The organism is Rhodococcus sp. JCM 9793, assembly GCF_055380405.1.
This window is the reverse complement of sequence record NZ_AP043721.1, coordinates 629,282-744,018: the sequence shown is the minus strand read 5'-3', so window position 1 is coordinate 744,018 and position 114,737 is coordinate 629,282. Positions and strand designations below refer to the sequence as shown.

The 114,737-nt window shown below is 65.6% G+C and carries 109 protein-coding genes and 1 pseudogene (2 of these 110 running past the window's edge); 56 read left to right on the top strand and 54 right to left on the bottom strand.

Translation table 11 applies throughout. From position 1 onward, the window contains the following. On the bottom strand, window positions 1–579 hold the start of the coding sequence (locus ACZ46K_RS05600) for a helix-turn-helix domain-containing protein (RefSeq protein WP_054810748.1). It extends 1,047 nt beyond the left edge of the window; the window shows 579 of its 1,626 coding nt (coding positions 1–579); the start codon lies at window positions 577–579; the stop codon falls past the left edge of the window. 345 nt (window positions 580–924) lie between these two features. On the opposite strand from ACZ46K_RS05600, the gene ACZ46K_RS05595 reads away from it, so the two are divergent. The 9 genes from ACZ46K_RS05595 to ACZ46K_RS05555 all read left to right on the top strand — a co-directional run bounded on the left by ACZ46K_RS05595 (window position 925) and on the right by ACZ46K_RS05555 (window position 10,091). After that, window positions 925–2,553, top strand: coding sequence for an aromatic/alkene/methane monooxygenase hydroxylase/oxygenase subunit alpha (locus tag ACZ46K_RS05595; protein ID WP_464747122.1), 1,629 nt, complete (start codon window positions 925–927; stop codon window positions 2,551–2,553). A 118-nt stretch (window positions 2,554–2,671) separates the two neighbouring features. After that, window positions 2,672–3,730 carry a 2Fe-2S iron-sulfur cluster-binding protein gene (locus ACZ46K_RS05590; RefSeq protein WP_054807222.1) on the top strand — a complete coding sequence of 353 codons (1,059 nt, stop codon included), beginning with the start codon at window positions 2,672–2,674 and terminating at the stop codon, window positions 3,728–3,730. 28 nt (window positions 3,731–3,758) lie between these two features. Further along, window positions 3,759–4,865: an aromatic/alkene monooxygenase hydroxylase subunit beta gene (locus ACZ46K_RS05585; RefSeq protein ID WP_464747119.1), complete on the top strand. Its 1,107-nt coding sequence runs from the start codon at window positions 3,759–3,761 to the stop codon at window positions 4,863–4,865. Next, window positions 4,862–5,203: a propane 2-monooxygenase effector subunit MimD gene (gene mimD, locus ACZ46K_RS05580; RefSeq protein WP_054807221.1), complete on the top strand. Its 342-nt coding sequence runs from the start codon at window positions 4,862–4,864 to the stop codon at window positions 5,201–5,203. Before ACZ46K_RS05585 ends, mimD begins: the two co-directional genes overlap by 4 nt. A 60-nt stretch (window positions 5,204–5,263) precedes the next feature. After that, complete coding sequence (locus tag ACZ46K_RS05575) at window positions 5,264–6,307, top strand: amidohydrolase family protein (RefSeq protein WP_054807220.1); 1,044 nt, start codon at window positions 5,264–5,266, stop codon at window positions 6,305–6,307. Beyond that, on the top strand, window positions 6,304–7,053 hold the full coding sequence (locus ACZ46K_RS05570; RefSeq protein ID WP_054810525.1) for a metal-sulfur cluster assembly factor: 750 nt from the start codon (window positions 6,304–6,306) through the stop codon (window positions 7,051–7,053). The genes ACZ46K_RS05575 and ACZ46K_RS05570 overlap by 4 nt, the downstream gene beginning before the upstream one ends. Next, entirely contained in the window at window positions 7,050–8,075 is a 1,026-nt protein-coding gene (locus tag ACZ46K_RS05565; protein WP_464747116.1) for an NAD(P)-dependent alcohol dehydrogenase, read from the top strand. Before ACZ46K_RS05570 ends, ACZ46K_RS05565 begins: the two co-directional genes overlap by 4 nt. A gap of 31 nt (window positions 8,076–8,106) precedes the next feature. Further along, the gene (groL, locus tag ACZ46K_RS05560; protein WP_464747113.1) at window positions 8,107–9,756 is read left to right on the top strand and encodes a chaperonin GroEL; all 1,650 of its coding nucleotides are present in this window, start codon (window positions 8,107–8,109) and stop codon (window positions 9,754–9,756) included. A gap of 11 nt (window positions 9,757–9,767) precedes the next feature. Then, the gene (locus ACZ46K_RS05555; RefSeq protein ID WP_054810586.1) at window positions 9,768–10,091 is read left to right on the top strand and encodes a putative quinol monooxygenase; all 324 of its coding nucleotides are present in this window, start codon (window positions 9,768–9,770) and stop codon (window positions 10,089–10,091) included. Window positions 10,092–10,141: 50 nt separating this feature from the next. On the opposite strand, the gene ACZ46K_RS05550 is transcribed toward ACZ46K_RS05555, so the two are convergent. Next, window positions 10,142–10,471, bottom strand: a complete 330-nt coding sequence (locus tag ACZ46K_RS05550; RefSeq protein ID WP_054806504.1) for a hypothetical protein — start codon at window positions 10,469–10,471, stop codon at window positions 10,142–10,144. A gap of 15 nt (window positions 10,472–10,486) precedes the next feature. Further along, window positions 10,487–11,626: an SRPBCC family protein gene (locus ACZ46K_RS05545; RefSeq protein WP_464747111.1), complete on the bottom strand. Its 1,140-nt coding sequence runs from the start codon at window positions 11,624–11,626 to the stop codon at window positions 10,487–10,489. A gap of 135 nt (window positions 11,627–11,761) precedes the next feature. Here ACZ46K_RS05545 and ACZ46K_RS05540 point away from each other — a divergent pair, with 135 nt between their 5' ends. The 4 genes from ACZ46K_RS05540 to ACZ46K_RS05525 all read left to right on the top strand — a co-directional run bounded on the left by ACZ46K_RS05540 (window position 11,762) and on the right by ACZ46K_RS05525 (window position 15,868). Continuing rightward, window positions 11,762–12,361 carry a TetR/AcrR family transcriptional regulator gene (locus ACZ46K_RS05540; RefSeq protein WP_054806507.1) on the top strand — a complete coding sequence of 200 codons (600 nt, stop codon included), beginning with the start codon at window positions 11,762–11,764 and terminating at the stop codon, window positions 12,359–12,361. Between the two features lie 117 nt (window positions 12,362–12,478). Next, window positions 12,479–14,035, top strand: a complete 1,557-nt coding sequence (locus ACZ46K_RS05535; protein ID WP_464747109.1) for a long-chain-fatty-acid--CoA ligase — start codon at window positions 12,479–12,481, stop codon at window positions 14,033–14,035. Continuing rightward, a complete protein-coding gene (locus ACZ46K_RS05530; RefSeq protein ID WP_054810588.1) occupies window positions 14,032–15,105 on the top strand; it encodes an MBL fold metallo-hydrolase in 1,074 nt (357 codons plus the stop codon). The genes ACZ46K_RS05535 and ACZ46K_RS05530 overlap by 4 nt, the downstream gene beginning before the upstream one ends. 1 nt (window position 15,106) lies before the next feature. Continuing rightward, window positions 15,107–15,868, top strand: coding sequence for a crotonase/enoyl-CoA hydratase family protein (locus tag ACZ46K_RS05525; protein ID WP_464747107.1), 762 nt, complete (start codon window positions 15,107–15,109; stop codon window positions 15,866–15,868). A gap of 84 nt (window positions 15,869–15,952) precedes the next feature. On the opposite strand, the gene ACZ46K_RS05520 is transcribed toward ACZ46K_RS05525, so the two are convergent. After that, on the bottom strand, window positions 15,953–19,489 hold the full coding sequence (locus ACZ46K_RS05520; protein WP_464747105.1) for an ABC transporter ATP-binding protein: 3,537 nt from the start codon (window positions 19,487–19,489) through the stop codon (window positions 15,953–15,955). 178 nt (window positions 19,490–19,667) lie between these two features. Here ACZ46K_RS05520 and ACZ46K_RS05515 point away from each other — a divergent pair, with 178 nt between their 5' ends. The 4 genes and pseudogenes from ACZ46K_RS05515 to ACZ46K_RS05500 all read left to right on the top strand — a co-directional run bounded on the left by ACZ46K_RS05515 (window position 19,668) and on the right by ACZ46K_RS05500 (window position 23,602). Beyond that, a complete protein-coding gene (locus tag ACZ46K_RS05515) occupies window positions 19,668–20,939 on the top strand; it encodes an MFS transporter (RefSeq protein ID WP_464747103.1) in 1,272 nt (423 codons plus the stop codon). Window positions 20,940–20,965: 26 nt separating this feature from the next. Next, window positions 20,966–21,594 (top strand): annotated as a pseudogene (locus ACZ46K_RS05510) (thioesterase II family protein). Window positions 21,595–21,843: 249 nt separating this feature from the next. Continuing rightward, window positions 21,844–22,713, top strand: coding sequence for a LysR family transcriptional regulator (locus ACZ46K_RS05505; protein ID WP_054810749.1), 870 nt, complete (start codon window positions 21,844–21,846; stop codon window positions 22,711–22,713). 4 nt (window positions 22,714–22,717) lie between these two features. Next, window positions 22,718–23,602, top strand: a complete 885-nt coding sequence (locus tag ACZ46K_RS05500) for a LysR family transcriptional regulator (RefSeq protein WP_054807864.1) — start codon at window positions 22,718–22,720, stop codon at window positions 23,600–23,602. Between the two features lie 4 nt (window positions 23,603–23,606). Here ACZ46K_RS05500 and ACZ46K_RS05495 read toward each other — a convergent pair whose 3' ends face one another. Continuing rightward, window positions 23,607–24,875, bottom strand: a complete 1,269-nt coding sequence (locus ACZ46K_RS05495; RefSeq protein WP_464747099.1) for an amidohydrolase — start codon at window positions 24,873–24,875, stop codon at window positions 23,607–23,609. Between the two features lie 117 nt (window positions 24,876–24,992). Between ACZ46K_RS05495 and ACZ46K_RS05490 the strand changes: the two genes are divergently transcribed. Both ACZ46K_RS05490 and ACZ46K_RS05485 read left to right on the top strand, forming a co-directional pair. Continuing rightward, window positions 24,993–26,099, top strand: coding sequence for a class I SAM-dependent methyltransferase (locus ACZ46K_RS05490; RefSeq protein ID WP_464747097.1), 1,107 nt, complete (start codon window positions 24,993–24,995; stop codon window positions 26,097–26,099). A gap of 30 nt (window positions 26,100–26,129) precedes the next feature. Continuing rightward, a complete protein-coding gene (locus ACZ46K_RS05485; protein ID WP_464747095.1) occupies window positions 26,130–26,765 on the top strand; it encodes a trimeric intracellular cation channel family protein in 636 nt (211 codons plus the stop codon). Window positions 26,766–26,802: 37 nt separating this feature from the next. On the opposite strand, the gene ACZ46K_RS05480 is transcribed toward ACZ46K_RS05485, so the two are convergent. Then, complete coding sequence (locus ACZ46K_RS05480; protein WP_054805951.1) at window positions 26,803–27,471, bottom strand: FadR/GntR family transcriptional regulator; 669 nt, start codon at window positions 27,469–27,471, stop codon at window positions 26,803–26,805. A gap of 195 nt (window positions 27,472–27,666) precedes the next feature. On the opposite strand from ACZ46K_RS05480, the gene ACZ46K_RS05475 reads away from it, so the two are divergent. Beyond that, window positions 27,667–29,439, top strand: coding sequence for a 2-isopropylmalate synthase (locus ACZ46K_RS05475; protein ID WP_054805948.1), 1,773 nt, complete (start codon window positions 27,667–27,669; stop codon window positions 29,437–29,439). Here the strand turns inward: ACZ46K_RS05475 and ACZ46K_RS05470 are convergent, their stop codons facing one another. The 3 genes from ACZ46K_RS05470 to fabG all read right to left on the bottom strand — a co-directional run bounded on the left by ACZ46K_RS05470 (window position 29,440) and on the right by fabG (window position 33,250). Next, window positions 29,440–31,065 carry an acyl-CoA synthetase gene (locus ACZ46K_RS05470; RefSeq protein ID WP_054805950.1) on the bottom strand — a complete coding sequence of 542 codons (1,626 nt, stop codon included), beginning with the start codon at window positions 31,063–31,065 and terminating at the stop codon, window positions 29,440–29,442. 198 nt (window positions 31,066–31,263) lie between these two features. Beyond that, window positions 31,264–32,475, bottom strand: coding sequence for an acetyl-CoA C-acetyltransferase (locus ACZ46K_RS05465; RefSeq protein WP_464747093.1), 1,212 nt, complete (start codon window positions 32,473–32,475; stop codon window positions 31,264–31,266). A 34-nt stretch (window positions 32,476–32,509) separates the two neighbouring features. Next, entirely contained in the window at window positions 32,510–33,250 is a 741-nt protein-coding gene (gene fabG / locus ACZ46K_RS05460) for a 3-oxoacyl-ACP reductase FabG (RefSeq protein WP_464747091.1), read from the bottom strand. A 167-nt stretch (window positions 33,251–33,417) separates the two neighbouring features. Between fabG and ACZ46K_RS05455 the strand changes: the two genes are divergently transcribed. Then, a complete protein-coding gene (locus tag ACZ46K_RS05455) occupies window positions 33,418–34,596 on the top strand; it encodes an acyl-CoA dehydrogenase family protein (RefSeq protein WP_464747089.1) in 1,179 nt (392 codons plus the stop codon). 145 nt (window positions 34,597–34,741) lie between these two features. On the opposite strand, the gene ACZ46K_RS05450 is transcribed toward ACZ46K_RS05455, so the two are convergent. From ACZ46K_RS05450 to ACZ46K_RS05435, 4 genes are all read right to left on the bottom strand, one after another. Further along, window positions 34,742–36,337 carry a class I adenylate-forming enzyme family protein gene (locus tag ACZ46K_RS05450; protein WP_464749240.1) on the bottom strand — a complete coding sequence of 532 codons (1,596 nt, stop codon included), beginning with the start codon at window positions 36,335–36,337 and terminating at the stop codon, window positions 34,742–34,744. A gap of 70 nt (window positions 36,338–36,407) precedes the next feature. Beyond that, window positions 36,408–37,172: an SDR family NAD(P)-dependent oxidoreductase gene (locus ACZ46K_RS05445; protein WP_464747087.1), complete on the bottom strand. Its 765-nt coding sequence runs from the start codon at window positions 37,170–37,172 to the stop codon at window positions 36,408–36,410. A 31-nt stretch (window positions 37,173–37,203) separates the two neighbouring features. Further along, window positions 37,204–38,337, bottom strand: coding sequence for a thiolase family protein (locus ACZ46K_RS05440; protein ID WP_464747085.1), 1,134 nt, complete (start codon window positions 38,335–38,337; stop codon window positions 37,204–37,206). A gap of 165 nt (window positions 38,338–38,502) precedes the next feature. Beyond that, complete coding sequence (locus tag ACZ46K_RS05435; protein WP_054810244.1) at window positions 38,503–39,864, bottom strand: MFS transporter; 1,362 nt, start codon at window positions 39,862–39,864, stop codon at window positions 38,503–38,505. A gap of 314 nt (window positions 39,865–40,178) precedes the next feature. Between ACZ46K_RS05435 and ACZ46K_RS05430 the strand changes: the two genes are divergently transcribed. From ACZ46K_RS05430 to ACZ46K_RS05420, 3 genes are read left to right on the top strand one after another with little or no spacing between them, the layout of a single operon-like run. After that, entirely contained in the window at window positions 40,179–41,423 is a 1,245-nt protein-coding gene (locus ACZ46K_RS05430; protein WP_054810245.1) for a CoA transferase, read from the top strand. Continuing rightward, complete coding sequence (locus ACZ46K_RS05425) at window positions 41,420–42,613, top strand: acyl-CoA dehydrogenase family protein (protein ID WP_464747083.1); 1,194 nt, start codon at window positions 41,420–41,422, stop codon at window positions 42,611–42,613. Before ACZ46K_RS05430 ends, ACZ46K_RS05425 begins: the two co-directional genes overlap by 4 nt. Before the next feature lie 40 nt (window positions 42,614–42,653). Beyond that, the gene (locus ACZ46K_RS05420) at window positions 42,654–43,811 is read left to right on the top strand and encodes an acyl-CoA dehydrogenase family protein (protein ID WP_054810243.1); all 1,158 of its coding nucleotides are present in this window, start codon (window positions 42,654–42,656) and stop codon (window positions 43,809–43,811) included. Window positions 43,812–43,943: 132 nt separating this feature from the next. Here the strand turns inward: ACZ46K_RS05420 and ACZ46K_RS05415 are convergent, their stop codons facing one another. Beyond that, the gene (locus ACZ46K_RS05415; RefSeq protein WP_464747081.1) at window positions 43,944–44,723 is read right to left on the bottom strand and encodes an SDR family oxidoreductase; all 780 of its coding nucleotides are present in this window, start codon (window positions 44,721–44,723) and stop codon (window positions 43,944–43,946) included. A 77-nt stretch (window positions 44,724–44,800) separates the two neighbouring features. On the opposite strand from ACZ46K_RS05415, the gene ACZ46K_RS05410 reads away from it, so the two are divergent. Then, entirely contained in the window at window positions 44,801–45,670 is an 870-nt protein-coding gene (locus ACZ46K_RS05410) for a sigma-70 family RNA polymerase sigma factor (protein ID WP_464747079.1), read from the top strand. Window positions 45,671–45,783: 113 nt separating this feature from the next. On the opposite strand, the gene ACZ46K_RS05405 is transcribed toward ACZ46K_RS05410, so the two are convergent. Beyond that, the gene (locus ACZ46K_RS05405; RefSeq protein WP_054807243.1) at window positions 45,784–46,401 is read right to left on the bottom strand and encodes a LysE family translocator; all 618 of its coding nucleotides are present in this window, start codon (window positions 46,399–46,401) and stop codon (window positions 45,784–45,786) included. Window positions 46,402–46,531: 130 nt separating this feature from the next. Here ACZ46K_RS05405 and ACZ46K_RS05400 point away from each other — a divergent pair, with 130 nt between their 5' ends. The 8 genes from ACZ46K_RS05400 (at window position 46,532) to ACZ46K_RS05365 (ending at window position 51,079) form a co-directional block, all read left to right on the top strand. Continuing rightward, complete coding sequence (locus ACZ46K_RS05400) at window positions 46,532–46,984, top strand: Lrp/AsnC family transcriptional regulator (protein WP_054807240.1); 453 nt, start codon at window positions 46,532–46,534, stop codon at window positions 46,982–46,984. A gap of 82 nt (window positions 46,985–47,066) precedes the next feature. Next, window positions 47,067–47,687: an AIM24 family protein gene (locus ACZ46K_RS05395; protein WP_054807239.1), complete on the top strand. Its 621-nt coding sequence runs from the start codon at window positions 47,067–47,069 to the stop codon at window positions 47,685–47,687. A gap of 10 nt (window positions 47,688–47,697) precedes the next feature. Further along, window positions 47,698–48,399 carry an AIM24 family protein gene (locus tag ACZ46K_RS05390; protein WP_054807238.1) on the top strand — a complete coding sequence of 234 codons (702 nt, stop codon included), beginning with the start codon at window positions 47,698–47,700 and terminating at the stop codon, window positions 48,397–48,399. After that, window positions 48,396–49,148: an AIM24 family protein gene (locus ACZ46K_RS05385; protein ID WP_464747077.1), complete on the top strand. Its 753-nt coding sequence runs from the start codon at window positions 48,396–48,398 to the stop codon at window positions 49,146–49,148. Before ACZ46K_RS05390 ends, ACZ46K_RS05385 begins: the two co-directional genes overlap by 4 nt. Window positions 49,149–49,285: 137 nt before the next feature. Continuing rightward, on the top strand, window positions 49,286–49,483 hold the full coding sequence (locus tag ACZ46K_RS05380; RefSeq protein WP_054807237.1) for a (2Fe-2S)-binding protein: 198 nt from the start codon (window positions 49,286–49,288) through the stop codon (window positions 49,481–49,483). 49 nt (window positions 49,484–49,532) lie between these two features. Then, window positions 49,533–50,009, top strand: a complete 477-nt coding sequence (bfr, locus tag ACZ46K_RS05375; RefSeq protein ID WP_054807236.1) for a bacterioferritin — start codon at window positions 49,533–49,535, stop codon at window positions 50,007–50,009. A 143-nt stretch (window positions 50,010–50,152) separates the two neighbouring features. Next, entirely contained in the window at window positions 50,153–50,539 is a 387-nt protein-coding gene (locus ACZ46K_RS05370) for a VOC family protein (RefSeq protein WP_054807242.1), read from the top strand. A 42-nt stretch (window positions 50,540–50,581) separates the two neighbouring features. Next, window positions 50,582–51,079, top strand: a complete 498-nt coding sequence (locus ACZ46K_RS05365) for a DnaJ family domain-containing protein (RefSeq protein WP_054807241.1) — start codon at window positions 50,582–50,584, stop codon at window positions 51,077–51,079. A gap of 49 nt (window positions 51,080–51,128) precedes the next feature. Here the strand turns inward: ACZ46K_RS05365 and ACZ46K_RS05360 are convergent, their stop codons facing one another. Together ACZ46K_RS05360 and ACZ46K_RS05355 are read right to left on the bottom strand one after the other, a co-directional pair. Beyond that, entirely contained in the window at window positions 51,129–51,785 is a 657-nt protein-coding gene (locus ACZ46K_RS05360; RefSeq protein WP_464747074.1) for a CoA transferase subunit B, read from the bottom strand. Window positions 51,786–51,787: 2 nt separating this feature from the next. Further along, the gene (locus ACZ46K_RS05355) at window positions 51,788–52,549 is read right to left on the bottom strand and encodes a CoA transferase subunit A (protein ID WP_464747072.1); all 762 of its coding nucleotides are present in this window, start codon (window positions 52,547–52,549) and stop codon (window positions 51,788–51,790) included. Between the two features lie 199 nt (window positions 52,550–52,748). Between ACZ46K_RS05355 and ACZ46K_RS05350 the strand changes: the two genes are divergently transcribed. After that, window positions 52,749–53,531 carry an IclR family transcriptional regulator gene (locus tag ACZ46K_RS05350; RefSeq protein WP_464747070.1) on the top strand — a complete coding sequence of 261 codons (783 nt, stop codon included), beginning with the start codon at window positions 52,749–52,751 and terminating at the stop codon, window positions 53,529–53,531. Window positions 53,532–53,557: 26 nt separating this feature from the next. Here ACZ46K_RS05350 and ACZ46K_RS05345 read toward each other — a convergent pair whose 3' ends face one another. From ACZ46K_RS05345 to ACZ46K_RS05325, 5 genes are read right to left on the bottom strand one after another with little or no spacing between them, the layout of a single operon-like run. Beyond that, window positions 53,558–54,376, bottom strand: a complete 819-nt coding sequence (locus ACZ46K_RS05345; protein ID WP_054807822.1) for an HpcH/HpaI aldolase/citrate lyase family protein — start codon at window positions 54,374–54,376, stop codon at window positions 53,558–53,560. Beyond that, window positions 54,373–54,855, bottom strand: coding sequence for a MaoC family dehydratase (locus tag ACZ46K_RS05340; protein WP_054807821.1), 483 nt, complete (start codon window positions 54,853–54,855; stop codon window positions 54,373–54,375). The genes ACZ46K_RS05345 and ACZ46K_RS05340 overlap by 4 nt, the downstream gene beginning before the upstream one ends. Then, entirely contained in the window at window positions 54,852–56,024 is a 1,173-nt protein-coding gene (locus ACZ46K_RS05335; protein ID WP_054807820.1) for an acyl-CoA dehydrogenase family protein, read from the bottom strand. The genes ACZ46K_RS05340 and ACZ46K_RS05335 overlap by 4 nt, the downstream gene beginning before the upstream one ends. Next, window positions 56,021–58,051 carry an acetyl/propionyl/methylcrotonyl-CoA carboxylase subunit alpha gene (locus ACZ46K_RS05330; protein WP_464747067.1) on the bottom strand — a complete coding sequence of 677 codons (2,031 nt, stop codon included), beginning with the start codon at window positions 58,049–58,051 and terminating at the stop codon, window positions 56,021–56,023. The genes ACZ46K_RS05335 and ACZ46K_RS05330 overlap by 4 nt, the downstream gene beginning before the upstream one ends. Window positions 58,052–58,056: 5 nt before the next feature. Further along, on the bottom strand, window positions 58,057–59,652 hold the full coding sequence (locus ACZ46K_RS05325) for a carboxyl transferase domain-containing protein (RefSeq protein ID WP_464747065.1): 1,596 nt from the start codon (window positions 59,650–59,652) through the stop codon (window positions 58,057–58,059). A gap of 108 nt (window positions 59,653–59,760) precedes the next feature. On the opposite strand from ACZ46K_RS05325, the gene ACZ46K_RS05320 reads away from it, so the two are divergent. From ACZ46K_RS05320 to ACZ46K_RS05295, 6 genes are all read left to right on the top strand, one after another. Then, a complete protein-coding gene (locus ACZ46K_RS05320) occupies window positions 59,761–60,396 on the top strand; it encodes an SACE_7040 family transcriptional regulator (protein ID WP_054807492.1) in 636 nt (211 codons plus the stop codon). A 14-nt stretch (window positions 60,397–60,410) separates the two neighbouring features. After that, entirely contained in the window at window positions 60,411–61,181 is a 771-nt protein-coding gene (locus tag ACZ46K_RS05315; protein WP_464747063.1) for a thioesterase family protein, read from the top strand. Between the two features lie 71 nt (window positions 61,182–61,252). After that, window positions 61,253–62,047, top strand: coding sequence for a CPBP family intramembrane glutamic endopeptidase (locus tag ACZ46K_RS05310; RefSeq protein WP_464747061.1), 795 nt, complete (start codon window positions 61,253–61,255; stop codon window positions 62,045–62,047). Between the two features lie 9 nt (window positions 62,048–62,056). Continuing rightward, entirely contained in the window at window positions 62,057–62,950 is an 894-nt protein-coding gene (locus tag ACZ46K_RS05305; RefSeq protein ID WP_464747059.1) for an AAA family ATPase, read from the top strand. A gap of 3 nt (window positions 62,951–62,953) precedes the next feature. Next, on the top strand, window positions 62,954–64,057 hold the full coding sequence (locus ACZ46K_RS05300; protein ID WP_464747057.1) for a vWA domain-containing protein: 1,104 nt from the start codon (window positions 62,954–62,956) through the stop codon (window positions 64,055–64,057). After that, window positions 64,050–65,192 carry an XdhC family protein gene (locus tag ACZ46K_RS05295; protein ID WP_464747055.1) on the top strand — a complete coding sequence of 381 codons (1,143 nt, stop codon included), beginning with the start codon at window positions 64,050–64,052 and terminating at the stop codon, window positions 65,190–65,192. Before ACZ46K_RS05300 ends, ACZ46K_RS05295 begins: the two co-directional genes overlap by 8 nt. 32 nt (window positions 65,193–65,224) lie before the next feature. On the opposite strand, the gene ACZ46K_RS05290 is transcribed toward ACZ46K_RS05295, so the two are convergent. Next, on the bottom strand, window positions 65,225–66,037 hold the full coding sequence (locus ACZ46K_RS05290; RefSeq protein ID WP_464747053.1) for a mycofactocin-coupled SDR family oxidoreductase: 813 nt from the start codon (window positions 66,035–66,037) through the stop codon (window positions 65,225–65,227). 158 nt (window positions 66,038–66,195) lie between these two features. On the opposite strand from ACZ46K_RS05290, the gene ACZ46K_RS05285 reads away from it, so the two are divergent. Genes ACZ46K_RS05285 through ACZ46K_RS05270 form a run of 4 tightly spaced genes read left to right on the top strand, consistent with a single transcriptional unit; the run spans window position 66,196 to window position 70,656 of the window. Then, window positions 66,196–66,681: a (2Fe-2S)-binding protein gene (locus ACZ46K_RS05285; RefSeq protein ID WP_054807420.1), complete on the top strand. Its 486-nt coding sequence runs from the start codon at window positions 66,196–66,198 to the stop codon at window positions 66,679–66,681. After that, on the top strand, window positions 66,678–69,071 hold the full coding sequence (locus ACZ46K_RS05280) for a xanthine dehydrogenase family protein molybdopterin-binding subunit (protein ID WP_464747050.1): 2,394 nt from the start codon (window positions 66,678–66,680) through the stop codon (window positions 69,069–69,071). The genes ACZ46K_RS05285 and ACZ46K_RS05280 overlap by 4 nt, the downstream gene beginning before the upstream one ends. Next, a complete protein-coding gene (locus tag ACZ46K_RS05275) occupies window positions 69,068–69,922 on the top strand; it encodes an FAD binding domain-containing protein (protein WP_054807419.1) in 855 nt (284 codons plus the stop codon). The genes ACZ46K_RS05280 and ACZ46K_RS05275 overlap by 4 nt, the downstream gene beginning before the upstream one ends. A gap of 32 nt (window positions 69,923–69,954) precedes the next feature. Next, complete coding sequence (locus ACZ46K_RS05270; RefSeq protein WP_464747048.1) at window positions 69,955–70,656, top strand: SRPBCC family protein; 702 nt, start codon at window positions 69,955–69,957, stop codon at window positions 70,654–70,656. Between the two features lie 51 nt (window positions 70,657–70,707). On the opposite strand, the gene ACZ46K_RS05265 is transcribed toward ACZ46K_RS05270, so the two are convergent. Continuing rightward, window positions 70,708–71,661: a LysR family transcriptional regulator gene (locus tag ACZ46K_RS05265; protein WP_464747046.1), complete on the bottom strand. Its 954-nt coding sequence runs from the start codon at window positions 71,659–71,661 to the stop codon at window positions 70,708–70,710. A 260-nt stretch (window positions 71,662–71,921) separates the two neighbouring features. Here ACZ46K_RS05265 and ACZ46K_RS05260 point away from each other — a divergent pair, with 260 nt between their 5' ends. Beyond that, window positions 71,922–74,261 (top strand): ATP-binding protein, encoded by a 2,340-nt coding sequence (locus tag ACZ46K_RS05260; RefSeq protein WP_464747043.1) that lies wholly within the window; start codon window positions 71,922–71,924, stop codon window positions 74,259–74,261. 394 nt (window positions 74,262–74,655) lie between these two features. Here the strand turns inward: ACZ46K_RS05260 and crcB are convergent, their stop codons facing one another. From crcB to ACZ46K_RS05240, 4 genes are all read right to left on the bottom strand, one after another. Continuing rightward, window positions 74,656–75,036 (bottom strand): fluoride efflux transporter CrcB, encoded by a 381-nt coding sequence (gene crcB / locus ACZ46K_RS05255; protein ID WP_464747041.1) that lies wholly within the window; start codon window positions 75,034–75,036, stop codon window positions 74,656–74,658. Continuing rightward, window positions 75,033–75,467, bottom strand: a complete 435-nt coding sequence (locus ACZ46K_RS05250) for a fluoride efflux transporter FluC (RefSeq protein ID WP_464747039.1) — start codon at window positions 75,465–75,467, stop codon at window positions 75,033–75,035. The genes crcB and ACZ46K_RS05250 overlap by 4 nt, the downstream gene beginning before the upstream one ends. 41 nt (window positions 75,468–75,508) lie before the next feature. Beyond that, window positions 75,509–75,691 carry a hypothetical protein gene (locus ACZ46K_RS05245; RefSeq protein WP_054805913.1) on the bottom strand — a complete coding sequence of 61 codons (183 nt, stop codon included), beginning with the start codon at window positions 75,689–75,691 and terminating at the stop codon, window positions 75,509–75,511. 263 nt (window positions 75,692–75,954) lie between these two features. Further along, a complete protein-coding gene (locus tag ACZ46K_RS05240; RefSeq protein WP_464747037.1) occupies window positions 75,955–76,812 on the bottom strand; it encodes an alpha/beta fold hydrolase in 858 nt (285 codons plus the stop codon). 288 nt (window positions 76,813–77,100) lie between these two features. On the opposite strand from ACZ46K_RS05240, the gene ACZ46K_RS05235 reads away from it, so the two are divergent. Then, on the top strand, window positions 77,101–77,931 hold the full coding sequence (locus ACZ46K_RS05235; RefSeq protein ID WP_054805918.1) for an SDR family oxidoreductase: 831 nt from the start codon (window positions 77,101–77,103) through the stop codon (window positions 77,929–77,931). A 21-nt stretch (window positions 77,932–77,952) separates the two neighbouring features. Here ACZ46K_RS05235 and ACZ46K_RS05230 read toward each other — a convergent pair whose 3' ends face one another. From ACZ46K_RS05230 to ACZ46K_RS05180, 11 genes are all read right to left on the bottom strand, one after another. Then, the gene (locus tag ACZ46K_RS05230; RefSeq protein ID WP_464747035.1) at window positions 77,953–79,251 is read right to left on the bottom strand and encodes a glutaminase; all 1,299 of its coding nucleotides are present in this window, start codon (window positions 79,249–79,251) and stop codon (window positions 77,953–77,955) included. A gap of 37 nt (window positions 79,252–79,288) precedes the next feature. Next, complete coding sequence (locus tag ACZ46K_RS05225; protein ID WP_464747034.1) at window positions 79,289–82,546, bottom strand: arabinosyltransferase domain-containing protein; 3,258 nt, start codon at window positions 82,544–82,546, stop codon at window positions 79,289–79,291. Window positions 82,547–82,598: 52 nt separating this feature from the next. Then, entirely contained in the window at window positions 82,599–83,354 is a 756-nt protein-coding gene (locus ACZ46K_RS05220) for a hypothetical protein (RefSeq protein WP_054805912.1), read from the bottom strand. 72 nt (window positions 83,355–83,426) lie between these two features. Beyond that, window positions 83,427–85,166: an asparagine synthetase B family protein gene (locus tag ACZ46K_RS05215; protein WP_464747032.1), complete on the bottom strand. Its 1,740-nt coding sequence runs from the start codon at window positions 85,164–85,166 to the stop codon at window positions 83,427–83,429. A gap of 31 nt (window positions 85,167–85,197) precedes the next feature. After that, the gene (locus ACZ46K_RS05210; RefSeq protein WP_054809970.1) at window positions 85,198–85,695 is read right to left on the bottom strand and encodes a hypothetical protein; all 498 of its coding nucleotides are present in this window, start codon (window positions 85,693–85,695) and stop codon (window positions 85,198–85,200) included. A gap of 10 nt (window positions 85,696–85,705) precedes the next feature. Continuing rightward, a complete protein-coding gene (locus ACZ46K_RS05205) occupies window positions 85,706–86,464 on the bottom strand; it encodes a hypothetical protein (RefSeq protein ID WP_464747030.1) in 759 nt (252 codons plus the stop codon). After that, window positions 86,449–87,477, bottom strand: a complete 1,029-nt coding sequence (locus ACZ46K_RS05200; RefSeq protein ID WP_054805911.1) for a hypothetical protein — start codon at window positions 87,475–87,477, stop codon at window positions 86,449–86,451. The genes ACZ46K_RS05205 and ACZ46K_RS05200 overlap by 16 nt, the downstream gene beginning before the upstream one ends. 204 nt (window positions 87,478–87,681) lie before the next feature. After that, window positions 87,682–88,647: a pirin family protein gene (locus ACZ46K_RS05195; protein WP_464747028.1), complete on the bottom strand. Its 966-nt coding sequence runs from the start codon at window positions 88,645–88,647 to the stop codon at window positions 87,682–87,684. A 115-nt stretch (window positions 88,648–88,762) separates the two neighbouring features. After that, window positions 88,763–89,299, bottom strand: coding sequence for a methylated-DNA--[protein]-cysteine S-methyltransferase (locus tag ACZ46K_RS05190; protein ID WP_464747026.1), 537 nt, complete (start codon window positions 89,297–89,299; stop codon window positions 88,763–88,765). A 47-nt stretch (window positions 89,300–89,346) separates the two neighbouring features. Beyond that, window positions 89,347–90,345: a 2-dehydropantoate 2-reductase gene (locus ACZ46K_RS05185; protein ID WP_464747024.1), complete on the bottom strand. Its 999-nt coding sequence runs from the start codon at window positions 90,343–90,345 to the stop codon at window positions 89,347–89,349. Window positions 90,346–90,361: 16 nt separating this feature from the next. Beyond that, the gene (locus ACZ46K_RS05180; protein WP_054807696.1) at window positions 90,362–91,669 is read right to left on the bottom strand and encodes an alpha-hydroxy-acid oxidizing protein; all 1,308 of its coding nucleotides are present in this window, start codon (window positions 91,667–91,669) and stop codon (window positions 90,362–90,364) included. Window positions 91,670–91,791: 122 nt separating this feature from the next. On the opposite strand from ACZ46K_RS05180, the gene ACZ46K_RS05175 reads away from it, so the two are divergent. After that, window positions 91,792–92,202: an SRPBCC family protein gene (locus ACZ46K_RS05175; RefSeq protein WP_464747023.1), complete on the top strand. Its 411-nt coding sequence runs from the start codon at window positions 91,792–91,794 to the stop codon at window positions 92,200–92,202. Window positions 92,203–92,215: 13 nt separating this feature from the next. Here the strand turns inward: ACZ46K_RS05175 and ACZ46K_RS05170 are convergent, their stop codons facing one another. Next, window positions 92,216–93,391, bottom strand: a complete 1,176-nt coding sequence (locus ACZ46K_RS05170; RefSeq protein ID WP_464747021.1) for a macrolide family glycosyltransferase — start codon at window positions 93,389–93,391, stop codon at window positions 92,216–92,218. Window positions 93,392–93,588: 197 nt separating this feature from the next. Between ACZ46K_RS05170 and ACZ46K_RS05165 the strand changes: the two genes are divergently transcribed. Next, the gene (locus ACZ46K_RS05165) at window positions 93,589–94,521 is read left to right on the top strand and encodes an alpha/beta hydrolase (protein WP_464747019.1); all 933 of its coding nucleotides are present in this window, start codon (window positions 93,589–93,591) and stop codon (window positions 94,519–94,521) included. A gap of 51 nt (window positions 94,522–94,572) precedes the next feature. Here the strand turns inward: ACZ46K_RS05165 and lipB are convergent, their stop codons facing one another. The 3 genes from lipB to ACZ46K_RS05150 form a co-directional block, all read right to left on the bottom strand. After that, window positions 94,573–95,241: a lipoyl(octanoyl) transferase LipB gene (gene lipB / locus ACZ46K_RS05160; RefSeq protein WP_464747017.1), complete on the bottom strand. Its 669-nt coding sequence runs from the start codon at window positions 95,239–95,241 to the stop codon at window positions 94,573–94,575. Window positions 95,242–95,326: 85 nt separating this feature from the next. Beyond that, window positions 95,327–95,935, bottom strand: a complete 609-nt coding sequence (locus ACZ46K_RS05155) for a hypothetical protein (RefSeq protein WP_054807828.1) — start codon at window positions 95,933–95,935, stop codon at window positions 95,327–95,329. Window positions 95,936–95,965: 30 nt separating this feature from the next. Continuing rightward, window positions 95,966–96,661: a TetR/AcrR family transcriptional regulator gene (locus tag ACZ46K_RS05150; protein ID WP_464747015.1), complete on the bottom strand. Its 696-nt coding sequence runs from the start codon at window positions 96,659–96,661 to the stop codon at window positions 95,966–95,968. A 251-nt stretch (window positions 96,662–96,912) separates the two neighbouring features. Here ACZ46K_RS05150 and ACZ46K_RS05145 point away from each other — a divergent pair, with 251 nt between their 5' ends. Next, window positions 96,913–98,181 carry a cytochrome P450 gene (locus ACZ46K_RS05145; protein ID WP_054806392.1) on the top strand — a complete coding sequence of 423 codons (1,269 nt, stop codon included), beginning with the start codon at window positions 96,913–96,915 and terminating at the stop codon, window positions 98,179–98,181. 79 nt (window positions 98,182–98,260) lie between these two features. Next, window positions 98,261–98,455, top strand: a complete 195-nt coding sequence (locus ACZ46K_RS05140; protein ID WP_054806391.1) for a ferredoxin — start codon at window positions 98,261–98,263, stop codon at window positions 98,453–98,455. 15 nt (window positions 98,456–98,470) lie between these two features. Here the strand turns inward: ACZ46K_RS05140 and ACZ46K_RS05135 are convergent, their stop codons facing one another. The 6 genes from ACZ46K_RS05135 to rpsF form a co-directional block, all read right to left on the bottom strand. Further along, window positions 98,471–98,920 carry an AAA family ATPase gene (locus ACZ46K_RS05135; protein WP_464747012.1) on the bottom strand — a complete coding sequence of 150 codons (450 nt, stop codon included), beginning with the start codon at window positions 98,918–98,920 and terminating at the stop codon, window positions 98,471–98,473. A gap of 33 nt (window positions 98,921–98,953) precedes the next feature. Next, window positions 98,954–102,136 carry a replicative DNA helicase gene (dnaB, locus tag ACZ46K_RS05130; RefSeq protein WP_464747010.1) on the bottom strand — a complete coding sequence of 1,061 codons (3,183 nt, stop codon included), beginning with the start codon at window positions 102,134–102,136 and terminating at the stop codon, window positions 98,954–98,956. 515 nt (window positions 102,137–102,651) lie between these two features. Further along, window positions 102,652–103,107, bottom strand: a complete 456-nt coding sequence (gene rplI, locus ACZ46K_RS05125; RefSeq protein ID WP_054806389.1) for a 50S ribosomal protein L9 — start codon at window positions 103,105–103,107, stop codon at window positions 102,652–102,654. A gap of 16 nt (window positions 103,108–103,123) precedes the next feature. After that, a complete protein-coding gene (rpsR, locus tag ACZ46K_RS05120; protein ID WP_054806388.1) occupies window positions 103,124–103,366 on the bottom strand; it encodes a 30S ribosomal protein S18 in 243 nt (80 codons plus the stop codon). Between the two features lie 40 nt (window positions 103,367–103,406). Continuing rightward, window positions 103,407–103,931, bottom strand: a complete 525-nt coding sequence (locus tag ACZ46K_RS05115; protein WP_054806387.1) for a single-stranded DNA-binding protein — start codon at window positions 103,929–103,931, stop codon at window positions 103,407–103,409. A gap of 64 nt (window positions 103,932–103,995) precedes the next feature. Then, a complete protein-coding gene (gene rpsF, locus ACZ46K_RS05110) occupies window positions 103,996–104,283 on the bottom strand; it encodes a 30S ribosomal protein S6 (protein WP_054806386.1) in 288 nt (95 codons plus the stop codon). 129 nt (window positions 104,284–104,412) lie between these two features. Between rpsF and ACZ46K_RS05105 the strand changes: the two genes are divergently transcribed. The 3 genes from ACZ46K_RS05105 to ACZ46K_RS05095 are packed head-to-tail and all read left to right on the top strand — an operon-like array spanning window position 104,413 to window position 106,539. After that, a complete protein-coding gene (locus tag ACZ46K_RS05105; protein ID WP_054810140.1) occupies window positions 104,413–105,777 on the top strand; it encodes a glycosyltransferase 87 family protein in 1,365 nt (454 codons plus the stop codon). After that, window positions 105,774–106,118 (top strand): CD225/dispanin family protein, encoded by a 345-nt coding sequence (locus ACZ46K_RS05100; protein WP_464747008.1) that lies wholly within the window; start codon window positions 105,774–105,776, stop codon window positions 106,116–106,118. Before ACZ46K_RS05105 ends, ACZ46K_RS05100 begins: the two co-directional genes overlap by 4 nt. Before the next feature lie 7 nt (window positions 106,119–106,125). Beyond that, window positions 106,126–106,539 (top strand): DUF2752 domain-containing protein, encoded by a 414-nt coding sequence (locus tag ACZ46K_RS05095; protein ID WP_054806385.1) that lies wholly within the window; start codon window positions 106,126–106,128, stop codon window positions 106,537–106,539. Between the two features lie 42 nt (window positions 106,540–106,581). Here ACZ46K_RS05095 and ACZ46K_RS05090 read toward each other — a convergent pair whose 3' ends face one another. The 4 genes from ACZ46K_RS05090 to ACZ46K_RS05075 all read right to left on the bottom strand — a co-directional run bounded on the left by ACZ46K_RS05090 (window position 106,582) and on the right by ACZ46K_RS05075 (window position 112,136). Next, window positions 106,582–107,046 (bottom strand): RNA polymerase subunit sigma-24, encoded by a 465-nt coding sequence (locus tag ACZ46K_RS05090; protein WP_464747006.1) that lies wholly within the window; start codon window positions 107,044–107,046, stop codon window positions 106,582–106,584. Between the two features lie 23 nt (window positions 107,047–107,069). Beyond that, entirely contained in the window at window positions 107,070–108,689 is a 1,620-nt protein-coding gene (locus ACZ46K_RS05085; RefSeq protein WP_464747004.1) for a glycosyltransferase family 87 protein, read from the bottom strand. 9 nt (window positions 108,690–108,698) lie between these two features. Continuing rightward, entirely contained in the window at window positions 108,699–110,906 is a 2,208-nt protein-coding gene (locus ACZ46K_RS05080) for a transglycosylase domain-containing protein (protein ID WP_464749239.1), read from the bottom strand. Window positions 110,907–111,713: 807 nt separating this feature from the next. Then, entirely contained in the window at window positions 111,714–112,136 is a 423-nt protein-coding gene (locus ACZ46K_RS05075) for a DUF5318 domain-containing protein (protein ID WP_464747002.1), read from the bottom strand. A gap of 96 nt (window positions 112,137–112,232) precedes the next feature. On the opposite strand from ACZ46K_RS05075, the gene ACZ46K_RS05070 reads away from it, so the two are divergent. The 3 genes from ACZ46K_RS05070 to ACZ46K_RS05060 all read left to right on the top strand — a co-directional run bounded on the left by ACZ46K_RS05070 (window position 112,233) and on the right by ACZ46K_RS05060 (window position 114,407). Next, entirely contained in the window at window positions 112,233–112,607 is a 375-nt protein-coding gene (locus ACZ46K_RS05070; protein ID WP_464747000.1) for a DUF1707 SHOCT-like domain-containing protein, read from the top strand. Between the two features lie 149 nt (window positions 112,608–112,756). Beyond that, on the top strand, window positions 112,757–113,317 hold the full coding sequence (locus tag ACZ46K_RS05065) for a PadR family transcriptional regulator (protein ID WP_054810023.1): 561 nt from the start codon (window positions 112,757–112,759) through the stop codon (window positions 113,315–113,317). Continuing rightward, a complete protein-coding gene (locus ACZ46K_RS05060; protein WP_054806008.1) occupies window positions 113,310–114,407 on the top strand; it encodes an inositol-3-phosphate synthase in 1,098 nt (365 codons plus the stop codon). The genes ACZ46K_RS05065 and ACZ46K_RS05060 overlap by 8 nt, the downstream gene beginning before the upstream one ends. An 80-nt stretch (window positions 114,408–114,487) precedes the next feature. On the opposite strand, the gene ACZ46K_RS05055 is transcribed toward ACZ46K_RS05060, so the two are convergent. Continuing rightward, window positions 114,488–114,737, bottom strand: partial view of an SDR family oxidoreductase gene (locus tag ACZ46K_RS05055; protein WP_464746998.1) — the end only. It continues 509 nt past the right edge of the window; only the last 250 of its 759 coding nucleotides appear in the window; its start codon lies off the right edge, out of view — the gene reads right to left on this strand; it ends in the stop codon at window positions 114,488–114,490.

Here is a 114,737-nt window from a genome sequence, read left to right as displayed (position 1 = left end):
GTTCATCATGAGGACTTCGTCGCCGACCGCGATGACCGGTCGGCTCGAACGCTGACACGCCGCGTGATAATCGCGTAACAGCGCGCGGTCCAGTTCGTCCGTTTCGGCGAGAATTCTGTCCTTTATCCGGGACGCTGCGAGCTTCGCGAACGACAACAGAAGCGCATTCGTATTGCGCTCCAGAGTGGTCAGGTCGACGAGGCCGAGGAGAGCCCCCGTGACCGGATGGGTCACCAAAGCCCCTGCACAGGAGAACTTCCGGAGGAGTCCGTTGTAGTGCTCGTCGCCGCGGATCAGCAACGGTGCGCCCACCTCGAGAGCGGTACCGATACCGTTGGTGCCCACTTCCGATTCGGCGTACCGGAAACCCGGTGCGAGATCGACGCGGTCGAGCGTGGACGCCAGCTCACGATCCCCCGTATAGCGCTGGAGCACCGTTCCGGTCGCATCGGTGAGGATCAGCGAGACCGGTTCACTCTCGATCTCGGCAGCCATCTCTGCCAGCACCGGGCGCGCGGCACGTGCGAGGACGGTATCCGCGGGCAGTTTCTCGACGTAGGCCGCATTCGGCCGATCCATATCGACGTTGGCCTCCCGCGAGCGCGACCAGGACACGCGCAACCAGTTGCGGACCTGACGGCCGTCCACCGGGTGGGTGGTCGGGTGGTCCCGAGCAGGAGCTTCACGGGCTCCGGGCGCGGACAGGTCGTCCGGGAAGGCGCGCAGATCGTATGCACTCACCGAGGGTCTCCGGGTCGTCGCAATGCCTCTGTTCGAATTCATCGACTCCGAACTCTAGTCACTCATCCTGTGATGCACGTCTCACATTGAGACAGATTGCCTGTTTGTCGGGGGGTTGTATCTCAATCCACACCCCGAAGTTCCGACGGCCGGACTCACCGGCTCCTACCAGGAGGCGTCACCTTGAGCAGGCAGAGCTTGACGAAAGCACATGCGAAGATCACCGAACTGTCGTGGGAACCGACATTCGCGACTCCCGCGACACGATTCGGCACGGACTACACGTTCGAGAAGGCCCCGAAGAAGGACCCACTCAAGCAGATCATGCGGTCGTACTTCCCGATGGAAGAGGAGAAGGACAACCGCGTCTACGGCGCGATGGACGGCGCGATCCGCGGCAACATGTTCCGTCAGGTCCAGGAACGCTGGCTGGAATGGCAGAAGCTGTTCCTGTCGATCATTCCGTTTCCCGAAATCTCGGCGGCGCGCGCGATGCCGATGGCTATCGACGCCGTACCGAACCCGGAGATCCACAATGGGCTCGCGGTGCAGATGATCGACGAGGTTCGTCACTCCACGATCCAGATGAACCTCAAGAAGCTGTACATGAACAATTACATCGACCCCGCCGGGTTCGACATCACCGAAAAGGCGTTCTCGAACAACTACGCGGGCACGATCGGCCGGCAATTCGGTGAAGGCTTCATCACCGGCGACGCGATCACCGCCGCCAACATCTACCTGACCGTCGTCGCGGAGACCGCGTTCACCAACACCCTGTTCGTGGCCATGCCCGATGAAGCTGCAGCCAACGGCGACTACCTGTTGCCGACGGTGTTCCACTCGGTGCAGTCCGACGAATCCCGCCACATCTCCAACGGCTACTCGATCCTGCTCATGGCGTTGGCCGACGAGCAGAACCGGCCGCTGCTCGAGCGCGACCTGCGGTACGCGTGGTGGAACAACCACTGCGTCGTCGATGCCGCGATCGGTACGTTCATCGAGTACGGCACGAAGGACCGCCGCAAGGATCGAGAGAGCTACGCCGAGATGTGGCGACGGTGGATCTACGACGACTACTACCGCAGCTACCTGTTGCCGCTCGAGAAGTACGGTCTGACGATCCCGCACGACCTGGTCGAGGAGGCGTGGAAGCGGATCACCGAGAAGAGCTACGTGCACGAGGTCGCACGGTTCTTCGCGACCGGCTGGCCCGTGAACTACTGGCGGATCGACGCGATGACCGACGCCGACTTCGAATGGTTCGAAGACAAGTACCCGGGCTGGTACTCGAAGTTCGGCAAGTGGTGGGAGAACTACAACCGCCTCGCCTACCCGGGCCGGAACAAGCCGATCGCGTTCGAGGAAGTCGGCTACCAGTACCCGCACCGCTGCTGGACGTGCATGGTGCCGGCCCTGGTCCGTGAGGACATGGTGGTCGAGAAGGTCGACGGACAGTGGCGCACCTACTGCTCGGAGCCGTGCTACTGGACCGACGCGGTCGCGTTCCGCGGTGAGTACGAGGGCCGGGAGACACCGAACATGGGTCGACTCACCGGGTTCCGCGAGTGGGAGACCCTCCACCACGACAAGGATCTCGCCGACATCGTCTCGGATCTCGGCTATGTGCGCGACGACGGCAAGACTCTCATCGGGCAACCGCACCTCGATTTGAACCCGAAGAAGATGTGGACCCTCGACGACGTGCGGGGGAACACCTTCCAGAGTCCGAACGTGTTGTTGAACCAGATGTCCGACGCACAGCGGGCAGCGCACATCGCGGAGTACCGCGCAGGCGCGACACCGCTGTAACCGAACGCGCGTGGGCGGCGCCGGCTGTAGCACCGCGCTCCCGGCGCCGCCCACCGCACCCATCGGCGGCGCGACACCGCCACCCCACGCACTCTTTCCGGAGAACAGGAGGTCCGTCGTGGCCGACACCCACCGCATCCACTTCGAACCCGTCGACATCGAGATGGAAGTCACCGAGGACGAGAAGATCCTCGATGCGGCTTTCCGCCAGGGCATCCATCTGATGCACGGCTGCCGCGAGGGACAGTGTTCGGCCTGCAAATCGTACGTTCTCGACGGCGACATCCAGATGGAGCGCTACTCGACGTTCGCATGCAACGATTCGGAGGTCGAGGAAGGGTATGTGCTGCTGTGCCGGGCGCATTCCTTCAGTGATTGCACCATCGAACTGCTCAATTACGACGAGGATGAACTTCTCGGCGGCATACCCATCCAGAACGTCCGCACCACGGTGCGCGCAATCGAACCCGTCACCCGCGACATCGTGTCGCTGCGACTCGAGGCGGTCGAGCCGAATACGTTCGAGTTCAAACCCGGTCAATACTCCGACCTGACAATTCCCGGCACCGAGGAGCACCGGTCGTTCTCGATGGCGACCACACAGTCGACCCCCGGACAGATCGAGTTCCTCATCAAGAAGTATCCGGGCGGCAAGTTCTCCGGAATGCTCGGCGGAGAAGACCCACAGCAGGGCATCGCGGTGGGTGACGACCTCGCGCTCACCGGCCCGTACGGGTCGTTCACGCTCAAGGACGGGCACGTGTTGCCCGTCGTGTGCATCGGTGGTGGCGCGGGAATGGCCCCGATCCTGTCGCTGCTCCGGCACATGACCGAAACCGGGAACACCCGGCCCGTCCGGTTCTACTACGGTGCCCGCACCGGTGCGGATCTGTTCTATATCGACGAGATTCTCGAGCTCGGTAAAGGACTGCGCGACTTCGTATTCGTGCCATGTCTGTCGGAATCATCCGATTCGTTGCCACCGACACTGTCCGAGATCGAGACCGGGATGGTCACCGACGTCGTCGACCGGCGCGAGGACGAACTGCACCGGTGCGAGGTGTATCTGTGCGGCCCGCCGCCGATGGTCGACGCCGCGCTCGAACTCCTCGACAGCCGCACTGTCCCGAAAGACCAGATCTTCTACGACAAGTTCACCAGTCCCGCCTTCGATTGATTCCCTTCAACGACAGGAGCACAGCGAGATGACTGCAACGGCAGAGCCGCAGCGGCGCAGCTTTCCACGGATCGAATTCACTGATGCCGAGGCCGGCGCCCTCGAGTTCCCGAGTTCGAAGAGCCGTACGTACAACTACTACAAGCCCGCCAAACTGCGCGCGACGACGTACGAGGACGTCACCGTCGATGTGCAACCCGACCCCGACCGGCATCTGTCGCAGGGCTGGATCTACGGCTTCGGCGACGGTCCCGGCGGATATCCGAAGGAATGGACCGCCGCGAAATCATCCGACTGGCACACATTCCGGGATCCGAACGAAGAATGGGACCAGACGATCTTCCGCAACAACGCGGCGATCGTGCGACAGGTGGATCTGTGCCTGAAGAACGCGAAACGTGCCCGGGCCTACGACGGCTGGAACGCGCCGTGGCTCAACTTCATCGAGCGGAATCTGGGCGCCTGGATGCACGCCGAGAACGGCCTTGCGCTGCACGTGTTCACGTCGATCCAGCGGTCCGGGCCGAGCAACATGATCAATACGGCGGTTGCCGTCAACGCTGCGCACAAGATGCGGTTCGCGCAGGACCTCGCACTGTTCAACCTCGATCTTTCCGAATCGGGGGCAGAGTTCGACGGTTCCGCACACAAGCAGGTGTGGCAGTCGGCGCCCGAGTGGCAACCCACGCGTGAGGTCGTCGAACGGCTCACCGCCGTTCCGGACTGGTGCGAGCTACTGTTCGCAACCAACATCGTGTTCGAGCAGCTCGTCGGATCGTTGTTCCGCAGCGAACTGATCATGCAGATCGCGGCCCGCAACGGCGACTACATCACCCCGACGATCGTGGGCACGGGCGAACACGACTACGACCGCGATCTGTCGTACTCGCGCAACCTGTTCCAGCTGCTGACCCGCGACGAGGAGCACGGCGAGGCAAACAAGGCACTGTTCGCCACCTGGCTCGAAACATGGGTACCCCGGTGCCTCGACGCAGCACGAGCGCTGCAGCCCATCTGGTCGCAACCCGCAGACCGGGCAGTCACGTTCACCACGAGCCTCGAGGCCGCTGAAGACAAATTCCGTTCCCTGCTCGACGACATCGGGCTCGACACACCGAAGGAGCTGGACCGATGAGCATGAATTTCGGATCCGCCACCGAGTTCTCCAACAAGTGCGGTGTCACGTTGATGAACACGCCGATCGGTCGTGTCGTCGCCGATGTCATGGGCACCAAGGACGGTGTGGAGCTGACGGAGTATCCGTCGATGATCCGCGTCGACGGCACGAAGTTGCTCGAATTCGACTACGACGAACTCACCGACGCTCTCGGCTCCGAGTTCGACGGATCGGTGTTCGAGGAGATCAGCTCGACCCACTACGGACGCATGGTACATCTCGACGACAAGACGATGCTCTTCGCCAGCCCCGAAGACGCCGCCGAGTACATCGGTTTCGACCTCACCGTGCACTGACGGTACCGACTGCATGACCAACAGCCCCCTGCAGTTCCCGACAATCGAGCGAGGCACAAGATGTACAAGAAGGACGGTCAAGAGTACTTCATCGTCGATGCCCACATTCACCTCTGGGACGCAAGCGAACCCAACCTGAAGAACATCCACGGCAAGCAGTTCATCGATTGTTTCTACGACTACCACCGAAACCTCAGCCCCGAAGAAGAGGTGTGGGATTACGATCTCTACACCAAATACAGTGCCGACAGGCTCATGAAGGACGTCTTCGAGGATGGCTACGCAGATCATGCGATCTTCCAGGCCACTCTGCTGAACGACTTCTACCACAACGGCTTCGGACGTACCGAAGAGTCGTTCGCGTTGGCGCAGAAGCATCCCGACAAGCTCACCTACAACCACGCGTACGATCCGCGGAACGAGAAGGCCGGACTCGAACAGCTTCGGCGTGACGCGGAGCGGATGAACCTGCAGGGCGTGAAGCTGTATACGGCCGAATGGTTCGGTGATTCACGCGGATACAAGCTCGACGACAAGTGGTCCCGGCGCTACCTCGAAGAGTGCATCGAGTTGGGCATCGAGAACGTCCATGTCCACAAGGGCCCCACGATCCGGCCACTGGACAAGGATTCGTTCGACGTCGGCGACGTCGACAAGGTCGCGACCGACTACACGGATCTGAAGTTCATCGTCGAGCACGTGGGCCTGCCGCGCCTGGAAGATTTCTGCTGGATCGCCACGCAGGAGTCGAACGTGTACGGCGGTCTGGCCGTGGCTATTCCGTTCATCCATACCCGGCCTCGCTACTTCGCGCAGATCATGGGTGAACTCCTATACTGGATCGGCGAGGACAAGATCCTGTTCTCGAGTGACTACGCGCTGTGGACACCGAGATGGCTGATCGAGAAGTTCGTGGACTTCCAGATCCCCGAGGACATGACCGAATACGCACCGATCACCCTCGAGCAGAAGAAGAAGATCCTCGGTCTCAATGCAGCGGCGCTGTACGACATCGACGTACCGAAACACCTCCGGCTCGACGAGCCGGCGGGGCAGAGCGGAGTCGAGGTCGCCGCGGGAGCGAAGGAAGCTGTGGCGTCATGATTCGGGTCGGCGTCACGGTGGACGAGGTCATGGAGGCACTCGCAACTGTCGTCGACCCCGAGCTCGACGAGCCGATCACCGACCTGGGCTTCGTCCGGTCGGTGATCCTCGACGATCGCGGAGTGACGATACATCTGCGCCTTCCCACCTCGTTCTGTTCACCGAACTTCGCATATCTCATGGCTTCCGACGCACAGGATGCCCTGCGTCTGATGCCCGAAGCAGGTGAGGTCCGGATCCTGCTCGACGACCATCACGACAGTGACAAGATCAATGCGGGTCTCGCCGCGGATGCCGGATACCGCGGTACGTTCGGTGTGGAGGCCGGCGACAGCCTCGACGACCTCCGTCGGATCTTCCGCCGCAAGGCGCACACCGCTGCGATGGAACGCTGCATCGAGAAACTGTTGAAGCAGACGGGTCTCGAGGTCGACGACATCTTCGCGCTGACGTTGAGCGACCTTCCCAAGGGGCCCGAGAAGTCGGCGCTGCTGCGCCGGCGCATCGGCATCGGGTTGAGCGTCTGCCCCGCCGGACGTGTCTTCGTCGACGACGACGGAAAACCCGTCCCCCGCGACGCTGTGCCCATGCGGTTGCGCTTCGCCAAGTCGGTCCGGATCTCGATGGAGGGCAATTCGCATTTCTGCCGCGGACTGCTCGCCACCCGGTACGGCGACAACGATGCGTCGGTCACTCGAATTATCGATGCCCGAACAACTTCCATCACCGCCAGGAGGGTTTCATGAAGGCCGTGCAGGTCGTGGGTTACCACACCGAACTGCAGTTGACCGACGTTCCGGAGCCCGAGATCGAGAGCCCACTCGATGTCATCGTCCGCGTCGGCGGCGCCGGGGTGTGCCGCACCGACATCCACATCCTCGAAGGTCAGTGGGAGGAGAAGAGCGGCGTCGAACTGCCGTACACGATCGGTCATGAGAATGCGGGCTGGGTGCATGCCGTGGGCAGTGCCGTCACCAATGTCGCTGTGGGGGACAAGGTGATCCTGCACCCGCTCATCACGTGCGGGCAGTGTCGAGCGTGCCGTTTCGGCGACGACGTGCATTGCGAGAACAATCAGTTCCCGGGCATCGACACCAATGGCGGCTACGCAGAGTATCTGCGCACCACGGCTCGGAGCGTCGTCCGCATCGACGACTCACTCGAGCCCGCCGACGTGGCTGCGCTCGCCGACGCGGGACTGACCGCGTACCACGCGGTGGCGAAGACCGCCAAGGCTCTTCGCCCCGGCGATGTGTGCGTGATGATCGGTGCCGGCGGTCTCGGCCACATCGGAATCCAGGTGTTCGCTGCGATGTCGGCGGCGACACTGATCGTGGTGGACCGCAATCCCGACGCAGTCGCACTCGCCGGTGACATCGGCGCCGATCATGCAATCGTCACCGACGGCACGCACGTGCAGCAGGTCCTCGACCTCACGGGCGGCAAGGGTGCGGAGGCCGTCGTCGACTTCGTCGGTGAAGGCGGATCGACGAAGGAGGGTGTCGCAATGCTGCGACGGGCCGGAAACTACTACGTGGTCGGGTACGGCGAGAACATCGACATCCCCACGATCGACGTCATCTCCACCGAGATCAACTTCATCGGCAACCTCGTCGGCTCGTACAACGACCTGCAGGAACTCATGGCACTGGCTGCGCAGGGCAAGGTCACGCTGCACACCACCAAGTACCCGCTCGACCAGTTCCAACAGGCCATCGACGACCTCGACGCCGGTCTCGTCCGGGGCCGCGCAATTCTCGTTCCCTGAACCGCTCGCTCACCCACGGAGGACACGAATCATGGCAAAAGACCTGCGGTTCAACCAGGAAGCCCGGTTGCTGCTCGAGTACGGTGTCAATGCCCTCGCCGACGCCGTCAAGGTGACGCTCGGCCCCAAAGGACGTAACGCCGTGCTCGAAAAGCTCACGGGACCACCGACGATCACCAACGACGGCGTGACCATCGCCCGCGAGATCCAGTTGCGCGACCCGTTCGCGAACATGGGTGCGCAGCTGGTCAAGGAAGTCGCCATGAAGACCAACGGCAGCGTCGGGGACGGCACCACCACCGCCACCGTCCTTGCGCAGGCGATGGTGCGCGAGGGCCTGCGCGCGGTGGATGCGGGTGCCAATCCGATGCGGGTGCGGCGCGGGATCGAACGCACGGTTCCGGTTGTCGTCGACACTCTGCGCTCGAATTCGGTCACCGTGTCGGAGCAGCGAGACCTTCAGCGCATCGCAACACTGGCCGCGAGCGACGACGACGCGATCGGCGAAGTGATCGCCGAGGCCGTCGCCCATGTCGGGCGCACCGGGATCGTGACCACCGAGGAATCCGACACGCTCGGCATGTCCGTGGAGGTCGTCGACGGAATCGAGTTCGACCACGGCTACATATCCGGATACATGGTCACCGACTTCGAGCGCATGGAGTCCGTGCACGAGAACCCGGTGGTTCTGCTCACCAACAAGAAGATCTCCCAGGTGCAGGACATCATGCCGACCATCGAAGCCGCCAAGCGTGCCGACCGGCCCCTCGTCGTGTTCGCTGAGGACGTCGACGGCCCCGCATTGCAGCTGCTCGTCGGGGGCAACATGCACAAGACGATGCAGTCCGTCGTCGTGCGTGCGCCGGGGTTCGGGCACCGCCGTGTCGCTGAGCTCCAGGACCTCGCGGTCGCGCTCGGTGGACATGTCATCGCCAAGGATACCGGCGTCGAACTCTCCGAGGTGGGGCTCGAACACCTGGGCTCGTGCGACCGCATCACCGTCACCGAGAACGACACCACGATCGTCGGCGGCCACGGCGACACCGTGCTGCTGGACTCGCGGATCGGACAGCTCGAGACCCAACTCGGACGGGCACGCCTCGATGCCGACCAGGACGCCCTGCAGCTGCGTCTGGCTCGGCTCACGGGCCGTGTCGCGGTGATCAAGGTGGGCGGTGCCACGAGCGTCGAACTCAAGGAACGCATGCTGCGCGTCGAGGATGCTCTCGCCGCCACCCGTGCCGCCCTCGAGGAGGGCATCGTCGCGGGCGGGGGCACGGCGCTGGGCCAGGCACACCGTGCTCTGGCGGACCTCGACCTGCCGGGCGACGAGTCCGTCGGCCGCGACGTGGTGCGACGTGCGCTCGCCGAACCGCTGCGATGGATCGCGATCAACGCCGGCTTCGAGGGCGATCAGGTGGTCGAGGTCGTCGAAGGCCTTCCGCTCGGACATGGTTTCAATGCGCTGACCGGCAAGTACGGCGACATGTTCGACGAGGGGGTGATCGATCCGTTCAAGGTCACGCGTGCGGCGCTCGAGAGCGCGGCGTCGATCGCGGCCTTGCTGATCACGACGGAAACCGCGATCGTCGAAGAGGTCATCGGCAATCCGGGTGCGATCCACGCGCCCGGATTCGGAGACCTTGCCGAGGGCATGGTCCGGCCGTCCAACATCTACTGAGCGAGGTATCGATGATCTTCATCGTGGTGAAATTCAAGGTCCGCTCCGAGCACCAGGACGAGTGGCTCGAGACGACGAAGGCGTTCACCGAGGCGACCCGAGCCGAGCCGGGAAACCTGTGGTTCGACTGGTCGCGCAGTGTGGACGATCCTTCCGAGTTCGTTCTGGTGGAGGCGTTCCGCGACGGTGATGCCGGGGCAGCGCACGTCGGGTCCGAGCACTTCGAGAAGGGACTCGACGCGATGCGTCCGGCGCTGGCCGAGACGCCGCGCATCCTCAATATGGAGATCCCGGGCGTCGAGTGGGCCCGGATGGGTGAGCTCGAGATCGGCTGACAGGAAACAGAAACGGTGCGTACCGCCGACCGGCGGTACGCACCGTGGTGTCACGGAACCGGTTCGAGGACCGCATCCATGCTTGCAGCACCCGTGTCGGGTACGCGAGGTTGATGCCATGCCTCGATGGGGAACGAGATGTTGATCAGCGAGTAGCAGACGTGCAGCAGCCGGGTGGCGTCCTCGGGCAGGCTGTCGAGGTCGAACGTGTCGAGATACGCTGCGGCATCGGCGAGCCGGTGAATCGCCGCGTCGTAGAAGGCCTGCAGTTCGGGCATGGTGCTCTCGAGACGCCGGCCGTAGCGCTGTGCCTCGGTGGGCAGCGCCCAGTCGGCCCACGGCTCGAGGTCGGAAAATTCTGCGGGAAGCAACTGTGTCATAACGTCTTTCACTTCCTATCCGGCCGAGCTGGTCGCGGGTTGGTGAGTCTCGACGTAGTCGTCGACGATGCGCTGTGCAGACGTGTGGAGATGGCGCAGGAGAATCTCCTGATCGCACAGCGGGAATTCTTTCACCACACGGGTTTCGAGCATCTTCTGGGTCGCTTCGAGCGTGTTGGAGTCCTGGAGTGCGAATTCCTTGAACGTGACGGCAGCGATCTCCTGGCGCAAGCGGTCGGTGGCGTTGCGCGGCGGCGCCATGTACATCGTGCCTTCGAAAGTGTGGCGGTTGTACGCGGTCGGCCAATAGTGGTAGGTCAGGAACCAACCCGGCTCCCACATGACGAGCATGAAGTTCGGGAAGAACACGTAGGAGTCGAGGCCCCACGAGGGATGTCGAGCAGGGTTGAGGCCGGTGGGGAGATCGGCGAGTCCGGGGATGTCGGGTTTGTCCCACGGCCCGAAGTTGCCGCTGCGCAGGATGCGTTCTGTGGGCTTGACCATCGATGGGTCCTTCGGGGGCGCCATCCCGCCCCACGAGGAGACCATTCCGTGCGGGCCGTCCACGTCGTAGTGCAGGGCTTCGAACCCGTAGCCCTGGAGTTTCTGCGCTTCCTCCGCCACGTACTGCTTCGAGTGGAGCACGGGAGCGTGGTAGAACTCGGCGAACGCGTCGATGTAGAGCTTCCAGTTGCTTCCCACATCCGACCGGTATGTGAACCGTTGGGTGAATTCGCCGAACGGGAACCCTTCGAGGCCGGCCGCGAACTTGCCCAGGCTCTCGCGTAGCGGGTTCGTGTTCGAGTTGTCGAGGTTGACGAAGATGAACCCTTCCCACACGTCGACCTGAATGGGGGTGAGGTCGGCGGTGGATGGGTCTTCATTGATCGGGAATCCCAGTGCCGCTATCGTCCCGTCGGTGTCTTCGATGATCAGCACGGTGACCTCTGCGATCACGATGTCCTGCGTGTAGCGGTGTTCGTCATTCCGAAGTTGGTTGATACGACCGACATTGATCCACGATCGCTTGAAAATCGCCTCGCGTTCGAGCTCGTAGTGTTCGGGGCTGATCGAGTCCTCGTACGACATCGGCGCAGTGTCGATGCCGTAGTGCTCGGTCCAGCTGCCTTCCTCGGGTTTCGGAAAGTGAGACATGTACAGATCCTTCCGACAGGTAGCGCTTGTGCAATGCAATCCCTCGGGCCACACCCGATAACATGACCGGTGGTCCAATTCGACTACAACCGAAGATATGGACCGCCGGTCAACTTGTCAACGGAGGGCTCTGCGATGCTGGACGAACAACCGAGAAAAGAGCGGAGCGACGCAGCACGGAACCGCCGCGCGATCCTCGACGCCGCCGACGCCCTCCTCGCTGCCCAGGGCTCCGAGCACGTGTCGATCGACCAGATCGCGGCAGCGGCGGGCGTCGGTAAGGGGACAATCTTCCACCGGTTCGGAAGTCGCGCGGGCCTCATGAGAGAACTCGTACGCGAGCGTGCGCTGACCCTTCGCGACGCGGTGACCGACGGCGAACCCCCGCTCGGTCCGGGGGCACCCGCCCCCGAGCGGCTCCTCGCGTATTTCGACGCGATGTTCCAGCTCATCGTCGACAACGTCGAGCTCATGATCGCGTACGACAACTCCACCAGGGAAGTGCAGGAGGACGAGATCAACGTGTTCTGGGCGCGACACATCGCGACGCTTCTGGCGGAGACACGACCGGACGTCGACGCCACCGTCCTCGGCCGCCTCCTCCTCGGCGCACTCAACCCCGATGTGATCCTGCAACACATCCGGACCGGTCAGACAGAACGACTCGCCCACGCCGTGCACAGCCTCGTCGCGTCGGTCGTCGGTGAATCCGGCGTCACTCCCGGACACACATAGGTTTGCCCTATCGCTGAATGCGGCCGCAGGACTTTGTCGTCGACGTCACACCCGTGATCGACTGGGATTCCCCCGGACCGGGAGTCCGCGCAGAGAGACGTCGATCAGGAGTGGCTTGTGAGCGAACTGCACCTTCCCAACCGCATCCGGCAGCTGGCGGCCTCCCAGCCGTCCGCACCTGCGGTCACGGCCGAAGGCACAACCCTCACGTACGCGGAGTTCGACTCGTACACCAACAAGGTGGCCACGGCACTGACCACGCTGGCGACATCACCCGGCCGGGTCGGTGCACTGCTCCGCATGGGTCTGCCCGGCGCGGCGGCATTCGTCGGTTGCGCGAAGGCCGGGCTCGTCTTCACCCCCATCAACTGGCGGCTCAACCCTGACGAGATCGCGTGGATCGCGGCTGACGCGCAGCTCGGCGTGCTCATCGTCGAGGCAGACTTCGCCGACGCCGCCCGCGCAGTCGCCGACGCGCTTCCGGATGTGCGTGTCATCGTTGTCGGTGAGGCAGCCCTCGATGGTGCCCGCAGCTGGGACGAGATGGTCGCATCCGGTGGCGATACCGATCCGGGCCTGGGCGATGATCCTGAGACCGCGGTCCTGCAGCTCTACACCTCCGGCACCACCGGAAGGCCGAAAGGTGTTGTGGCCGTCCACCGCAACCTCTACAACGTGCCCGAGAACTTCGAACTCTACGAGTTCGGGGACAACTCGGTATCGTTGAATGCCCTGCCTCTGTTCCATATTGCCGGGTCAGGTTGGACCAGCACGTGCCTGTCTGCGGGCCTGCATCTGGTGTTGCTGGCCGAGATGAAGCCGGCTCTCGTCGCGCAGGCGATCGCCCGGTTCGGCGTCACCCATGCTTTCCTGGTGCCGTCTGCGATCGGAATGCTGCTCGAGTTGCCCGATCTCGCCGACCACGACCTGTCGAGCCTGCAGGTGATCGCCTACGGAGCATCCCCCATCACCCCGACGATGCTCGCGCGCACGATGGACACTCTGAAATGTCGTCTCGTGCAGCGATACGGGATGACCGAGACGATGGGCGCGCTCACCGCACTCCGCGCCGACGATCACGACCCGCACGGAGCGCGCACCTATCTGCTGCGCTCTGCGGGGACACCGCTGCCCGGTACCGAAGTGCAGATCCGCGACATCATCACCAGCGAACCGCTGCCGCAGGGCGCCACCGGGGAGATCGTGTCGCGGTCGCGCAACAACGTCTCGGGTTACTGGCGACGCGACGCCGAGACCGCCGCCCTCTACACAGCCGACGGGTTCCTACGCACCGGCGACGCCGGGCACATCGACGAGGACGGCTACCTGTTCGTCACCGACCGCGTGAAGGACATGATCATCACCGGTGGGGAGAACGTCTACCCCGTCGAGGTCGAAGCGGTACTCGCCGAGCATCCCGCCGTCGCGGAGGTCGCGGTGGTGGGCCTGCCCGACGAACGCTGGGGCGAAGCTGTGACCGCCGTTGTCCGACTCGTCGACGGCGCGCAGCGCCCGACGGAAGCCGAACTCGTCGCATTCACGACAGAGCGGCTCGCGTCGTACAAGAAGCCGCAACGCATCCACATCGTCGGCGAGCTGCCGCGCAATGCGAGCGGCAAGATCCTCAAGCGTGCTTTGCGCGACACCCTGGGTAGCCCGAAGGGGGCATCATGATCGTCACCGAAGACGTCGGCGTCGCTCAGCGCGAAGCATGGGGAGCGAAACTGCTGCCCCCGGTCGAGGAGGTCCGACCCGGGCTGTGGTCGATCCCCGTCCCGATGCCACACAACCCGCTGCGTTACGTGCTGAGTTACGCGCTCGCCCTCGATACCGGGCTGGCCTTGATCGACCTGGGTATGGACACCGAGGAGTCCTGGCAGGCTCTCGTCGACGGTGTCGCGCAGACCGGCCACCACATCACCGACGTACGGTATGCCGCGATCACCCACCTTCACCCCGACCATTTCGGTCTCGCACCGCGACTGCGAGAGACCACGGGTGCTGCGATCGCGATGCACACCGCCGAAGCAACGGCACTTGGGCACTTCACGCCCGCCGATGTGGCAGCCGACATCGAGGCGTGGCGGGTGGATCTGACCGATCTCGGTGCTCCGGACGACGTCGTCGAAGCACCCCGATTCGATCTCGTCCGGTTCAAGGCGGGCGAGTCTGCCGATGTCGTGCTGTCGGGCGGCGACCGCCTCGACCTGCCAGGGTGGAACATCGAAGCGGTGTGGACACCGGGACACACGCCCGGACATCTCGCCTTCGTGGACCGCGACAACGATCTGTTGTTCAGCGGCGACCACATGCTCCCGCGCATCAGCCCCAACATCTCGTCGGGGCCCGGGGAGCTCGAGTCCCCTCTGCATCGGTACCTGTTGTCGCTGCACGCGACCACCGCGTTGCCGGACTGCGAGGTGCTGCCAGCCCACGAGTACCGGTTCCGCGGCGTCACCGACCGCGCTCGGCAGCTGATGGCACACCACGACGAGCGTCTCGACGAAATCCGTGCGGCCGTCGGCGCGGATCCGGAATCGACGGCGTGGGAGCTCACGACTCGTATCACGTGGTCGCGGCCGATTGACGCGATGAACCCGCGACTCCTGCGGCTCGCCGTTCGCGAAACCCAGGCACACCTGATCGTTCTCGCCGATCGGGATGTAATACGTTCGGATGGTGGAACTCCCGCTCGCTGGAGTCTCGCTACCGCCGCAGTCGACCGGAATACGAAGGAAAATTGATATGAGCGTTGTTCTCACCGAGTTCGCCGACGGTGTCGCCGTCTTCACCCTCAATCGCCCCGAAGCCAAGAACGCCGTCACGCTCGAGGTGTCCGAAGCACTCGCCGCCGCGATCGACGAATTCGAGGCACGCCCCGACCTCACCATCGGCATTCTTACCGGTGCCGGTGGAACTTTCTGCGCCGGCATGGATCTGAAGGCCTTCTCGCGCGGGGAACGCCCGTCGATCCCCGGCCGCGGTTTCGGTGGCATCACCGAAGCTCCGCCCACGAAGCCGCTGATCGCCGCGGTCGAAGGCTGGGCGCTCGCCGGCGGCTGCGAACTCGCGCTGTCCGCCGACCTCATCGTCGCGTCACGCGAAGCGAAGTTCGGCATCCCCGAGGTCAAGCGCGGCCTCGCTGCCGCAGCCGGTGGTCTGCTGCGCCTGCCGAAGATCCTGCCGTACCCGCTGGCCATGGAGATGGCCATCACCGGCGACCCGCTCACCGCCGAGGTCGCCTTCCAGCACGGCCTCGTCAACCGGGTCACCGAGCCCGGCGAGGCATTGACCGTCGCGAAGGAACTCGCCGCACGCGTCGCTGCGAACGGCCCGCTCGCAGTGCGCGCCACCAAGCAGGTCGTGGCGATGTCCGCGAAGTACACCGACCCCGACGCATTCGCCGCGCAGCGCAAGTTCATCGACCCGGTGTTCGCGTCGAACGACGCCCAGGAAGGCGCCAAGGCATTCGCCGAGAAGCGTGCTCCCGTCTGGACCGGCGCGTAACCGACTCCGAACACGACTGAGTCCGAACACGACCGTGTCCACCGTCCGAGGTGCTGAACCCTGGGACGGTGGACACGGTCATTTTCAGCCGGTGACCGCGTGGGCAACCTCGTGGGCATTCCACAGACGCCGGTACACCGCACTCGACTCGAGTAGTTCGTCGTGCGTGCCCACGCCGTCGACGCCACCGCTGTCGAGAACGACGATGCGGTCGGCACCGCGGATCGTGTCGAGTCGATGCGCGACGACGACTACTGTGCGCCCCGCGACGAGGTGCGACAACGCGACCTGGATACGACGTTCGGTGGCCGGGTCGATCGAGGCCACAGCTTCGTCGAGCAACAGGACATCGGGGTCGCGCAGGAGGGCGCGAGCAATCGAGAGACGCTGTCGCTGGCCACCGGACAGATCGTCGCCGGCTTCCGCCAGCACGGCGTCCAGCCCGTCGGGTAGTTCTCGGACGAAGTCGGCAGCCTGCGAGGACTCGAGAGCCGACCACACCTGCTCGTCCGTCGCGTCGGGCGATCCGATCGTGAGGTTGGACCGGATGGTGTCGGGGAACAGATAGACCTCTTGGTAGACGGTCGTGACGGTGCGACGCAGTTCGTCCTCGGTCACCTCACGCAGGTCGGCTCCACCGATACGGATCGAACCGGAGTCGACATCCCAGAACCGTGCGACGAGATCCGCGACCGTGGACTTGCCTGCGCCGGACGGCCCGACGAGGGCAGTCACCTTTCCTGATTCGGCCCGGAACGACACACCACGCAGTGCTTCGTCATCGTTGTAGGAGAACCGCACGTCGCGGAATTCGACGTCGGTGCCGGATATGAGTGTCGGTTCGGTGGGTTCGTGAAGTTCCTCGATGTCCCACACGCCACCGAGCTGCTCGGCGATCCGATCCTGCTGATGCCGATACGTACTAAGCTCCAGCAGCTCCTGCAACGGCCGGTACAGATTGAGCGCAATCACCAGGAAGAGCAACAGTGTCGTTGCGGCGACCTCACCGCCGAGGAACAAGGTGCTTCCGAGCCATAGGAGGGCCACGAAGCCGAGTTCGAGTACTACGGTCGCCACCGCGGTCAGCGGGCTCGTGCGCACGGCCATCCCCACGCTCGAACGACGCAGGCGCTCGACTGCACTGCGATAGCGGACGGCCTGGGGTGCATCAGGGAACGCGCGCAGGACCGCAGCTCCACGCACGAACTCGAGCAGAGCCGTGTTCGCTTCCCGGCGGGCATCGGTGACGTCGGTGCTGATCGCGCTCTGGGCCCGGTCTGCAACCACGAGCAGTCCGAGGAACACCGGGACGCCGATCAACGCCGCCACGGCGAGTCTCCAGTCGAGGACGGCGAGCACGATCGTTGCGAGCACCGGTTGCACGATGGCGACCACGAGTTTGCCCGGCAGGTTGACGAAATCGACGAGGGCGAGATCGGAGACGACCAGGGTCGAGGTGCGGCCCGCATCCATTCGGTCGAAGGCCCCGAGCGGCACGCGACGCAGCCGGTGCAGGACCGATCGTCGCAGGTCGGCGATTGCGCGTTGCGTCACCGGCCACCAGACCCGGGCGACATCCACACCGATCACGACACGCGCTATGAACAGAACGAGCAGCGCACCGCTGAGGGTGAGGACATCGGACGTCTCGACCGGTCCGTCGAGCGCCGTGAACAACGCGATGAACACCACGAGCATCGGGGCGCTCGTGAGCGCGCCTTCGAGGAGCACGCGCCAGAGACCGCGCCGGAAGAAAGTCGAGCGGTGATGGCCGAGCATTGCGAACCATTGCGCCACCGGGCCTTTCGCAGCAAGATCCGCGACCGCAGGGGCGCGATCCGTATCGCTGGCGTCCGGCTCCTCTGTATCAATAGGTGGCACGGTAGATCTGGACGTCTGCACAGTCGCGTCGTCGGCCGGCTCCAGGCGCCATCCGTCGACGGCGCGATAGTCCTCCCACAGCGACAGATAGCCAGCGCTCGATGCAAGCAGTTCGGTGTGCGTGCCGGCAGCCGCGATGCGTCCCGCATCGAGAAGGAGGATGCGGTCGTATCCGGTGATCGACCCGAGGCGGTGCGCGACGGTGACGACCGTACGACCCTCGGCGAGGTCCGCCAGAGCGCGGACGACGGCCTGCTCGTTCTCCGCATCGAGGAACGCGGTGGCTTCGTCGAGAAGGACCACCGGGGCGTCCTTCAAGAACGCACGGGCAATCGAAATGCGTTGACGCTGACCACCGGAGAGCCGGCCACCGCCGGCTCCGAGTCGCGTGTCCCAGCCGTCTTCGAGGTCGGGAAGAAACTCCGTGACGCGCGCGCGTCGGGCAGCCTCGCGCACGTCATCGTCGGTGGCACCCGGCCTGGCCAATCGGATGTTCTCGGTCACGGTGTCGTCGAAGACGTAGTCGTCCTGCTGGACGAAGGCCACGAGTCCGGCCAGTTCGATCGGGTCGATGTGTCGCAGGTCGACACCACCGAACCTCACTGCGCCGCCGGTCACGTCGGCGAAACGGGCGAGCAGCCGCAGCAGTGTCGTCTTACCGGCGCCGCTGCCGCCCACCAGGGCGACCGATGTTCCGGGTTCGATCGTGAGATCGATGCCGTCGAGAACCGTGTTGTCGCCGTATGCGAAGCGGACGTCGGCGAGTTCGATCCGGCTGCCGGCCGGCGAGCGCGGATGTTCCGCTCGCGGCAGGTCTTCCTCCGCGAGGATCGCTCCGATGTTCTTCAATCCCGCTTCCACCTGGTACTGCAGGACGGCCACGCTGAGTGTCAAGCTCATCAGCGGCTGCGCGAATCCCACACCGACCAGCAGGAAGAACACGAGTTCGGCGACATCGAGCGATCCGGTGTGGACGAGGTAGAGCCCGAGTGGGAGCAGGAACAGGACGCTGATCGACGCGAACGCGGTTGCGGAGACGGCCCCGACGCGGCCCCTGGACGTCTTGAGATTCTCGATCGCCTCGCTGTCGGCAACCGCGCGCTCGACGTCGACGAACGAACTCGTGGGCCGCACGAACCCTCGGATCACACGAATGCCTCGAACAAAGGAGACAACCGACACATTCAGGGCGGTGCCGATCGCGGATTCTCGAGGAGCAAGATCGGCACTGCGTCCCACCGCCCAGGCAATACACGCGACGACGCACACGACGATCGCGACCGCCGCAAGCCCCATTCGCCAGTCGATCCAGAACATCACACCCAGGGTGGCGAGTGGGACGGCAATGGAGGAGGCGATGTCCGGAATGGCATGCGACAAGCCGAGCTCGAGCTGCTCGACGTCGTCCTGCACCACCTTCTTGAGTTCGCCGGCACTGCGGGATCTGGCTCTCGCCAACGGCATCCGATCGATACGGTCGGCGAGTTCGAGACGTAGATCGGCCAGCGCCCGGTACGCGGTCACGTGCGACAGCCAGTTTGCGACAGCTCGCAGAACGACTTTCGCGGCCACCCCCGCTGCCGCCAGGACCACGAGGCTCGTGATGCGGTCGGTGCGCGGCGTTTCGGAAACGAAGAGATCCACTGCAACCAGATAGACCACCACGAAGGGAATTAGGCCCGCAAGTGCGCCGAGAATCGCGGCCACCGCACTGAAGACCAGCGAAACCCTTCGGCGCATGAGTATTTCAGACACGCGTAGGCCCGCGTCGTCCGGCCTCGAGCGGCAGCTCGACTGTCGTCGTACGACTGTTCATGATCAATAAGATAGCTTAGGCTCACCTCAAATGGGGACCGTGTTCGTTTCCCTCGCAATTACCGCCGACGTTTCTCGATAGCTTTCTGATGCCCGGAGACCTATGTCCACCTCACCTCTTCCCGTCGCCGATCCCGCCCCGGACCCGCCCTCGACCATGTCCAGGTCACAACGCTTGACGCTCGTGGCACTGCTGTACTGCACGCAGAACCTCTCGCTGGGCATGTTCACCTACGCGTTCCTCACCATCGCGCAGGCGAACGGTGTCTCCCTTGCCACCATCGGAGCTGCGACCGGGCTCGCGACTCTCCTCGTTCTCAAATTCCTCTGGGCGCCGCTCGTCGACCGATACGGCTCCTCACGGCTGGGCCACTACCGCGGCTGGCTGCTCGCGACACAATCACTGCTCGCCGTCGGCGCCGCATCGCTCGCTCTCCTCGACCCCGCGGAGAATTTCTCCCCCGCGCTGGTCGTCTTCGCCGCGTTGTTCATCGTGGCCGGCACCCAGGACGTTGCCGCCGACGCCGCCACGACGCGGCTGCTCACGCCCTCCGACCGCGGGATCGGCAACGGCTTCCAATCCGCGGGCAGCTGCGTCGCCCAGATCGTCGGCGGCGGGCTCGTTCTCCTCGTGTACGGCGCTGCGGGCTGGGCCGCAGCAGCCCTCGTTCTCGCTGTATGGAGCGCCCTTCCGTTGCCCTTCGTCCTGGCCTGGAACGAGAAGACCACCACCGCCACACAGCCACGACCACGCGTCACCCGCAAGACGATCACGCAGTTCTTCACGCGCCCGGGGGTCGCCCGGTGGGCCCTGCTCCTGTTACCCGTGTACACAGCCGGCGGGACGATCTCCTACAACCTGGTGCGCCCGATGCTCGTCGACGCCGGGTGGTCCGAATCCGAGATCGGCACCGTCGTGGTGATCGCCGGCAGCGCCTTCGGCATCGTGTCGGGTGTCGCCGCGGGAATGTTCATCCGACGACTCGGACGCCGACTGTCGCTGGTCGCGCTCGGCCTGACCCAGGTGGCGGCATGCCTGGGCACCGTCGCGCTCGCGCTCGGATCCGACGGCCGCACCGCTGTGATACTCGTCGTGGCATTGTCGAATATCGGCTTCGCCGCTTCGGGCGCGATCGTGTACACGATCTCGATGGACCTGGTGCGGCACGAATCCGCCGGCACCGACTTCACACTCTTCACGACCGTCTCGGGCATCGCGATGGCAGTTGCCGGTGGACTCGGCATCGCCGCTGCAGGTTCCGCCGGATTCGTTCCCGTCACGGTCGTCGCCGCACTCCTGGCAGCCGCCGGTGTGGTGGTGGTCGGCAGGGGAATCACACCCGTGCTCGCCGCCATGCCCTCCGAGGTCCCCTGACCGCTCACTTCCCAAGGATCAGTCCCATGTTGCACAACGTCGGAAACACCACGTCACCATCCCTCCGGACAGTCCGCAGCACGCCCTCGGCCAGGCACCGGCTGGTGATGCTGCCGCACGCGGGTGGCGGAGCGTCGTACTACCGGCGACTCGCGACCGGCATCACTCCGGATGTGGACGTGATCGTCGTCCAGTACCCGGGCAGGGAAGACCGACTCGACGATTCACCGTCGGATTCTCTTATTGCACTCGCTGATTCGATTGCCCGGGAATTATCGGCCACCGAGATCGACGCTCCGATCCTCTTCGGGCACAGCATGGGCGCGCTGGTTGCGTTCGAAGTCGCGCGGCGACTGGAGAGCGACGGGCGACCGGCATCCGCGCGATGCTCCTCGGACCGATCCGCGACGACTACCGATTGGTGGAAACCTATCGCCTCGAACCCGTCCCGTTGCTCGCCGCCGATATCACGACCTTCGCTGGCCTCGACGACCCCACGGTCGAGACCTCCGACGTCCGTGCGTGGCAGAAGATGACCCGGGGACGATACCGATCCGAAGTGCTCCCGGGCGGACACTTCTTCCCGGCCGAGAACACCGGCACCTTCCACGCGGCACTCGACCGCGTCATGAGCCCCTGGTCGACGCGGTTGTGAGACCGTTCGACGACGTGATCCGGACCCTCGGACGGCGCACACCGCGGATCCCGACGATCAGTACGTCCACTGCCACGATGCCGTGGAGAACATGAGCGAGGAAGAGGTCGCGCAGATGCTCTCTGCTATTGCAGATCCGGCCTGACCGTGAGAGGGAAACCATCTCGATGGCAGGTCACCGGCCCGGCAACGGAGCCGACGACCGGGTACTGCTGCGCCTCGGAATACATGACCGCCTAATATGAACGGGTGGACCTGCATCTCGTGACCTACTTCGTGGCTGTCATCGACCACGGTGGAATCACGAAAGCCGCACAGGCCCTCTATATTTCACAGCCATCGCTCTCGCAGGCCATCCGCACCCTCGAACGGCGGCTCGGCACAACCCTGTTCGACCGGACCGGTCGGCGCCTCACCCTGACCGACGACGGCCGGACTCTCGAGGTCGCGGCGCGCCGTATCCTCGCCGACGTCGACCGTGCGAAGAGCAAGGTCGCGTCGGTCCGAGAACTCGAGTCCGGTCGCGTCGAGATCGTCACGTTCTCGGCGTTCTCCATCCACCCCGTCGTCGAACTCGTCCGCCGGTTCCGAGCCCGTCATCCGGGCATCGTCGTGTCGATCTCCGACGTGGACGGCCCGGCCGGTGTGCACTCCGCGCTCCGCCGCGGCGAGGCCGAGATCGGGGTGACCGATCTGTCGGTCGAGCACGCCGGCATGATCACAGTCCCCATCCTCGAGCAGGAAATGGTGCTCGCCCTGCACCCCGACCTCGCCACCGGGCTTCCCGACCCGGTGCCGCGCGAACTCGTGCGCAAGGTTCCCCTTGTCATCGACCTCGGGTCGCCCGCCGACGCCGCGAAGACCGGTGAGCTGCTGGGTTCCGGCAACGTCGTCGTCGACTGCGCTCATCCCTCCGCGATCCGAGAGTTCGTGATGCGCGGAACCGGAGCGACGGTGGTGCCGCGCCGGGTCGCCGAACAGCAACTCCCCGGCGCCACGGTCCGGTCGCTCGATCCGCCGCTTGCCCGGCCCGTCGGACTCGTCCTTCGAGCCGGGGAACCGTCACCGGCCGCGGCCGCATTCATCTCGGCGGCAACCGGCACGAAACCGGGAGCGTAGACACATGGAATTCCGCCAGATCGAGTACTTCCTCGCAGTTGTCGAGAACGACGGCATCAACGGTGCGGCCGCCGCGCTCGGGGTTGCACAACCGACGGTGTCGCAGGCCCTCCGCAGCCTCGAACGCGAGCTGGGTGTGCAGTTGTTCCACCGGATCGGCCGGGGCATGGTCCTGACCGCAGCCGGTCACACTCTCATCGGACCGAGCCGCCAGATACTGCGTGATGTGGCCGGGGTCGAAGAGCTGCTGGCCTCGTCGTCGGCCGAGGTCACGGGCAGCCTCGATCTGATGGTGTTCCCTGCACTCGCGACCGGCCCGATCATCGATCTGGTCGCCCAGTTCCGACGCGCCCACCCGAAGGCGACGGTGCGCTTCGGCGATCTCCGCGCAGAGCGGGATTCGGCTGCGCTGATCCGCGACGGGCACTGCGAGTTCGTGGTCGCGCATCTGCCCGTCGAAAGTGAGCTCGGACTCGACGTCATCGAGCTGGGCGAGGACGAGTACTGGCTCGTCTACCCACCGGGGACCGAGCTCCCACCCGGTCCGATCACACTCTCGGCGTTGCCACCGATTCCCATGGTGTTCGTGCCGCGCGGCGGTGGGGCCCTGGGCGACGAATTCGACCTTGCGATGCGTCAGGAAGGTAACAGGCCGCGTATCGCCGTGCTGGCAAGTCACCGGGAGGCGCGCCTGCCGATGGTGCTGGCGGGTCTCGGCGGGTCGCTTCTGGAGCGTTCGCTCGCAGAGTCCGTTCGTGACGTCGCGGTCGTCCGGCCCTGTGAGCCGAGCTTCACCCGCGCATTCGGCCTGGTGTTCGATCCCGCAACTCTGTCGAAGGCCGGGCGAGCATTCGTCGACCTGGTGAAATCGGCAACGGAACGCGTCTGAGCGGTCACGCTTTCGCGAGCCACGCGAGCGCGGCGACGACGAGCGCTTCCACCCCGGTGTCGAGCGTGGGTTGCACGACCGGCGCGAACGTCGGTGAGTGATTGACCGGGATGTCCTGCGCGACCCGGCCCTGTTCGACTGCGGTTCCGTAGATCGACGGGTCGATGCCACCGATGCCCCAGTAGGTGTAGGGCACACCGAGCGCGTTCGGGATGTCGCTGAAGTCCTCGCTGGCCGTCTGCTGGGGCATTTCGCGGTACCGGTCGCCGAAGTGCTCCTGGAACGCGAGAGCCACCCTGTCGGTGACCTCACCGTCGTTGTCTGTCAGCGGAAAGCGTTCGTAAAGTTCGAATTCGGGCTCTCTCGGCGAATCCGACGCCTGGCATTCAGCAATGACGATCCTGCGGATCGCGCGCAGCATCGCCTCGCGGGTGCCCTCGTCGTAGGTGCGCATGTTGAGTTGCAGCACCGCGCTGTCCGGGATCACGTTGGCCTTGCTGCCTGCGTTGATACTGCCCACGGTGAGCACTGCGGATTCACCGGGTGCGGTCTCACGCGACACGATGGTCTGGAGGCGCACGACGATCATCGCCGCGAGCACCACGGGATCGACCGCGGCCTGCGGCATCGAACCGTGCGCTCCGCGCCCGTACATGGTGACCCGCATGCTGTCGGCGGCGGACAGGACCGCCCCGGACCGGGTGCCGACGCGCCCGGCCGGTGCCGGAAGGACGTGCTGAGCGAGTGCGACGTCGACGCCGGTCAGCAGTTCGGCGAGGCCGCCGTCGACCATCGCGCGGGCACCGTCGCCGGTTTCCTCGGCCTGCTGGAAGAGCGCCACCAGGGTCCCCTGCCAGTGCTGGGGTCCCTGCCGGAACAGGTCCGCTGCCCCGAGCAGCGCCGTGACATGCACGTCGTGTCCGCACGCGTGCATCACGGGGACATCGTTGCCGTCACTGTCGACAGCGCGAACTGTACTGGCGTAAGGAAGACCGGTCGCCTCGGCCACGGGCAACGCGTCCATGTCTGCGCGGAGCAGGACGGTCGGGCCCTGCCCGTTGCGCAATATCCCGACCACACCGGTGCCACCGATGCCTTTGTGCACCTCGTATCCGCTATCACGAAGGCGGTCGGTGACTTTCCTGGCGGTCCGGTGTTCCTGATGCGACAGTTCCGGGTGCGCGTGTAAGTCGCGGTAGAAGTCCTCGAGCCCACTGCGCACACTCGGCAATGCCTCGAGTACCGCGGCGACAGCATTCGACGGGGAGTTCATGTCTGACCACGCTAGCCCTCCCCAACATGCTTCGAACGGCGAACGAACAGTGACATCGGCCCGTTCGAGTACGACGATTGTGAGGACCATTCGTCCTCCTGCACGGAGATGACCGCTATGTCCACATCCACACCCGAACACCCTTCTGTTTCCGTCGCCGGAACCGATTCGGTCGACGTCTACGCACAACGCATTCTCGATGCCACACTCGGTGCGATCGACGTGTTCTCCATCTACCTCGGCGACCGGCTCGGCTGGTACCGCAGCCTGGCTGCCGACGGCCCGGCCACCGCCGACGAACTCGCCGCCCGCACCGGAACCCACCCGCGGTATGCCCGCGAGTGGCTCGAGCAGCAGGCGGTCACCGGGTTGCTCTCCGTCGACGACGACGAACCCCCGCACTTCACACTGTCGCCCGCCGGAGCGGAAGTACTCACCGACGAGCGCAGCCTGGCGTACATGGCTCCGCTGCCGCGCATGCTCACCAGCGGCGCCATGCAGATGCCGGCCCTGCTCGAGGCCTATCACACAGGCGGCGGTGTCGGCTGGGCGCACTACGGCAGCGATGCGCGCGAGTCTCAGTCCGACGTCAACCGGCCGTGGTTCGAGCAGGCGCTGGCCGGAGCATTGCAGTCGGTTCCCGCGGTCGACGAGCTGCTCCGCGCCCCGGGAGCTGCGATCGCCGATATCGGTTGCGGTGGTGGATGGTCCACCATCGCCTTGGCCCGAGCCTATCCGAACGCCACACTGCACGGATTCGACATCGACACCGCCAGCGTCGAACTCGCTCGCTCGAATGTGTCGTCGGAACAGGAAGTGGCACAGCGGATCACGATCACCGAAGCGGATGTCTCCGGACTGCCCGAGTCGGCTTTCCGAGCGGTGTTCGCGTTCGAATGCATCCACGACATGCCGCAACCGGTGCAGGTGCTTGCGGCAGCACGCCGCGCGCTCGTGCCGGGCGGTGCGGTGATCGTGATGGACGAGGCCGTCGGGGAGGAATTCACCGCGCCCGGCGACGACATCGAGCGGCTCATGTACGGATACAGTCTGACGGTCTGTCTCCCCGACGGGATGAGTCATCAGCCGAGCGTGGGTACGGGCACCGTCATGCGCCCCGCCACTCTTCGGAAGTACGCGCAGGAGGCCGGCTTCGCCCAGATGGAGATCCTCCCGATCGAGGATTTCAGCTTCTTCCGGTTCTACCGGCTGTCGGATGGGTGATCCACTTCGGCGTCCGGTAGACAGTCCACTATGCCCACCGACTCGACGCTGCTGCTCGTTCTCGATCTGACCGGCACCTTCGTCTTCGCGCTCAATGGCGCGTTGACCGCCGTCCGTGCGGCACGGCTCGACATCGTCGGCGTGGTGACACTCGGCATGTTCACCGCGCTCGGGGGCGGCGTGATCCGCGACGTCCTCCTCGACGCCCTACCACCGGCCACCTTCCTGGACTGGCGATATCTCGCGGTGGCGGCAGCAGGTGGGTTGATAGCGTTCGCCCTGAGCCGGGTACTGGACCGCCTCGCATTCCCCATCACGGTCCTCGATGCCATCGGCCTGAGTGTCTTCGCAGTGCTCGGCGCCTCCAAGGCCCTGGCTCTGGATTTCGGCATTCTGCAGGCAATCCTCGTCGGCACGATCACCGCGGTGGGCGGCGGCACCATCCGTGATGTCATGGTGCGGCGAATTCCCACGGTGTTGACCAGCGAGCTCTATGCCATTCCCGCTTTGATCGGCGCCGCAGGATTCGCTGCCGCCTACTCATGGGGCTTTGCCGGGACGGCCGCCCTTCTCAGCGCGGCCGCAGTGTGTTTCGTGATCCGGATGATCGGTGTCGGCTTCGCCCTGAATGCACCGAAGCCGCCCGGGCAACAACTCGATTCCTAGGGAAGTGACCGACCGAGACCTTGTTCCCTCCGCGTCCTCAGAGAAGTAGTTCCTTGAGTGAATTCAGGTGGGTGCGGGTGAGAGAGGCTGCCGTCAGGGCATCACGCGAGTCGATCGCGTTGTAGATGCGTTCGTGCGTGGCGTGGTCGGCATCATCTCCATGAGTGCCTCGGAGACGGAGCATGTCGACCATCGCCTGACGGCTGCGCGGCGCGAAGTGAGTGAACAGTTCGAGCAGGATCGCGCTGTGCGCTGCCAGCAGGATGCCGCGATGAAAAGCAAAGTCGGTGTCGACGTGCTCTGCTATGTCCACTCGATGCTTCGCGCGGTCGACCAATGCCCGGCGCAGGTTCTCGAGTTCCGGGGGCGTGCGGCGTTCGGCTGCCAGAGCGGAAGCCTCGACCTCGATCGCGATGCGAGCTTCGATGACGGCGACGATGTCGGCGCGATGCAGGACTGCATCCCAGTTCTCCGGAATATCGACGGCGGTGACGAACACCCCTGCCCCTTGACGCGAAGCGAGCACCCCCTGACCGGCGAGTTGCCGGATCGCCTCACGCACGGTCGAGCGGCCGACTCCGAGTTGAGGGGCGAGCGTGGTCTCCCCGGGCAACTTGTCTCCGACGTTCCACTCGCCGTCTCCGATTCGCGACAACAGCAGCTCAGCAGCCTGTTCGGCGAGTGACTCACGACGGACGAGTGACATGTCGCCATTCTCCCATGCCGGGCTCGACGCCTTCAGCCCCTCAGCTTGTCTGAGGAGTTGTGGTAGTGTCGCCGCATGCTCATCCTCGGATTCCTTCTTCTTCGCCGCCACGGCGGGGTGTAGCCCGACCGGCTCCCGTCGTGGAGCCCGAACGCGCCGGTCGACACTTCGCGACCCGCAGAAGGAACCACGAACATGACCGCCTTCCCCAGCATCAACACTCCCGCCGGACGGGTACCTGCCGATGCTCCGTCCTGGAATCGGCAGACGCACTCACAGATGCCCTCACACCGGTACCGTGATGTGTACTCACGTGTGGAAGTTCCACTCACAGAGCGTGACTGGCCGTCCAAGCGCTTGACCACAGCCCCGCTGTGGGTTCCGGTCGATCTGCGCGACGGCAATCAGGCGCTGGCCGAGCCGATGGATCCCGCCCGCAAGCGCCGTTTGTTCGAGCTGATGGTCGCGATGGGTTACAAGGAGATCGAGGTCGGCTATCCGTCGGCCTCGCAGACCGACTACGACTTCGTCCGCCTCATCGCCGAGACCGACATCGCACCCGACGACGTCACGATCGTCGTGTTCACGCCGGCCCGCCGCGACCTCATCGAGCGCACTGTCGAGTCGGTCCGAGGCGTCCGCAATAACGTTGTCCTCCACATGTACACCGCGACCGCACCGACGTGGCGCGATGTCGTACTCGGGCACGACCGTACAGCGCTCACCGAGTTGATCATGTCCGGAGGCCGGGATGTGCTCGAATTCGCCGGCGACCTCGGGAATGTGCGTTTCGAGTTCTCACCCGAGGTTTTCAACCTCACCGAGCCCGACTTCGCCCTCGAGGTCTCCGGTGCGATGACGAAGCTGTGGGATGCCTCGCCGCAGCGTCCGGTCATCCTCAATCTGCCCGCGACCGTCGAGATCGCAACGCCGAACGTGTATGCCGATCAGATCGAATACATGCACAAGAACCTCGATCGTCGCGACGCGGTGATCCTGTCCGTGCACCCGCACAACGACCGCGGTACCGGTGTCGCGTGTGCCGAACTCGCCGTCCTGGCCGGAGCGCAGCGCGTCGAAGGCTGCATTTTCGGCAACGGGGAGCGCACCGGCAATGTGGATATCGCCACCCTCGCTCTGAACCTGCATGCGCAGGGCATCGATCCGATGATCGACTTCTCCGACATCGACGAGATCCGCCGCACCGTCGAGCACGCCAACCGCATCGAGATCCATCCCAGGCATCCCTACGTCGGCGACCTCGTGCACACCGCCTTCAGCGGCACCCACCAAGACGCGATCAAGAAGGGTTTTGCCGAGCACCATGCCCGCGCGGCCGCCGAGGGCCGTCGAACCAGCGAGACCGAGTGGCGCGTGCCCTACTTGCCCATCGACCCCGCCGACCTCGGCCGCAGCTACGATGCCGTCATCCGGGTGAACTCGCAGTCCGGCAAGGGCGGCATCGCCTACCTGCTGGAGGCCGAGTACGGCATCGAACTGCCCCGGCGTCTGCAGATCGACTTCGCCCGCCACATACAGAAGCACACCGACGCCACCGGCAGCGAGGTCACCGCATCACAACTGTGGGACATCTTCGAGACCGAGTACATCTTCACACCGGGCGACGAGCCCGCCATCGAACTGACGGGCTTCGACACCACTGAGGTGGCCACGACTCTCTCACTGCGCGTGGACAACTCCGAGCACACCAGCTCGCATCACGGCGTCGGCCCGGTGGAGGCCGTCACCGAAGCACTCGCTCGTATCGGGATCTCGCTGGACGTCCTCGCCCTGCATCAGACCAGCATCGGCTCCGGGAATGACAGCGACGCGCTCACCCTGATCGAGTACCGCAGGGGCACAGTCACGCGGTGGGCTGCCGGCAAGAACCGATCCGTGCTGACCGCCACCCTCGAGTCCCTCATCGGCGCCGCGAACACCGACCCGAAAACAGCTCTCACACGGTGATCAGGCTTCGGCGGTGATCGACTGTGTCACTACCGATTTGGCCCACCGGTAATCGGCCTTTCCTGCGGGGGAGCGGACGATCTCCGGCATCACGACGACATGCCGAGGGACCTTGTATCCGGCGATGACGGTCCGGCAATGTTCGGCGAGTTCCTCCTGCGTCGGCTCGTGCGCACCCTCGCGTAGCTGCACGACCACCGAGACCGTCTCGCCCAGACGGGGATCAGGTACGCCGGTGACGAGTGCGTCCTCCACCGCGGGATGACCTTTGACGGCCTCCTCGACCTCTTCGGCGTAGATCTTCTCGCCACCACTGTTGATGCAGGCCGAGCCGCGGCCGAGCACGATGATCGAGCCATCCGTCTCGACCGTGGCGAGGTCGCCGAGCAGCGACATTCGTGTGCCGTCCACGACGGGGAAGGTGGCGGCGGTCTTCTCGGGGTCGTTGTAGTAACCCACCGGCACGTGACCGACCCGCGCGAGATAGCCGATGGCGTCGGAGCCGGGTTCGATCGTCGAATAGTCGGTGTCGACGACGCGCACCTTCGGGGATGCGGGTAGTCGCTGCTTGCCGTCCTCGCCGGGTGTGAGGGCGCCGTTGGCGCCCGATTCGGACGAGCCGAAGGAGTTGAGCAGCATGACGTTGGGGAGCAGTTCCTTCAGACGGTCGCGCACGCTGACCGACCACAGCGCACCTCCCGAACCGATGACGATCAGCGAGCTGAGGTCGAACTCGTCGCGACGCTCGGCGAGGACGTCGGCGATGGGCCGACTGATCGCATCTCCGACGACCATGAGCACGGCGGCTTTGTGCTCGTCGATCTGACGCAGCGCCTCCGCGGGTTCGAAGTTCCGCATGATCACCTGGGGGAAGCCCATGAACAACCCCATGTACACGGCGTACATGGCGGCACCGTGCATGAGCGGCGCGGTGACGACATACGTCAACGGATGTTCGTTGGCGGCGGCCGCGGCGGCGAGCGATTCGGGGCTGTCGTGCGGATCGCCGTACGCGTTGCCTCCGCCGAGCGCGGCGAAGTAGAAGTCCTCGTGCCGCCACATCACGCCCTTGGGCATGCCGGTGGTGCCGCCCGTGTAGAGGATGTAGAGGTCGTCGTCGCTGCGCGGAGCGAAGTCCCGCTCGTCGGAGGCGTCTGCCACCGCGTCGTCGTACCGAACGACGGTGACCTCCGCGAGCGCGGCTGCGTCATCGAGCGCCGGTGTGGGAGCATCACCGACGACCACGATGTGCCGCAGGTGTGGACAGTCGGGCAGGACTTCGGCGACGACGTCGGTCAGGTCTGCGTCCACGATGAGCGCGACGAGTTCGGCGTTGTTGTAGAGGTACTCGAGTTCAGCACCCACGTATCGGAAGTTGATGTTGATCGGGACGGCCCGGATCTTCATGGCGCCGAGCATCGTGTCGAGATATTCGAGGCTGTTGCGCAGGTGCAGTCCGACGTGGTCGCCGGGTTCGACACCCGCCGCGGCGAGGTGATGCCCGATCCGGTTGGCGGCGGCGTCGTATTGCGCGTACGTGTGCGATCGATCGCCGCAGACGAGGGCCGTGCGATCGGGAATCGCGTCGACCACCGCTTCGGTGAGGTCGGCCAGATTCAGAGACATGATGCTGTTCCTTCCGATCGGTCCTGCGACGACGCCGCTCACACCCCTGCCCGAAATGTGCCGTACGCCACTCCGGGCAAAGTAGAACACATATCAGTTCTGGCATCAACGGATGCTCCCGACCAGCGGAAACAAGCAACGGTCGGCCGGCAGATGCCCGGCCGACCGTTGTCGGTGGAATTCGGAGGTGACGCCGAATCAGGACACGCGTTCGAAGATCGCCGCGAGGCCCTGGCCGCCGCCGATACACATGGTCTCGAGGGCGTAGCGGCCCTCACGACGGTGCAATTCGCGGGCGAGCGACGCGAGCATGCGACCACCGGTCGCACCGACCGGGTGGCCGAGCGAGATGCCGGAGCCGTGGATGTTGGCGCGCTCGAAGTCTGCGGCACCGAACTTCCACTCGCGGGTCACGGCCAGAGCCTGCGCCGCGAACGCCTCGTTGAGCTCGATGACATCGACGTCGGCGAGGCCGATGCCTGCTTTGGCGAGAGCGATCTCGGTGGCGGGCACGGGGCCGATACCCATGATCTTCGGTGCAACACCGGCCACACCCCACGACACGATCCGCACCAGCGGGGTAAGCCCCAGTTCCGCGGCCTTCTCCGGAGTCGTGACGATCGCCATCGATGCGGCGTCGTTCTGCCCACTGGCGTTGCCGGCAGTGACGGTGGCGCCGGGATCCTGCTTGCCCATGATCGGCCGCAGCGCCGAGAGCGACTCGACTGTGGTGTCGGCACGCGGATGCTCGTCGGTGTCGATGACCTGATCGCCCTTACGCGAGGGCACGGTGACCGGGATGATTTCCTCGGCGAGGATGCCGGCCTGCTGCGCGGCCACCGCGCGGCGGTGCGACTCGGCGGCGAGCTCATCCTGCTCCTGACGGCTGATGCCGTACTCGGCGCGCAGGTTCTCGGCGGTCTCGATCATGCCGCCGGGGACCGGGTAGTGCTTGCCGCCCGCGGTCGAGCGCGCCCGGGCCAGACCGTCGTGCATCTGCACACCGGTGCGCGCGCCGCCCCAGCGGATGTCCGTCGAGTAGAACGCTGCGTTGCTCATCGACTCGGCACCACCGGCCACGACGAGTTCGTTGTCGCCGTTGCCGACCTGCAACGCAGCCTGGATGACGGCCTGCAGACCGGAGCCGCAGCGACGGTCGATGTGCATGCCGGGCACGGTGACCGGGAGACCGGCGTCGAGAGCGACGACACGACCGATGGCCGGTGCCTCACTGTTGCCGTTGCAGTGGCCGAGGATGACGTCGCCGACCTCGTCGGGAGCCACGCCGGTGCGCTCGAGCAGTCCCTTCAGTGCCGTGACACCGAGATCGACTGCGGTGAGGGCCTTGAACATTCCGCCGTAGCGGCCGATCGGTGTACGGACGGGCTCGCAGATGACGACTTCGCGCATGATGACCTTTCGAGGTGTGGCTGACGGGGGACCGTCACATGAAGCGGCCGCCGGTGACCTCGAGGACGGTGCCGGTCATGTAGGACGACATATCGGAGGCGAGGAACAGTGCCACGGAAGCAATTTCGTCGACCTCGCCCGGACGGCCCATCGGGATCTCCGCCATCTTCTGATCCCACGCCTTCTGCGGCATGGCCTCGGTCATCGCCGAGCGGATCAGGCCGGGCTGGATGGCGTTGACACGCACGCCGTGGTGCGCCATCTCCTTAGCGGCGGCCTTCGTCAGGCCCACGATGCCGGCCTTCGCAGCCGAGTAGTTGGTCTGGCCGACCATGCCGACCTTCCCCGACAACGAGGAGATGTTGACGATCGCGCCGCGCTTGGCCTCACGCATGATCGCGGAAGCCTTGCGGGTGCCGTGCCACGTGCCCTTGAGGTGCACGGAGATGACGAGGTCGAAGTCCTCTTCGGTCATGGTGCGCATCGTCGCGTCGCGGGTGATGCCTGCGTTGTTGACCACGACATCGAGGGAACCGAAGCCGTCGACCGCCTCAGCGAGGAGAGTGTCCCAGTCGCCGGCTTCGACCACATTCGCCTTGACCGCACGAGCGACGTCGCGTCCGCCGAGCTTCTCCGCTGCCGCGTTCGCGGCGTCGAGATCGAGGTCGCCGATGACGACGCGGGCGCCCGCGTCGACGAAGTTCTGGGCGATCGCGAAGCCGATACCCTGGGCGCCTCCCGTGATCACGGCAGTACGGTTCTCCAACAGCGACATCTGGAATCCTTTCGAGGGGACCTGAGTTGTCCCCGACGCGGGTCGATGCCTTCGAATATATCCGCGCGACCGCGCAGAATACCCTTCCGAATCCATCGGGACTGCCTATACGGTGATGGCGCCATTCGTATTGGACAGGCCACGACTCCGACTCGAAAGTGGTAGCCATGACACTTGCGACTCCGACCCCTGAGGTCGACGAAGACGATTTCCGCGAAATCCTCGCCCAGACCCGCGCGTTTGTGCGCAACGTCGTGGTTCCCCGCGAACAGGAGATCGCCGACACCAACGCGATTCCCGACGACATCCGTCAAGCTGCCAAGGACATGGGCCTGTTCGGCTACGCCATCCCGCAGGCATGGGGCGGGCTCGGCCTGAACCTGCAGCAGGACGCCGAACTCGCGATGGAGCTCGGCTACACGACTCTGTCACTGCGGTCGATGTTCGGCACCAACAACGGCATCGCCGGCCAAGTACTCGTCAATTTCGGCACCGACGAACAGAAGGCACAGTGGCTCGAGGGAATCGCCTCCGGTGACGTCGTCGCATCGTTCGCACTCACCGAACCCGGCGCCGGCTCCAACCCGTCAGGGCTGCGCACCAAAGCCGTCCGCGACGGCGACGACTGGATCATCACCGGCGAGAAACGCTTCATCACCAACGCACCCCTCGCGAACCTGTTCGTCGTGTTCGCCCGCACCCGCCCAGCCGACGAGAACGGCACCGGCATCGCGGTGTTCCTCGTCCCCGCCGACACCGCAGGCGTGCAGGTCGCGAACAAGGACGCCAAGATGGGCCAGGAAGGCGCCTGGACCGCAGACGTGCACTTCAACGAAGTACGCGTACCGAACTCCGCGCTCGTCGGCGGCAGCGAAGACGTCGGATACAAGGCCGCGATGATCTCCCTCGCCCGCGGTCGCGTGCACATCGCCGCGCTCTCGGTCGGACAGGCACAGCGCGCCCTCGACGAGTCGGTCACTTATGCCGCGACTGCCACCCAGGGTGGGAACCCGATCGGGAACTTCCAGCTCGTACAGGCCATGATCGCCGACCAGCAGACCGGTGTCATGGCCGGACGCGCGCTGGTACGCGACGCAGCACGGGCATGGGTCGAGGAGACCGACCGTCGCATCGCCCCGTCGGTCGCGAAGCTGTACTGCACCGAAATGGTCGGCAAGGTCGCCGATCTCGCCGTGCAGATCCACGGCGGCACCGGCTACATGCGCGAGGTACCCGTCGAGCGTATCTACCGCGACGTGCGTCTGCTGCGTCTGTACGAGGGCACCAGCGAGATCCAGCGTCTGATCATCGGTGGTGGACTGGTCAAGCAGGCACAGCGCTCGTAAACGCTTCGCGAAAAGGCAGACACAGCACGTCGACGGGCTGTGTCTGCCTTTTTCGTGCGCGGATGCATCGTACCTGAAACACGAACCGCCCATGCGCGATTCCGGTAGTAGGGGCTACCGGAACCGCACACGGGCGGAGCTGCACTTACAGTTGGGAGCGCAGATCGGTCTTGAGGATCTTGCCCGCCGCCGAGGTCGGCAGCGCATCGAGAACCACGACGTCCCGGATCTTCTTGTACGGCAACACGCGTTCGGCGACGTAGGCCATGAGTTCGTCCTCGTCCAGGTCGGCACCCGCCACCGGCACGACGAACGCCACGGGTTCCTGACCCGTCGCACCCACCTCGCGCCCGACCACCGCGGCGGTCGACACGGACGGATGCGTCACGAGGATCTCCTCGAGCTCACGCGGATACACGTTGTAGCCCTTGTAGATCAGCATGTCCTTCGCGCGGTCTGCGATGAACAGGTAGCCGTCGTCGTCGCGGTAGGCGATGTCGCCGGTCGCGAGCCAGCCGTCCACGTACTGCTCCGCGGTGATCTCGGGATGACCGAGATAGCCGTCGGTGACCTGGGGGCCACGAACCCACAGTTCGCCGCGCTCGTTCGTCCCGACCGTTCCCGTCGCATCACCTTGCGGCCGGATCTCGACTTCGGTGTCGAACACGGGAAGGCCGACGCTACCGATCCGGTAGTCGAGGCCTCGGACCAGCGGCATCGCGGTGACGACGCACGTGCCCTCGGTCAGACCGTAACCCTCGGCGACAGTCGCGTTGGGGAACGCGCGTCCGAGCGCCTCGAGCGTGACGTGATCGATCGGGGCGGCACCCGACGACACCACCCGCACCGTCGACAGGTCGCGCGTCGCGACGTCCGGGTGCGTGGCCAATGAGTGCCACATCGCCGGACTTCCGGTGATGTAGCTGGCGCGATGGATCTCGATCAGCTCGAGCATGCGGGCCGGGTCGAAGCGACCCGCAAGCACCTGAGTGAGACCGCACGCCAGCAGGAACGACGTATTGATCAGCGCATGTGCATGGAACAGCGGCGACACGACGATCGTCGACCCCTCGCCCGGAACGACGCCCGCGATATCGAGGCCGTCGATCTTCTCGAGCGAGACCAGACCGCCCTTCGCCACGGTCTGGTACCCGGCACGCCACCCGCACATCTGCGTCACGTTGCCGACTACGTTGCGGTGAAGAACCCGCACGCCCTTCGAAATACCGGTGGTACCACCGGTGTACGCGATGTGCGCGACATCCTCGCCGCTCATGTGCGCCGGTTCGAACTCGGTGGAATGACTAGCCAGCAGCTCGTCGAATCGCACCGTGCCGGCCGACGTGGCTTCGACGGTGTCGGTGGATACGACCGCGATCAACGAGATGGACGTGCCGGCCGCAGCGCCCAGCAGCGTGTCGAGCTGCTGCGGCTGTGTGACGGCCGCGACTGCTCCGGTCTCCTCGATCTGGCGCCGCAGACCCGGCCCCGGCTGAAGCGGATTCACGAGGGTCACCGCGGCACCGACGCGCAACGCACCGTAATAGGCGATGTGGAATTCTGCGCAGTTGCCCACGTGCATGAGCACGACGTCGCGTGCAGCGACACCGGCTGCGCTCAACGCACCCGCGAACTGCGCCGAACGCTCGTCGAGCTCGCGGTACGACAGCACACGGTCACCGTCGACGACAGCAGCGCGGTCGCCGTACATGGCGGCCAGGCTCGGCGCCCACACCGCCATCGACGTCTGTGGGTACGACAGAGAGGTGTCGGCCCACTCGAGTTGAGCAGTAGTCATCGTCGGACCCCGGTTACCGCGGTGCCATGCGGATGGCACCGTCGAGTCGGATGGTCTCGCCGTTGAGGTAACCGTTCTCGAGGATGTTCGTGGCCAGACGCCCGAACTCGTCGGGACGACCCATCCGCGACGGGTTCGGCACGGTGGCCTCGAGCGACGCACGCACGTCATCGCGCAGGCGCGCGAGCAGCGGCGTGTCCATGATGCCGGGGGCGATCGTGTTGACGCGGATGTTCTTGCTCGCAAGATCGCGGGCGGCGACGATCGTCATGCCGACGATGCCCGCCTTGGACGCCGAGTAGTTGATCTGGCCGATCTGACCTTCGTACGCCGCGGCGGACGCGGTCATCACGACCACGCCGCGCTCACCGTCGATCGGCTCGAGCTGCGCCATGCGCTCGGCACCGAGACGCAGCGCGTTGAACGAACCGATCAGGTTGAGGCGGATCACGAACTCGAAATCTTCGAGCGAGCCTGCCTTGCCTTCCTTGTCGAGGATGCGCATCTTGCGGCCGGCGCCGGCGCAGTGCACGACTCCGCGCAGACCGCCGCGCTCGTGTGCGACGTCGAGGGCAGCAGCGAACTGCTCGGCGTCGGTGACGTCCGCACCGGCAAACGTCGCGCCGTCACCGAGATCCTTGGCGACGTCCGCACCATTGGACGACGGCAGGTCGATGAGGGTGACGTTGCCACCCGCGGCAAGCACACGCTGGGCGGTGGAGAGTCCGAGACCGGAGGCACCACCGGTGACGGCGACGGAAAGACCCTTGAGTTCCATAATTTCAATCCTTGATGTGAGAAGACCGGTATCAGAGCAGTTCGAGGATGGTGGCATTCGCCATGCCGCCGGCCTCGCACATCGACTGCAGGCCGTAGCGGATGCCGTTGTCGCGCATGTGATGCACGAGTCGGGTCATGAGGATCGCGCCGGAGCCACCGAGAGGGTGACCGACACCGATCGCACCGCCGAGCGGGTTGAGACGATCGAGCTTCGCGCCGGTCTCGGCGAGCCATGCGAGCGGCACGGGTGCGAACGCTTCGTTGATCTCGAACGCCCCGATGTCGTCGATGGACAGACCTGACTTCGCCAGGGCTTTCTCGGTAGCGGCAATCGGGCCCGTGAGCATCACGACCGGGTCATCGGCAGCCACGACCGCGGTGTGGATGCGCGCGAGCGGGGTCCATCCCTGCTGCGCGGCGTACTCGCTGGTGGTGATCAGGAGAGCACCGGCACCGTCGGAGATCTGCGAGGAGTTACCGGCGTGGATGACGCCGTCCTCCTTGAACACGGTCTTGAGCTTGCCGAGCGACTCGAGGCTGCCGCCGCGGCGGATGCCTTCGTCGGTGCTCAGACCCGCGATCGGAGCGATCTGCTTCTCGAACGCACCGGCATCGGTCGCGGCCGCGGAGAGTTCGTGGGAGCGGAGCGAGAATTCGTCGAGTCGGGTGCGGGAGAAGCTCCACTTCTCGGCGATCATCTCGGCGCCGATGCCCTGGCTGAATCCGTCGACACCGAACCGTTCGAGCACCTCGGGCGGGTAGTTCTCGCCGGGGTTCTTCACGGCACTCCCCATCGGAACGAGCGACATCGACTCGACACCGCCGGCGATCACGACGTCTGCCTGGTCGGCGATCACGGATCCGGCGGCGAACGACACGGCCTGCTGGCTCGACCCGCAGGCGCGGTTGATGGTGGTGGCGGGCACCGACACCGGCCAGCCCGCTGCGAACACTGCGCTGCGCGACACGATTCCGGCCTGCGCGCCGACCTGGCTCACGCAGCCCCACTGGACGTCGTCGACCGACGCCGGGTCGAGGCCGGTTCGTTCGGCGAGTGCGCGGAGCACATGAGCCGAGAGGTCGACGGGGTGAACTTCGGACAGGGCACCGCCCCGGCGTCCGATGGGAGTACGGACGGCATCGACGATCACGGCATCGCGCATGTGGATCGGTCCTTTTGTGGTAGCGAACAAATCGGTCTGGTCTGTAACCCGGTCGAGCCACACCGGCGAAGTGCGACCGGCCGGGTCGTGGTCCTCACGTCGAGGAGACCACGCACCCGGCCGGTGAGGGAAAGTCTTTCGGCGGAAGCTTCCGTTAGGCGGAAGCTATGCCGACTTCGCGAGTGCCTCGCCGCGGATGATCTTGCGGTCGCGTTCGGGGTTGGCGAACACCAGCACGAGCACCGCAGCGATCGCGCCGAGGACACCGATGATCTGGAACGAGGTTGCGTAACCCTCGGCCGCGGTGGCAGCGCTGTCGACGATGAGGCCGGTGCCGTAGGGGGCGACGAGGCCACCGACTGCCATGAGCGCGAGGAACACGCCCATCGTGCCTGCGGTCTGCTGCGGCGGGCACAGCTCGGAGATCGCGGCGTTGATCAGCGGGAAGGCGATGGCGCCGAAGCCGTAGCCGATCGAAACGACCGCCACTGCGAGGATGGGGGTACCGATCGACGGGAGGAAGACCAGGACCGCACCGCAGATGAGGACGCCGATGGCGGGAACGATGATGCGGACCACGCGGGAGGTGTAGCCGCGACCGCGCAGGCGGTCGGTGACGGTGCCCGACGAGATCATCAGCACGAGTCCGACGATCGAGGGAAGCGCGAACATCGAGCCTGCCTGCAGGGCGCTGTAGCCGAGTCCCAGTTCGAAGTACGACGGCAGCCAGGTGAGGACCACGGTGGTGAGCGCATACACGACGATGATCATGAAGGCGCAGCTCGCGAAGGTGCGTGTGAAGAAGATCTTGCGCCACGACACGGACGGCTCCGTCGGCGCAGACCCCACCGCGGTATCGGCACCCTTGACTGCTTTGGACGTGAACGGGCCTTCCTTGAAGCCGGGGATCCAGCACACCATCCACACCAGGCCGAGGACCGACAGCGCAACGATGGCCATACGCCACCCGTATTGAACGGTGATGAAGGTCAGGACCGGAGCGAGCGCGATCTTGGCGACCGAGGCAGAGCCGGCGAGGAATGCGCCGGGCAGGCCGCGTTTGGCCGGCGGGTGCCACGAGTACGCGGCGGTGTGCATGAGGGCCGAACTCGGGCCTTCACCCAGGCCGAGCAGCATGCGGCACACGACGAGGACCACGAAGCCGCCGGTGACGACGAGCGGCAGCATCACGACGGACCAGACCAGTCCGAGCGCGAGCAGTGCCCACTTCAGGGTCAACTTCTTCTCGAGCGGCCCGGCGAGGAAGCCGCCGACCGTGAAGGTCACGAAGAACAGCGAACCGACCAGGCCGATCTGCGACGAGGTCAACCCGAATTCGCGGGCGAGCGGCTGAGCGATGATGCCGAGCACGGCCTTGTCCGCGTAGTTCACGACGTAGAGGAAAATGACCAGACTGGTCATTCCCCAGGCTCGCCGGGGCGTCACCCTGAACGGCGAGGCGGACGCGGCTGTGTCCGGGCCGTCGTGGGTACCTGAAGTACCGTTCACGATTTCACCTGTGGTCACGGGGAGTCCCTTCACGACTCGGAGGAGGATCGCCGCGGGCCGGATTCCGGCTCGCTGTCGGCGTGGAAATACGGCACACCTGGCGTCTGGACCAATTGAACGTGACCGGTGTCACCGAATGCAAAGTGCCTTCGGTGATCCGATCGATCACTCGAACCTATGACCCGTCACAAGCCGAGGGCGACATTGGTCTGCGCTAACCGATCTATAGCCGATCGGTGCTGGTCCACCCCCCAAAGCTGTTGCATGCTGACTGGGAACCGATTCGGGTGACGCACGCCCGGACGCACCTGACGGACGAGGACAGGAACGCCATGAACTCCACCGCTTCCACAGACGAGTTACCCTCGTCCACCGCACCGCTGGCCGGGGTCCGTGTAGTCGAAGTATCGAGCTTCGTGGCCGCACCCCTGTGCGGAATGACCCTCGCCGCCCTCGGCGCCGACGTGATCCGCATCGACCCGATCGGTGGAGCCGCCGACTACAAGCGCTGGCCCCTGACCGAAAACGGAGAATCCATCTACTGGGCGAACCTGAACAAGGGAAAGCGCTCGTTCGCAGCAAACTTTCGTGACCCCAAGGCCCACAAAATCATTCGCGACCTCATCATCGACGCAGGCGTACTCGTCACCAATGCGGCCGGACGCGACTGGCTCGACTACGACGAACTCGCCGCGATCCGACCCGACCTGATCCACGTCCAGGTCCTCGGACGCGCCGACGGCACCGCAGCTGTCGACTACACCGTCAACGCCGCCGCCGGCTTCCCCCAGGTCACCGGCCCCGACAACCTCGACGGCCCCGTCAACCACGTACTCCCCGCATGGGACGTCTCGTGCGGTCTCTACGCCGCACTGTCCGTCGCCTCGGCCGTCTACCGTCGCGAGATCACCGGCGCCGGAACCAAGATCGTTCTTCCGCTCGAAGACGTCGCGTTCGCGACCGTCGGCAACCTCGGCTACATCGCCGAGGCCCAACTCGGCCTCACCGGACGCGGCCGCATCGGCAACGCCGTCTACGGCACCTACGGCGCCGACTTCGCCACCTCCGACGGCGCACGATTCATGACCGTCGCACTGACCCCCCGACACTTCCGCGACCTCACCGAACTCACCGGCACCACCGCGGCCGTCACCGCGGTCGAAGCCGCCCTCGGCACCGACTTCCGCGACGAGGGCGAACGCTACAAGCACCGCGCGGTACTGAACGGCCTGTTCGCACCGTGGTTCGCTGCCCGCACCGCCCACCAGGTCGAAGCCGCACTCGACGCAACCTCGATCCTGCACGAGCGCTACCGCACATTCGCCGAACTCGCCGCAGACCCGCTGATCACCGGCAACCCGATGTTCCAGACGCTCGATCAGCCGCGCATCGGCACCTACTCCGCGGCCAGCACCCCCATGTCGTTCGACGGTGTGCACCCGGCCGTCCGCCCCGCCCCCGCCAACGGTGACGACACCGCCGCCGTCCTCGTCGAACACCTCGGGCTGACCGACGACGAAATCGATGCCCTCGCCGCAGACGGCGCCATCGCCACCAAGCAGAAGGACAACGCATGACCCGCCTTGCCCAGACCCTCGGTCTGTCCGAATTCCAGTCCGACATCCTCGACACCGTCCGGGCATTCGTCGACCGCGAGATCATCCCGAACGCGCAGGAACTCGAGCACTCCGACACCTACCCGCAGGCGATCGTCGACCAGATGCGCGAGATGGGTCTGTTCGGCCTGATGATCCCCGAAGAATACGGCGGGCTCGGCGAATCACTGCTGACCTATGCACTGTGCGTCGAAGAACTCGCCCGCGGTTGGATGAGCGTCTCCGGTGTCATCAACACACACTTCATCGTCGCGTACATGATCCGCCAGCACGGCACCGAAGCGCAGAAGCAGCATTTCCTGCCGCGCATGGCCACCGGTGAGGTGCGCGGCGCGTTCTCGATGTCCGAGCCCGAACTCGGCTCCGACGTCGCCGCGATCCGCACCAAGGCCAAGCGCGACGCCGACGGCAACTACGTCATCAACGGCCAGAAGATGTGGCTCACCAACGGCGGTAGCTCCACCCTCGTCGCCGCCCTCGTCAAGACCGAGGAGGGCTCCGACAAGGCCCACAAGAACCTCACGGCGTTCCTCGTCGAGAAGCCCGCCGGATTCGGTGAGGTCGCTCCGGGTCTGACGATTCCCGGCAAGATCGACAAGATGGGCTACAAGGGCATCGACACCACCGAGCTCGTCTTCGACAACTACGCGGCGTCGGCCGACAGCATCCTCGGTGGCGAGCCGGGTCGCGGCTTCTTCCAGATGATGGACGGTGTGGAGGTCGGTCGCGTGAACGTCTCCGCTCGCGCGTGCGGTGTCGCGATCCGGGCATTCGAGTTGGCGGCGCGATATGCGCAGCAGCGCACCACGTTCGGCAAGCCCATCGCGCAGCATCAGGCGATCGGGTTTTCCCTCGCCGAGATGGCCACCAAGGTCGAGGCCGCGCACCTGATGATGGTCAATGCTGCCCGCCTGAAGGATTCGGGTGAGCGCAACGACGTCGCGGCCGGCATGGCCAAGTACCTCACCAGCGAGTACTGCTCCGAGGTGACTCAGGCGAGTTTCCGTATTCACGGTGGTTACGGTTACTCGAAGGAGTACGAGATCGAGCGGCTCATGCGTGAGGCACCGTTCCTGCTCATCGGTGAGGGCACCAGCGAGATCCAGAAGACGATCATCAGCAAGGGCATCCTCCGCGAATACGCGCTGTAGTTCAGCTGCCCTGTCATACATTCACCCGGAAGGAAAATCTGTGCAGCGTACGGTGTTCAACGAGGATCATGAAGCATTCCGCGATACGGTTCGCACCTTCATTGCGAAGGAGGTCACCCCGGTCTACGAGCAGTGGGAAGAAGAAGGACACCCCCCTCGTGACTTCTACCGCCGCATGGGCGAACTCGGATTCCTCGGCATCCAGGTTCCCGAAGAGTACAGCGGAGGCGGCGAGTCGTCGCTGAAGTTCAACGTGATCCTCGCGGAAGAGGCATCGGCCGCGGGTGTGTCGTTCGGTTCGTCGTCGGTGCACTCGAACCTGATCCTGCCGTACATCATGCAGAACGCAACCGACGAGCAGAAACAGCGGTGGCTCCCCGGATTCGCCTCGGGCGACCTGATGTTCGCAATCGCGATGACCGAGCCCGGTACCGGTTCCGACCTCGCGAACATCGCAACCAGCGCAAAGCTGTCGGACGACGGCAGCCACTACGTACTCAACGGATCGAAGACGTTCATCACCGGTGGCGCACTCGCCGACCGTGTGCTCGTCGTCGCCCGCACGACCCCGTACGACCCGGACAACCGTCGCGGTGGCCTCTCGATTCTCGTGGTGGACGCATCGAGCGAGGGCTACTCCGTCGGCCGCAAGCTGAAGAAGATCGGACTCAAGACATCCGACACGGCAGAGCTGTCGTTCGACGATGTGTTGGTTCCGGTCGCGGATCTGCTCGGCGAAGAGGGCAAGGCCTTCTCGTACCTCACGCAGAACCTTGCCCAGGAGCGCCTGACGATCGCGTTCGGCGCAGCCGCCACCGCATCGGCCGCAATTGCGCACGCCATCGCATACACCAAGGACCGCAAGGTGTTCGGCAAGCCCGTTGCCTCGTTCCAGAACTCCAAGTTCGTGCTCGCGGAGTGCTCTGCGGAGCTTCAGGCGCTGCAGATCATGGTCGACAACGCGATCGAGCTCAACGATCGTGACGAACTGACCGTGCCGGATGCCGCACGTGCGAAGCTGTTCGCGACGGAGACCGCCGGACGCATCATCGACAAGTGCCTGCAGCTGCACGGCGGCTACGGCTACATCACCGAATACCCGATCGCGCGCCTGTACGCCGACACCCGCGTCACCCGCATCTACGGTGGCACGAGCGAGGTCATGAAGACGATCATCGCGAAGGACCTCGGCCTCTGACATGAGAGCGCCGTGAGCGACCACACATGAAATACGCGGATCACCTTGCCTCACAGACAATGTGATCCGCGTATTCTCGTTCGCACTCGAGGAGCATGCCTTCGTCGCCGGAGCGGTCGGGGTCGATATCGGTCACGCCTCGAGGAGTGCGGTCTGCTGGTTGAGAAAGTGCTGCCAGGTACCGGTGCCGCGCTGGGCGTTCGGGGCGGCGAGGTTGTCGCCGGCACGGTACGCACGACCGACGCGGCCTGGCAGGCGGATCGGCAGGCGACCGTGTCGCTGCCGTGCACCCGACGCGTCCCGAAGGGCGGCCACGAGTTGCGGAACGTCGAGCACCTCGGGCCCCGCGAGGTCGGCAACCCGTCCGGCCGGAGCGCCGAGCGTGAGCTCGGCGAGACGTGCCGCGACCTCGTCGCCGTCGACCGGCTCGAAACGGAGACCCCCGGGAACCGGGAGCAGCGGCATCCGTGCCATGCCTCGCGCCACCGGAAGCACGAAGTCGTGCAGCTGGGCCGCGCGCAGCACTGTCCACGGCACGCCTGACTCGGCGATGGCCCGCTCGGCCGCAGCCTTCGCGCGGAAATAGCCGATCGGCATGCGGTCGGCGCCGATCACCGAGATGAACACGAGGTGACGCACGCCGGCCTCCTGAGCCGCGGCTGCGAGGTTTCGCGCGGCGACGTCGTCACCTTTCCCGCCGCCAGCCAGATGCAGCACGACGTCGACGCCGTCGAATGCCGCGGCGAGTCCGTCGCCGGACACAGTGTCACCCACGACATGATGAATGCCGGGAGCATCGGCGCGGGCATGCCGCGACAAGACACGGATGTCGCGGCATGCCTCCCGCAGCAGCGGTACGACGCGGCTGCCGATGTTCCCGGTGCCGCCCGTTACGAGCAGAGGTGCGTTCATGGTGGGGTTCCTCTCATGTCACATCCGAGGGTGTTCCCTCGTCGACATACCGACGAACGAACTCGTGGAGATGTGACATGACCGATCGAAGAATTCTTGCGAGACGCTTCGAGACCGAGCGGCCGCGGCTTCGGGCGATCGCCACGCAGCTGCTCGGCTCGCCCGCAGATGCCGATGACGCGGTGCAGGAGACCTGGCTTCGCCTCGAGCGAGTGGATGCCGCGGGCATCGACAACTTCGAAGCATGGCTGACGACCGTGGTTTCGCGCGTGAGTCTCGACATGCTGCGGGCGCCTCGTCGCAAGCGCGAGCACGGGTGGCAGGTCGAGCCGTGGCGCGACGCGCCCGTGGCGACGGAGGCGGACCCTGCCGAGCTCGCCGCCGCGAGCGAGCGGGTGAGCGTCGCACTTCTCGTGCTGCTGGAGATACTGAGTCCGGCTGAACGGATCGCGCTCGTACTGCACGACGTCTTCGGCCAGGCGTTCGGCGAGATAGCCGTGGTGCTCGATCGTTCACCCGAGGCGGTACGCCAGCTCGCCTCTCGGGCGCGCCGGCGCGTGCGCGGCGTCGAGGAACCCGCACGGCCGGATCGGGAACGCGGGCGGCGCATCGTGAACGCGTGGCTCGCGGCTGCGCAAGACGGCGACATCGGAGCGCTCATCGAGCTACTCGACGACGGTGCGGTGCTGCGTGCCGACTACGGCACGTCGATGCAACGCGTCGAAGGAGCGAAGACGATCGCCGAGCAAGCCGTGCTCGCGGGCCGACTCGCGGCGCACTCGACCCTGATCCTGATCGATGGTCGGCCCGGTGTTGCAGCCGTGCTGGCCGGCAAGGTCGTTTCGATCATGGCGTTCGAGATCTCGGACGACCGGATCGTGGGATTGGATGTGCTCGCCGACCCGCGACGGATTGAACTGCGCGGGGTCGACCGGATCGTTGGCTGACCGAATGCGGCCCGTCCTCGAGTTCGTGTCGAGCGGGGCTGTGGCTCAGCACGGCCGAGGACGCTCAGCACGGCCGAGGACACAGCAACGCGATCCGCGGTTTCGCGTGCGTCCTAGAGGAGCACCTGGTCGATCACCAGCACCGCTCCGAGCGCGATCATCACCGCACCCGACACCCGGCTCACGATCTCGGCTGCTTTCGGTCGGGCGCGGAGCACGCGCTTCGCGCCCGCGCCGACACCCAGATACACCACAGCGCACGTGATCACGTGCACCACACCGAGCATCGCGATCTGCGCGGCGAGCGGCCACGGGCCGGACGGGTCGGTGAACTGGGGTAGTAGCGCCAGCAGCAGCAGGAACACCTTCGGGTTGAGGCCGGAGACCCCCACGCCCTTGACCGTCTGCCGCGCCCACGAGCCGGCGCCGTCCAGTTCGCCTTCCTGCGGGGCCGGCGGGCTCATGAGCATCCCGACTCCGAGCCACATCAGGTACGCGGCACCGGCGGTCGACAGCACCGTGAGCAACACCGGCGACTGCGCAAGCACAGCTGCGACGCCGGCCGCGACGACCGCGGTCATCGCGAGGTGCCCGAGCAGCATTCCGCTGATCGCCGGCACGACACTCCGATACCGCAGTCCCGCGGTGATCGCGTAGGCCCAGTCCGCTCCCGGCGTCAACACGAACAGAATGGACACCATCCAGAATGCAGCGACGACACCGGCAGCCATGGTCACTCCTCACACATTGTCGGAAGGTCGAAGGGGACGAGAAGTCCCACAGCAAAGATTAGGGAGTTCGGCCTGGAATCTGTTTGCAAGTACTTCCCCTGACAGCCCCTCTTGAGGGAAGATTTTCCACATGGACGCAATTGACAGGGAAATTCTTGCCGAGCTCCAGAAGGACGGTCGTCTCACCATCACGGAGCTCGCCGACCGCGTGCGTCTGAGCATCTCGCCCTGCCACCGCCGTTTACGCACGCTGGAACGCGACGGAGCGATCAGCGGATACCACGCACAGCTGGATGCGAATGTTCTCGGCCTCACCTTCGAAGCCCTTGTCTTCGTCACGATGCACACCGCGGAGCGCGTCACCCTCGACGCATTCGAGACTGCCGTTGCCACGATCCCGAATGTGATTCAGGCGCAACGGTTGTTCGGTGATCCGGACTATCTCTTGCGCGTCCTCACCCGCGACCTGTCCGCATTCCAGTCGCTCTACGACGAGCGTCTGTCTGCTCTGCCCGGCGTCCAGCGCCTCAGTTCGACGCTGGTCATGAAACGTGTCGTGGAGAATCGGCCGCTGCCTCTGTAGACGACACCACGCCTGTAGACGACACCGCCGTTTGCGAGGACCTGCGCCGACAAGTTCACGCTGGCCCGCTACTCTTCGCGCCATGCGACTGCTCGAGAAATCGAAACGCGTGATCGAAGCCCAACTGAACAACTCCACCATCCGCGCATTGTCGGGTTCGATGGTGGCGTACGAAGGGCAGATCACGTTCAAATCCGCGGGGTTCGGCGGAGGTGACGGCGTGCTCGCGGGCCTGCGCCAACGCGCGACCGGCGAAGGCCTGTCCCTCATGGAATGCACGGGCACCGGCGTGGTGTATCTCGCCCACGAGGCACAGGACACCACGGTGCTCGAGCTGAACAACGAGACCCTGCAGGTCGAGTCCGAGCAGCTGCTCGCGCTCAACGGAAACCTCAGCACCAATGTCACGTTCGCCGGTGTACGCGGCGGGATGAGCGGGCAGGGTCTGTTCACGACGACGGTATCGGGATCCGGCCAGGTGGCCCTGCTCTCGGCCGGCGGCCCGCTGATCCACCTCGAAGTGTCTCCGCAGTATCCGCTCGTCGTCGACCCTGATGCGTTCGTCTGCGCGAAAGGGATGCTGACGCAATCGTTCGTGACAGATGTGTCGTGGCGGTCGGCGATCGGCCAAGGCAGCGGCGAAGCGTTCTCGCTCCGCTGGGAGGGCTCCGGCATCGTGTCCATTCAGCCGGCAGAACGGTAAGGGGCAGGACATGGCGTTCACGAAGATCAACAGCAAGGTCGTGCGGGTCGACCTCATCCAATCGGGGCCCATTGTCGCGCGCCGCGGCGCAATGCTCTTCTACACGGGCGAGGTGCAGTTCGCTCCTCACGGCGGCCCGGGTGGGGCGGGTGGCGCTCCCGGCCTAGGAGGGATGGCGGGAATGGCCGGCCGGATGTTGCAGGGCGAGCACGAGGCCACGATGCTCGCCCAGGGCAAGGGCAGCGTGCACTACGGCTTCAAGGGGCTCGAGACACACGTCGTCGACATGTCGGCCGGCGGTGAGCTCCGAGTGGAAGCGTCGCGGCTGCTCGCCCACACGGTCGGTCTGCAGAGTTCGGTGGTGTCGGCGAATGCGACGCCGTCCGGCGGTGGTGGCGGCGGACTGTTCGGCGCCCTGCGTGGCGCCGCGACCGGCATGGTGACAGGCCAGGGTCTGTTCACCACCCAGCTGTCCGGCTACGGCGCAGCCGTACTGCTCGCGCACGGTGGGGTCCTCGAACTGCAGGTGGGTGGGCCGTCCCCGGTGGTCGTCGACCCGCAGGCCTTCGTCGCCTCGTACGGTCCGGTGCAGACCGAGCTGAAGTCGTCGATGAGCTGGCGGAATGCGGGCCGCACCGGCGGCGAGTCGATGCAACTCGAATGCACCGGTCAGGGAATCGTCTACGTGCAGGCATCGGAGGAGAAGCTGTGAGTGCCGTCCTGAATCCGTCGCACCTGGTGGGCAGCGACAATGTCCCCGGTAACAACTATGCGTTCAGCATCGATCTGCAGTCGCCGTGGTTCCTGTCGAAGGGCGCGATGATCGCCTACTACGGTCAGTTGCAGTTCAATGCGCTCACTCAGTTGCACGGCCAGATGCTGCACATGGTGGCTCGGTCGTTCTCGGCGCCGATGTATATCGGCGACTACGTCGTGGCAGAAGGTTTCGGAAAGCTGATTCTCGGGGATCGGGGATACGACATCAATTCGTTCGACCTCGACGACGGGAACCTCACCGTTCGGCAGGCCAACCTACTTGCGTGGGAACCCGGCCTGGCACTGAAGCAGTCCATCGTGCCCGGGTTTCTCACCTTGATCGGGACGGGCAAGTTCTTGGCGTCGTCGAATGGGCCGGTGATGTTCGCCGAGCCGCCATTGCGCGTCGATCCGGAGGCCTTGGTCGGATGGGCGGACTGCCCGTCGCCCAGCCACCACTTCGACGAAGCGTGGATCACCGGGTTCATGTCTGCGGGTGCACGCTTGTTCGGGGTGCAGTCCGGCGAAGAGCGCCAGTTCGATTTCACCGGTGCGGGCACGGTGCTGATCCAGTCGAGTGAGAAGGTCATCCACGATTCGTCGATCGTGCGCACCATCGAGGGACAGATCCCGGGCTTGTCGTCCGGCGGGTTGCAGCGAATCAACCAGGTGGTGTCTCAGCAGATGCAGCAGCAACAGCAGTAACACACCCTGGGTCGATCCTGGACTTATCACGGATCAGCCATTCCGTATTTGTGACTACGATCACACACTAGGGTAGCCTAACTGGATGTAAGGTTTGGGCAACCTAAGTAAGCATCCGGTTACAGGAATGGTGGCTCATGATCGTCTGCAGTTGCCACGCACTCACGCATCATCACATCGAAGCCGAGGTCGCAGCCGGCGCGCGCTGCACCCGCGAAGTGAGTGCGGCGTGCCGAGCAGGCACCGATTGTGGCAACTGCGTCCGCAACATCTCCGCGATCATCCGGCAGGCACGCTCTCAGAGTGAGATCATCGAACTCGAGACCGCCGTGTAGCCAGCCCCTGCCCGGCGGTGAAACCCAATGGTTCACCCCGGGAGGTGCCATGAAGGGCGACAAGAAGGTAATAGAACTACTCAACGAGCAGCTCACAGCCGAGCTCACGGCGATCAACCAGTATTTCCTTCACTCGAAGATGCAGGAAGATCGCGGATGGACGAAACTCGCCTCGCACACGCGCGCCGAGTCGTTCGATGAGATGCGGCACGCCGAGAAGCTCACCGACAGGATCCTGTATCTCGACGGACTCCCCAACTATCAGCGGCTCGGGTCGCTGCGGCTGGGTCAGACCGTCAAGGAGATGCTCGAATCGGATCTGGTCGTCGAGGTCGAGGCACGTGATCGGCTCCGCAAGGGGTCCGAGTACATGCGTTCGGTCAGCGACATCACCTCGGCGAACATCTTCGAGTCGATCCTCGCCGACGAAGAAGAGCACATCGACTACCTGGAAACCCAGCTCGACCTGCTGGAGCAGCTTGGTGAGCCGCTCTATCTGGCCAAGCACGTGACGCCGGAGGAATGACGACGTAGCAGCACGAACAACAGGTGAGGGCGACCCCATCGGGGTCGCCCTCACCTGTGTCTGCGATGAGTTCCGGCCGATCCGACGGTCGGTACCTGACGGATGGCACGGCACCCGTCGGGCCCCGTCCGGAAGGAGACCTCATGGCCGCCCCCTCCCTCGGCAGCATGCTTCTGTCGAGCACGAACCCCGAGCGCCTACGCGACTGGTATGTGAACGCATTCTCGGTGAAGTCCGAACGCACCCCCGGCGAACCCGCATACGACGTCCTCGATTTCAACGGCTTCTACATCATGCTCGACCGTCGCGCCGATATCGGCGCACTCAATCCCGAACCCGGGCGTCTGATCATCAACCTCGAGGTCACCGGTGCGCGAGACATCGTTGCCAGACTCGACGAACTCGGCACGAAGTGGCATTCCCCGCTCGAAGATCGCGACGGCAGCCTGTTCGCCACAGCGATCGACCCCGACGGCAACTACGTACAACTCGTCGAGCTGAGCGACGAAGCCAAAGCGGCGATGACCTGAGGTCGCTCGCGCCGGGCTGTCTGTGATGGCACCCTGGTGAAGGTGACCGAGCGGAAGCGTCCGGACGTGAGTTTCGAGACGTGGATCGAACGACAGATCCGCGTCGCGCAGGAACGCGGCGACTTCGACAATCTTCCGGGCTCAGGCAAACCCATCCCGGATCACGGGAACGACGAGATGTGGTGGATCAAGACCTATCTCGAGCGTGAGGGCTTGTCCGGGGAGGCGTTGTTGCCGCCGGAACTTCAGGTGCGCAAGGAGATCGAACGCCTGCCCGAGTCGGTTCGGACGATTCCGACGGAGAAGGACGTGCGGCAGTTCGTCGCCGATCTGAACCGCCGGGTGGCCGCCTGTCTGCTCTCGCCGGACCGCCTACCCGTGCCGCTGCACAAGGTCGACGTCGACGACGTGCTCGAAACATGGCGTGCCGAGCGACAGAGTCGACGCACGCAGGCGAAGGACGCTCTGGCCACGCCACCGTCGCAGCAACCCATCCGTAAGCGCAGCAAAGCTGGCCGCGCGTGGTTCCGGTGGCGGTAGCTACCAGAACCACGCGGGCAGCGTCGGCTGCGCTACGTCAGGGAAGCTGCTACGCCAGGGAGGCTCCGGTGGCACCCCGCACCTGCTCTTCGGACACGCCAGGTGCGCACTCGACCAGCTTCAGACCGTTGTCGGTGACGTCCACGACGGCGAGGTTGGTGACGATGCGCTGCACCACGCCCTCACCCGTGAGCGGAAGCGAGCACTTCTCCACGATCTTCGGGTTGCCCGACTTGTCGGTGTGCTCCATCAACACGATCACCTTGCGGGCACCGTGCACCAGATCCATCGCACCGCCCATGCCCTTGACCATCTTGCCCGGCACCATCCAATTCGCCAGATCCCCGGTCTGCGAGACCTCCATGCCACCGAGCACGGCGGTGTCGATATGACCACCGCGGATCATGCCGAAGCTCAACGCCGAATCGAAGAACGCCGCACCGGGATCGACCGTCACGGTCTCCTTACCCGCGTTGATCAGATCCGGATCGACCTCATCGTCGGTCGGGTACCGTCCGGTACCGAGGATCCCGTTCTCGCTGTGCAAGGTCACCTGCACACCTTCTGGGAGGTAGTTCGGAATCAGAGTCGGCAGACCGATACCGAGATTGACGTACTCGCCCGGCGAGAGTTCCTGCGCCGCACGCGCAGCCATCTCGATCCGCGACCACCCGACGGTCTCGGCGGTGTCCACACTGGTGCTCATGCTCACGCTCCCTTCGCAGCGCTGACAGTGCGCTTCTCGATCTGCTTGTCCTGGATGCCGGTATGCACGATGCGATCGACGAACACGCCGGGCAGATGCACCTGCGCCGGATCGATCTCACCCGGCTCGACGAGCTCCTCGACCTGCACGATGCACACCTTGCCGGCCATCGCCGCGAGCGGGTTGAAGTTCATCGCAGCCTTGTTGAACACCAGATTGCCCTCGGTGTCGCCCTTGAGCGCATGCACCAACGAATAGTCCGCGTTGATGGACTCCTCGAGCACGTACCGCTTGCCACGGAACTCACGGATCTCCTTCGCCGGAGACGCGATCTCCACCGAACCATCGGCGGCATACCGCCACGGCAGACCACCCTCGGAGATCGGGGTACCGACACCGGCCGGGGTGAAGAACGCCGGGATACCGGCACCACCGGCACGGAGCTTCTCCGCCAACGTGCCCTGCGGCGTCAACTCCACCTCGAGCTCACCGGAGAGATACTGCCGCGCGAACTCCTTGTTCTCACCGACGTACGACGCAGTGACGCGGCGGATCCGCTTCTCACCGAGAAGGATCCCGAGTCCGTGCCCGTCGACGCCGCAATTGTTGGAGAACACCTCGAAGTCGGAGGCGTCGCCGGCGGCGATCGCCGCGATCAGCTCGTCGGGGATGCCGCACAGTCCGAATCCGCCGACGGCGAGCAGCGCACCCGACGGGATGTCCGCAACGGCCGCCTGGGGCGTCTCGAATACCTTGGAAGCCAAGTCCAATACCTCTCCGGTCCGTGGGCCGCATCGCCACCGGAGGTGGATGCGTCCGCTGGGTGAACACGCTTTCTTGCTGTGTACCAATAAATAGTGCGGGCGGTCACATTGCAAGGACACCGTGGTTACGTTTCCCGATTGGTCGCTGAACGAACACGTCGACGGAGAGTGTTCACCCAGTGAACGTATGCTGCCGGTTATGACGTCGGGCGCTCAGGGACAGCTGGTCGGGAGGGTCGCAGCACTCCTCCGAGCCGTCTCCGCCCACGAACCCGACGGAGTGTCGACATCCGACCTCGCGCGCGAGGTCGATCTCGCCAGACCCACAGTCCACCGTCTGCTCACCACGCTCGCCGACGAAGGACTCGTCGACCGGCACCGCGACAGCGGGAAATGGACGTTGGGCCCGGAACTGTATCTGCTCGGTTCACTCGCGGCCGCGCGCTACGACATCACCGAAGTCGCCGGGGACGTTCTACGAGACCTCGCCCGGGAAACCGGGGAGAGCGCCTACCTCTCCGCACGTCGCGGTGATGAGACCGTGTGCCTGGCAGTCGAGGAAGGCAGCTTCCCGCTACGCTCCCATGTGCTGCACGTCGGGATCCGGTTCCCCTTGGGTGTGGCGTCGGCCGGACTGGCGATCCTGTCGCATCTATCCGATCGCGACATCGACGCGTACCTGTCGAGAACCGACCTCTCGTCGGAATGGGGAACCGACCACGCGAGAAGCGATATCGAGAAACGCATCGCCGTCACACGATTGGCCGGGTACTCGGTCAATCCCGCCCTCATCGTCGAAGGCAGCTGGGGCATGGGCGCGGCAGTGTTCGACCGACGCGACACCCCGACGTGGGCGCTCAGCATCACAGGCGTCGAAAGCCGCTTCCGCGGCGACCGCCGCGCCGAGCTGGGTGAGTCGCTGCTGCACCAGGCGCACCGGCTCACTCAACTCCTGCGACGTCGGCCGCAGCCGGGCCGCTGACCCTGTCGGGAGCGGCCCGGCGAGCGTCAGTCCGCGCGGCTCGGGACCCGCTGAAGCAGTCGCTCGGCGTGCTTCAGAATCGGGCCGTCGACCATCTTGCCCTCGAAATCGAAGACGCCCCGCTGGGTTTGTGCAGCGGCAAGCACGCGTCGTGCCCAGTCGGCTTCCTCTTCCGTGGGCGCGAACGCACGGCGGATCACCTCGATCTGAGCGGGGTGGATCGCTACCTTGATGTCGAATCCGACAGCCACCGTGTCGAGGGACTCCTCGTACAACCCGTCGGTGTCCTTGATGTCCAGGTACACCGAATCCAGCGCCCAGCGGGCATGCCCCTTCGCGGCGAGCAGCGACACCGACCGCGCGTGCTGTGCGACAGCCCGATAGGTGCCGTCGGCGCGTCGGCTCGAGTTGCCGCCGAGGCCCGCGACCAGGTCCTCGGCACCCCACATGACACCGATCGTGTTGTCCACCTTCGCGATTTCCTCGACTGCGAGCACTCCCAGCGGTGACTCGATCAAGGCAACCACCTCGAGCAACGCGAGTGAGCGCACCTCGTCGGCGCTTTCACACTTGGGAAGCATCACGCGCGTGTACGACGTGCGACGCAATGCTTCGAGGTCGAGTTCGTGGTCGGCGGTGCCCACCGGGTTGACGCGCACGACTGTGCGCTCCGGATCGAGCGGGGTCGCGACGAGCGCGTCGCGCGCCGTCTGCTTGTCGCCTGCCGATACCGCGTCCTCGAGATCGATGATGACGACGTCGGAGCGGTCGGCCGCCTTGGCGTAACGTTCGGGCCGGTCTGCGGGCACGAACAGCCATGCGGGCCCGGGCAATTCCCATGTCATGATGTCGGCCTCTTCTGTACGAGTGTCTTGCGGACCGCGATGCCGACGACGTCGCCGTGCTGATTGCGACCCGTGTGCTCGAGCGTGACGATACCTTCGCCGGGGCGGCTCTTCGACTCACGCTTGTCGAGGATCTTCGTCTCGACGTAGAGGGTGTCGCCGTGGAACAGCGGCTTCGGGAACGCCACTTCGGAGAACCCGAGATTCGCGACGATCGTGCCCTGCGTGAGCTGCGCGACGGACAGTCCGATCATCGTCGACAGGGTGAACATCGAGTTCACCAGTCGCTCACCGAAGCTCGTCCCGGCCGCGTACGCGGCATCGAGGTGCAGGGCCTGCGTGTTCATCGTCTGCGTCGTGAACAGCGTGTTGTCGGCCTCGGTGATGGTACGACCGGGCCGGTGCTCGTAGATCGCGCCGAGCTCGTATTCCTCGAACCACAGACCACGCTGAGTAATTCGCTTTTCGGTCTCGCTCACAGTCCCAACCCCCGTGCGATGAGCATGAGCTGCACCTCGGTGGTACCCTCACCGATCTCGAGGATCTTGCTGTCGCGGTAGTGCCGCGCGACAGGGTATTCGTTCATGAATCCGTAGCCACCGTGAATCTGCGTGGCGTCGCGCGCGTTGTCCATGGCCGCTTCGGAGGCAACGAGTTTCGCGATCGAGGCCTGCTTCTTGAACGGTTTTCCGGCGAGCATCGCTGCCGCGGCGTCGTAGTAGGCGGTGCGGGCGGTGTGCGCACGTGCTTCCATCCGTGCGATCTTGAATGCGATGGCCTGATTGTTGCCGATCGCGGTCCCGAATGCCTCGCGTTCCTTGGCGTACTTGATCGATTCGTCGACGCAACCCTGGGCGGCACCGACCGACAGTGCCGCGATCGCGATGCGGCCTTCGTCGAGAATCCGCAGGAAGTTCGCGTATCCGCGGCCACGCTGTCCGAGGAGATTCGCTTCGGGGACGCGCACATTCGCGAAGGTCAGTGGGTGGGTGTCGGAGGCATTCCAGCCGACCTTGTTGTAGGCCGGTTCCGCAGTGAAACCGGGGGTGTCTGCCGGCACAAGGATCGTGGAGATCTCCTTCTTGCCGTTCGCGTCGGTCCCGGTGACGGCGGTGACCGTGACGAGCGAGGTGATGTCGGTGCCCGAGTTGGTGATGAACTGTTTGTTGCCGTTGATCACCCACTGCCCGTCCTCGAGCTTCGCGGTGGTCTTGGTGCCGCCGGCGTCGCTACCGGCACCGGGCTCGGTCAGGCCGAACGCGGCGAGGTTGCGACCGCTCGTGAGCTGCGGGAGCCATTCCTGCTTCTGCTCGTCGGTACCGAAGCGGTAGACCGGCATCGCGCCGAGCGACACGCCCGCTTCGAGGGTGATGGCGACAGACTGGTCGACCTTGCCGAGCTCCTCGAGGGCGAGGCACAGCGCGAAGTAGTCGCCGCCCATTCCGCCGTACTCCTCGGGGAACGGCAGGCCGAACAGACCCATGTCGGCCATTCCCTGCACCACTTCGTACGGGAACGAATGCTCGGCGTCGTGCTTGGCCGCGACGGGCGCGACGACGGTGCGCGCGAAGTCGGCGACCGACTTCCTCAGCTGTTCGTATTCGTCGGGGAGCTGGCCGGTGGCCAGGTACGTCGGAGACTCGGTCATGCCTCTTCCTTCGTGTCTGTGTGCGGGGTGATGCGGGCGAGAAGCTGATCGACCTTGACCTGTTCACCTGCGGCAGCGAACAGTTCGACGACGCCGTCGATCGGGGCGGTGAGCGCGTGTTCCATCTTCATGGCTTCGACGATGGCGATCGTCTGGCCCGCAGTGACCTCGGCGCCCGCTTCGACGGACATGGCGATGACGGCACCCGGCATCGGGCTGGTGATATCGGCGTCGCCGGTGTGGGTGTCGCCGCCGCGCACACTGGCCTCGCGGACCTCGCGGACCGCGACGCTCCCGTGGCCGTCGGCGAGCCAGATCGTGCCGTCGACCTCCGCGACGCGGAACACGTGACGACGACCGTCGAGCACGACAGCGAGGACCGAGCCGACGGCTGCATCGCGGCCGGTCCCTGCGCCGAGCGTTGCAGACAGCGAATACTGGCTGCCGTCTTCGACATCCACGGTGCCCGCGACCGGTGTTCCCGCGAGGCGCACGTGGGCGGTGCGGTCGCCGGACGCGAGCCGGTAGCTGGTGGGCAGGTGCGGGCCCACGCGCCATCCGTCGGGAACGTCCCACGGATCGGAGGTGTCGTCGGGCCAGTGCTGCAACCAGCGGAGCACTGCTGCGGCAACGAGCGCGGCATCGGAGGTCTCGGGCGCGGTGTAGTCGCCGAGACGCCGATCGAGCAGCCCGGTGTCGAGCGCACCGGCCACCACCTCGGGATCGGCCAGCAGGAACCGTGCGAAATCGATGTTGGTGACCACCCCGAGCACCGCGGTGTCGGCGAGGGCGCGGTCGAGGCGCCGCAGAGCACCGGCGCGATCGTCGGCGTGCGCGATGACCTTGGCAAGCATCGGGTCGTAGTCGCTTCCGACGACAGTGCCCGGTTGCAGACCGGAGTCGACTCGCACGCCGGGACCATACGCTTCGACCACGTCGGCGACGGTGCCGCCGGTGGGCAGGAACCCGCGACCGGGATCCTCCGCGTAGACGCGGGCTTCGATGGCGTGGCCGGTGAGGGTGACGTCCTCCTGCGTGAACCCGAGGGGCTCACCCGCGGCGATCCGCACCTGCCATTCGACGAGGTCGAGGCCCGTGACCATCTCGGTGACGGGGTGTTCGACCTGCAGGCGGGTGTTCATCTCCATGAAGAAGAACTCGTCGGGCTCGTCGGCGGAGACGATGAATTCCACGGTGCCGGCGCCGGTGTAGTCGACGCTGCGCGCAGTGTTGCAGGCTGCTTCACCGATGCGGGCGCGGGTGGCCTCGTCGAGCAGCGGCGACGGCGCTTCCTCGATGACCTTCTGGTGGCGACGCTGCAGGCTGCATTCGCGTTCGCCGAGGTGGACGACGTTGCCGTGACTGTCGGCGAGGATCTGCACCTCGATGTGGCGCGGGCGCAGAACGAAACGCTCGAGAAACAGCGTGTCGTCGCCGAACGACGCCGCGGCTTCGCGACGTGCGGAGACCAAGGCGTCGGGAAGGTCGGCGGGATCGTGCACGAGCCGCATGCCCTTGCCGCCACCGCCGGCCGACGGCTTGACCAGCACCGGGTAGCCGACTTCGGCGGCACCGGCGATCAGTTCGTCGTCGGTCAGGCCCGGTCGCGAGATACCCGGAACGACAGGGACTCCGAACTCCGAGACCGCGGCCTTCGCGGTGATCTTGTCTCCCATGGTCTCGATCGCATGCGCGGACGGGCCGAGGAATGCGATACCGGCCGTGGCACACGCGGCAGCGAAAGCCGAGTTCTCCGACAGGAATCCGTAACCCGGGTGGATGGCCTGCGCGCCGGTCTCGACCGCCGCGGCGATGACCTTGTCGATCACCAGGTAGCTCTCGCGAGCCGCGGCGGGGCCGAGGAGTACGGCGGTGTCGGCTTCGCGCACGTGTCGGGCGTCGCGGTCGGCCTCACTGAACACTGCGACGGAGCGGATGCCCATCGACCGCAGTGTGCGGATGACGCGGACGGCGATCTCTCCGCGGTTGGCTACCAGTACTGTATCGATGCGTTTCGTGTCACTCATGTCGCTCACATCCGGAAGACGCCGTAGGAGACCGGCTCGAGCGGCGCGTTCGCGCACGTCGACAGTGCCAGTCCGAGAACTTTTCTGGTGTCGGCGGGGTCGATGATTCCGTCGTCCCACAACCGAGCAGTGGAGTAGTAGGGGTTGCCCTGGTCTTCGTACTGCTCGCGGATCGGAGCCTTGAACGCTTCTTCGTCCTCGGCCGACCACGGCTTGCCCGAGGCGTCGAGCTGGTCGGAACGCACGGTTGCAAGGACCGATGCGGCCTGCTCGCCGCCCATCACCGAGATGCGGGCATTGGGCCACATCCACAGGAAGCGAGGCGAATACGCGCGCCCGCACATCGAGTAGTTGCCGGCGCCGTAGGAACCGCCGACGACGACGGTGAGCTTGGGAACGCGCGCGCAGGCGACGGCGGTGACCATCTTCGCGCCGTGCTTGGCGATGCCGGCAGCCTCGTAGTCGCGGCCGACCATGAATCCGGAGATGTTCTGCAGGAACAGCAGCGGGACGGAGCGCTTGTCGCACAGCTCGATGAAATGCGCTCCCTTGAGGGCAGATTCACCGAAGAGAACGCCGTTGTTGGCGATGATGCCGACGGGATGTCCGTGGATGCGCGCGAATCCGGTGACCAGAGTCTTGCCGTACTCGGCCTTGAACTCGTGGAAGCTGGAGCCATCGACCACTCGCGAGATGACCTCGCGCACATCGTACGGAGTGCGCGAATCGGTGGGGACGACGTCGTAGAGCTCGGCGGGGTCGGCGTCAGGTGGGGCGGTCGGTGCGACGTCCCACGGGCGCGGGGTACGCGGCCCCAACGTCGAGACGATGTTGCGCACGATACGCAGTGCGTCGCGATCGTCTTCGGCGAGGTGGTCGGTGACGCCGGAGATCTTCGAATGCAGGTCGCCGCCACCGAGTTCTTCGGCCGTGACGACCTCGCCGGTCGCGGCCTTCACCAGCGGAGGGCCGCCGAGGAAGATGGTGCCCTGGTTGCGGACGATCACGGCCTCGTCACTCATCGCGGGTACGTAGGCGCCACCGGCGGTGCACGAGCCGAGGACCGCCGCGATCTGCGGGATCCCCTGCGCGCTCATCGTCGCCTGGTTGTAGAAGATGCGGCCGAAATGCTCGCGATCGGGGAAGACCTCGTCCTGCCGGGGTAGGAAAGCGCCGCCGGAGTCGACGAGGTAGATGCACGGCAGGTTGTTCTGCAGCGCGACTTCCTGCGCGCGCAGGTGCTTCTTGACGGTGATCGGGTAGTAGGTGCCGCCCTTGACGGTGGCGTCGTTCGCGACGATCACGCACTCACGACCGGCGACGCGGCCGATACCGGTGATGACGCCGGCGCCGGGGCACTCGTCGTCGTACATGCCGTTCGCCGCGAGCGGGGACAGTTCGAGGAACGGGCTCCCGGTGTCGAGAAGCTCGTCGACGCGGTCGCGGGGGAGCAGCTTCCCTCGCGCGACGTGGCGTTCGCGGGACTTTTCGTTGCCTCCGAGGGAGGCGGCAGCGAGTTTCTCCCGAAGGCCTCTGACCAATTGTTCATGCTGGTCACGGCTGGTTTGCGAGAGCGCGTGAGCGGTTGTCACGGTTACCATCCTCGGTTGATTGACCTAATCACCATTAACTGAAAAGCTAGGTTAGTTACCATTAACCGAGTTGTCCATACCCGAGTTGTTCCCATCCAGACGAGTGGAGTGTCCGCCATGAACCAGGCCGTCGAAGGGGAGGCCCTCGAGATGGATTCCGTCGCACGCACGCCACGGTCGCAGGCCAAGGCCGAGCGTCGGCGGCAACTGCTCGTCGCCGCAGCACGCCTGATCGCCGAACGCGGTTTCACCGGCGTGCGCCTCGAGGATCTCGGTGCTGCCGTCGGCATCAGCGGGCCCGCCGTCTACCGGCATTTCCCCAACAAGGACGCGCTGCTGGTCGAGATCCTCGTCGACATCAGCCGGCGCCTGTTCGCCGGCGGCACCGCGGTCGAGGAGAGCACTTCCGACCCCCACGAGACACTCGAAGGCCTCGTCGACTTCCACCTCGACTTTGCGCTGGGGGAACAGGACCTCATCCGCGTCCAGGATCGCGAACTGCACTCACTCACCGAGGAGGGCCGGCGCCAGGTCCGCACCCTGCAGCGCCGCTACGTCGAGATCTGGGTGGGCGTGCTGTGCCGCATCGATCCGGCACTCGCCGAATCCGACGCGCGCACCATAGCGCATGCGACGTTCGGGCTCATCAACTCCACACCACACAGCGCCGATCCGCGCTCACCGCACAGCACCCGCACCGTACTGCGGCGGATGGCGCTCGCAGCACTCGATTCCACACACGACGCCGAGTAGGACAAGGACACGACATGGCGTACTTCGAACGCACCGGATCGAATTCCTTCCGCGCAACCGAGCATGTGGGTGGCGCATGGAACATCGAGGAACAACACATTGCACCCGCATTCGGGCTTCTCGCGCACGTCGTCGAATGCGACCGTGACGCGCGGCGCAGCGATGGGCTGGTGATCGGTCGCCTGTCGTACGACATCCTCGGAGTCCTGCCGATCGGCGACATGGACGTCGAAGTGACGGTGCTACGCCCCGGTCGCACCATCGAACTCGTCGAAGCCGTGCTCAGCCACGGGGGGCGCGCCGCCGTGCGACTGCGGGCGTGGCTGATGACTCCTGGCGCCACCGACGCCCTCGAAGCGTCCTCCCTGCAGCGCATCGCACCACCCGAAAGTCACGAGCCGTGGGATGCCACGGAGGTGTGGCCGGGCGGTTTCATCGAATCCGTCGAAGTGCGGCGCAATCAGGTCGAGCCAGGACGTGCCTCATTCTGGGTGCGCAGTCCGATTCCGCTGCTCGCAGACGAGAAGGTCAGCGACCTCGCGCACACCGTCCGACTCTTCGACATCTCCAACGGCATGACGGTGCGTGCCGACCCGAAGAGCGTCACCTTCCCCAACCTCGATCTCACCGCGCACGTATTCACGCAGCCGCAAGGGGAATGGGTCGGCTTCGACACCACCGTGTCGTTCGGCGCAGGCGGTATCGGCCTGACCAGCAGCGTCCTGCACGACACCTACGGCCCGATCGGCACGATGTCTCAGATCCTCACGGTGCGCCCCAACTGAACTCTGCTCCACACCACTGACTCCCGTACCGTCGGATCGACGATCTTGTACGACGCGACAAGGAGAACCGAGTGAGCAGGACCGCAGTACGCGACCTCTCGCGCCCTCGGCTGTGGCGGGCAGTCCTGCTCTGGATCGTCGTGTGGGCGGTGTGTGGGCTCGCCGCCCCGATCGTGCAGGACGCGACCGGCCTGTCCACGGATGTGCTGGCGCTGGTCATGCTGGCGCCTGCACTCGCGTCGGCCGTCGTGTGGCTCGCGGTGCGACGCGACCTTCCGGCGCCGTGGCCGCGAGTGGCCATCCGCGCGATCGTATGGCCTACCGTGCTCGCCCTCGTGTGGATCGCGGTGTTCACCGCGGGACTTCTCGCGGCCGGTTTCTCGTTCGGCTCCGGAATCGGTGTCGCCGGAGTACCGCTCGCGGTGGTGCTGGCGGCGCAGGCCGTCGGGGCCCTCGGCGAGGAGATCGGGTGGCGCGGCACGCTGCAGCATCTCGCCGAATCACGAATGTCCCGATGGGTAGCGGCCCTGCTTCTCGGCGCGGTGTTCGGCGCGACCCATATCGGCTACTGGTCGGAAGGCCTCCTGTTCGTCGCGGGGTTTGCCCTCTCGACGGCACTGATGGGGCTCGCAATGGTGCTGATCGCCCGGGGCAGTTTCGCGCAGCGCATGATCCCGGCGACGCTCATCCACCTCGGCCTGAACCTGGTGACGGCCGACGCCGGCGGCTTCGACAACCCGTGGCTGCTGATCGCACCGGCCGCAGCAGCAACTGCGGTCGTTCTCATCGCCGCGCGGATGACGAAATCCGATCCGGCGCGCGTCCGGCGTCCCGCATCCGCCCCCACCGAGTGGACGAGGTCTTAGGCTCGCACAATGGCAGATATGACGGTGGATATTCGGTCCCCCGAAGAACTGACGGCCGCGCTCGAATCGACCGGGTACCTCGCCGACGACGGCGTCGCGATGGCAGCGTTCCTCGCGCTCCGCATGGGCCGGCCCCTGTTCTGCGAGGGTGAGCCCGGCACAGGGAAGACGTCGCTGGCCGTCGCGCTCGCCGAGGCCTTGAATCTGCCGTTGATCAGGTTGCAGTGCCACGAGGGCATCGATGCGTCACAGGCGTTGTACGACTGGGATTTTCCCCGGCAGCTGCTGCACCTGCGCACACTCGAAGCCGCAAGCGCGAGCAGTTTCGACGCCGATACCGCCGAACGTTCCCTCTACACCGAACGATTCCTGCTCACCCGCCCACTGCTGCAAGCCCTCACCGACGCTCCGTGCGTGCTTCTCGTCGACGAAATCGACCGCGCCGACGACGAGTTCGAGGCATTCCTGCTGCAGGTCCTCGACGAGAACGCCGTGACAATCCCGGAACTCGGTGAGATCCGGGCCAGTGTTCCGCCCCTCGTCGTACTCACCTCCAACCGCACCCGCGAGGTGCACGATGCGCTCAAACGCCGCTGCCTCTACCACTGGGTCGAACACCCCGACCTCGACCGCGAGATCGCGATCCTGCGCCGCCGGCTCCCCGGAATCGATGCCGCGCTCGCGGAACAGATCGCCCGCGCCGTCCACGCCCTCCGCGACGCGGACCTGCTCAAACCTCCGGGTGTCGCTGAGTCCCTCGACTGGGCGCGGGCACTGATCGAACTCGACCGCGACGTGCTCGACACCGCGACCGCCGCCGCAACCCTCGGCGCAGTCCTGAAATATCGTGAAGACCTCGAACGGGTCGCGCGCGCCGGCCTCGACCGACTCCTGGCGGGCTGAACTGTGGGCGGGGGCGCCCTCATCGGCGTGGCAGGGTTTGCGCGGGCCCTCGAAGTGGCCGGGCTCCCGGTCGCGCTCGACTCCACCCACGCCTACGTCCGCGCCCTCCGCGAAGTGGATGCGAGCGACCCCACGCAGGTGTACTGGGCTGGTCGGGCGACCCTCTGCCGCGACCCCGACGACATTCCCCGCTACGACCTCGCGTTCGAAGCCTGGTTCGGAGGCGACCTCCCCGTGGTCTCCCGCACCACCGGGCAACAGCAGCGCACCGCGACGGTCGCCGCGCTCACCTCGCCGACCGGATCCGACGCCGGAGGCGACGACTCGCCGCGACTCCAGGTCGCGGCCGACGACACCGAGGTCCTGCGGCACCGCGACATCGCCGAACTCACCCCTGCCGAACGCGCTCACCTCGATGAGATGCTCACTCTGCTGAAACCTCACCCGCCGAGACGACCCGCGGCGCGACTACGACCGTCACGACGCGGCACAGTCGACCCGCGACGCACCCTGCGGGCCATGCTCGCCGCGGGCGGCGAGACCGTCCGGCCCGCCCGGCACCACCGCACGACCCGCCCACGCCGGGTGGTACTGCTCATCGACGTGTCCGGATCCATGAGCCCGTACGCCGACGCGCTGCTGCGCTTCGCGCACGTCGTCACCCGCAGCAATCCGTCGGGTACCGAAGTGTTCTCCCTCGGTACCCGCATGACCCGTCTGTCGCGCGCACTGCGCGCCCGCGACCCCGAACGCGCATTGGCCGCGGCATCGAACACCGTCCCCGACTGGGCCGGCGGCACGCGTCTCGGCGACACGTTGCGTGCGTTCCTCGACCGCTGGGGCCGACGAGGCATCGCACGTGGCGCCGTCGTCGTCATCTTCTCCGACGGCTGGGAACGCGGCGATACCTCGCTGCTGGCCGAACAGATGGCGCAACTGCGCCGACTCGCCCACGCCGTACTCTGGGTCAACCCCCATGCGGGCGCCGACGGCTACGAACCCATCCAGTCCGGGATCTCGGCCGCACTCCCGCACCTCGACCGACTGCTCGCCGGGCACAGCCTCGCGACGTTGGAGGAACTGTTGAAGGAGGTCCACCGTGCGTGATGTTCTCGACGATCTCGAGCGCCGGTACCGTGCCGGAGAAACCGTTGCACTGGGCACCGTCGTCTCGACGTTCCGGTCCGCGCCACGCGAAGCCGGTGCCTCGATGCTCGTCGCGGGCGACGGCACCGTCACGGGCAGTGTGTCCGGTGGATGTGTCGAAGGCGCCGTCTACGAACTCGGCCAAGAGGTCATCGGCGACGGCAACGCAGTTCTGCAGCGGTACGGGGTCTCCGACGACGACGCTTTCGCGGTCGGCCTGACCTGCGGCGGCATCATCGACGTCTTCGTCGAACGCATCGACCCCGCAGAGTTCACTGCGCTCGGTGACGTCATCGACTCGATCCACGAGGGCGAGCCCGTCGCGGTCGCCACCGTCACCGAACATCCCGATCCCGCCGTGGTCGGGCGACGCATGGTGGTGTGGCCCGACCGAGCGGACGGCGAGCTTCCCTCCACTCGTATGACCGACGCGATCACCGACGACGCGCGCGGCCTGCTCGACGTGGGCCGCTCCGGAACCCTGCACTACGGACCCGACGGTCAGCGACGCGGTGTAGGCATGTCGGTGTTCGTCAATGCCTTCCAACCGCGACCCCGTCTCCTGGTGTTCGGCGCGATCGATTTCGCGGCCGCGATGGCCACACTCGGTTCGTTCCTCGGCTACCGGGTGACGGTGTGCGACGCGCGCGGCGTGTTCGCGACCCCCGCGCGTTTTCCGGCGGCCGACGAGGTGGTCGTCGACTGGCCGCACCGCTATCTCGCCGCCGAGCACGAGGCCGGGCGGGTCGACCAGCGCACGGTGATCGCGGTGCTCACCCACGACCCCAAGTTCGACGTGCCGCTCCTCGAGGTGGCCTTGCGGATCGACGTCGCCTACGTGGGAGCGATGGGCTCACGCCGCACGCACGACGACCGGCTGGCCCGACTGCGCGAGATCGGCATCACCGAGGACGAGATCGCCAAGCTGAGTTCGCCGATCGGCCTCGATCTCGGTGCTCGCACCCCCGAGGAGACCGCCGTGTCGATCGGTGCCGAGATCATCGCGCTGCGGTGGGGCGGACGCGGGCAACGCCTGGCGGACCGGCAGGGACCGATCCACACACACGAGGAACTCTTGCCGCACCCGCCCCGCTGATGACCGAAGGGACATTCGGCCGAAAGCCCTGCTCAGAAGTATTGGGCTCCGCCGTCGATCGCGAGGCTCTGGGCGGTGACGAACGCGGATTCGTCGGAGGCCAGGAACGCGACCATGTTCGCGATCTCGTCGGCTTCCGCCATGTACTTGTTCAGGAACGGCATGGTCATGCCGCCCAGGCGCGGATTGGACTCCGCGGTCTGTGCAATGCGCTCGCGCATGCTTCCCGAACCCATCGGGGTGTTCACGGCGCCGGGATGAATGCTGTTGACACGAATGTCGTGCTGCCCGAGTTCCGCCGCGAATGCGCGGGCCATGCCGACCAGCGCGTGCTTGCTGGTCGTGTAGTGCACCATGAACGGCTGGAGCTTCACACCGGCGAGTGAGCTGGTGATGACGATCGACCCGCCACCGCGGGTGATGAGGTGCGGCGCGGTCGCGGTGACCGTGTTCCACACGCCGGTGACATTGATGTCGAGGGTGTCGCGGAAGCTCGTGGGAGTGACCTCGTCCCAGGTCTGCGGGATGCAGATACCGGCGTTGGCGACCACCACATCGAGGCCGCCGAAACGCGCGACCCCTTCCTCGACCACCGCTTTCACGCCGTCGAGGTCGCGAACATCGCACTGTGCCAGGTGCGCTTTCGCGCCTTCCGCCTCGACGAGCCGCTTCGTTTCCTCGAGGTCCTCGAGGGTCGCCGAATCGTAGGGGACGCCGGGCAGGGGACCGGCGAGATCGATGCCGACGATCTGTGCGCCTTCACGCGCGAGCCGCACGGCGTGCGCACGACCCTGACCACGGGCAACTCCGGTGATGAATGCGATCTTGTTGTCGAGCCGGGCCATGTGCGTTCCTCTCGCCGTCGGAGGCTTCGGCAGAAGGTGCGGATGTGGCCGAAGGATTTCCGTCAATCACCTCCTTTCTACGCGTGAGATGCAGGAAGCTGACAGTGACCCATATCACTGGGGAACACACGGGACTGTACGAAGCACTGGGAGGTCCGATGCGCATCGTTGTCACGGTCGACGGAGCGGTCTACACCGACGACGTCGAACCCCGACTTCTTCTCGTCCACTATCTGAGGGAACGACTCGGCAAGGTGGGCACGGTGGTCGGGTGCGACACCAGCAACTGCGGTGCCTGCACCGTCATGCTGGACGGCAAGAGCGTCAAATCTTGCTCGGTGCTCGCCGTGCAGGCCGACGACAGGGCTGTCACGACGGTGGAGGGGCTCGCGAAGGACGGCGTACTCCACCCCGTCCAGGAGGCATTTCGCGAGACCCACGCGTTGCAGTGCGGATATTGCACGCCCGGCATGATGATGGCGACCGTCGATCTGCTGAACGAGAACCCAGACCCCGACGAAGAGCAGATTCGCCACGGACTCGAGGGAAATCTCTGTCGCTGCACGGGATATCAGAACATCGTCGCTGCCGCGCAGGACGCGGCCCGGCGCATGCAGGGAACCCAAGCGGAGGATGCGCGATGACCACCACCGAATCTCGGACCTCCAGCACCGACGGCCTCGAGATCGGGCAGTCCCGCCGCCGCAAGGAGGACGAGCACCTCATCACCGGCCGGACCCGGTGGACCGACAACATCGTCCTCCCCGGCATGCTGCACGCCGCGATCCTGCGCAGCCCGTTCTCACACGCCCGCATCACCGGCATCGATGTGGAGGAAGCGAAGAAGATGCCGGGCGTCATCGCCGTGTACACGGGCGCCGACCTCGCCGAGGAGCAGGGGAGCCTGCCGTGCGCGTGGCCGATCACCGAAGACCAGAAAGCTCCGCCCGCACCGTCGCTGGCCGTCGATACCGTCAACTTCGCCGGTGAAGCGGTTGCCGTCGTGGTCGCCCGCACCACCTACGAGGCGCACGACGCACTCGACGTCATCGACGTCGACTACGAGGACCTGCCGGTGGTACTCGACCTCGCCGACGCAGCCGCCGACACGGAACTGGTCCACCCCGATCTCGGAACGAACCGCAGCGCCACATGGACATTCGACTCGGCCGAAGCGGGTTCCGGAGGCAACGTCGAGGACGCGATCCGTGACGCGGAGGTGCTGGTCGAACGCACCTTCCGGCAGCAACGGCTGATTCCCGCATTCATGGAACCCCGGTCGGTGGTCGTCGACCCCACCGCCACGCAGATCACGATGTGGTCGGCCACCCAGGTACCGCACATTCTGAGACTGATGCTGGCGATGTCCCTCGGCATCCCCGAACACAAGCTGCGGGTGATCGCGCCCGACGTCGGCGGCGGATTCGGCGGCAAGCTTCAGGTGACCCCCGAAGAGGTCCTCACGCTGCTCATCGCGCGCCGACTCCACAAACCCGTCAAGTACACCGAGTCCCGCAGCGAATCGATGGTCGCCGCGCATCACGGCCGTGATCAGATCCAGAAGCTCACGCTCGCTGCCCGACGCGACGGCACCGTCACCGGTTTCAAGGTCGAACTGCTCGCAGACATGGGCGCTTATCTGCGTCTCGTCACTCCAGGGGTGCCGATCCTCGGGGCGTTCATGTTCAGCGGCATCTACAAATTCGACTCCTACCACTTCACCTGCACCAACGTGTTCACCAACAAGGTGCCCACCGACGCATATCGCGGTGCCGGACGCCCGGAGGCGACGTTCGCGATCGAACGCATGATGGACGAACTCGCCGTCGAACTGTCGATGGATCCGCTCGAGATCCGTGAGAAGAACTGGATCAAGCACGAGGAGTTCCCGTTCGATTCGGTGGCGGGGCTGACCTACGATTCGGGCAACTACGAAGCGGCCACCGCGAAGGCCCGCGAGTTGTTCGACTACGACGGACTGCGACGCGAGCAGGCTCAGCGACGCGAATCGAAGGACCCCGTGCAGCTCGGCATCGGGGTGTCGACGTTCACCGAGATGTGCGGTCTCGCACCGTCACGAGTGCTCGGATCGCTGTCGTACGGGGCCGGCGGGTGGGAGCACGCGGCGGTCCGCATGCTGCCGACCGGCAAGGTCGAAGTAGTCACCGGGTCGTCGGCGCACGGCCAGGGCCACGAGACCGCATGGAGTCAGATCGTTGCCGATCAGCTGGGAATTCCGTTCGACGACATCGAGATCCTGCACGGCGACACCCAGTCGTCACCGCGCGGACTCGACACGTACGGATCTCGCTCACTTGCCGTCGGCGGTATCGCAGTGGTCAAGGCCGCCGAGAAGGTGGTGGCCAAGGCCCGGCCGATCGCCGCGCACCTGATGGAATGTGCCGAGGACGACCTCGAATTCGCCGGGGGCCGATTCAAGGTGAAGGGCACCGAGAAGGCAGTTGCGCTCACCGACGTCGCACTCGCGGTGTTCGCTGCGCACGACCTGCCCGACGGAGTCGAACCGAACCTCGATTCCGAGGCCGCCTACGACCCCGACAACTTCTCGTTCCCGCACGGCACCCACCTGTGCGCCGTCGAGATCGACACCGAGACCGGCCATGTGCGCATCCGGAAGTACGTGTGCGTCGACGATGTCGGGCACGTGGTGAACCCCTTGATCGTGGAGGGCCAGGTGCACGGCGGTCTGGCGCAGGGTATCTCCCAGGCCCTGTACGAGGAGGCAATCCACGACGAGACCGGAACGCTGATCAGTGGTTCGTTCGCCGAATACCTGCTGCCGACGGCGGTGGATCTCCCACATTTCACCACCGACCGCACCGACACACCCGCCCCCGGAAATCCCCTCGGGGTCAAGGGCGTCGGAGAGGCCGGCACGATCGCGTCGACACCGGCAGTGGTCAACTCGGTGCTCGATGCACTCCGCCCGCTCGGAGTTCACTCCATCGACATGCCGTGCACGCCCATGCGGGTCTGGCACGCGATCCGTTCCGCTCAGGAGGGAAACCGATGATCCCCGCCGAATTCGAGTACGCCGCCCCGACCACTCTCGACGAGGCCGTCGCTGCACTGAACGAGGCCGGTGAGGACGCCAAGGTGCTGGCCGGGGGTCAGAGTCTGATGCCGGTGCTCCGGCTCCGCATGGCAGCACCGACCACCGTCGTCGACCTCGGTCGAGTCCCTGACCTGCGTGGGATCCGTGAAGACGGCGAGACACTGGTGATCGGGGCGACCACCACGCACTACGAGGTGCTGCACGATCCGCTCGTCGCGCTGCACGCGAAGTTGCTGGCCGAGGCCACAGCCACCGTCGCCGACCCGCAGATCCGCCACCGCGGAACACTCGGCGGCGCTCTGGTCCACGCCGACCCGGCGGGCGATCTGTCCGCTCCTGTCCTGGCGCTCGACGCGGAATTCGTCGTCGTCGGCCCCTCGGGTCGACGCACCGTAGCGGCTGCGGACTTCTTCGAGGACTACTTCACGACTGCGGTTCTGCCCGGAGAGATCCTCGCGGAGATCCGCATTCCCAAGCACACGGAATGGGCGGCACGCTACGAGAAGTTCCATCGCGCAGCGCAACAATGGTCGATCGTGGGTGTCGCAGCGACAATCGACGTCGACAGTGGCACTATCCGACAAGCGAAGGTCGCCCTGACGAATATGGCGGCGGTGCCCGTACGGGCCCGCGCAGTCGAAGAAGCGCTCGTCGGACAAGCGGCCACCGCCGACACGATCACGTCGGCAGCTGCACACGCGGCCGACGGAACCGACCCGATGACCGACGGCAACGCCGACGCCGAGTATCGAAGCCACCTGGCGGAAGTCCTCACCCGGCGAGCCGTGACGACCGCTGCGGGGCTCTGAACAACCCCGCAGAAACGACGCAGGAGAGACCGATGCAACTCGAACACCAGCTGTCCGTACCGGCACCCGTCGACGAAGTGTGGGCCGCGCTGCTCGATCCGGAGAAAGTGGCCCCCTGCATGCCGGGGGCGACGCTCACCGGTGTGGACGGCGACACCTTCACCGGCACGGTGAAGGTCAAGCTGGGCCCGGTCGCGCTCACCTACAAGGGCACCGGCGTCTACGTCGAGAAGGACGAGTCGGCCAAGCGGGCAGTCATCGAGGCGAACGCGAAGGACGCGCGGGGCAACGGAACCGTCAGCGCGACCATCACCATCGTGCTCACCGGCGAGGGCGACCACACCGACGGCACCGTGACCACCGATATGACGATCACGGGCAAGCCGGCGCAGTTCGGCCGCGGAATGATCTCGGACGTCGGCGGCAAGATCCTCGAGCAGTTCGCGGCGTGCCTGTCCAAGAAACTCGGCCCGGCAGCGGCCGAGCCCGAGGAGGCTCCGGCCGCCGGCGCAAGTGCTGCGACTCCGGCCGCTGCAGCGTCGGCGGCACCCGCGAGCGCACCGAAGGCAACCGCGAGCGCACCGAAAGTACCGGCGGCACAACCCGAGGCCGAGCCACTCGACCTCATGCAATACGCGCGCGGCTCCGCGGTGCAACGCATCGCGCCGGTCGTGGGGGTCGTCGCAATTCTCGCGGTCATCCTCGCAGTGATCCTCCGTAAGCGGTCGAACTGATCACCACACCGCACTGATCCCCGTCTCTCGCGCGGTGACCCGGGTAACTCCTCAGGTCACCGCGGAGAGACGTGTGGCGTGAAGTCCGGCTGCCAGATCCGGTGTGGCGATCACCGACAGTTCGCTGCGCAGCCAGCGGTGGCCGGGGTCGTCGTCGAACTCGTCGTGCCATACCGCCCACTCGCGCACGGCGGGAAGCGAGAAGTTCGGTTCGAGGATCCGTAGCTGCGCCACACCCGCGATCCGCCGGGCCATACGCTCCGGGATGATCGTCACGAGGTCGGTCATCTCGAGCACATAGGGCAGAACCGCGATGTTGGTGGTCGTCGCCGATGTCCTCGTGGCGATCCCTGCCCGGGACAGGGTTCGGCCCAGACTCTTGTCGCCGCCGTACTGCAGATAGGACAACAGAGGGTAGCCCGCGAGCACATCCGGGGTGAGTTCGATGCCCGCATACGGATGGCCGCTCCACACGACCCCGACGTATCGGTCGTGGAGGACGACTCGGCGGCGGCACTGTTCGAATTCGGAGGTGGCGAGGAGCTGCTCGGGTACCACAGCGAGGTCGACCTCATGTCTGTGGAATGCCTCGATCCCGGCCACCGACAGTGGCTGCATGTCGAACCTGATGCCGTGCGACCGGTACCGATTCCGTCTCAGGAGGTTCCGCAGCAGCGTCACCTCCGAATAGTCTCCGGTGAGCAGTATGAAGGCACGCTCGGCCGTCGCGGGATCGAAATCCGGAACAGTGAGGATCGATCGCTCCACGGTGGACAGCACACGTCGTAGCGGTTCGGCGAGGGCGAGTGCGCGCGGCGTCGGTCGCAGTGTTCGTCCGCTCTTGACGAGAAGCGGGTCGTCGAACTGCTTGCGGAGGCGCGCCAATGCGGTACTGGTGGCGGGTTGCGACATGTTCAGGCGGCGTGCAGCCTTCGTCACATTGCATTCGGTTAGAAGGACATCGAGTACGACGAGCAGATTCAGATCGACTCGTCGCAGTTCCACCGCATTTCTCCTCTTCATGGGGATCGTCGGGCCTCCGGGATCCTATCCCAGCCGCCCGTTACATACTGAACGTCCGGTATCTGTTACAGCAGATACCTGTTATCCGAATCGGACATGCAATTTGTATAAATGCATGACACGGCCCTAATCTGGCCCAGATCTCACTGGTTGAGTGCTAGATTGCCGATTTTTCCCAGGACATATCCCGAATTCGGCCCGGCCGGTGTGAGACACGGACCAGAAAGGCCAGGCCCACCCCCATGAGCCTCTTCCGCAACCTGCGGCTGCCGACACCGGACAACTGGCGCCTGTGGCAGAAGGTCACGGCGGTTGTCGCTGTGCCCCTCATCGCCGCGTCGCTCTACGGCGGCCTGCGCGTCTACGACTCCGTCCAAGAGGCGAGGCACTTCTCCGAGCAGGCCGAGCAAGTGTCGATCATCCCTTCGCTGGCGCAGTGGAGCATGGGTGTCGGCGGTGCTGCTCTGGCAAACATGATCCACCTGCCCACCGACAACGCCGCAGCGATCATCTCCGAGAACGAGGCCACGATCGACGCGTTCCTCGCCGACAGTGATCTCGACCCGAAGGTCATGGCCGAGGTCTCTCGCGCCGTCCAGGAAGGCGAGGCCCTCTATCAGAGCGCCACGCAAGGTGGAGTCTCACGCGAGGCACTCCACGAACGGCTCCAGGGATTCGTCTCCCGGATCACCCTGGTGTTCCGGACGATCATCGACTCGAGCGGCGACTCGCGGGTGCTGGCCGATTCCGGTCTGCTCCTCGCCACCTGGGACACCCAGTGGTCGATCATCGACCAGATCGTCGCGTTCGGTGCGCTCATGGACGGATCCGAAGCAGCGAGCCTCATGTTCACCAATGCGCAGGCAGCCGAAGCAGGCAAGCTCGCCCTGTTCCTCGAGAACGTGAACGATCCCGAGCTGGCTACCAACCTCAACGGGCTGATGGACCAACGACGAGCCCTCATCACAGGTATCGACGACGCGTCCACCGACGTCTCCGCACTGCGCAACTCCATCTTCGCGAGCCTGACCATCTACCAGGAGACCCTCGACGGAGCGGGCGCCCGTATCGTCACGACGCTCGACGACCTCGCTTCCACGGCCAAGCGGAACGCCTGGGGAACGGTAATCGGCGTGACCGTCATCCTCACGCTCGCGCTCGGCCTCGCGCTGCTCGTTTCGGCCTCCCTGATCCGGCCACTGCGACGCCTCCGCAACGACACTCTCCGGGCCGCAGAAGTGGGCCTGCCCGAAGCAATCTCGAACATCAAGAACGGCGCCGACATCGAGACGGTCAACCTCGAGCCGGTCGGTGTCACCACGCGGGAGGAGATCGGTGAGGTCGCACGCGCTGTCGACAACATGAGCATCGGCGCGCTCCGCCTCGCAGGTGAGCAGGCCGCGCTTCGCCGCCAGGTCAACGAGATGCTCGAAACCCTCGCACGACGGAACAAGACCCTCGTCGAGCAGCAGCTCACGCTCATCGACTCGCTCGAGCACGAAGAACGCGACCCCACACGACTCGAGAATCTGTTCGCACTCGACCACCTCGCTGCACGTATGCGACGCACCGGTGATTCGCTGCTCGTCCTTGCCGGCACTCGTCAGCGCATGGGACGCATCCCCGACACACCGTTGGGCGACGTGCTCCGCGCCGCAGTGTCCCAGGTCGAGAACTACCAGCGTGTCGATTTCGGTAACGCACCGGAAGGCAGTCTGCTCGGCAGCTCCGTCACCGACATCGTGCATCTCGTCGCCGAGTTGCTCGACAACGCGCTCCGCGCCTCCCCGCCGGACAGCACCGTCGCATTCGCGTTCTCCCGCGCCGTCGACGGAGGATTGCTGCTCGAGATCGCCGACCGCGGTATCGGCATCCCGGCCGAGGAACTGGCCGAGATCAACGAACGGCTGTCGAGCGACGACGAAGGCAACTGGGGAGCGGCCCGACGCATGGGTCTGTTCGTGGTCGCGCGCCTCTCTGCGCGCAACGGGATCACGGTGCGCCTGCGCCCGACCTTCGATTCCACGACCAACGCCGGTATCACCGCAAGCGTCTACCTGCCCATCCGACTCCTCAAGGGAGTGGGCAACTCTGTCACCGACACGTATCAGATCGATCGTCCGCGTCGGCTGCAGCGATCGGCAGCGGAGACCGAGCACGCCATCAACCCGTACCCGCTCGCACAGGAGATTTCCGAACGACCTGCGGGACAACAGCCGCCGAGGAGTTCGTTCTCCGACAACACGGTGCAGTACGACCCGAGTCCCCAGTACGACCCGAGTCCCCAGTACGACCCGAGTCCCCAGTACGACCCGAGTCCCCAGTACGACCCGAGTCCCCAGTACGACCCTGAGCCGCAATACGGTTCGGACTCTCAGTACGGCAACGACTCTCAGTACCTGCCGGAGCCTCAGTACAACCAGAACCCGCAGCACGGCCAGCCGTACGAGGGTGAGCAGGGAAACGAAGGCGAAGGTGAGTGGCAGCAGGATCCCACACCTCGACCGCAGAACCCCGGCACGAGCCCGACCATCCAGCGTGGCCGCCTGCACGAGCGGTGGCCGAGCAGGCGCGAAGACTGACTCCGGGCCCACTACGGCTACCGGCCGCTGACACGTACGGCTGACGACTTCTGTCGTCAGCCGTACGTGTCACTGCCAGCACCCCACTGAGCACAGCGCCCTCTTCGCGACCGTGATCTTCTCGCAATCATTGCCCTGAAGAGGTGTCCGCAGTCACATCGTCGAAAGAATACCGCTCGGTTCTCGGTTGCATTATTTCTGCCCCTACCTGCAACGATGTCGGCACCTTCGGCCCCGGAGCCCAAATCGGCCGCAATTGAGGCGTGACCTTTCCGTTATATTCACCTACGGTCATGGGTATCCCGCAACGGGAGGACCGACCAGCGGCGCCGGGCCGAACAGTGCACCCGTCGGGGGTGGCCCGGCGCCGCATCCCTCTCACGGATGCTCGCTGTCACGACAAGACCCGGACCACTCCGAAACCGACGGCCGCCGCGGCAACCGCGAGGACGAGGGTTCCCAGCGCTCCGAGCACCGCGGCGCGGTATCGACCCTCCTGGAGGAGTCGAACGGTTTCGACGCTCACCGTGCTGAATGTGGTGTACCCACCACAGAATCCGACACCGAGAACGATTTCGAGTCGATGATCTGCGCCGTGGAACAGGACGAGACCCACCAGGACCCCGAGCAACAACGAACCGGACACGTTCACCACGAGCGTCGTCCACGGGAACTGCAGGCTCCGGCGACTACGGATCTCGCTGTCCACCACGAAGCGTGCCAGGGCGCCCAGGCTTCCCGCCAAGGCGACCCATAGCATCATCACAGAGGTCATGACGCACGCCGTCCAGCGATACGCGCACTCACCACGATGCCCGCACCCGCGGCGCAGACGCCGAAGAGCACCGAGAGGACAGCGTAGGCCGCAGCGAGCACAAGGCTGCCGTCACGCACGAGCAGGATGACATCGACAGCGAAGGTGCTGTATGTCGTGAATGCACCGAGCATGCCCGTTCCTGCAGCGAGGCGAAGCAGGTATCGACGACCACTATCGGGGCCTGTTCGAAGCAGAGCCTCGAGCAACAGACCGAGGGCGAAGGCTCCGACGAGATTGACCATGAAGGTGGCCACCGGCCAACCGGCGGGCGACACAGGAAACACGAGCCCTACGCAATAGCGACCGAGCGTTCCGATCGCGCCGCCGACAGCGACCACGGCAAGCGCGGACGGTCGGCGATGCGCGATGGCACCTCGGTCGTCGACCACAGGCAGTTCCTTCCGTGCGGGGAAGGAATCTACCGCTGAATCTACGAAACGGCGACTCGTGCAGCTCGGGCCTCGAGTTCGTCGGCGTCGACCTCAGCACCCCATGCCCGCAGTGCCGACGCGGTCACGCGCAACGACTCGGCCGATGGATTCGCAGCCGACGCTGACGACGCGGGGCGGCGAGGGGCGCGTCCGGCGAGGGGAAACATCGTGCTGAAGAGCATGCTGAACCTTTCGTGCGGGGTCCGCCAGGTAGGTACCGGCGCCACGGCTGCATGTCCGGTAGAGCTCGCCCGACCACACATATTGTCCGTTACGGGTCTACCACCGAGTAACTTGGATGTGAATGCGAACTGGGTCACATCGTTGCCGAAGGCACCCGACCTGACAGGTCACCGCGTGGGGCACACGACCCCAGAAGCCCACAGGTGAGCGAAATCATGCCGTTCGCACCGGGATCCGGTGTGTGAGAATCACGTGAACCGGCTCACCGGACCGGCGCGAACATCTCCTCGGCGAGAAGCTTCGGCGCCTCGAGCGGAAGCAGGCGTCCGGCACCCTTCACGACCTCGAGGCCTGCACCGATCTCGTCCGCGATCTTCCGGAGCGGAGCGACGTGCACGAGCGGGTCCTGGTCGCCCACCACGAGCTCGACAGCGTGACCGTTCCACCGCTGCCACAGCGACCGACCGATGCGCGGCATCCCTGCCAGCGAGGTGCAGTAGGCGCCGACCCGGCAGGACCACCGCAGTGTGGCGTCGTCCGGTTCGAAGCCCGAACCCGCAAGGGCACGGAGATAGCGCTCGGTGTTCTCGAAGTTCGGCTCGTTGCGCCACTGGAGGCCCGGAATCAGGGCGCGGTGCCAACGCGCACGCGGCACCAGACCGAGAGGGGAGGCGAGCACGAGCTTCTCGACCCGATCCACGTCGGTGATCGCAGCAGCAACCGATGCGGCCCATCCGAGCCCCAGGATCGGTACGACACCGATCTCCAGGACATCGAGGATCTCCGTGAGCCACCGGCCGTATGCGGCGTGGACGTTGCCTTCGGGGCGGGTGCATGCGCTCGCCCCCGGCAGACCGGGCAGATCGATGAGAAGCACCCGCCGGGAGGGATCGAACGAATCGGCCAGACCGCGTAGCCCGGCAGCGGGGAGGTCGCCTCCTGCGAGGACAACGATCGGATGCCCCGTCGCGGGCCCGACGCTGAGCACGTGGGTCTCGCCGAGGGAGGTACGCGCGACCTGCTCGTCGACGGGCTTCGCCCAGTGCGACAGCATTCCTGCACACGCGTGGTGGATGACGCTGTCATCGCCGGGGCAGCGGTACGGGGACTTGGTGAGCATCCCCGTCACCCACCGATCCGGACAACAACGGCATCTTCACAGGTGAACGGCATGTTTGGATCTTCTCTCGTACGTACGACACATCTCTCGCCGACCAGACTTCCGGCACACCGCACGACACCGTAGCTCACTCTTCGGTACTCACGCCAGCAGGGCTTCGAAAGAACACTCCTACCAGCATCACCCTCACCATCAGCACCATCGGCGAGTATCGTTCCGGTCACGGTGTGGCCCCCGGCACATCACCGTACGGTCTTGACCTCCAGTAGATCTCGCGAAAGGTACATGATGGACATCGACGTACTCGTCGTCATCGGAGTCGGCGGAATGGGACTCGCCATCGCACGACGACTGGGCGCCGGCCGCACCGTGCTGCTGGCAGACTTCGACGAGACAACCCTCACCACCGCTGCAACGACTCTCCACGGCGAGGGACACGAGGTGAAAACGCAGGTCGTCGACGTGTCCGATCACAGCTCGGTTGCGGCGCTCGCCGATCTCGCAGCCGGACTCGGTCGCGTCACCCATGTCGCTCACACAGCGGGCGTGTCGCCGGAGCAAGCACCGATCGAGGCCGTCCTGAAGGTAGATCTGCTGGGTGTCGCGCTCGTCCTCGACGAGTTCGCCCGGGTCATCGCACCGCGCGGCGCCGGCGTCGTCATCGCCAGCATGGCCGGCCACATGGGAGCACTACCTCCCGAGCAGGAAAAGGCGCTCGCCGTCACCCCGGCCGCCGAACTACTCGACCTTCCCTTCCTCGCCCCCGAGACGCTCGGGCATCCCGGAATCGCCTACACGGTCGCGAAACGTGGAAACGCCGTGCGGGTGCAGGCAGCAGCGGCCGCGTGGGGGAAGCGCGGAGCACGGATCAACTCCATCAGCCCCGGCGTCATCTCCACTCCGATGGGCCGCCAGGAACTCTCCGGCGAATCCGGGCAGCGGATGCAGGGAATGGTGAACATGTCGGCGACCGGCAGACTCGGCACACCCGACGACATCGCCGGTGCAGCGGCGTTCCTCCTCGACCCGCAGGCCGGCTTCATCACCGGTACAGACCTTCTGGTCGACGGCGGTGTCGTCGCCGCAGTCCGTGGCGCTCAGTGGTCAGGGCCGAACTGACAAGCACGGCGAACCGACCGGTCAGCTGCGCAGGCCTCGCCGCCACTGCAGGTCCATCGGCAACTCGCCGATGGACTCCAGCACCACCGGTCGGTACCCACCGCCCACCTCGGGATCGGGGAAATGTCCTTCAGGGTCGATGAACATCACCTCGATCCCGTCGAGGTGCAGTCGACGGACCATCTCGAGCAGAACCCGACTGCCGGCAGGGAACACCGAACGGACGAGGGCCAGGTCGAGCACGAGCCGGGGGGTGATGATCGGCTCGTCGATCAGGTCGCGCACGATCGTCTCCACGTTCGTGAACTGGAGGTCGCCCTGGAGCACCAGCAGGGTGACAGCAGTGTCGCCATCTCCGAATTCCCTGCGGCGACGCAACACCGAGTGCGCAACCATCGGGGCGTCCATGAGATGCAGATTCATGTCGCGTGACAGACGTTCGCAGACCTCCACTCCGCGAGCACTCGTACCGTGCGGATCGAGCCGCGGCGAAAAAACTGCAATACCCAACTGCCCCGGAAGAATTCCGATGATCCCGCCGGACACACCGCTCTTCGCGGGAATCCCGACGGTCGTCAACCAGTCGCCGGCCGCGTCGTACATTCCGCACGTTGCCATCACCGACAACACTTGACGTACAACAGGTCTGGAAAAAATCTGCTCGCCCGTACGCGGCTGAACTCCACCGCTCGCAAGGGTTGCAGCCATCATCCCGAGATCGGCGGTCGTCACACGCACCGCGCACTGCCGTACGTACCCTTCGACCACGGCGTCCGGATCGCCGGTGAAGACGTCATAACTGCGAAGTAGGTTGGCCAACGCGACATTTCGGTACCCGTTGTCCAACTCCGACTCGGCGACCTTCTCATCCGTGTCGAGCTCGCGACCGGCCAACGACGAAAGCAACTTCAGGATCCGCTCGACACCGGAATCCGGCGACGGATCGGACGCTACGAGGGCGTGCGTCGCGAGAGCACCGGCATTGATCATCGGATTGAGCGGACGACCGGTGTTCCGCTCGAGCGAGATCTCGCTGAACGCCTCACCGGACGGTTCCACACCGACATGGTCGAGTACGGCCTCGAACCCGAGAGTCTCGAGTGCGAGGCCGTACACGAACGGCTTGGAGATCGACTGGATCGTGAACGCATCCTGATGATCGCCGACCGAGTACGCGTCACCTTCCGCGGTCACCAAGGAAAGTGCGAACCGATCGGGGTCGACCGTCGCGAGTTCCGGAATGTACTCGGCGAGCTCGCCCGAATCGGCCGCACACGTGTCGAGGACCTGAGTCAGGTAATCCGGAATAGGGGACCGCATGGCCTCATTCTGGCCCACGCGGTCCCTTCCCGCCGACTCAATACGAGGTCTCGATCGGTCCTGGGGTCCACCACCCGGTCCGGGTCACCTCCTCGGTGTCCACCTGCGCAGGCTCGGCCGACGAGTCGAGCGGACGGTATTGCTCGATCGAACCCCAGTCTCGGTCCCAGTCGTTGTCGAGATACGACGAGATCGTGCGGCCGCCGAGCAACATCTCGGTCCAGCCGAGCGGACCGCCGCCGAAGTGGTCCTGCCACAGATTCGTCGAAATGGCTCCGACGCGGTCCGGGAGGACCCGGAACTCGGGGATCTCGGCGACACCGTTGCTGTGCAGCATCTGATGTTGGCACGGGAAGTTCAGACCGACGGCCCAATCCAGCAGGACCGGAGACTCGGTGCCGAGAACGGTCTGTGCTGTCTGCGTCTGTGGCACACGGGGCGGGGTGAACGCGAGCCACTGCTCCGGTGCCAGATCGTGGTCGTTCGCGACGATCCGCACCGTGTCGGCTTCCGCGGGAAGGGTGTCGAGCGGCACCCGCAGGTTCCGCCACGACGGCGCAGGCCCGATGTCGATCGGGAGGGCCGACCCGAGTGCGCGCACGGTATCACCCTCGGTGACACCGTATTCGAGTTCGAGCCGTTGCCCGTAGGTTTCGGTGCCATCCGCGTCGACCGAGAAGATCCGGCCGGCCGCCGATATCGACACGATGTCGCCGCGTGAACCCGCTGCATCCGGCTCCGGCAGGCTGTACCAGTCGGTGGTGACGTTCCCGGTGATGCCGCCGTAGCTGCCGAGGACCGGGGTCGTGGCGGGGTCGAGACCGAACGGCAACGCGACGGTGCTGCCGTTGGCGCCGGCCTGCCCTGTACCGCCCTGGGTACCCGCCGTGCCGCCGGCCGTCTGGTCGTTGTCGGAGTCGACGGTGTTCGCAGTGCCCGCGTCAGCGGACTCGTCGTCGGCGGTCAGATCATCGGCAACACCATTCGGGGTGAAACCGTCGCCGCCCTCCGCCACGAGCGCGTTGGCGATGTCACCGCCGACCGGGACGAGCATGCCCGTATTGGGGTTCACCTCGAGCAGGACGTCGTTGGCCAGGCCGCACGGCGACCCGGTCAGCGCATCGATGTTGGATCGCGCCACCGAGTACCCGGGGTACTGCGACACCGCGCCCTTCGCGAGGGAGAGCACCTCGAACAGCACCATCGCAGCGGCCGCGACCGTGAGCGGTGGGATCGACCACAGGCGCGAGGGCGAATCGGTGCGCGTGGACGCGACGGGGTGGATGTGCCACCACGCTGCGAGCAGGAGTGCCAACACGGTGAGCCCGAAGAACACGGTGGAGAACCCGAACCCAGCGACCGACGGCGGTTTGTCCCACCACGGCACGCCGTAGCTCGACACGTACCACCAGCCGTTGGGGCCGATGAACGACATCGTGAGGGTGAACAGCACCGCAGCCGCGAAGAGCGCACGATTGCGACGCGACCGCAGCACCGTGGGCCCCACGGCAACGGCAGCAACGATCGCCACGCACGCGGCAAGGCCGGCGTAGATGCCGAAGTGGTGGGTCCACTTCGTGGGTGCGAACATCATGAGCACCATCGCGCCGAGGGTGATACCCACGAGGCGCCGGGACGGACCCGAGGCTGCTCCGGGGATCTTCCCGCCGCGCCGCAGCAGCGCCACGATCACCGTGATCAGGCACAGGATCATCGTGAACATCGCGAAGCGCCGCGCGAGCGACCCGTCGACGGTGATCTGCAGCAGGTACTGGTAGCGCAGGTACTCCTGGAACCACGGCACGCTCGGGCCGACGACGTGCGCGGACTGCATCTCCAGCACTGCGGCCAGCGTCTGATCGGCGAACACGGCAGCGAGGATCACGACCCCCGCTGCGACGATCGGCGCGAGCACGACGAAGAATCCGAACTCGCGACCACGCGCAAGGACGATGCGCGCGATCGGCCGTGCACCGGCGATCAGCGCGGCGAAACAGATGATTCCGGACGGGCCGGCAGTGACGGTGACGGCTCCGACGAGCACCGCCACCGCGGCCGGGAAGAGCCGGCGGGTTGCGATCGCGCGCTCGACCGAGCACCATGTCAACAGCACACCGGTCGCGACGATCGGCTCGGGACGCAGGCCGTTGTTGAACGGCAGCCAGAACGCCAGGAAGACGAACGCTCCGGTCCACAGTGGGAGCGAATTGCGACGAACGGCCGCACCGATCCTCGGCGCAACCTCGCGACTGATCACCCACCACGCGAGGAAGCCGGCGATCAGGCCGGGCAGTCGCATCCAGACGCTCGCGGTGGACACATGGGTCATCAGCGCGAGGACGTCGTAGAACGGTGTGCCGAACGGCGCTTCCGGGACTCCGAACCACCGGAAGTAGTTGGCCATGTACCCGGCTTCACCGGCGGCGCGGGCCATGCCCAGCTGGTAGCCGTCGTCCGCGGTGTTCGCGCCGATGATGTGCCAGACCAGCAACGTGCCGACGACCAGTCCGTCGACCCGGCCGAACGACCACCACGATGCGGGCAGGATGCGGCGGGACCGTCGCCCGTCGGTGGTGTCGAGGCGGTGCAGCGACCACAGCGACAGCGCCGTGGCCAGCACGGCGACAGCCATCGCGAGCAGCTTGATCCAGGTCGGAGACGACGTGAAGCGAGTATCGAGAGTCGCATCGACCGACAGGCCGTCGGGCAGGTCGCCAGTCAGCCCGGTGAACACACCGACCAACTGGGGACGGAGGTCGCGCTCGAACACCTGCTCGGTGTCCGAGCCGCCCGCGCCGGTGACGGAGGCGATGGTGCGAGTGGGGGTCGAATCGACAGTGACCGTGCAGCCGGGTGCCAGTTCATCGACCGGCGCCGAGACCAGCATGGTGTTGCGGGCGATCACCTCGAGGGTGGCCGGGCGGTCGTCGGAGGCAGACGTGACACGCGCAACAAGCCCGTACCGCTCCGCGTCGGGTGCGCCCTGCGGGGACGTCGAGACGATGGTCCGGCCCTCGGCGGCCCCTGCGACAGCACACGGAATTGTGATGTCCAGTTCGACGGGCGCGTACGACACCAACGGCGCGGTGACACTCGCGCTCGTGCCGTCCTGCGGCCAGCTCAGCGTCGACTGTGCCTGGGTCACGGGGAGGAACGGAATCGCCAGCGCAGCGACGATGCCGACCAGCGCTCCGATCAGTGCGATGAGCCGGGCCCACTTCACATCGGATCGGGGTGCCGACGGCTCGACTGCCGATGGTCGGACAGGGTCCTCGGTCGTACTGGCCTCACTCACGCCACGCGATGCTATCCGAGATGGAGGCCTGTCCCTATTCCACCGTGACGTTTCACGGCATCGGAGTCGTATCGACACAGGTCGCGGACGTGGGCAGTTCGTCTGAAAGAAAGATCGTCTGCGCCATCATCTTGTAGCCCGTCATCTCCTCGCGGAGCACTTCGATGGATTCCTCGGGATGTACCGAGTCGATCACGGCGTGCTCACCGATCGCATTGAATTGGTGGCTGACGCCGCGCGGGATCTGCATGTCGACGAACGAACACGGCGGCACGATCATGTTGTAACGGGTGCGCTGCACACCAGCGGGGACGTCGGGCAGGTCGTCTTCGAACATGACGGGACGGAACGGAGTGACATCCGGCACGTCGGTCACGTCGAACGGCGACAGGCTACCGACCCGGATGCGGGTGTCCGGCCCGGTCATCATGCGCACGAACCGCAACCCCGTATGCAGATGCATGCGCGAACAGATCCCGCGTTCTTCGATGTTGTAGAAGTCCATGATGTAGCGGTCGGCGAAGAACCCGTCGAAGGGGGATTCGATCATGTACACGTCCCCCTCCTCGAACGATTGGGACCGAACAATTCCTTGGGCGTCCGGGGTAGTGGCAGCGCCGCTGCCCTTTGCTCTGGTCACGATGCCGGCGAACGCGCTGACCACCACCAGTGCAACTTCGGCCGGGAACTCGGCGACCGGGGTGACGACGCAGCGACCCGCATCCCGGAAGTCGGCGATGTCGTGGACCTCGTTGTGGTCGTCGGCGCGACGCTTGAGCGTGGTCGGGGTGGCGTGTGGGTCGGCCATGCCGGGAGAACTCCTGAATTCGGATCGTCGAACAATGTCGTGCACGCGTCTGGGTCGCTGGATGAGGCCGTGTCAAGGGCCGATCCGGAACGACCGTAACCACAACTCGAGGGTGAGGACGAGCCACAGTTTGCCGCCCTGGCGTGGCAGCAACGTACCTTCACCGCGCATCCAGCTACGGACCGTGTCCTCACGGAACAGCCCCCGCGCACGTGCAGACGGCCCGAGCAGCAGATCGTGACCGAGGTCGCGGAGCGGACCGGTGAGCCACTGCTGGACCGGAACCCGCATCCCACTCTTCGGCCGGTCGACGATGGTGTCGGGCAGCAGGTCTCGGACGGATTCCTTGAGAATCCACTTCTCGGACGTGCCTGCCAGTTTCAGATTCGGCGGAATTCGGAACGCATGATCGATGACCTCACGGTCGAACAGCGGAGCTCTTCCTTCCACACCACTTGCCGCCGTGAGCCTTTCCACCTTGGTGAGGATATGATGGGCGCCCTTCGTGCGAAGGTTCGTGTGCAGCAGCTGGTTCAGCAGGCTCGTCATCCGCCCCTGCTGCAGGTACGGCACCAATACATCCGTGAGCGGTGGCGCACTCTCGAGTTCGGCAAGAGTGTCCGCCGTGAGTAGTGCCGGGAGATCGTCGTAGCATTTGCGGTAGCTGTCGAGGTACACACGCGCCCGAGCTTCCGGGTCGGGGTCGTCGCGGAACAACTCGAAGATCAGCATCGGCAGATTCTTCGGCCCGCCGAATACGGGATCACCGCCCTCACCATTGAGGATCGTGCGCACGCCGTCTGCCGCAGCCGCTTCCGCGAGCATCAGATTCGGCACCGTCAGCGGATCTCCCACCGGGCAGTCCAGCAGGGACACGGTCGCCGCCAATCGTTCGGCGACCGCGTCACCCGGGACCGTGAGGACCCGATGATTCGTATGGCAGTGCGCAGCAACGAGTCCGGAGTAGGCAAGTTCGTTCGGGGTCGTACCGTCGAATGCGATGGAATACGAGCGGACCGGGTTGTCGTGCAGTTTCGACGCGAGTGCGGTGACCAGGCTGCTGTCGATTCCTCCGGAGAGCAACACCCCGACCGGCTCGCCATCCGGCAGTCGTCGCGCGGTCGCGTCCTCGAGCAGCTCACGCAACCGGCCGACGTGGTCGCGTGTCGACCTGTTGTCGTCGATTTCCCTGGGCTCCCAGTAGGTTTCTTCGGATATCGTCCCGTCCTGGCGCAGGCGGACGCACCGGCCGGGGAGCACTTCGTGGACGCCCCGAAGAAAGGTTTCGCTACCCGGAAGGTACGCGAATGTGAGGAATGAGCGCACCGCGGACAGGTTCAGTCCGGTGTCGAGATCAGGCCATGCCCGCAACGCACGAAGCGATGTCGACGCCGCCCAGGTCCCACGAGCACGGGCGTGGAACAGGGTGCGCGCACCGACGTGATCGCGCACCAGAACCAGGTCGGCGCCGTCCGCGATCGCCAGTGCGAACATGCCTTCTGCCAACGCGATACCACCGACGCCGAGCCGGGCGTAGCAGTGCAGCAGCAGCTCTGCGTCGTCGCCGTGCGGATCCGGTGCGTCCGTGCCGAGTCGGGCACGCAGCACGTCGGCGTTGAAGAGCGTGACCTCGCCGACTGCGGTCAGGGCTCCGACCGTATACGGACCCGACGCCGTTCCCGGCCCGTCGAGTAACCCGAATCCGTGCGACCTCGGTCCAGGACGCCCCGACGACGACGTAGGGCGGCCACCGACTGCACGCACGTGCACGTCCGGATCGCCGTCGCCCAGGAAGGCACACCACCGACTCACCGCTTCTCCTCAGTACTCCGTCGATACCTGCTCAGCCGAAATCGCCGCCACCGTCGTCACCGGGGCCGCCCCAATCCCCGTAATCGGAACCGCTGTCCGCGCCCACGAACTCGTCGCCGGCGTCGTGTTGTAGTTCCTGCTCCTGCTCGGGTGTCAGGAAATCCGGAGGAAGGGCGATCGCCCCGAGAAAGGCCGCACCCGCGACGGCAGTGAGGATGCCGCCGAGCCGGCCACCGAACTGGGACCTGTTGGTGGTGAGAGCGCCGTCGCTCCACAGGGTTCGGCCGTACCCGCCCTCTCGCCCGTAGATGACTCGCCCGTCGCCGTACGTCCGCTTGATGAGGTCGCGACCCAGTGCCTCGTCGGTGCCGGTCATGCCGTGATCGTCTCGCCAGAAGACCACTCCGCTCTGTCCTCGCGACCGCCATTCCGTCCGCCCGTCGGTGTACCGTCGGCAGACCGTGCCGTCGGTGAGCAACTCGTCGGCATAGTGGAAAACACGGCGTGCGGGAACTGCCGGTTCGTTCACTGTGGCTCCTTCATGCGGTCGGCCAGGTCAGGAAACCCGTTCGGCGCGCACTCCGCACGTCGACGAGCGGTGTGGTCGTGCGGTGGATACCTCGAACCAGGCGATGGACGGTGCGCAACAGGACCGCGGGATTCACCGATTCGACCTCGACAGCCCGTCCGCGTGCGTGGGGCAAGTGCAATGGCGCTGCCTGCGACGGACTGAGCCCGATTCCGGCGACACGCACTTCGTCCGGGATATCGGTCAGAGACGGCAACCGGGCGGGGAAGGCGAGACCTTCGTCGCTCGCGTCGTGCAGCACGTATACGGTGGCGCCGCCGGCGCGGCCGAGCATTGCGGCAATTCCCGGATCGAGTGGAAGGTCCGCAGCGCTCACGACCGGGCAGGCCGACTCCATCGGCACTCCGTTCGCTCGCAGCATCGCCGCAACCTGCGTCGACTCGCAGACCAGTAGACGCGGTAGTCCGTAGTCGAACAGATCCGGTTCCCTCGTGTACCTGCCCACGCCCCGCGGAAGGGGGAGAGCCGGATCCAGCAGTCCGGGAACGTCGCCGTGCCGATCCAGCGCCGTGCGGAACACCCGATACGGCACGAGTGCCGAGACGGTGAACGCTGGGCGGCGCGGAAGCCTGTGTACGGGTACCAGGCCGCGGCACAGTTCGAAGTAGAGCTGGCGTTCGGTGAACCGCACTCCGTTCGGTGCGGCGGCTCGCTCGATGGCCCCGCGCAGGAGCCGGTCGAGAACCTTGTCCGTCATGCCGTCGGCCATGAGAGGAACCCCAGCTGTCGTGCGGAGCGTCGGTCGGGATCCGACTCGTCCTCGATCTGCCCTGCCGCTGCAGAGACGGCTGCGAGCAGTCGGGCCGGCGGTATGGCCGCGATCGGGGACCACCAGCCGTCGTCCAGCCATTCGATTTCGTTCGGGAACAATGGGTCGTGGAGGAATTGCGTCGCAGACCGTGCGGACACCGGCTCTCTCAGCCGGATAGCCGACTCGTCATCCATCACGGATCGGGGTCGCAACCCGACCGCGCGCACCCGGTCACCGAGCATCGAACGAGCGAGCTTCGCAAACTCGAACCCCGGAATACTCGCGTCGTGCAGCACCAGCACCGGAAGCCCCGGCGGAACCCGGTCGAGGCTCTCGACCAGCACCATATCGAACCCCTCCGGCACCCGATTGGCGGCCAGGCACGCCCGAACGCTCGGATCAGCGCAGAGCAGCACCATTCGGGGATGCGCGACCTCCGGGATCATGACCCACGACTCGTACACGACCCTGGGAGGCAGCCCGCCGTACACCGATGTCCACGGATCGAGTACGTCGTCTCGGAATGCTTCGTCGCTGACCTGCATCCGGACGTGCGCGCGCCTGCGGAGCAGGGGCCAAGACGCTCGGATCACCGCGAGCCCGATCACCAGAACGAGGAGACCGCACAAGGGAATCATCCACCAGCGAGAGCTGCCGAGGGCCGCACCGACAAGGATGGACAAGAGGTACGTCGGGACGACGACGATCGCAACCCACGATCCGACGATGGTCCAGTAGGCCTCTTTCAGATTCGGAAGTCGACGTCGGGCAGCCGTATACCGTAATTGCGTCACCGTCGAATACAAACCGCGACCAGCGGAAAGCTTCTCCACGAGTTTCAGCAGCCGCAGGTCGTGTAGCCCGTAGGTGCTCTCTTTGGGTTCGAGGGCGAAACGCTGCTTGCACGTCGAGCACGTGCGGTCGCCACGTTCCTTGCGCAGCAGATTCTGATTGCAGTGTGGGCAGATCATGACCTGTCCTCCTTCTGCACCCGTTCAGCTTCTGCACCCGTGTCGTTGATTCGGCCGAATCCCGAGATCAAACCGGATACTAACGGCCACTAACGAATGCGGCCACCGGCACCAGGACATCCGATGCCCGGTGACGGTGACCGCGCTGGAACACCCACTCGATGCGCAAGGAATGTCGAGGAGCCGGGTGAGCCTCGAACAGATTCAATCCACGGTGTCGTGGTCGGCGGGGATAGAGCCGAGACGCCCCTCCTGGAAGTCCTCGAAGGCCTGGAGCACTTCCGCCTTGGTGTTCATGACGAATGGTCCGGCCATCGCTACCGGTTCACGAATCGGCCTACCACCCAGAACGAACACCTCGAGCGACTCGGTACGTGAATCCTGGGTGTCCGACGCGGCGATCGTGATGGTCTCGCCGCGACCGAACACCGTCAGCTGACCGTGTCGTACGGGGCGTTGCTCGACGCCGATCAGGCCATTGCCGGCCAGAACATAGGTCAAGGCATTGAACTCGGGATCCCAGGGCAACGTCACGCTTGCGCCGGGCGCAATAGTGGCGTGCACCAATGTGATCGGCGTGTACGTGGATCCTGGTCCGTGGTGGCCGTCGAGTTCGCCGGCAATGACACGGATCAGTGCCCCTCCATCCGTGGAGGACAGCAGCGCCACCTTGCTACCGGAGATGTCCTGATATCGAGGAGCCACCAACTTGTCGCTCTTCGGCAGGTTCACCCACAGCTGCACGCCATGGAAGAGCCCACCTGTCATGACGAGTTGCTCCGGCGGGGCTTCGATGTGCAGGATGCCGCCGCCGGCAGTCATCCACTGGGTGTCACCACCGCTGATGACACCGCCGCCACCATGGGAATCCTGATGCTCCATCGTCCCGTCGATCATGTAGGTGACGGTCTCGAAGCCGCGGTGTGGATGCCAGGGGGTGCCCTTCGGTTCGCCGGGCGCGTAGTTGACCTCGCCCATCTGGTCCATGTGGATGAACGGGTCGAGCCGTCCGAGGTCGACGCCCGCGAATGCGCGTCGGACCGGGAAGCCTTCACCCTCGTAGCCGGTGGGTGCTGTGGTCACCGACAGAACTGGTCGTGCGACGGATCCCGGTACGGGTTCGGTCACGCGCGGTAGGGCGAGGATGTTGTCGACGTTCACGGCAGGCATGGGCGCTCCTCATATCGGGTAGTTGATGAATCAACTACATCTACCGTAGCTCAACGCAGAAAGCAGAGCCGTATTCCCGATGCCCACGCCTGCGTATCTGCAGACTGCGTATCCGTCAGAACAGAGTGGGGTCGTCGAAGCCCGGGACCCGTTCGGCGGCGAGCAACGCACGTTTGGTGACCGTGCCGCCGGAGGCGGAGAAACCGCCCACCGCACCGTGAGCCGCCAACACCCGATGGCAAGGAACCAGGATCGGAATCGGATTGCGGCCCAGCGCCTGCCCCACCGCCTGCGCGCCACCAGGGGAGCCGAGTGCGACTGCGACCTCGCCGTAGGTGCGTGTCCGGCCGGGCCCGATGGTGCAAGTAACGGCATAGACGCGGCGGTCGAAGTCCGGTAGGCCGGTCAGGTCGAGGTCGATATCCGTCAGCGGATCGGATCCACCGTTGAGCAGTGCGGTCACGCCGTCGATGACGCGACGCGCGAGTGGGCCGGGCTCCACCGGCGTCGCATCCGGAAACAGATTACGGAGGCGAGTGGTGGTCGCCGCGTCGGAGCGCTCGGGCAGCTGGAATCCGACGACACCACTGTCGCGCCACACCACCGCGCACCTGCCGAGTGTGGTCTCGAACAGCGTGTAACACGTCATCATCCCAGTATGGCGGCGAGCACCGACAGCATCTCGTGTGCCGAGCACACTCAACGTCGGAGGAGAACGTCCAGCAGTTCGGGACCGGACCAAGTCCGCCGACCGCCGCGCTCGGCGTCGCGGATCAGCTCGACGAGCCGGTCGTTCACGGGTGTCACAACGCCGTACTCACGACCGAGCCGCACCACTTCACCGTTGATCCAGTCGACCTCGGTGACGCGCCCGGCCTCGAGGTCCTCCCACATCGACGACCTGGCGAGAGGATCTATCGCGAGCATCGACGACGCAACGTTGCGAAACACGATGTCCGGCACCGTCAACAGACGTGGGATCCACTCCGGCGGCAGCGGCGTCAGACGCGCCGCGGTGCGTCCCGCCCGTTGCCCGACAGCGAGGGCTTCACGTTGGGCCGCGGCGACGCACCGACGATAGGCACGTTGCGACAGTTCCGTCTTCAGCGGTAGCCCCGACAGTGCGTTGATCGGGTTGTTGAGGTTGAGCAGCAGCTTCGCCCACAGCACCGCATCCATATCGGACCGTCGGGTCAACGGCAGTCCGGCCGCGTCGAACTGCGGCAGATACGGCGCGAGCAGTGCACTGTCCTCCACCTCGATCCCACCCTCGGATCCCTGATGGAACCACCCCTCGCCCTGCGCCGCCACATTGAACGGCACCATTCCCGTCAGTACCGGCCGGTCGATCTTCTCGCGCAGCACCGCCGCATTGGACAACCCGTTCTGCAGACTGACGACGACCGCGTCGTCGCGCAGCAGCGGAGCCAGGGTCGCGGCCACGTCCGGGGTGGCGGACGACTTCACGGTCACCAGCACCAGCGATGCGTCGGCGACCGCGTCCGGGTCGGTCCGGTAGTCGACGGCCCCGACCCGCACGTCGGCGCCGTCCAGGTCGGAGACGCGAAGTCCGTGCTCACGCACCTCGTCGGCGATCCGTTGCCGGCCCACGAACACGACGTCGGTACCCGCACCGGCCAACCGGCCGCCGACATAACAGCCGATGCTGCCTGCCCCGTACACGACGATCCTGGGCATCTACGACAATCCCTTCTCAGAACGACGGGTTGGGGCGGACGAACCTCTCGTCGATGTCGGCGACCGACCGCGCACCTGTGAGAGCCATCGTGAGGTCGAACTCGGCGATCACGTTGCGGATGACCTCCTCGACACCCCGCTGCCCCGCGACCGCCAACCCGTACATGTACGGGCGGCCCAGCAGCACCGCGTCCGCGCCGAGCGCGAGTGCGACGAATACGTCGGCGCCACTGCGGATTCCGCTGTCCATCAACAGGGTCGTCTCTCTGCCGATCGCAGAGCGGATCTCGAGGAGCGCATCGAGCGACGCGATCGAGCCGTCGATCTGCCGTCCCCCATGGTTCGACACCACCACCGCGTCGACCCCGAGATCGACGGCGCGACGCGCATCGTCGGGATGGAGGATGCCCTTGAGCACGATCGGCAACCTCGTGCGATCGCGGAGCGTCGCCAGATGCTCCCAGCTCAGACCCGGATTGGAGTAGATGTCGAGGAACGTCTCCGCCGCTGCGCGCGGCACGGGGGAGCGGAGGTTGTCGAGGAACTTGCCCGGATAGTTGCGTGTCATCGACATCAGCGTGCGGATCGCACCGGGCGTGACGTCGGGTCGCTCTGTGACCATTCCGCGTGCCGCATCGATCCGCTGCCGGACGATGTCGCGGAAACGCGGATCCGAGGTGTACTGGGCGATGCCCTCGCCCCGCGCGAACGGCAACGATCCGAGGTTCAGGTCCTGCGGGCGCCACCCCAGCGACGTCGTGTCCAAGGTGACGACGACGGCTTCGGCACCGCACGACTCGGCGCGATGCAGCAGGCTGTCGACGAGTTCTTCGTCGGAACTCCAGTAGAGCTGGAACCAGCGGGAAGCCGAGCCCATCGCAGCGGCGCAGTCCTCCATCGGGTTGCAGCCCTGGTTGGAGAAGATGTACGGCACGCCCGTCACGGCAGATGCCCGTGCGATCGCCAGATCGCTGTCGGTAGCCATCAACGCGCCCGCACCCACCGGCGCCAACAGCAACGGCGACGACAGCGAGGTATTCACCACGGTCGTGCTCAGGTCGCGTTCGGTGACGCCGTGCGCCATGCGCGGAACGATCACCCACCGGTCGAACGCGCGCCGGTTGTTGACCATCGTGCGACCGTCACCGGCACCACCCGCGACATACGCCCACGCCCGCTTCGAACTTGCGCTGCGCGCGGCCCGTTCGAGGGCTCCGAATGCCGTCGGCACTGCAGGCCGTCGCCCCGATGCACCGTCGCGGTAGACCACACCCTGGCGGTCACGGCCCGGGCCTGCCGTCGCGGGAGCAGCGGTTTCGGTCACGAGGTCCCCTATCTCGAGCACGGTGGTGCACCGATCCTTCCCCACAACGGCGGTTGAGGGAACAGCTGCGCTGGTCCGATTTCGGAAGACAACCGTTGGGCCGCGCAATAACGTTTCCTTACATGAGCAACGATCCGAAGGTCATCCGCAGCCGTCATGTCGGTCAGGTCATCGCACGTCCGCCGGCGGAGGTGTACGAATTCGCGGCGAATCCCGACAACCTGCCCAGATGGGCGTCCGGCTTGGCCCAGAGTCACGTCGAACGCGACGGCGACACCCTCGTGGTGGACTCGCCCATGGGCCGGGTCACGGTGCAGTTCACCGAGCACAACGACCTGGGCGTACTCGACCACGACGTCACATTGCCGTCGGGCACGACGGTGAACAACCCGGTGCGTGTACTTGCGCACCCGAACGGCTCCGAGGTGCTGTTCACCGTGCGTCAGATCGACCTGTCGGACGAAGAATTCGATCGGGACACCACGACGGTCGCGGCGGATCTCGAACGCCTCCGCGACCTCTTGGAATCGTAGGAGCAGCGGCTGTTCAGGACAGCATGCCCTCGATGAGGTCGGCGGCACACGAGGTGCCGCCTTCGGCCAGGGCGTCGGCTCGCAACTGTGCAGAACGGTTGCGGACCGCTACGCCGTCGAGCAACTCTGTCAGCGCGGCACGCAAATTCTCTGCCGTGGCATCCTCCGTATCGATGCGGCGGGCCACTCCCAGCTCCACGAGACGGTCGGCATTCATGAACTGCTCGGCGGCCTGCGGCACGGCGATCATCGGCACGCCCGCCAGCAGTCCTTCACCGCAGCCACCCATGCCGGCGTGAGTGATGAAGGCGTCTGTCTGCTCCAGAACGGCCCGCTGCGGGACCCAGGAGTGCACCTCGACGTTGGGTGGGATGTCTCCGAGTTCCCGCGGATCGGTGTACTTGCCGATCTGGAGTACGACGTGCCAGCCGGGCAGGTCGCCGAAAGCCGCAAGGCACTGCCGGTAGAACTCCGGTTGCCGCGTGTACGCGGAGCCGAGCGAGATCAGCAGCACATTGTCCGCGGCGACGGGGCGAGTCCAGGCAGCAGACTCTCCGCGCAGCTCGAAGCAGGGGCCCACGAAGGTCACCGTGTCGGTGTCGACCCTGTCGGACTGCGGTTGCATCGCCCGCGTGATCAACGCAAGAGCATGGGCGGGACGGTTGGGGAAGATATCCACGTCGGTAGTGGTTGCCCCGCACTCCGCCAGCCATCGCGAGAACTTCGTCCTGTATGCGTCGGCACCCGGCAGTTCCCACAACTGCGCCGCGACCTCCTGGTCGTATCCCTCCCAGGAGACGAACGTCGGCGACAGCTGCATCAGGGGTCTGCCCTGCGATTCGGCGAGGGCACGCGCAGCGTAGGCGCCGATGTCGTACAGGTACAGGTCCGCCGGATCGTCGTCGTAGGCAGCACGCAATTGGGGGAGCGTCCGGATCGCATCGTCGAGGAACAGGGTCATCGCTGCTATGGGATCGTCGGGCCAATCATTTTCGGCCACCGGCAATTCGGAGGACACGGGGACGAGTTCGGCGCCGGTGCTCTCGATCAGCTCGGCCACTGCCGGGTCGTTGGCGTATGTCACCCGGTGGCCACGGGCAACCAATTCGCGGATGATCTCGAGACTCGGCAGGACGTGGCTGACGGCGGGGACACCGACCATCGCGATATGTGCGCGACGAACGGACATGTAGTACCACTCATTTCGGGTCTGCGGAGCATGGACATCGAGCGGGGAATGCGTACGTTGGCGTCAGCTGTAGATCCGAAGTAATTCCATGGCCGCGACCGTAACCCGCTATGTCCGCTCGCGCATCCGATTTTATCGGCGATCAGAGGCCGTGTATACGCTCACTCTGGTCCCGGTCCCGACTGTGAGGAGTGCCCGTGCGGTTTGCCCTGGATGCACTGATGGTCGACGTTCCGGCCGAGCAGGTGGACGAAGCCCGGAGGTTCTATGCATCGAGGCCCGCCGGACGCGGCCCCGCCGGCGCCGAGGAGTTGACGGCCGTCCGGGCAGCGATACCCGTTCCACCCGCAGCCGAGCCGCCGGCGGTCGAGGACACGGTCGACGGCCGCGTCCCCATCCGGATCACGCTCCCCGCCGACAGCCGGATTCGCGGTGTCTACCTGAACATCCACGGCGGCGGTTTCTACATGGGTTCGGCCGCCGGCGACGACGTCCGCAACCGCGACCTCGCAGACCGTCTCGGCGTGGCCGTCGTCGGCGTCGGCTACCGACTGTCACCCGAATGCCCGTGGCCCGCCGCACCCGACGACTGCGAAGCCGTCGCGGCATGGCTGGTCGAGAATGCGGCGTCCCACTTCGGATCGTCCCGCTTGATCATCGGGGGCCGTTCGGCGGGCGCGTCGCTCGCCCTCACCACGTTGCTCCGACTGCAGGACAAGGGAATTGCCGACGGGTTTGCGGGTGCGGCATTACAGTTCGGTACCTACGACATGAGCGCGCAGACCCCCGCCGGGCGCCTGATCGCCGACGAGTATTTCCTCCGCGCCTACGTCGGTCACGTCGCCGACCGCACCGACCCGGACATCTCCCCGATCTACGCCGACCTGCACGGCCTACCGCCGGTGTTGCTGGTCGTCGGGGCCCACGACGTGCTGTTGGAAGACAACCTCGCAATGGCCGGTCGACTGTCCGCAGCCGACAACGACGTCGAGCTCCGGATCTATCCCGAGTCGCCACACGGGTTCACGGGCCACCCGACCGCACTTGCCCGGACCGCGCGCTGCGGTATCGATGCGTGGATGCTCGAACGACTCGGAATCAACGATGCGGAGCGGCTGACTCCCTCGTAATCCCATGACGCGGAGTCTGATACTGACGCGGAGTCTGATACGTTGCCGATGTCAGGACGTGGCCTGGAACGCCGTCGCCAACGCGGCACGCGCCTTCTCGAGCCCCGGGGAGACGAGCCCGATCGCGGCCAATTCGGTTTCGACGTTGGTCATCTCGACATCCGGAAGCCCGCATGCGACGGCCTGATGCCACGGCTGCATGTCGCCTTCGACGTTGAGCGCGAACCCATGGGTGGTGATGCCGCGGCCGGACCGCATCCCGATGGACACGATTTTCCGTCCGGTCTTCTTCGTCCACACCCCCGTGAGCAGGTCGGCGCCCCGCGGGGTGTCGCGCCGCTCGGCGGGAACTCCCAACGCGTCGAGCGCGTCGACAAGGCGGTGTTCGACCTCACGGACGTAGTCCACGACGCCCTCACCTGCACGAAGCTCGACGACGAGATAACCCACGATCTGGCCCGGCCCGTGATAGGTCAGCTGGCCACCACGACGCGTTTCCTTCACAGGGATGCCGACGTCCAGCGGGAGATGCTCGGGCTTCGTCCGGGCGCCGACCGTGAAGATCGACGGGTGGCTGAGCAACCAGAGTGTGTCGGGTCGCTGCGACTCGCGGCGCTCCTCGTACATCTCCTGCATTCGCGCCATCGCTGCGTCGTAGTCGACCGGGTCGTCGTCGACCACGAGACGAAGCGGACGATCGACCAACCCGTGCGTGCTCACATCGATTCACTTTAGCGACCGGATCGTGCACCTGAACATCGCCGTCCACGTTCACCCACTTCCAGACGAGATGGTGGGGAAGAAGTCAGAGGCGGAAAAGCCCGAAGTCCTTGTCGCGCTTACGGGGCGACCACGCCAGCACGTAGTCGTTGTCGTTGCCCGGTTCACGCGTGGCGATGACATGGTAGGGCGTGAGAGAGAACGCCCGGGCGAAGCTTCGCACCACCTTGACCCCGAGATCGGTGTCCACCACCTTGCAGAAGAGGTTCATGACGGTTCCGTCGAGGTCGTATCCGGCAGGAGGTTTCCCGCCGAGATCATTGCCGTCGTAGTGCCCCACCCCGCGCCATCCGAGGTGCTCGTCGAGAGCGTCCTGCCCCTGCTCGAAGAGTCGCTGGTCGTCGGGGTGCGAGAGATCGGCGGTGAACGTCCAGCATTGGAGGACCAGCCAGCCGTGGTCGTCGTCGGGCACGGGGAAGTAACCGTCTGCTGCGCTCTCCTCGGTGAAATTGTGGAGGAACTCGGTCGCTGTGGGTTTGTCCGGCCATGTCCGACTACGTGTCGAGTGGAAACGCGTCCTTCCCTTGGTGCCCACGGCACCCATGTGGGTCCGCACTCCACTTTTCTCGCTCCACGCCTCGCGGTAGTGCAATACACCGTCGGCGTCGCGGCGATAGGTCTTGATCATGGCCATACCATCGAGTATCGCCGACGCCGGCGGTCCTCAGCCGATGCGGCGCTGTTCGAGACGCCTGTCCAGGCCGTCGACGATCAGATCCAATTCGAACTCGAACTGCTCGACTGCTCGGGACTGCGCTTCACGGCTCAATGCGAACCCGTGAAGTAGCGGAAGATCTTCCGGCGATCCGGCTTCCACCGTTCGCACGACATCGTCCACCTGCGGATCGGCGGCTCCCGACGCCGCGGCAATGTCCTCGCGCGCCGCCGCGTGCGCGATCACGGCGAGGAGCGTGATCACGCGCCCCGCCTCTTCGGCGTCGAACCCTGCGCGCACCAGGCGTTCCATGATCCGCTCCACTGTTGTGAGAGCGCCGAGGTCGGTCATTCCGTCGAACCGGATGTAGACGATGAGGACGCCCGCCGCCGTCAGCGCCTCTTTCATCGCTCGAGCGCAGGACCGGAGCACTTGGCGCCAGTCCTGGCTTTCCGGTGTGTCGACGCCGCGGATCGCGGATTCGAAGACATCCAGCGCTACCAGCTCGAGCAGGCCCTGCCGGTCGCTGACGTAGTAGTTGAGGGCCTTCCGGTCGACACCCAGTTCGTCTGCCACGGCCTGCATCGTGAGCGTGTCGGGGGGCAGCGATCGTGCCGCGGCGACGATCCGGTCGCGGCTGATCTTGCTGGGCCGGCCGCGGCGGCGTCGCGCACCCGCGCCGCGGACCATCTCCTCGCTGCTCACTCGGCAAGCCTACGATCTCCGGCTTCGACGCAAGGTGGCCCTCCTGTCCCGACGCCGTCCCGAGTCCGTGACCTGCGGGTCTGTTGTATCGATGAGAATTCGCGAATGATTCTTCCCATGCGGGAATTAATACCGTATTCTCGCAATCGGATATCCGGTTACCGCACGGCACAGCCCCGCCGTTCGCCCAGGCCGTGCTTGAAGATCCCGTGTGCGACGACGCCGTGGCACACCCCGAAGAGGAGGCAGACTTGACCGGCTTCGACGAGATCGATTTCTTCACCGACGCATCCCTGGTGGAAGATCCCTACCCGTACTTCGAGCACCTGCGATCGAAGTGCCCAGTCACCCATATGCCCCACCACGGGGTGGTCGCGGTGACCGGCTACGAAGAAGCCGTCGAGGTGTACCGCAACCACGAGGTGTATTCGTCCGCCAACGCGTTCCTCGGACCGTTCCCTCCACTGCCGTTCACCCCCGAGGGCGACGACATCACCGCTCAACTCGCCGCGCACCGCGACCAACTGCCGTTGAACGAGCACATGGTCACGATGGATCCGCCGGAACACACAGCCCAGCGGGCCCTCCTCAAACGACTCCTGACGCCGAAGCGGCTCAAGGAGAACGAAGAGTTCATGTGGCGTCTCGCCGACAAGCAGATCGACACCTTCTTCGAGAGCGGCCGCATGGAACTGCTCAACGACTACGCGAAACCGTTCGCGCTGATCGTCGTCGCAGATCTGCTCGGTGTTCCGGAAGAAGACCACGATCAGTTCCGCGACAAGCTGCTCACCGCGACCGCCCGCACTCTCGACGAGAACGAGGAACTCCAGGTCAATCCGCTCGAGTGGCTCGACGCCCAGTTCAGCGGCTACATCGAGGACCGCCGCAAGAACCCCCGCGCCGACGTCCTGACCGACCTCGCGACCGCCACCTTCCCCGACGGCACCCTGCCCGAGGTCATCGATGTGGTGCGATTGGCGACCTTCCTGTTCGCCGCAGGCCAGGAAACGACTGCCCGACTGCTCAGTTCGTCCATCCAGGTCCTCGCCGAGCGACCCGACATCCAGAAGCAACTGCGCGACGACCGCGATCTCATTCCAGCGTTCATCGAGGAAACCCTCCGTATAGAGAGCCCGGTGAAGACCGACTTCCGGCTGGTGTTGAAGAACACCACGCTGCGCGGAATGGACCTCCCCGCGGGCACTCCGGTGGCGATTCTGCCCGGCGCGATCAACCGCGACCCGGACCGCTTCGAATGCCCTGCGGAATTCCGCGTCGACCGTGAAAACCTGCGTGAACACATCGCTTTCGGCCGCGGTGTGCACTCCTGCCCGGGAGGTCCGTTGGCGCGTGTCGAAGCGAAGGTCAGCATCGAGCGGTTCCTGGACCGCATGGGCGACATCAAACTCGACGACGCGGAACACGGCCCCGAATCCGATCGGAAGTTCACCTGGGAACCCACCTACCTCCTGCGCGGGTTGAACAATCTGCACCTGCAGTACGACCCCATCGGCTGATCACCGAACACGTAGGAATGTCCGGCGCAGCAGCTCTCGGGGGCTGCGCCGGGCTCGACACCAGCCCCTTGGAGAGCAGATGAAGGTCACACTGGATACGGATCTCTGTGAAGCACACGGCCTGTGCGAAGCGAGTGCCCCGGAGTTGTTTCAGCTCGGCGACGAGGACATCGTGACGATCCTCGAGGACAACCCCGCACCGGAACTGCAGGACGCTGCGCGCAGGGCGGCGGGAAGTTGTCCACGGATCGCCATCCAGATCTCGGAAGACTGACGCCGCGTCCCTTGCTCACATCCTGATGTGGCGGACGCCGACTGCCGCTCGCCGCAACTGATGGCGGACGAGCGGCAGTCGGTCGTGGGTGAGATCCAGGCCCGCACGCGCCGCGATGTCTTCGACAACCTCGTCGATCGCGCGGCCATCGGTGTCGACGTGTTCAGCGAATCGTTCCGTGGCAAGCGCAGTGACGCAGCGCGGGATCTGTTGCATGGCCCAGGTCTCCTCCCGTCCGACTGCACGACCGAGCCAGTAACCGGTGCGGGTCTGTAGTCGGCGGCGGAGGGTCTCGGGTGATGCGACGAGGGAGAAGTGCCGGATGTCGATGTTCTCGGCAGCCAGGCCCGCCATGACCTCGTCGAAATAGTCCGGTTCCACCAACGTCATGGGCACGATGACCGGGCCGTCGTGGGCAGCGACGTGTGAACTCTCCTCCGGTACCACGGGTTCCCGTTGCCTCACGACCGACGGAAACCCGCGCAAGCGGAGGAAAGTTCAGCCTCGCGCCATGTCCACGAATCGCGACAGGTGCAACTGGTGCGCAACCGTGATGGTGGCAGTGGGGCCGTTACGGTGCTTACCCACGATCAAGTCGGCCTCGCCGCCACGCGGGTCGTCGCGCTCGAAGGCATCGGGACGGTGCAGCAGGATCACCATGTCGGCGTCCTGCTCGAGGCTGTTGTGCACCGAGATGCCGTCGGCCACGAAATTGTGTGTGCCCGGGACGGTTCCGTCGAACACGTCCTGCTCACCGAGGCTCGTGACGGAGACGATGTCGTCCCAGTACACGTTGTTCGTGGCGACCATGTCGATGTCGGCGTCGTCGAGCACTCCGGCCACCTTGGCCAGGTTGGAACGCGAAGCCGCTGCACCGACGAGCTCGCTCGGCGTGAACCGCTCGACCGCAAGGAGCCTTCCGAGCGACGCCTCGAGTTCGGGGGTGACACCGTCGGCGCTACGCCGCGTCAGCTTTGGCCCGAGCTGCGTCAGCACCCACTGCGCTGCCGTGCCGTGGGCGCCGACGTCGTGCAGGAACACCGCTTGCCCGTCCGGGTCGGTCACGCGCAGGTCGTAGCCCGACGCGGTTTCGGTGATCTGCGAGAACACACCGATCCGCAGTAACAGAACGGCCAGATCGTCGACGAAACGCCGTTCGGCCGTCGAGTACCGGATCATCGCCTGTTCTGCGTCCATGTCCCAGGCGAGGACGCCGCTGTCTTCCCACACGTGGCAGAGCAGCGCAGCGACCTGATCCTTCGGCAACGCGAACACACGCGACGGCACCGCGGCATCGGCGACGGCGTGGAGGGCGAGTTCGACGATCTCGTCTTCGGAGGAAGTGACCATGTCGGTCGGGGCGGGCAGAGCACGCGGCACCGCGACACGCCCGCCGACCATCAACTCGCCGAGAGGCATCCACCCGTCGACGGTGAGGAACGGATGGTTCGCCGTCGCTTCCACCCGACGTCCGGATGCGAGCTGCAGCCGGAACACTTCCTTACGGCCGCTGGGGAAGACCTTCGTCATCGGCCGCGCGACCATGCGCATCCGCTCGTCCAGCGACCACACGAGCGGCTGCTCACCGGTCTCGAGAAGCTCCCCGAGAGTGACCTCCGCGCCGGTATCCGCGCGCAGGATCCGGGTGGATGCAGGGAGGCAACCCGACTCACGAAGGTCGGACACCTGCGGCTTCTTGTCGGTTCGCTGCTCGGGACCACGGTTGAGCTGACAGACCGCGATGACGGGAACTTCGAGTTCCTTCGCGAGAAGCTTGAGGCTTCGCGAGAACTCGGAGACTTCCTGCTGCCGCGACTCGACCTTCTTGCCGGATGTCATGAGCTGCAGGTAGTCGATGACGATCAGTTTGATGTCATGTTTCTGCTTGAGTCGCCGCGCTTTTGCGCGGATCTCCATCATGGTCAGGTTCGGTGAGTCGTCGATGTACAGCGGTGCTTCGCTGATCTCGCTCATGCGACGCGCGAGCCGGGTCCAGTCGTCGTCGGTCATGCGACCGGACCGCATGTCGCCGAGCTTGATCTTCGCTTCCGCGGAGAGCAGTCGCATGACGATCTCCGTGCGTCCCATTTCCAGGGAGAAGATGACGGAGCCCATGCCGTGCTTGATCGAGCACGACCGCATGAAGTCCATGCTGAGCGTCGAATTGTGGGTGGGCACCATCGCGCGACCGGCAAGGTACATGTGCTCGCCGTCGACCTCGACGCAGCGCACCGGCACCGACTTCGCCGGTCGCACCGCAACGATGCGCCGCTCGGCCGTCACGGGGGCTCGGCACTCCTTGTGCAGAAGGGCCTTGCTGGGGAGGACGAAGACGTCGTCGTCGGTCTCGAACGCCACCTCGCCCCCGTCGACGGTGTAGGTGTGGCCCAGGCCGGCGATCAGTTCGGAGACATCCCCGACGAGGCGTGCACAGTCCGAGGTGAATCGGATGGTGCCGTTGCCGTCGATGGTGCCTCCGGCGTCCAGGAGCCCGGCCAGCAGATCGCGGCGCTGTTCCTCCGACGCCCGCAGATATTCGGCGGGAATGTGCGCACCGAACGCCATCATTGCCTCGGTGCACCCGCCTTCACCTTCGACGCGCATGTGGACGTGCGGATCGGACGACGGGCCACCGAGCCATGCACCGAGCGTGAACGGCGGGACGGGCAGGTCGGCGGCGGGTGTCCGGAGGGGAGCGGTGTTGGCGACGGCGTGATCGTCGTCGAGAGTGGCGGCGAGCTCGACGGTGGTGCGGACAGCGCCGTCGGAGGTGCGCCACTGGTGCTGGGCATCGGCGACGAGCACCGTGCCGTCGGAGAACACGACGTCGAAGCACGGGCGGTCGTGCATGATCTCGGTGGCCGCGACGACACGGGTCGGTGCGCCGTGGGCGTCGAGCAGTTCGTCGCCGACGGTGACCTCACCCATGGTGATCCACCCGGTGGGAGTGGGCAGGGGAGTGTCGAGCGCGAGTGCCTTGCCGACACCGGGGCGTGCGGCGATGATGATCATCTGCCCGGCGTGCAGGCCGTTGGTGAGTTCGTCGAGCTCGGCGAACCCGGTGGGAACGCCGACCGAGATGCCGCCGCGGCTGGCGATGGAGTCGATCTCGTCCATCGTGGGTTGCAGCAGCTCTTCGAGGGCAACGAAATCCTCGCTGGTGCGGCGTTCGGAGACATCGAAGATCTCGGCCTGGGCCCGATCGACGACCTCGGCGACGTCCTGCCCCTCGGAGCCCGCATACCCGTACTGGACGATGCGTGTGCCCGCCTCGACGAGGCGGCGCAGGATGGCCTTCTCGGAGACGATCTCGGCGTAGTAACCGGCGTTCGCGGCGGTGGGGACCGTCTGGGTGAGCGTGACGAGGTAGGCGGGTCCACCGATGCGCTTGAGTTCGCCCTTACGATCGAGTTCGGCCGACACCGTGACGGGGTCGGCGGGCTCACCTCGGCTGTAGAGGTCGAGGATCGAGTCGTAGACGAACTGGTGCGCGGGCTTGTAGAAGTCGCCCGGATGAAGCACTTCGAGGACGTCGGCGATGGCGTCCTTGCTCAGCAGCATGCCGCCGAGCACGGACTGCTCCGCGACATAGTCGTGGGGAGGCTGACGCCCGAAATCGGTCTCGGGCTCGTCGGGCGGTCCGGAGTACTCGGAGTGGCCTCGATCGTCCACAACTGCCACCGCGATACCACCCTTCCGAATCCCGAACCGAGCACGGTCATGCCCGGCCGACGGACTTTCCGTGAACAGCTCCGGTCCTGCGGCCCGGATCCACAATCCACGTTCTACCCGTCCCCACCGACATGCCGGCATATACCGGCACATACAGGGAGTCGTGTGCACGACGTTAGGGACAGGAATGCTCCTCACCAAATCGGGTTGTGCACACATCTGTGGATGAACTGTGGAAACCCGTGGACCAGGTTGTGCACCCTCTGTGGACAACCTGGGGAGAACGCATGTCACATCGCGCCTAACCCCAGCTCAGGGCGGACAAATTGCTCTTCACAGCTGTGGAGCAAAAGAATTTCGGCGTGTCACGGTCACATCGACAGCCGGGCGTGTCCATCGTTTCGTTCCAGAAACGATATGTTGTGGATCACAGAGCGGGTGAATCCCACAGGCTTCATCCACAGGTTGTACACATACGGCGAGGAGCCCCGCGCGATATGCGCGGGGCTCCTCGAAAACCGGGATCAGGCAGCGACGACGTTCAGCGTGAACTTCGCGGTGACATCCGGATGCAGCTTCACAACGACCTCATGCTTGCCGGTCGCCTTGATGTGCGCCTTGGGCAGCACGACAATGCGCTTGTCGACAACCGGGCCACCGGAAGCCTTGAGCGCGCCTGCAACGTCGGCAGCGGTGACCGAGCCGAACAGCTTGCCCGAGTCGGCAGCGGTCTTGACTGCCAGCGAGACGCTGTCGAGGCCCTCGATGGCGGCCTTGAGCTCCTGTGCGTGCTCGAGGCCGCGCACTGCACGGGCCTCCTGTGCACGGCGGATGCCCGCAACCTGCTTCTCGGCGCCACGGGTGGCGGCAATCGCCAGTCCGCGGGGCAGCAGGTAGTTGCGGCCGTAACCGTCCTTGACCTCAACGGTGTCGCCAGGCGCACCGAGGTTGTCCACGTCGGCGGTGAGGATGAGCTTCATCGTGTTTCCCCTTTCCTTAGCGAGTCGTCGAGACGTAAGGAAGCAGAGCCACCTCACGGGAGTTCTTCACAGCAACAGCGATGTCACGCTGGTGCTGCACGCAGTTGCCGGTGACGCGGCGAGCGCGGATCTTGCCGCGATCGCTGACGTACTTACGCAGCAGCGTGGTGTCCTTGTAGTTGATCTGCACATTCTTTTCCTTGCAGAAGGCGCAGACCTTCTTCTTCAAAACCTTCTCGCGCGCGGGCGACTTAGGCATGGTCTGTCTCCGTACTTAGATGTTCCGATCGAAGGTCGGATCAGAACGGGGGCTCGTCGTCCCCGCCGCCGCCGAAGGAACCACCCGCAGGAGCGTTGCTCCACGGGTCGTCCCCGCCGACATTGGCGTTGGCGTTGGAACTGGGGCGCCCACCGCCCGATCCACCGGAGGAACCACCGAAGCCGCCTCCGCCACCGCCACGACTGGCCTTGGTGACCTTGGCCGTGGCGTAACGGAGCGAGGGGCCGATCTCGTCGACCTCGAGCTCCACGACAGTGCGCTTCTCGCCTTCACGCGTTTCATAGCTGCGCTGCTTCAGCCGGCCCTGCACGATCACGCGGGATCCTCGAGTCAAGCTCTCGGCCACGTTCTCGGCTGCCTCACGCCAAATGTTGCAGCGCATGAAGAGAGCCTCGCCGTCTTTCCATTCATTGGACTGACGGTCGAACATCCGGGGCGTGGACGCGACGGTGAAGTTCGCGACCGCGGCACCCGACGGGGTGAAACGCAGTTCTGGATCGGCGGTCAGATTGCCGACCACGGTGATGACGGTGTCGCCTGCCATGTGGTTCCTCCTGCAGTGTGTGGAGTCCTGATGCGCCAGAGCCTACGGCCAAGCGCCGACAGGCTCACTTTCCGAGGCGCAGAACCTTGGTGCGAAGCACCGATTCGTTCAAGCCGAGCTGGCGATCCAGCTCTGCAACCGCAGCGGGTGTCGCGCTGATGTCGACGACCGCGTAGATGCCTTCGGCATTCTTGGCGATCTCGAATGCGAGACGACGCTTACCCCACACGTCGACCTTGTCGACCTTGCCGCCTTCTTGGCGGATCACGTTGAGGAACGTATCCAGCGAGGGAGCGACGGTGCGCTCATCCAGGCTGGGGTCCAGGATGATCATCAATTCGTAATGACGCATAAGACCTCATCACCTCCTATGGACTGTGAACGGTCACGGACGATCCGTGACAGGAGGGTCGTTGCGTCAGCAACCCAAGAAGGGTACATGACTGCGGCCTGACCAGCGAAACTGACTTAGGGTGAGGACATGCGCACGAGCCGATTCCTTCCCGCGCTCGTCGCGGTCGCCACGTGTGCGCTGTTGCTGGTGCTCGGCTACCTCAACAAGGCCCGCTGCGCAGGCCCCCCCTTCGATCTCTTCGGCCGCTCGATGCAGTTCGACGAGGTCAAGGACGCAACCGTCTGCTATTCCGACATCCAGCAACTGTGGCTCGGGCGCGGGATCAACCTCCACCAGTTCCCGTTCGTGGACGGCGGCATCACCGCGGGCGGCAACCTCACGGGCGGCACCGTCGAGTACCCCGTGCTCGGCGGCGTCCTCATGTGGGTGGGGGCATTGTTCGCGGAGACCGACGCCGATTTCCTGCTGTATTCCGCACTGCTGCTCGCGCCGTTCGGGTTGCTCACCGCGTGGATTCTCGGACGGACCGCCGGGTGGGATGCACTGTGGTGGTCGGCCACCCCACCGCTGGTGCTGTACGCGTTCTTGAACTGGGACCTTCCCGTGGTCGCGGTGGCCGTCCTTGCCATCGCGATCGTGGGCACGCAGCGGTGGTCACTACGTACCCGCGGGATGGTCGCCGCGGCTCTGTTCGCCATCGGGTTCTGTCTCAAGCTCTATCCCGGACTGTTCGTCCTGCCGCTCATCGCCTATGTCTTCACAGGCGGCACAGCTCACCGCGCGAACGGCACGGTCGGCGCGCAACGTGATGTTCGTGGTGCCCTCGCCGTCGCGGGCACCGCTGTGGCGACCGTCGTCGTGGTGAATCTTCCGTTCGCGATTCTCGGTTTCGAGGGGTGGCGCGCGTCGTTCACGTTCCAGCAGAACCGCGAGGCGGACGCGACCAGCAACTCGATCTGGTACTGGGGACTGCGTCCACTGATGGGTCACTATCAGGGACACGACGTCACCTCCGAGTACAACGACGCGGTCGCGGTCGCATCGCCGGTGCTGATGCTCGCGGCGATCGCGGTCGCGATGTGGCTCGGGTGGCGCCGGTATCTCCGCGACGGCGTCTACCCGTGGCTCCCAGTGGCCTCCGCGATGCTGTGCGGTTTCCTGCTGCTCCACAAGGTGCATTCCCCGCAGTACACGCTGTGGCTTCTGCCCCTGTTCGTGCTGCTGCGCATCCCGTGGCAACTCATCGCAACGTATCTTCTCGTCGACCTGTCGATGGGCATCGGTGTCTTCCTCTGGTTCGACTCGACCGCCGGCAACATCGACCCCGCACTGCCGCTCACGCTCGTCCACATCGGAGTATGGGGGCGCGCACTACTGTTGATCGTGTTGTTCTTCGTCTTCCTCAACTCGTCCGAGCGCACTCGATCCCAGCAGGAGACCGGGGGCCACGCCGTCCACCGAACACGACCCGAGGAGCGCACCGGCGTATGAATGCGTATCAGCAGTTCCCGCAATCCGGACCGGGCGGATATCCGCCCCCGGGCGCCTACAACACGCCTTTCCATCCTTACGGCCGGCCACCGGAGAACAACCTCGTCTGGGGAATCGTCGCAACCGTGGTGTTCTGCATGCCGATCGGTATCGTGTCGCTGATCAAGGCGACACGGGTCAACACTCTGTGGGCCCAGGGACGTTTCGACGACGCACACAGAGCCGCACGCTCAGCGAAGACCTGGGCGATCTGGTCGGCGGTGATCTGGGTTGTCGGGCTGATCGCGCTCGTCGTGGCCTATGTCGCGTTCTGGGCCGCTGTGGTGGCCACGACGCACTGAGGACCTCATGGAACGCACGCTTGCACGCCTGAAAGCTCCCGCCGCAGCCGCGGTAGGTGCGGTGTGCGCGTGCGCATTCGTGGCATGGGCCGACCCGACCACCCCGGGAGGGATCATCCCGCCGTGCCCCACCTACACGCTATTCGGGATCCTCTGCCCCGGGTGCGGTGCGTCAAGGATGTTGTATTCACTTGTGCACCTGGATATTCCATCGGCACTGCAGTTCAATGCACTGGGCGTCGTCGCGACGGTAGGACTACTCGCTCTGTTCGGGGTGTGGACCGTGAGCCGTGTGCGCGACACACCGATGCCCCGCTGGGAGCGATATCGGTGGGCTCCACACATCACGCTCGCGGTGATCGCAATGTGGTTCGTAGCGCGCAACATTCCGGTCGCGCCGTTCACCGCACTACGGATCTGAACGGCCCGCCCATCGATCACCCGATCAGGCAGATCGCTCGATTCATGCCGCGCGGAACGACTTCAGCGCTGCGTGCTGCTCGGCGCGTACCCGCCGGGGGCTGATGCCCAATGCGATCGCAGTGAGCTCGAGATCCAGGCCGACGATCGTGCGCAGAATCAGAATTTCCCGCTGGGTGCGGGTCCCGGCACTGCCCCCGGGGTGAGCGAACCGGGAGTCTGCGGTATCGGCAGCGGTCGCATAGGCAAGGCGCGCGAACGGCTGTTGGGTACCAGCTGCCGACGACACCTCGGCGAGGATCGCGTGGCACACCTCGAGGGCGAGACGATCGGCCTCGGTGAACGAGACGCCGGTGTCGCGGGCGCGCGCACGGCAGTACGCGGAGACCTGGGGATACAGCTGTCGCAGAAGGGCGGGCATCGCCGCCGCGTCGCCTGCCGCCACCGACCAGGCGAGCTCACACATCGTGAAGTGTCCGAGTATCCCGCCGCCGCGCACCGTCGTCATGTCCCCTCCCTCCGGATACAAGCCTAGGTCGACGTCGGCGACTCCGCTGTTCTCCGATCGAACGAAACCGAATCGAAAGAAACCGGGCGGGACGACTTCGGCGCTGCGCGCTGGTGCGCCGGTGTCAACCATCCCGGTAACCACCATGGGTGCGCATCGGGTGCCTGGTCCAGAACACCACCGACCGGGTCGTCGATGAATCCGTACCGGACGGGATCGTCGACCGGATGCCGGATCTGCCACAACACCACTGCACACAACGCCAGGACCGCGATGTCACGGATCACCACCGTCACGGTGAACCACTGCTCCGGCACGCCCTTGTTGTCGGGACCGAGGTAATAGAACATGCGCGGAACCCACACGAGCGCATCGACCGTCATCCAGGCGAGCAGCACCCTGCGGTGCGGTATCGCGAGCACCGCCAGCGGGACCAACCACAGTGAATACTGCGGGCTCCACACCTTGTTGGTGAACAGGAATGCCGCCACGAGCAGGAAACACAGCTGGGCCAGTCGCGGACGCCGCGGTGCGGTCAGCGCAAGCCATCCGATCGCGACGCATGCGATCGCGAACAACAGCAGCGACACGATGTTCAGGGTCGATGGTGACCAATCGGGCCATCCGACGAACGACCGCACCACGTTGTAGATCGAATCGGGGTCGGCACCGCGATCGGAATTCAAGCGGAAGAACTCGTACCACCCCTGCGGATACAGCAGCAAGATCGGAAGATTCACCGCGAGCCACGCGCCTGCTGCGGCACCGAGCGTCCGTAAGAAGGCGCGCATCTTGCCGGTGCGCAGACACAACACCAGCAGGGGGCCGAGCAGCAGCAGCGGATACAACTTCGTCGCGGCACCGATCCCCAGCAACACGCCTGCAAGCACAGGACGACGTCGGGCCCACGCGAGCAGGCCGCCCGCAGCGAAGGCCGTGGCCAGGGCGTCGAAGTTCGTGAAGGCGTGGACCATCACGAGCGGCGAGGCTGCGACGAGCGCGGCATCCCACACTCGCCGGCCCGCGGACATGGCAGTGGCCCACACTGTCGCGAGCCACGCGAACGCAAGCCCCAATGCGACGACGTTGAAGTAGATCGCCACCTGGAGCCCACCGGGCAACCACGACACGGAGTCCCAGGCCTTCGCGACACGCATCGATACGTACTGGTAGAGCCCCGAAACAACGGGGTACTCCATGTACCGGGTCTGCATCTGCCCGTCCGCGCCCGGTTCCTCCCACGACGTCGCGTACGGAAATGCGCCCTCGTTGAGTCGCTCCGCGCCGTAGAGCGGAACGACGTCGGAATAGCACATCGCCACGTACTGGCGGTTGTTGCTCCAGTCCAACCCGAGTCCACCGTCGGGACCGAGCGGCGCCTGCTGGATGCACGCGGCCTTCCCGAACCAGCCCAACGCCAAGAACACCACCGCGAGCAACAGCATGGCCCGCAGCGGCGTGAAGAAACGGGTGCGTCCCAGCAGGGCGTGCCGACCGACCGGACCCCCGACGAGTGCAGAAAGGCGCGACACCATCGGGTCGGTTCGACCCGGGGTGTCGCGCCAGTCCACGGAACGACGATCGTCGGCGAGAGGCTCCGGAGAGACCTGTCCCCTGAGCGCAGCCTCCTCGTTGACGGTCACGCCGAGAGGCTACTCGGCGGGCTGGTTGAACTGGGGGACCCGATTCGTTGTGGTGGGAACCGACGGCACGGTGGGATCGCTGCCGTCCGAATCCTCGCTCTCGGTCTCCTCCTCTTCCGAGGTCGAATCGTTGTTCGACAGTCCACGAGGCGGAGTCGTGGTGGCCGGTGCCTGCGCCACGCCCGGAATCGGGATCGTCACGCCCGGGAAGATCTCCACGTTCTGCGTCGTGATGTCGGTGATGTCGGGGATCTCCGGCAACGACGGAATCGTTCGCGAGGTCGACGGCCTGTCGCTGGTCTGCGGTGCCGTCGTCTTCGCCGACCAGCTCGGCACACCGGACTCACCGGCGATCGTGCCCGGCTTGGGGAAGGACTCGACATCGGTGCCCTCGAGAGCCCCGTCCATCGTGTCCTTCCAGATGTCCGACGGCAGGCCGGATCCGTAGATCATGCCGCCCCAGCTGTTCTCGAGCGGCAGGCCCTGCTCAGTGCCGACCCACACCGCGGTGGCCAGCGACGGGGTGTACCCGACCATCCATGCGTCCTTGTTCGATCCGGTGTCGCCGAGCTGTGCGGTTCCGGTCTTCGACGCGGACGGCCGGCCACCTGCAAGGGCATGCCCGTTCGAGTGAGCCGCGATCGGCATCATGGCCGAGGTGGTGTTGTCGGCCACGGCGTCGTCGATCACCTGTTCGCCGCTCGGCGAGCCGCGATCGAGGAGCACCTCGCCGTCGGAGGTGACGACCTTCTGCACGAAGTGCGGGTTGTAGTGCATGCCCGACGCGGCGAGCGTCGCATAGGCCGACGCCATGTCGAGGACCCGCGACTGGTACTGGCCGAGCACGATGCCGTAGTTCGGTCCCGCGCCGCCCGGCTCGGTGAGGGTCTCGCCGATGCCCGGCAGTTCCTTCGCGATACCGAGAGTGTGCGCCATGTCGGCGATGGCCTGCGGGCCGTTGTCCATGTCGAGCATCATCCGGTAGAAGCTCGTGTTCAGCGAGCGCTTGAGCGCCTCGGCGATGGTGCATTCACCGCACTGCTCGCCTTCGACGTTGCTGATCTCGATGCCGTTGACGGTGAGCGGTCCGCTGTCGTATGTCGTCGACAACGGCTTGCCCTGATCGAGGTTGGCGGCCAGCCCGAACACCTTGAACGACGAGCCTGTCTGCAGCCCCGCCTGCGCGAAGTCGTATCCGACGCCGCTGTCGCCACCGTAGTACGCACGCACCGCACCGCTGTTCGGGTCGACGGACACCACTGCGGTACGCAGGTTCTCGTCTTCTCCCTCGAGGTTCGACTGTGCGGCGTCGACCGCGGCGGCCTGCGCCGTCGTGTCGATCGTCGTGGTGATCTCGAGACCCGCGGTATTGAGGAGGTTCTCGTCGATGCCTTCCGCGGAGAGTTCTGCCAGCACCTGGTTCTTGATCAGGCCCTCCGGGCCCATCGTCTGGTCGCCGAAGTCGAGCTCGGCGATCGGGATGTACGCCGGGTACTGCTTCGTCGCACGGTCCTCTGCGTTGAGGGTTCCCGCGGACACCATGCCGTCGAGCACGTAGTTCCAGCGGGCCTCGGCGCCCTCGGGGTTCTGTTCCGGGTCGAGCAGCGACGGCAGCTGGATCGACGACGCGAGGACTGCGCCCTCCTCCACGGTCAGATCGCTGACCGGCTTACCGAAGTAGGCGTTCGAGGCCGCCGAGATGCCGTACGCGCCTCGACCGAAGTAGATGGTGTTGAGGTAGGCGGAGAGGATCTCGTCCTTCGGCCACTGGTTCGCCATCTTCACCGAGAGGACGAGTTCCTTGGCCTTACGCGTCAGACTCCGCTCGTCACCGACGAGTGCCTTCTTGACGTACTGCTGCGTGATCGTCGAGCCACCGCCCGCGCTGTCGCGCCCGAGGATGTTGTCGCGCGCGGCGCGCGCGAAGCCCGTGATCGAGAAGCCTGAGTTGCTGTAGAAATCACGGTCCTCAGCTGCGAGCACGGCGTTACGAACGTGCTCGGGGATCTGCTGCAGGTCCACCTCCTGGCGGTTACCTTCAGGCGGGATGATCTTGGTGATGACGCTCGATCCGTCGGCGTTGTAGATCGTCGACACCTGGTTGGTGACGAGTTCACCGGGACGCGGCACATCCTGCGCGACGTACGCGAGCATGAACGCGAGGACGGGAACGAGAATGCCCGCGGCGACCACCACGTAGCCGATACGCCGGATCATGCGCCATGGGATTCCCCGCTTCCGGCCACCACCGCCGGCTCCGCCACCGGGTCCACCCGTGGGAGGTGCCGTCGGCGGTCCGCCCGCGGGGGGACCACCGGCCGGACGAGACGCGGCAGCTGCCCGCGGCGGGGGCTGCCTGAGTGCCGCCTGTTCCTGGCTGTTCGGCGCACCGGACTGCATCCGGCGTGTGGGATCGGCTCCCGGCGCACGATCTGTGGGCGCACCGGGGAACATCTGCGGCGGACGCTGCTGCTGGGGAACCGGGCCCGTGCCGGGTCGCATCGGCTGTCCCGGCCCCTGCGGCGGCAGGCGCCGACCCTGCTGAGGCGGCGGTCCACCGCGGCCCGGCGGCGGCCCCTGTTGAGGGCCGGGCTGCCCCGGCCCCTGCTGCTGAGGGCCGGCCGGACGGGGCCCCGGCTGCCGCGGGGGGAGCCCGCCACGTCCGGGTGGCTGCTGCGGATGTCCCTGAGGCGGGAGCGGCGGCCGTGCACCTGGACCCGGAGGTTGCCCCGACCCCTGCTGACGCGGCGGAGGCGGCAGCGGACGCCCCGCGGCGGGTGCGCCATCCGGTGTCGGCCGCTGCGGCGGGACGCCGGCAGAGCCGTTCGGCTGGGGCGGAACCGCCCGGTTGTCCTCGGGTTCATTGTCGGTGGAACTCACGTACGTTTCTCCAAATGTCGGCGCGACGCGTTACGCCGCATCCTCGATTCCGTCCTCGGACAGGTAGTCGACGACTCGGTCGTTCGGTCTTGTGCAGCTGTGTACACCGTCGGGCACGTCGATGTCACGTCGTCCGGCGTCCGTTCACTCGCTCGCGGTGCGTCGACTCGCACCCGTCGATCGACGACGGGGCCGTTTCGGCGCGGGTTGCGCACCGAGAACGTACGACTGCACGAGGTGGTTCCAGCTGCAGGTTCGGCACACCTCGACCACGTGAACGGAGAATTCCTCCTGGCTGGATGCCAGGCGGGTCAGCTCTTCGGGAGTGCGCGCAGAGCCGGAAGCCTGTCCGAGCTTGTCGCCGAAAACCCACGAAACAATGGTCAGCTGCTCCCTGCGGCAGATGGGGCACACGACATCGCTGCCCCTGCCGTGGAACTTTGCGGCTCGCAGCAGGTAGGGGCTCGCATCGCAGACCTCGGTCACGCCGCGCCTCCCCGAGTAGACCTCGGCGAGCAGCGACCGTCGCTGCAACGCGTAGTCCACCACCTGCCGCTGAGTTTGCACGGGATCCAGAGTACGTGCGGCCCCAGTGCAAGTGGGCGCGGAGTGTGCTCGGTCGTGAACACGGCGCACCCATTCCGGACGAACTACGCTTCTGCCGTGGCCCGCCGACAATCGCCGCCGACCCGAGCTCGTGACAGTGATCGCAGCCGGGCGCGCACACGTCTCGACGTTGCGTACGCCGAAGGACAGCTCACAGCGGAATCATGGCGCGACCTCGTCGCACGCACCGAAGCAGCGGAGACGCTACCGGAACTCGCCGGTCTTGTTCGCGACCTGCAACCGCCTGCCGAACCCGAGGCCGGCCGATCCGAGAAGGCCTCCGGCAGGCGGATCGCAGCGGTGATCGCGGGTGTGGCGGTCGTCGCTGTCGCTGCTGTTCTGTGGGCTGCGTTTCCCGACGGCGATGCCGAGCCGATCGTCGACCACGACACCCGCAGCAGCGGGGCCGGTGTGGTCCTCGGGCTTCTGTAGTTTTCGCACGCTTCTGCATTTCGCGCGCCGCCGTCGCGGTGCTTCCGTGTGCACCTATCGGGACACGCGTATGGTTCTATATATCGGTGCGATATAGTTTTGCATCGCATCAGTCGGTCAGGTTCGAACGGACGTAGGAGGTGGCCCCCTTGCTCGAGCTGGCAATCCTCGGGCTGCTTCTCGAATCGCCCATGCACGGTTACGAGCTCCGCAAGCGATTGACCGGGCTTCTGGGCGCATTCCGCGCCTTCTCGTACGGGTCGCTGTATCCGACATTGCGGCGGATGAAGGCCGACGGCCTCATCGCCGAGGAGGATGCCGGAGTCCCCGGGCCGGTGAAGCGGCGCGCTCGTCGCGTGTACCAGCTCACCCCGGTCGGCCGGGAACGGTTCACCGAACTGGTGGCCGACACGGGCCCACAGAACTACACCGATGACGGATTCGGCGTTCACCTCGCTTTTTTCAGCCGGACACCCGCGGAAGCGCGGATGCGGATTCTGGAAGGCAGGCGACGCCAGGTCGAGGAGCGCCGAGAAGGCCTCCGCGACGCCATCGGGCGGGCCAGCGGCACATTGGACCGCTACACCCGTCAGCTACACCAACTCGGCCTCGAGTCCAGCGAACGTGAAGTCCGCTGGCTCAACGAACTCATCGCCGCCGAGCAGTCGTCAGCAGCAAGCAGAAAAGAAGGAGAACCCGACCATGGGTGAGAACAGCACCTCGGTGCGCGTGGCCATTGTGGGCGTGGGGAACTGTGCCTCGTCTCTGGTTCAGGGCGTCGAGTACTACAAGGACGCCGACGCCACCACGACCGTCCCCGGTCTGATGCACGTCGCGTTCGGCAAGTACCACGTGCGCGACGTCAAGTTCGTCGCCGCGTTCGACGTCGATGCCAAGAAGGTCGGGTTCGATCTCTCCGAGGCCATCAACGCCAGCGAGAACAACACCATCAAGATCGCGGACGTGCCGCCCACCGGCATCACCGTCCAGCGTGGCCATACCCTCGACGGCATCGGCAAGTACTACTCCGAGACCATCGAACTCTCCGACGCAGAGCCCGTCGACATCGTCCAGACCCTGAAGGACGCCGAGGTCGACGTTCTCGTGTCGTACCTGCCGGTCGGTTCCGACGAGGCCGACAAGTTCTACGCCCAGTGCTGCATCGACGCCGGCGTGGCCTTCGTCAACGCACTCCCGGTCTTCATCGCCTCCGACCCGGTCTGGGCGAAGAAGTTCACCGACGCCGGTGTCCCGATCGTCGGCGACGACATCAAGTCGCAGGTCGGCGCGACCATCACCCACCGCGTGATGGCGAAGCTGTTCGAGGATCGCGGCGTCGTGCTCGACCGCACCTACCAGCTCAATGTCGGCGGCAACATGGACTTCAAGAACATGCTCGAGCGTGAGCGTCTCGAGTCCAAGAAGGTCTCCAAGACCCAGGCCGTCACCTCCAACCTCGAGGGCCCGCTGGCAGGCAAGGTCCACGACCGCAATGTTCACATCGGCCCGTCCGACTACGTCCAGTGGCTCGACGACCGCAAGTGGGCATACGTCCGTCTCGAGGGCCGCGCCTTCGGCGATGCCCCGCTCAACCTCGAGTACAAGCTCGAGGTGTGGGACTCGCCGAACTCCGCCGGCATCATCATCGACGCGATCCGCGCCGCGAAGATCGCCAAGGACCGCGGCCTCGGTGGCCCGATCCTCCCGGCATCCGCTTACCTGATGAAGTCCCCGCCGGTCCAGATGGCCGACGACAAGGCTCGCACCGAGCTCGAGGCCTTCATCATCGGCGCCGAGTAACTCGGCACTCCGAACGCACCGTGGCGGTGAGCGAGTCTTCGGACTCACTCACCGCCACAGTCGTATTCACCTGCCACTCATCAGGTCATACGTCGTACCACCGACAGCGGCAACACCTTCATCGCATACGCGAGCGGGATCCACGGCCACCCGGGCACGTACGCCTTGGCCGGCTCCTTCTCGATCGCCGCAGCCAATGCGCGACAACCGGTTTCGGTGTCGACGATGAAAGGTACCTTCTTCACCTTCTCGTTGATCTCCGAGCGGATATAACCGGGAAATATTGTGCTGACATCGATTCCGGTGCCCACCAGATCCGATCGCATCCCC

Excerpts from the sequence above, each read along its gene's own strand:
- ACZ46K_RS05455 (WP_464747089.1), top strand. The coding sequence starts at position 33,418 with ATGACACTTGCGACTCCGACCCCTGAGGTCGACGAAGACGATTTCCGC.
- ACZ46K_RS05395 (WP_054807239.1), top strand. The coding sequence starts at position 47,067 with ATGCGACTGCTCGAGAAATCGAAACGCGTGATCGAAGCCCAACTGAAC.
- ACZ46K_RS05545 (WP_464747111.1), bottom strand. The coding sequence starts at position 11,626 with ATGTCTCACTTTCCGAAACCCGAGGAAGGCAGCTGGACCGAGCACTAC.
- fabG (WP_464747091.1), bottom strand. The coding sequence starts at position 33,250 with ATGTCGCTGTTGGAGAACCGTACTGCCGTGATCACGGGAGGCGCCCAG.
- ACZ46K_RS05200 (WP_054805911.1), bottom strand. The coding sequence starts at position 87,477 with ATGATCTGCCCACACTGCAATCAGAATCTGCTGCGCAAGGAACGTGGC.
- ACZ46K_RS05450 (WP_464749240.1), bottom strand. The coding sequence starts at position 36,337 with ATGGCGGTGTGGGCGCCGAGCCTGGCCGCCATGTACGGCGACCGCGCT.
- ACZ46K_RS05440 (WP_464747085.1), bottom strand. The coding sequence starts at position 38,337 with ATGCGCGATGCCGTGATCGTCGATGCCGTCCGTACTCCCATCGGACGC.
- bfr (WP_054807236.1), top strand. The coding sequence starts at position 49,533 with ATGAAGGGCGACAAGAAGGTAATAGAACTACTCAACGAGCAGCTCACA.
- ACZ46K_RS05490 (WP_464747097.1), top strand. The coding sequence starts at position 24,993 with ATGTCCACATCCACACCCGAACACCCTTCTGTTTCCGTCGCCGGAACC.
- ACZ46K_RS05280 (WP_464747050.1), top strand. The coding sequence starts at position 66,678 with ATGACCACCACCGAATCTCGGACCTCCAGCACCGACGGCCTCGAGATC.
- crcB (WP_464747041.1), bottom strand. The coding sequence starts at position 75,036 with ATGACCTCTGTGATGATGCTATGGGTCGCCTTGGCGGGAAGCCTGGGC.
- ACZ46K_RS05155 (WP_054807828.1), bottom strand. The coding sequence starts at position 95,935 with ATGGCCATGATCAAGACCTATCGCCGCGACGCCGACGGTGTATTGCAC.
- rpsF (WP_054806386.1), bottom strand. The coding sequence starts at position 104,283 with ATGCGTCATTACGAATTGATGATCATCCTGGACCCCAGCCTGGATGAG.
- ACZ46K_RS05495 (WP_464747099.1), bottom strand. The coding sequence starts at position 24,875 with ATGAACTCCCCGTCGAATGCTGTCGCCGCGGTACTCGAGGCATTGCCG.
- ACZ46K_RS05235 (WP_054805918.1), top strand. The coding sequence starts at position 77,101 with ATGGACATCGACGTACTCGTCGTCATCGGAGTCGGCGGAATGGGACTC.
- ACZ46K_RS05060 (WP_054806008.1), top strand. The coding sequence starts at position 113,310 with ATGGGTGAGAACAGCACCTCGGTGCGCGTGGCCATTGTGGGCGTGGGG.
- ACZ46K_RS05390 (WP_054807238.1), top strand. The coding sequence starts at position 47,698 with ATGGCGTTCACGAAGATCAACAGCAAGGTCGTGCGGGTCGACCTCATC.
- ACZ46K_RS05285 (WP_054807420.1), top strand. The coding sequence starts at position 66,196 with ATGCGCATCGTTGTCACGGTCGACGGAGCGGTCTACACCGACGACGTC.
- ACZ46K_RS05330 (WP_464747067.1), bottom strand. The coding sequence starts at position 58,051 with ATGAGTGACACGAAACGCATCGATACAGTACTGGTAGCCAACCGCGGA.
- ACZ46K_RS05370 (WP_054807242.1), top strand. The coding sequence starts at position 50,153 with ATGGCCGCCCCCTCCCTCGGCAGCATGCTTCTGTCGAGCACGAACCCC.
- ACZ46K_RS05520 (WP_464747105.1), bottom strand. The coding sequence starts at position 19,489 with ATGCGCCGAAGGGTTTCGCTGGTCTTCAGTGCGGTGGCCGCGATTCTC.
- ACZ46K_RS05425 (WP_464747083.1), top strand. The coding sequence starts at position 41,420 with ATGACCCGCCTTGCCCAGACCCTCGGTCTGTCCGAATTCCAGTCCGAC.
- ACZ46K_RS05585 (WP_464747119.1), top strand. The coding sequence starts at position 3,759 with ATGACTGCAACGGCAGAGCCGCAGCGGCGCAGCTTTCCACGGATCGAA.
- ACZ46K_RS05175 (WP_464747023.1), top strand. The coding sequence starts at position 91,792 with ATGAGCAACGATCCGAAGGTCATCCGCAGCCGTCATGTCGGTCAGGTC.
- ACZ46K_RS05500 (WP_054807864.1), top strand. The coding sequence starts at position 22,718 with ATGGAATTCCGCCAGATCGAGTACTTCCTCGCAGTTGTCGAGAACGAC.
- ACZ46K_RS05140 (WP_054806391.1), top strand. The coding sequence starts at position 98,261 with ATGAAGGTCACACTGGATACGGATCTCTGTGAAGCACACGGCCTGTGC.
- rpsR (WP_054806388.1), bottom strand. The coding sequence starts at position 103,366 with ATGCCTAAGTCGCCCGCGCGCGAGAAGGTTTTGAAGAAGAAGGTCTGC.
- ACZ46K_RS05170 (WP_464747021.1), bottom strand. The coding sequence starts at position 93,391 with ATGTCCGTTCGTCGCGCACATATCGCGATGGTCGGTGTCCCCGCCGTC.
- ACZ46K_RS05230 (WP_464747035.1), bottom strand. The coding sequence starts at position 79,251 with ATGCGGTCCCCTATTCCGGATTACCTGACTCAGGTCCTCGACACGTGT.
- groL (WP_464747113.1), top strand. The coding sequence starts at position 8,107 with ATGGCAAAAGACCTGCGGTTCAACCAGGAAGCCCGGTTGCTGCTCGAG.
- ACZ46K_RS05240 (WP_464747037.1), bottom strand. The coding sequence starts at position 76,812 with ATGCTCACCAAGTCCCCGTACCGCTGCCCCGGCGATGACAGCGTCATC.
- ACZ46K_RS05430 (WP_054810245.1), top strand. The coding sequence starts at position 40,179 with ATGAACTCCACCGCTTCCACAGACGAGTTACCCTCGTCCACCGCACCG.
- ACZ46K_RS05100 (WP_464747008.1), top strand. The coding sequence starts at position 105,774 with ATGAATGCGTATCAGCAGTTCCCGCAATCCGGACCGGGCGGATATCCG.
- ACZ46K_RS05570 (WP_054810525.1), top strand. The coding sequence starts at position 6,304 with ATGATTCGGGTCGGCGTCACGGTGGACGAGGTCATGGAGGCACTCGCA.
- ACZ46K_RS05245 (WP_054805913.1), bottom strand. The coding sequence starts at position 75,691 with ATGCTCTTCAGCACGATGTTTCCCCTCGCCGGACGCGCCCCTCGCCGC.
- ACZ46K_RS05260 (WP_464747043.1), top strand. The coding sequence starts at position 71,922 with ATGAGCCTCTTCCGCAACCTGCGGCTGCCGACACCGGACAACTGGCGC.
- ACZ46K_RS05565 (WP_464747116.1), top strand. The coding sequence starts at position 7,050 with ATGAAGGCCGTGCAGGTCGTGGGTTACCACACCGAACTGCAGTTGACC.
- ACZ46K_RS05190 (WP_464747026.1), bottom strand. The coding sequence starts at position 89,299 with ATGATGACGTGTTACACGCTGTTCGAGACCACACTCGGCAGGTGCGCG.
- ACZ46K_RS05185 (WP_464747024.1), bottom strand. The coding sequence starts at position 90,345 with ATGCCCAGGATCGTCGTGTACGGGGCAGGCAGCATCGGCTGTTATGTC.
- ACZ46K_RS05530 (WP_054810588.1), top strand. The coding sequence starts at position 14,032 with ATGATCGTCACCGAAGACGTCGGCGTCGCTCAGCGCGAAGCATGGGGA.
- ACZ46K_RS05095 (WP_054806385.1), top strand. The coding sequence starts at position 106,126 with ATGGAACGCACGCTTGCACGCCTGAAAGCTCCCGCCGCAGCCGCGGTA.
- ACZ46K_RS05475 (WP_054805948.1), top strand. The coding sequence starts at position 27,667 with ATGACCGCCTTCCCCAGCATCAACACTCCCGCCGGACGGGTACCTGCC.
- ACZ46K_RS05325 (WP_464747065.1), bottom strand. The coding sequence starts at position 59,652 with ATGGTAACCGTGACAACCGCTCACGCGCTCTCGCAAACCAGCCGTGAC.
- ACZ46K_RS05305 (WP_464747059.1), top strand. The coding sequence starts at position 62,057 with ATGGCAGATATGACGGTGGATATTCGGTCCCCCGAAGAACTGACGGCC.
- ACZ46K_RS05410 (WP_464747079.1), top strand. The coding sequence starts at position 44,801 with ATGACCGATCGAAGAATTCTTGCGAGACGCTTCGAGACCGAGCGGCCG.
- ACZ46K_RS05415 (WP_464747081.1), bottom strand. The coding sequence starts at position 44,723 with ATGAACGCACCTCTGCTCGTAACGGGCGGCACCGGGAACATCGGCAGC.
- ACZ46K_RS05515 (WP_464747103.1), top strand. The coding sequence starts at position 19,668 with ATGTCCACCTCACCTCTTCCCGTCGCCGATCCCGCCCCGGACCCGCCC.
- ACZ46K_RS05195 (WP_464747028.1), bottom strand. The coding sequence starts at position 88,647 with ATGCCTGCCGTGAACGTCGACAACATCCTCGCCCTACCGCGCGTGACC.
- ACZ46K_RS05090 (WP_464747006.1), bottom strand. The coding sequence starts at position 107,046 with ATGACGACGGTGCGCGGCGGCGGGATACTCGGACACTTCACGATGTGT.
- ACZ46K_RS05555 (WP_054810586.1), top strand. The coding sequence starts at position 9,768 with ATGATCTTCATCGTGGTGAAATTCAAGGTCCGCTCCGAGCACCAGGAC.
- ACZ46K_RS05380 (WP_054807237.1), top strand. The coding sequence starts at position 49,286 with ATGATCGTCTGCAGTTGCCACGCACTCACGCATCATCACATCGAAGCC.
- ACZ46K_RS05105 (WP_054810140.1), top strand. The coding sequence starts at position 104,413 with ATGCGCACGAGCCGATTCCTTCCCGCGCTCGTCGCGGTCGCCACGTGT.
- ACZ46K_RS05205 (WP_464747030.1), bottom strand. The coding sequence starts at position 86,464 with ATGGCCGACGGCATGACGGACAAGGTTCTCGACCGGCTCCTGCGCGGG.
- ACZ46K_RS05315 (WP_464747063.1), top strand. The coding sequence starts at position 60,411 with ATGGCGTACTTCGAACGCACCGGATCGAATTCCTTCCGCGCAACCGAG.
- ACZ46K_RS05350 (WP_464747070.1), top strand. The coding sequence starts at position 52,749 with ATGACGTCGGGCGCTCAGGGACAGCTGGTCGGGAGGGTCGCAGCACTC.
- ACZ46K_RS05550 (WP_054806504.1), bottom strand. The coding sequence starts at position 10,471 with ATGACACAGTTGCTTCCCGCAGAATTTTCCGACCTCGAGCCGTGGGCC.
- ACZ46K_RS05115 (WP_054806387.1), bottom strand. The coding sequence starts at position 103,931 with ATGGCAGGCGACACCGTCATCACCGTGGTCGGCAATCTGACCGCCGAT.
- ACZ46K_RS05400 (WP_054807240.1), top strand. The coding sequence starts at position 46,532 with ATGGACGCAATTGACAGGGAAATTCTTGCCGAGCTCCAGAAGGACGGT.
- ACZ46K_RS05480 (WP_054805951.1), bottom strand. The coding sequence starts at position 27,471 with ATGTCACTCGTCCGTCGTGAGTCACTCGCCGAACAGGCTGCTGAGCTG.
- ACZ46K_RS05335 (WP_054807820.1), bottom strand. The coding sequence starts at position 56,024 with ATGACCGAGTCTCCGACGTACCTGGCCACCGGCCAGCTCCCCGACGAA.
- rplI (WP_054806389.1), bottom strand. The coding sequence starts at position 103,107 with ATGAAGCTCATCCTCACCGCCGACGTGGACAACCTCGGTGCGCCTGGC.
- ACZ46K_RS05540 (WP_054806507.1), top strand. The coding sequence starts at position 11,762 with ATGCTGGACGAACAACCGAGAAAAGAGCGGAGCGACGCAGCACGGAAC.
- ACZ46K_RS05220 (WP_054805912.1), bottom strand. The coding sequence starts at position 83,354 with ATGGCCGACCCACACGCCACCCCGACCACGCTCAAGCGTCGCGCCGAC.
- ACZ46K_RS05290 (WP_464747053.1), bottom strand. The coding sequence starts at position 66,037 with ATGGCCCGGCTCGACAACAAGATCGCATTCATCACCGGAGTTGCCCGT.
- ACZ46K_RS05525 (WP_464747107.1), top strand. The coding sequence starts at position 15,107 with ATGAGCGTTGTTCTCACCGAGTTCGCCGACGGTGTCGCCGTCTTCACC.
- ACZ46K_RS05485 (WP_464747095.1), top strand. The coding sequence starts at position 26,130 with ATGCCCACCGACTCGACGCTGCTGCTCGTTCTCGATCTGACCGGCACC.
- ACZ46K_RS05270 (WP_464747048.1), top strand. The coding sequence starts at position 69,955 with ATGCAACTCGAACACCAGCTGTCCGTACCGGCACCCGTCGACGAAGTG.
- ACZ46K_RS05470 (WP_054805950.1), bottom strand. The coding sequence starts at position 31,065 with ATGTCTCTGAATCTGGCCGACCTCACCGAAGCGGTGGTCGACGCGATT.
- ACZ46K_RS05360 (WP_464747074.1), bottom strand. The coding sequence starts at position 51,785 with ATGAGCACCAGTGTGGACACCGCCGAGACCGTCGGGTGGTCGCGGATC.
- ACZ46K_RS05575 (WP_054807220.1), top strand. The coding sequence starts at position 5,264 with ATGTACAAGAAGGACGGTCAAGAGTACTTCATCGTCGATGCCCACATT.
- ACZ46K_RS05320 (WP_054807492.1), top strand. The coding sequence starts at position 59,761 with ATGAACCAGGCCGTCGAAGGGGAGGCCCTCGAGATGGATTCCGTCGCA.
- ACZ46K_RS05405 (WP_054807243.1), bottom strand. The coding sequence starts at position 46,401 with ATGGCTGCCGGTGTCGTCGCTGCATTCTGGATGGTGTCCATTCTGTTC.
- ACZ46K_RS05080 (WP_464749239.1), bottom strand. The coding sequence starts at position 110,906 with ATGATCCGGCGTATCGGCTACGTGGTGGTCGCCGCGGGCATTCTCGTT.
- mimD (WP_054807221.1), top strand. The coding sequence starts at position 4,862 with ATGAGCATGAATTTCGGATCCGCCACCGAGTTCTCCAACAAGTGCGGT.
- ACZ46K_RS05345 (WP_054807822.1), bottom strand. The coding sequence starts at position 54,376 with ATGACATGGGAATTGCCCGGGCCCGCATGGCTGTTCGTGCCCGCAGAC.
- ACZ46K_RS05445 (WP_464747087.1), bottom strand. The coding sequence starts at position 37,172 with ATGGAACTCAAGGGTCTTTCCGTCGCCGTCACCGGTGGTGCCTCCGGT.
- ACZ46K_RS05465 (WP_464747093.1), bottom strand. The coding sequence starts at position 32,475 with ATGCGCGAAGTCGTCATCTGCGAGCCCGTCCGTACACCGATCGGCCGC.
- ACZ46K_RS05275 (WP_054807419.1), top strand. The coding sequence starts at position 69,068 with ATGATCCCCGCCGAATTCGAGTACGCCGCCCCGACCACTCTCGACGAG.